This is a genomic window from Allobosea sp. TAF32, from assembly GCF_052113585.1.
Taxonomy (GTDB): Bacteria; Pseudomonadota; Alphaproteobacteria; order Rhizobiales; family Beijerinckiaceae; genus Allobosea.
The window spans coordinates 392,368-507,710 of sequence record NZ_JBFRDM010000003.1 but is presented as its reverse complement, the minus strand read 5'-3'; the positions used below and the strand labels follow the sequence as shown (position 1 = coordinate 507,710).

General features: G+C 65.4%; 95 protein-coding genes and 1 pseudogene (2 of these 96 only partly in view). 44 read left to right on the top strand and 52 right to left on the bottom strand.

Annotated elements, in window-relative coordinates; translation table 11 throughout:
- A pseudogene (locus AB4Z16_RS09840) lies at nt 1-41 on the bottom strand (phage terminase large subunit family protein); its annotated part reaches 721 nt to the left of the window's first position; the annotation flags it as partial.
- Nucleotides 42-405: 364 nt separating this feature from the next.
- Between AB4Z16_RS09840 and AB4Z16_RS09835 the strand changes: the two are divergent.
- On the top strand, nt 406-1,542 hold the full coding sequence (locus AB4Z16_RS09835; RefSeq protein WP_441511145.1) for an HNH endonuclease: 1,137 nt from the start codon (nt 406-408) through the stop codon (nt 1,540-1,542).
- Here AB4Z16_RS09835 and AB4Z16_RS09830 read toward each other — a convergent pair.
- The 5 genes from AB4Z16_RS09830 to AB4Z16_RS09810 all read right to left on the bottom strand — a co-directional run bounded on the left by AB4Z16_RS09830 (nt 1,539) and on the right by AB4Z16_RS09810 (nt 7,725).
- Nucleotides 1,539-3,389, bottom strand: coding sequence for a TniQ family protein (locus AB4Z16_RS09830; RefSeq protein WP_441511144.1), 1,851 nt, complete (start codon nt 3,387-3,389; stop codon nt 1,539-1,541). The two genes, AB4Z16_RS09835 and AB4Z16_RS09830, sit on opposite strands and share 4 nt — an antisense overlap.
- Before the next feature lie 89 nt (nt 3,390-3,478).
- Nucleotides 3,479-4,555 (bottom strand): TniB family NTP-binding protein, encoded by a 1,077-nt coding sequence (locus AB4Z16_RS09825; RefSeq protein WP_441511143.1) that lies wholly within the window; start codon nt 4,553-4,555, stop codon nt 3,479-3,481.
- A complete protein-coding gene (locus AB4Z16_RS09820; protein WP_441511142.1) occupies nt 4,548-6,812 on the bottom strand; it encodes a hypothetical protein in 2,265 nt (754 codons plus the stop codon). Before AB4Z16_RS09820 ends, AB4Z16_RS09825 begins: the two co-directional genes overlap by 8 nt.
- Nucleotides 6,809-7,519: a hypothetical protein gene (locus tag AB4Z16_RS09815; RefSeq protein WP_441511141.1), complete on the bottom strand. Its 711-nt coding sequence runs from the start codon at nt 7,517-7,519 to the stop codon at nt 6,809-6,811. Before AB4Z16_RS09815 ends, AB4Z16_RS09820 begins: the two co-directional genes overlap by 4 nt.
- Nucleotides 7,516-7,725, bottom strand: coding sequence for a hypothetical protein (locus AB4Z16_RS09810; RefSeq protein ID WP_441511140.1), 210 nt, complete (start codon nt 7,723-7,725; stop codon nt 7,516-7,518). The genes AB4Z16_RS09815 and AB4Z16_RS09810 overlap by 4 nt, the downstream gene beginning before the upstream one ends.
- Before the next feature lie 1,548 nt (nt 7,726-9,273).
- Between AB4Z16_RS09810 and AB4Z16_RS09805 the strand changes: the two genes are divergently transcribed.
- Nucleotides 9,274-9,735 (top strand): hypothetical protein, encoded by a 462-nt coding sequence (locus AB4Z16_RS09805; RefSeq protein WP_441511139.1) that lies wholly within the window; start codon nt 9,274-9,276, stop codon nt 9,733-9,735.
- A gap of 176 nt (nt 9,736-9,911) precedes the next feature.
- Entirely contained in the window at nt 9,912-13,295 is a 3,384-nt protein-coding gene (locus AB4Z16_RS09800) for a PIN domain-containing protein (protein ID WP_441511138.1), read from the top strand.
- 21 nt (nt 13,296-13,316) lie between these two features.
- Here AB4Z16_RS09800 and AB4Z16_RS09795 read toward each other — a convergent pair whose 3' ends face one another.
- On the bottom strand, nt 13,317-14,645 hold the full coding sequence (locus tag AB4Z16_RS09795; RefSeq protein ID WP_441511137.1) for an aminotransferase class I/II-fold pyridoxal phosphate-dependent enzyme: 1,329 nt from the start codon (nt 14,643-14,645) through the stop codon (nt 13,317-13,319).
- A gap of 137 nt (nt 14,646-14,782) precedes the next feature.
- Here AB4Z16_RS09795 and AB4Z16_RS09790 point away from each other — a divergent pair, with 137 nt between their 5' ends.
- The gene (locus tag AB4Z16_RS09790; protein ID WP_441511136.1) at nt 14,783-15,871 is read left to right on the top strand and encodes a helix-turn-helix transcriptional regulator; all 1,089 of its coding nucleotides are present in this window, start codon (nt 14,783-14,785) and stop codon (nt 15,869-15,871) included.
- A 20-nt stretch (nt 15,872-15,891) separates the two neighbouring features.
- On the opposite strand, the gene AB4Z16_RS09785 is transcribed toward AB4Z16_RS09790, so the two are convergent.
- On the bottom strand, nt 15,892-16,728 hold the full coding sequence (locus AB4Z16_RS09785) for a hypothetical protein (protein ID WP_441511135.1): 837 nt from the start codon (nt 16,726-16,728) through the stop codon (nt 15,892-15,894).
- A 1,250-nt stretch (nt 16,729-17,978) separates the two neighbouring features.
- Between AB4Z16_RS09785 and AB4Z16_RS09780 the strand changes: the two genes are divergently transcribed.
- Nucleotides 17,979-18,620 (top strand): hypothetical protein, encoded by a 642-nt coding sequence (locus AB4Z16_RS09780; RefSeq protein WP_441511134.1) that lies wholly within the window; start codon nt 17,979-17,981, stop codon nt 18,618-18,620.
- A 65-nt stretch (nt 18,621-18,685) separates the two neighbouring features.
- Here AB4Z16_RS09780 and AB4Z16_RS09775 read toward each other — a convergent pair whose 3' ends face one another.
- Nucleotides 18,686-18,895 carry a hypothetical protein gene (locus AB4Z16_RS09775; protein ID WP_441511133.1) on the bottom strand — a complete coding sequence of 70 codons (210 nt, stop codon included), beginning with the start codon at nt 18,893-18,895 and terminating at the stop codon, nt 18,686-18,688.
- Nucleotides 18,896-19,098: 203 nt separating this feature from the next.
- On the opposite strand from AB4Z16_RS09775, the gene AB4Z16_RS09770 reads away from it, so the two are divergent.
- Nucleotides 19,099-21,021, top strand: a complete 1,923-nt coding sequence (locus tag AB4Z16_RS09770) for an AAA family ATPase (protein WP_441511132.1) — start codon at nt 19,099-19,101, stop codon at nt 21,019-21,021.
- A 38-nt stretch (nt 21,022-21,059) separates the two neighbouring features.
- Here AB4Z16_RS09770 and AB4Z16_RS09765 read toward each other — a convergent pair whose 3' ends face one another.
- The 7 genes from AB4Z16_RS09765 to AB4Z16_RS09735 all read right to left on the bottom strand — a co-directional run bounded on the left by AB4Z16_RS09765 (nt 21,060) and on the right by AB4Z16_RS09735 (nt 27,191).
- On the bottom strand, nt 21,060-22,820 hold the full coding sequence (locus AB4Z16_RS09765; RefSeq protein ID WP_441511131.1) for an ABC-three component system protein: 1,761 nt from the start codon (nt 22,818-22,820) through the stop codon (nt 21,060-21,062).
- Nucleotides 22,820-23,068 (bottom strand): ABC-three component system middle component 6, encoded by a 249-nt coding sequence (locus AB4Z16_RS09760; RefSeq protein ID WP_441511130.1) that lies wholly within the window; start codon nt 23,066-23,068, stop codon nt 22,820-22,822. The genes AB4Z16_RS09765 and AB4Z16_RS09760 overlap by 1 nt, the downstream gene beginning before the upstream one ends.
- Nucleotides 23,065-23,970: an ABC-three component system protein gene (locus tag AB4Z16_RS09755; RefSeq protein ID WP_441511129.1), complete on the bottom strand. Its 906-nt coding sequence runs from the start codon at nt 23,968-23,970 to the stop codon at nt 23,065-23,067. The genes AB4Z16_RS09760 and AB4Z16_RS09755 overlap by 4 nt, the downstream gene beginning before the upstream one ends.
- 209 nt (nt 23,971-24,179) lie before the next feature.
- A complete protein-coding gene (locus AB4Z16_RS09750) occupies nt 24,180-24,704 on the bottom strand; it encodes a terminase large subunit domain-containing protein (protein WP_441511128.1) in 525 nt (174 codons plus the stop codon).
- Nucleotides 24,670-25,071 (bottom strand): hypothetical protein, encoded by a 402-nt coding sequence (locus AB4Z16_RS09745; protein ID WP_441511127.1) that lies wholly within the window; start codon nt 25,069-25,071, stop codon nt 24,670-24,672. Before AB4Z16_RS09745 ends, AB4Z16_RS09750 begins: the two co-directional genes overlap by 35 nt.
- A 159-nt stretch (nt 25,072-25,230) precedes the next feature.
- On the bottom strand, nt 25,231-25,812 hold the full coding sequence (locus AB4Z16_RS09740; RefSeq protein ID WP_441511126.1) for an LOG family protein: 582 nt from the start codon (nt 25,810-25,812) through the stop codon (nt 25,231-25,233).
- On the bottom strand, nt 25,809-27,191 hold the full coding sequence (locus tag AB4Z16_RS09735; protein WP_441511125.1) for a dipeptidase: 1,383 nt from the start codon (nt 27,189-27,191) through the stop codon (nt 25,809-25,811). The genes AB4Z16_RS09740 and AB4Z16_RS09735 overlap by 4 nt, the downstream gene beginning before the upstream one ends.
- A 185-nt stretch (nt 27,192-27,376) precedes the next feature.
- Between AB4Z16_RS09735 and AB4Z16_RS09730 the strand changes: the two genes are divergently transcribed.
- On the top strand, nt 27,377-28,720 hold the full coding sequence (locus AB4Z16_RS09730; protein ID WP_441511124.1) for an Nramp family divalent metal transporter: 1,344 nt from the start codon (nt 27,377-27,379) through the stop codon (nt 28,718-28,720).
- Between the two features lie 141 nt (nt 28,721-28,861).
- Here AB4Z16_RS09730 and AB4Z16_RS09725 read toward each other — a convergent pair whose 3' ends face one another.
- Nucleotides 28,862-30,400 carry a helicase HerA-like domain-containing protein gene (locus AB4Z16_RS09725; protein WP_441511123.1) on the bottom strand — a complete coding sequence of 513 codons (1,539 nt, stop codon included), beginning with the start codon at nt 30,398-30,400 and terminating at the stop codon, nt 28,862-28,864.
- Between the two features lie 155 nt (nt 30,401-30,555).
- Between AB4Z16_RS09725 and AB4Z16_RS09720 the strand changes: the two genes are divergently transcribed.
- From AB4Z16_RS09720 to scpA, 4 genes are all read left to right on the top strand, one after another.
- Complete coding sequence (locus AB4Z16_RS09720) at nt 30,556-30,942, top strand: DUF2267 domain-containing protein (RefSeq protein ID WP_149130337.1); 387 nt, start codon at nt 30,556-30,558, stop codon at nt 30,940-30,942.
- Between the two features lie 181 nt (nt 30,943-31,123).
- Complete coding sequence (locus tag AB4Z16_RS09715; RefSeq protein WP_441511122.1) at nt 31,124-33,097, top strand: methylmalonyl-CoA mutase subunit beta; 1,974 nt, start codon at nt 31,124-31,126, stop codon at nt 33,095-33,097.
- A 14-nt stretch (nt 33,098-33,111) separates the two neighbouring features.
- The gene (thiD, locus tag AB4Z16_RS09710) at nt 33,112-33,936 is read left to right on the top strand and encodes a bifunctional hydroxymethylpyrimidine kinase/phosphomethylpyrimidine kinase (protein WP_441511197.1); all 825 of its coding nucleotides are present in this window, start codon (nt 33,112-33,114) and stop codon (nt 33,934-33,936) included.
- Nucleotides 33,933-36,101 carry a methylmalonyl-CoA mutase gene (scpA, locus tag AB4Z16_RS09705; RefSeq protein ID WP_441511121.1) on the top strand — a complete coding sequence of 723 codons (2,169 nt, stop codon included), beginning with the start codon at nt 33,933-33,935 and terminating at the stop codon, nt 36,099-36,101. Before thiD ends, scpA begins: the two co-directional genes overlap by 4 nt.
- A 63-nt stretch (nt 36,102-36,164) precedes the next feature.
- Here scpA and AB4Z16_RS09700 read toward each other — a convergent pair whose 3' ends face one another.
- The 5 genes from AB4Z16_RS09700 to AB4Z16_RS09680 all read right to left on the bottom strand — a co-directional run bounded on the left by AB4Z16_RS09700 (nt 36,165) and on the right by AB4Z16_RS09680 (nt 40,671).
- Nucleotides 36,165-36,437 carry a hypothetical protein gene (locus AB4Z16_RS09700; protein WP_441511120.1) on the bottom strand — a complete coding sequence of 91 codons (273 nt, stop codon included), beginning with the start codon at nt 36,435-36,437 and terminating at the stop codon, nt 36,165-36,167.
- A gap of 101 nt (nt 36,438-36,538) precedes the next feature.
- Nucleotides 36,539-37,327, bottom strand: a complete 789-nt coding sequence (locus tag AB4Z16_RS09695; RefSeq protein ID WP_441511119.1) for an ABC transporter permease — start codon at nt 37,325-37,327, stop codon at nt 36,539-36,541.
- Nucleotides 37,324-38,226 (bottom strand): ABC transporter permease, encoded by a 903-nt coding sequence (locus AB4Z16_RS09690; protein WP_441511118.1) that lies wholly within the window; start codon nt 38,224-38,226, stop codon nt 37,324-37,326. Before AB4Z16_RS09690 ends, AB4Z16_RS09695 begins: the two co-directional genes overlap by 4 nt.
- A gap of 136 nt (nt 38,227-38,362) precedes the next feature.
- Nucleotides 38,363-39,532 carry an ABC transporter ATP-binding protein gene (locus AB4Z16_RS09685; RefSeq protein WP_441511196.1) on the bottom strand — a complete coding sequence of 390 codons (1,170 nt, stop codon included), beginning with the start codon at nt 39,530-39,532 and terminating at the stop codon, nt 38,363-38,365.
- A gap of 26 nt (nt 39,533-39,558) precedes the next feature.
- Nucleotides 39,559-40,671, bottom strand: a complete 1,113-nt coding sequence (locus AB4Z16_RS09680) for a polyamine ABC transporter substrate-binding protein (protein WP_441511117.1) — start codon at nt 40,669-40,671, stop codon at nt 39,559-39,561.
- Between the two features lie 195 nt (nt 40,672-40,866).
- Here AB4Z16_RS09680 and AB4Z16_RS09675 point away from each other — a divergent pair, with 195 nt between their 5' ends.
- A complete protein-coding gene (locus AB4Z16_RS09675) occupies nt 40,867-41,604 on the top strand; it encodes a DUF3750 domain-containing protein (protein WP_441511116.1) in 738 nt (245 codons plus the stop codon).
- A 111-nt stretch (nt 41,605-41,715) separates the two neighbouring features.
- On the opposite strand, the gene AB4Z16_RS09670 is transcribed toward AB4Z16_RS09675, so the two are convergent.
- A complete protein-coding gene (locus tag AB4Z16_RS09670) occupies nt 41,716-42,999 on the bottom strand; it encodes a cystathionine gamma-synthase family protein (RefSeq protein WP_441511115.1) in 1,284 nt (427 codons plus the stop codon).
- Nucleotides 43,000-43,144: 145 nt separating this feature from the next.
- Here AB4Z16_RS09670 and AB4Z16_RS09665 point away from each other — a divergent pair, with 145 nt between their 5' ends.
- Entirely contained in the window at nt 43,145-43,603 is a 459-nt protein-coding gene (locus tag AB4Z16_RS09665) for an Lrp/AsnC family transcriptional regulator (protein WP_441511114.1), read from the top strand.
- A gap of 12 nt (nt 43,604-43,615) precedes the next feature.
- Here the strand turns inward: AB4Z16_RS09665 and AB4Z16_RS09660 are convergent, their stop codons facing one another.
- Together AB4Z16_RS09660 and AB4Z16_RS09655 are read right to left on the bottom strand one after the other, a co-directional pair.
- Nucleotides 43,616-44,620 (bottom strand): alpha/beta hydrolase, encoded by a 1,005-nt coding sequence (locus AB4Z16_RS09660; RefSeq protein ID WP_441511113.1) that lies wholly within the window; start codon nt 44,618-44,620, stop codon nt 43,616-43,618.
- Nucleotides 44,621-44,753: 133 nt separating this feature from the next.
- Nucleotides 44,754-45,902: an alpha/beta hydrolase gene (locus AB4Z16_RS09655; RefSeq protein WP_441511112.1), complete on the bottom strand. Its 1,149-nt coding sequence runs from the start codon at nt 45,900-45,902 to the stop codon at nt 44,754-44,756.
- A 133-nt stretch (nt 45,903-46,035) separates the two neighbouring features.
- Between AB4Z16_RS09655 and meaB the strand changes: the two genes are divergently transcribed.
- Nucleotides 46,036-47,022, top strand: coding sequence for a methylmalonyl Co-A mutase-associated GTPase MeaB (meaB, locus tag AB4Z16_RS09650; protein ID WP_441511195.1), 987 nt, complete (start codon nt 46,036-46,038; stop codon nt 47,020-47,022).
- 104 nt (nt 47,023-47,126) lie between these two features.
- Nucleotides 47,127-48,500 carry a TIGR03808 family TAT-translocated repetitive protein gene (locus tag AB4Z16_RS09645; protein WP_441511111.1) on the top strand — a complete coding sequence of 458 codons (1,374 nt, stop codon included), beginning with the start codon at nt 47,127-47,129 and terminating at the stop codon, nt 48,498-48,500.
- Between the two features lie 6 nt (nt 48,501-48,506).
- Here the strand turns inward: AB4Z16_RS09645 and AB4Z16_RS09640 are convergent, their stop codons facing one another.
- The gene (locus tag AB4Z16_RS09640) at nt 48,507-49,505 is read right to left on the bottom strand and encodes an asparaginase (protein WP_441511110.1); all 999 of its coding nucleotides are present in this window, start codon (nt 49,503-49,505) and stop codon (nt 48,507-48,509) included.
- A 136-nt stretch (nt 49,506-49,641) separates the two neighbouring features.
- On the opposite strand from AB4Z16_RS09640, the gene AB4Z16_RS09635 reads away from it, so the two are divergent.
- From AB4Z16_RS09635 to AB4Z16_RS09610, 6 genes are all read left to right on the top strand, one after another.
- Nucleotides 49,642-50,466: an alpha/beta hydrolase gene (locus tag AB4Z16_RS09635; RefSeq protein ID WP_441511109.1), complete on the top strand. Its 825-nt coding sequence runs from the start codon at nt 49,642-49,644 to the stop codon at nt 50,464-50,466.
- A gap of 112 nt (nt 50,467-50,578) precedes the next feature.
- Nucleotides 50,579-50,815, top strand: a complete 237-nt coding sequence (locus AB4Z16_RS09630) for an Lrp/AsnC ligand binding domain-containing protein (RefSeq protein ID WP_066610093.1) — start codon at nt 50,579-50,581, stop codon at nt 50,813-50,815.
- A 245-nt stretch (nt 50,816-51,060) separates the two neighbouring features.
- A complete protein-coding gene (locus tag AB4Z16_RS09625) occupies nt 51,061-53,355 on the top strand; it encodes an NADP-dependent malic enzyme (protein WP_441511108.1) in 2,295 nt (764 codons plus the stop codon).
- An 8-nt stretch (nt 53,356-53,363) separates the two neighbouring features.
- Nucleotides 53,364-54,467, top strand: coding sequence for an alpha/beta hydrolase family protein (locus tag AB4Z16_RS09620; RefSeq protein WP_441511107.1), 1,104 nt, complete (start codon nt 53,364-53,366; stop codon nt 54,465-54,467).
- Nucleotides 54,468-54,567: 100 nt separating this feature from the next.
- Complete coding sequence (locus AB4Z16_RS09615; protein WP_441511106.1) at nt 54,568-56,169, top strand: peptide ABC transporter substrate-binding protein; 1,602 nt, start codon at nt 54,568-54,570, stop codon at nt 56,167-56,169.
- Between the two features lie 111 nt (nt 56,170-56,280).
- Nucleotides 56,281-57,138: a D-amino-acid transaminase gene (locus AB4Z16_RS09610; protein WP_441511105.1), complete on the top strand. Its 858-nt coding sequence runs from the start codon at nt 56,281-56,283 to the stop codon at nt 57,136-57,138.
- 125 nt (nt 57,139-57,263) lie between these two features.
- Here the strand turns inward: AB4Z16_RS09610 and guaD are convergent, their stop codons facing one another.
- Complete coding sequence (guaD, locus tag AB4Z16_RS09605) at nt 57,264-58,583, bottom strand: guanine deaminase (RefSeq protein ID WP_441511104.1); 1,320 nt, start codon at nt 58,581-58,583, stop codon at nt 57,264-57,266.
- 117 nt (nt 58,584-58,700) lie between these two features.
- On the opposite strand from guaD, the gene xdhA reads away from it, so the two are divergent.
- The 10 genes from xdhA (at nt 58,701) to AB4Z16_RS09555 (ending at nt 70,927) form a co-directional block, all read left to right on the top strand.
- Entirely contained in the window at nt 58,701-60,191 is a 1,491-nt protein-coding gene (gene xdhA, locus AB4Z16_RS09600) for a xanthine dehydrogenase small subunit (RefSeq protein WP_441511103.1), read from the top strand.
- Complete coding sequence (gene xdhB / locus AB4Z16_RS09595) at nt 60,184-62,526, top strand: xanthine dehydrogenase molybdopterin binding subunit (RefSeq protein WP_441511102.1); 2,343 nt, start codon at nt 60,184-60,186, stop codon at nt 62,524-62,526. The genes xdhA and xdhB overlap by 8 nt, the downstream gene beginning before the upstream one ends.
- A gap of 174 nt (nt 62,527-62,700) precedes the next feature.
- Nucleotides 62,701-63,543 (top strand): xanthine dehydrogenase accessory protein XdhC, encoded by an 843-nt coding sequence (xdhC, locus tag AB4Z16_RS09590; protein ID WP_441511101.1) that lies wholly within the window; start codon nt 62,701-62,703, stop codon nt 63,541-63,543.
- A complete protein-coding gene (locus AB4Z16_RS09585) occupies nt 63,527-65,074 on the top strand; it encodes an ABC transporter ATP-binding protein (RefSeq protein WP_441511100.1) in 1,548 nt (515 codons plus the stop codon). Before xdhC ends, AB4Z16_RS09585 begins: the two co-directional genes overlap by 17 nt.
- Nucleotides 65,067-66,131: an ABC transporter permease gene (locus AB4Z16_RS09580; protein WP_441511099.1), complete on the top strand. Its 1,065-nt coding sequence runs from the start codon at nt 65,067-65,069 to the stop codon at nt 66,129-66,131. The genes AB4Z16_RS09585 and AB4Z16_RS09580 overlap by 8 nt, the downstream gene beginning before the upstream one ends.
- A gap of 184 nt (nt 66,132-66,315) precedes the next feature.
- Nucleotides 66,316-67,239: an ABC transporter permease gene (locus AB4Z16_RS09575; protein ID WP_441511098.1), complete on the top strand. Its 924-nt coding sequence runs from the start codon at nt 66,316-66,318 to the stop codon at nt 67,237-67,239.
- A 31-nt stretch (nt 67,240-67,270) separates the two neighbouring features.
- Nucleotides 67,271-68,350 carry a BMP family ABC transporter substrate-binding protein gene (locus AB4Z16_RS09570; RefSeq protein ID WP_441511097.1) on the top strand — a complete coding sequence of 360 codons (1,080 nt, stop codon included), beginning with the start codon at nt 67,271-67,273 and terminating at the stop codon, nt 68,348-68,350.
- A 326-nt stretch (nt 68,351-68,676) separates the two neighbouring features.
- A complete protein-coding gene (locus AB4Z16_RS09565; protein WP_265052451.1) occupies nt 68,677-68,949 on the top strand; it encodes an HU family DNA-binding protein in 273 nt (90 codons plus the stop codon).
- 147 nt (nt 68,950-69,096) lie between these two features.
- Complete coding sequence (locus tag AB4Z16_RS09560; RefSeq protein WP_441511096.1) at nt 69,097-70,272, top strand: vWA domain-containing protein; 1,176 nt, start codon at nt 69,097-69,099, stop codon at nt 70,270-70,272.
- A 55-nt stretch (nt 70,273-70,327) separates the two neighbouring features.
- Complete coding sequence (locus AB4Z16_RS09555) at nt 70,328-70,927, top strand: hypothetical protein (protein WP_441511095.1); 600 nt, start codon at nt 70,328-70,330, stop codon at nt 70,925-70,927.
- Nucleotides 70,928-70,930: 3 nt separating this feature from the next.
- Here the strand turns inward: AB4Z16_RS09555 and AB4Z16_RS09550 are convergent, their stop codons facing one another.
- The 3 genes from AB4Z16_RS09550 to AB4Z16_RS09540 form a co-directional block, all read right to left on the bottom strand.
- The gene (locus tag AB4Z16_RS09550) at nt 70,931-71,353 is read right to left on the bottom strand and encodes a universal stress protein (protein ID WP_441511094.1); all 423 of its coding nucleotides are present in this window, start codon (nt 71,351-71,353) and stop codon (nt 70,931-70,933) included.
- A 116-nt stretch (nt 71,354-71,469) separates the two neighbouring features.
- Nucleotides 71,470-71,790 carry a 2Fe-2S iron-sulfur cluster-binding protein gene (locus AB4Z16_RS09545; protein ID WP_441511093.1) on the bottom strand — a complete coding sequence of 107 codons (321 nt, stop codon included), beginning with the start codon at nt 71,788-71,790 and terminating at the stop codon, nt 71,470-71,472.
- A gap of 82 nt (nt 71,791-71,872) precedes the next feature.
- Entirely contained in the window at nt 71,873-72,211 is a 339-nt protein-coding gene (locus tag AB4Z16_RS09540) for an Hpt domain-containing protein (RefSeq protein WP_441511092.1), read from the bottom strand.
- Nucleotides 72,212-72,465: 254 nt separating this feature from the next.
- On the opposite strand from AB4Z16_RS09540, the gene AB4Z16_RS09535 reads away from it, so the two are divergent.
- Nucleotides 72,466-78,696, top strand: a complete 6,231-nt coding sequence (locus AB4Z16_RS09535; RefSeq protein ID WP_441511091.1) for an apolipoprotein A-IV repeat region-like domain-containing protein — start codon at nt 72,466-72,468, stop codon at nt 78,694-78,696.
- A 95-nt stretch (nt 78,697-78,791) separates the two neighbouring features.
- Here the strand turns inward: AB4Z16_RS09535 and AB4Z16_RS09530 are convergent, their stop codons facing one another.
- The 5 genes from AB4Z16_RS09530 to AB4Z16_RS09510 form a co-directional block, all read right to left on the bottom strand.
- Nucleotides 78,792-79,505, bottom strand: coding sequence for a DNA helicase (locus AB4Z16_RS09530; RefSeq protein WP_441511090.1), 714 nt, complete (start codon nt 79,503-79,505; stop codon nt 78,792-78,794).
- A gap of 371 nt (nt 79,506-79,876) precedes the next feature.
- Complete coding sequence (locus AB4Z16_RS09525) at nt 79,877-80,473, bottom strand: ABC-type transport auxiliary lipoprotein family protein (protein WP_441511089.1); 597 nt, start codon at nt 80,471-80,473, stop codon at nt 79,877-79,879.
- A 3-nt stretch (nt 80,474-80,476) separates the two neighbouring features.
- Nucleotides 80,477-81,619 (bottom strand): MlaD family protein, encoded by a 1,143-nt coding sequence (locus tag AB4Z16_RS09520; protein WP_441511088.1) that lies wholly within the window; start codon nt 81,617-81,619, stop codon nt 80,477-80,479.
- Nucleotides 81,620-81,622: 3 nt separating this feature from the next.
- Nucleotides 81,623-82,477: an ABC transporter ATP-binding protein gene (locus AB4Z16_RS09515; protein ID WP_441511087.1), complete on the bottom strand. Its 855-nt coding sequence runs from the start codon at nt 82,475-82,477 to the stop codon at nt 81,623-81,625.
- 2 nt (nt 82,478-82,479) lie between these two features.
- Nucleotides 82,480-83,625: an MlaE family lipid ABC transporter permease subunit gene (locus tag AB4Z16_RS09510; protein WP_441511086.1), complete on the bottom strand. Its 1,146-nt coding sequence runs from the start codon at nt 83,623-83,625 to the stop codon at nt 82,480-82,482.
- Nucleotides 83,626-83,932: 307 nt separating this feature from the next.
- On the opposite strand from AB4Z16_RS09510, the gene AB4Z16_RS09505 reads away from it, so the two are divergent.
- Nucleotides 83,933-84,796: a hypothetical protein gene (locus tag AB4Z16_RS09505; RefSeq protein ID WP_441511085.1), complete on the top strand. Its 864-nt coding sequence runs from the start codon at nt 83,933-83,935 to the stop codon at nt 84,794-84,796.
- A gap of 34 nt (nt 84,797-84,830) precedes the next feature.
- On the opposite strand, the gene AB4Z16_RS09500 is transcribed toward AB4Z16_RS09505, so the two are convergent.
- The 3 genes from AB4Z16_RS09500 to AB4Z16_RS09490 form a co-directional block, all read right to left on the bottom strand.
- On the bottom strand, nt 84,831-85,706 hold the full coding sequence (locus AB4Z16_RS09500; RefSeq protein ID WP_441511084.1) for an ABC transporter permease: 876 nt from the start codon (nt 85,704-85,706) through the stop codon (nt 84,831-84,833).
- Nucleotides 85,703-86,524, bottom strand: a complete 822-nt coding sequence (locus AB4Z16_RS09495) for an ABC transporter ATP-binding protein (RefSeq protein ID WP_441511083.1) — start codon at nt 86,522-86,524, stop codon at nt 85,703-85,705. The genes AB4Z16_RS09500 and AB4Z16_RS09495 overlap by 4 nt, the downstream gene beginning before the upstream one ends.
- Before the next feature lie 120 nt (nt 86,525-86,644).
- Entirely contained in the window at nt 86,645-87,676 is a 1,032-nt protein-coding gene (locus AB4Z16_RS09490) for an ABC transporter substrate-binding protein (RefSeq protein ID WP_441511082.1), read from the bottom strand.
- 150 nt (nt 87,677-87,826) lie between these two features.
- Here AB4Z16_RS09490 and AB4Z16_RS09485 point away from each other — a divergent pair, with 150 nt between their 5' ends.
- Entirely contained in the window at nt 87,827-88,627 is an 801-nt protein-coding gene (locus AB4Z16_RS09485; protein ID WP_441511081.1) for a creatininase family protein, read from the top strand.
- Nucleotides 88,628-88,630: 3 nt separating this feature from the next.
- Here AB4Z16_RS09485 and soxR read toward each other — a convergent pair whose 3' ends face one another.
- Nucleotides 88,631-89,086 (bottom strand): redox-sensitive transcriptional activator SoxR, encoded by a 456-nt coding sequence (gene soxR / locus AB4Z16_RS09480; protein ID WP_441511080.1) that lies wholly within the window; start codon nt 89,084-89,086, stop codon nt 88,631-88,633.
- 76 nt (nt 89,087-89,162) lie between these two features.
- Here soxR and AB4Z16_RS09475 point away from each other — a divergent pair, with 76 nt between their 5' ends.
- Together AB4Z16_RS09475 and AB4Z16_RS09470 are read left to right on the top strand one after the other, a co-directional pair.
- On the top strand, nt 89,163-89,756 hold the full coding sequence (locus tag AB4Z16_RS09475) for an NADPH-dependent FMN reductase (protein ID WP_441511079.1): 594 nt from the start codon (nt 89,163-89,165) through the stop codon (nt 89,754-89,756).
- Nucleotides 89,757-90,019: 263 nt separating this feature from the next.
- Nucleotides 90,020-90,784, top strand: a complete 765-nt coding sequence (locus tag AB4Z16_RS09470) for an MBL fold metallo-hydrolase (protein WP_441511078.1) — start codon at nt 90,020-90,022, stop codon at nt 90,782-90,784.
- 103 nt (nt 90,785-90,887) lie between these two features.
- On the opposite strand, the gene AB4Z16_RS09465 is transcribed toward AB4Z16_RS09470, so the two are convergent.
- The 3 genes from AB4Z16_RS09465 to otnK all read right to left on the bottom strand — a co-directional run bounded on the left by AB4Z16_RS09465 (nt 90,888) and on the right by otnK (nt 95,152).
- Nucleotides 90,888-92,417 (bottom strand): malonate--CoA ligase, encoded by a 1,530-nt coding sequence (locus AB4Z16_RS09465; protein WP_441511077.1) that lies wholly within the window; start codon nt 92,415-92,417, stop codon nt 90,888-90,890.
- Between the two features lie 29 nt (nt 92,418-92,446).
- On the bottom strand, nt 92,447-93,781 hold the full coding sequence (locus tag AB4Z16_RS09460) for a malonyl-CoA decarboxylase (RefSeq protein ID WP_441511076.1): 1,335 nt from the start codon (nt 93,779-93,781) through the stop codon (nt 92,447-92,449).
- 105 nt (nt 93,782-93,886) lie between these two features.
- Nucleotides 93,887-95,152, bottom strand: a complete 1,266-nt coding sequence (otnK, locus tag AB4Z16_RS09455; RefSeq protein WP_441511075.1) for a 3-oxo-tetronate kinase — start codon at nt 95,150-95,152, stop codon at nt 93,887-93,889.
- Between the two features lie 304 nt (nt 95,153-95,456).
- On the opposite strand from otnK, the gene AB4Z16_RS09450 reads away from it, so the two are divergent.
- The 6 genes from AB4Z16_RS09450 (at nt 95,457) to AB4Z16_RS09425 (ending at nt 102,004) form a co-directional block, all read left to right on the top strand.
- Nucleotides 95,457-96,962, top strand: a complete 1,506-nt coding sequence (locus AB4Z16_RS09450) for an ABC transporter substrate-binding protein (protein ID WP_441511074.1) — start codon at nt 95,457-95,459, stop codon at nt 96,960-96,962.
- 27 nt (nt 96,963-96,989) lie between these two features.
- A complete protein-coding gene (locus tag AB4Z16_RS09445) occupies nt 96,990-97,934 on the top strand; it encodes an ABC transporter permease (RefSeq protein WP_441511073.1) in 945 nt (314 codons plus the stop codon).
- Entirely contained in the window at nt 97,934-98,815 is an 882-nt protein-coding gene (locus AB4Z16_RS09440) for an ABC transporter permease (RefSeq protein ID WP_441511072.1), read from the top strand. The genes AB4Z16_RS09445 and AB4Z16_RS09440 overlap by 1 nt, the downstream gene beginning before the upstream one ends.
- Nucleotides 98,816-98,832: 17 nt before the next feature.
- Nucleotides 98,833-100,632: a gamma-glutamyltransferase family protein gene (locus tag AB4Z16_RS09435; protein ID WP_441511071.1), complete on the top strand. Its 1,800-nt coding sequence runs from the start codon at nt 98,833-98,835 to the stop codon at nt 100,630-100,632.
- A gap of 12 nt (nt 100,633-100,644) precedes the next feature.
- On the top strand, nt 100,645-101,376 hold the full coding sequence (locus AB4Z16_RS09430) for a DUF1028 domain-containing protein (protein ID WP_441511070.1): 732 nt from the start codon (nt 100,645-100,647) through the stop codon (nt 101,374-101,376).
- 85 nt (nt 101,377-101,461) lie between these two features.
- Nucleotides 101,462-102,004, top strand: coding sequence for a DUF2345 domain-containing protein (locus AB4Z16_RS09425; RefSeq protein WP_441511069.1), 543 nt, complete (start codon nt 101,462-101,464; stop codon nt 102,002-102,004).
- A gap of 21 nt (nt 102,005-102,025) precedes the next feature.
- On the opposite strand, the gene AB4Z16_RS09420 is transcribed toward AB4Z16_RS09425, so the two are convergent.
- The 10 genes from AB4Z16_RS09420 to AB4Z16_RS09375 form a co-directional block, all read right to left on the bottom strand.
- A complete protein-coding gene (locus AB4Z16_RS09420; protein WP_441511068.1) occupies nt 102,026-103,162 on the bottom strand; it encodes a D-TA family PLP-dependent enzyme in 1,137 nt (378 codons plus the stop codon).
- Nucleotides 103,159-103,617, bottom strand: a complete 459-nt coding sequence (locus AB4Z16_RS09415; protein WP_441511067.1) for a RidA family protein — start codon at nt 103,615-103,617, stop codon at nt 103,159-103,161. The genes AB4Z16_RS09420 and AB4Z16_RS09415 overlap by 4 nt, the downstream gene beginning before the upstream one ends.
- Before the next feature lie 51 nt (nt 103,618-103,668).
- Nucleotides 103,669-104,175 (bottom strand): GNAT family N-acetyltransferase, encoded by a 507-nt coding sequence (locus tag AB4Z16_RS09410; protein ID WP_441511066.1) that lies wholly within the window; start codon nt 104,173-104,175, stop codon nt 103,669-103,671.
- Between the two features lie 123 nt (nt 104,176-104,298).
- Nucleotides 104,299-105,462, bottom strand: coding sequence for an amidohydrolase/deacetylase family metallohydrolase (locus AB4Z16_RS09405; protein ID WP_441511065.1), 1,164 nt, complete (start codon nt 105,460-105,462; stop codon nt 104,299-104,301).
- A gap of 18 nt (nt 105,463-105,480) precedes the next feature.
- Entirely contained in the window at nt 105,481-106,416 is a 936-nt protein-coding gene (locus AB4Z16_RS09400) for an N-carbamoyl-D-amino-acid hydrolase (RefSeq protein ID WP_441511064.1), read from the bottom strand.
- Nucleotides 106,417-106,528: 112 nt separating this feature from the next.
- A complete protein-coding gene (locus AB4Z16_RS09395; protein ID WP_441511063.1) occupies nt 106,529-107,437 on the bottom strand; it encodes an ABC transporter permease in 909 nt (302 codons plus the stop codon).
- Complete coding sequence (locus tag AB4Z16_RS09390; RefSeq protein ID WP_441511062.1) at nt 107,434-108,375, bottom strand: ABC transporter permease; 942 nt, start codon at nt 108,373-108,375, stop codon at nt 107,434-107,436. Before AB4Z16_RS09390 ends, AB4Z16_RS09395 begins: the two co-directional genes overlap by 4 nt.
- Before the next feature lie 133 nt (nt 108,376-108,508).
- Nucleotides 108,509-110,104: an ABC transporter substrate-binding protein gene (locus AB4Z16_RS09385; protein WP_441511061.1), complete on the bottom strand. Its 1,596-nt coding sequence runs from the start codon at nt 110,102-110,104 to the stop codon at nt 108,509-108,511.
- A 214-nt stretch (nt 110,105-110,318) separates the two neighbouring features.
- The gene (locus AB4Z16_RS09380; protein WP_441511060.1) at nt 110,319-111,731 is read right to left on the bottom strand and encodes an amidase; all 1,413 of its coding nucleotides are present in this window, start codon (nt 111,729-111,731) and stop codon (nt 110,319-110,321) included.
- Nucleotides 111,732-111,898: 167 nt separating this feature from the next.
- The gene (locus tag AB4Z16_RS09375; protein ID WP_441511059.1) at nt 111,899-113,128 is read right to left on the bottom strand and encodes a M20 family metallo-hydrolase; all 1,230 of its coding nucleotides are present in this window, start codon (nt 113,126-113,128) and stop codon (nt 111,899-111,901) included.
- 159 nt (nt 113,129-113,287) lie between these two features.
- On the opposite strand from AB4Z16_RS09375, the gene AB4Z16_RS09370 reads away from it, so the two are divergent.
- Both AB4Z16_RS09370 and AB4Z16_RS09365 read left to right on the top strand, forming a co-directional pair.
- Nucleotides 113,288-114,694 carry an MATE family efflux transporter gene (locus AB4Z16_RS09370; protein ID WP_441511058.1) on the top strand — a complete coding sequence of 469 codons (1,407 nt, stop codon included), beginning with the start codon at nt 113,288-113,290 and terminating at the stop codon, nt 114,692-114,694.
- Between the two features lie 198 nt (nt 114,695-114,892).
- On the top strand, nt 114,893-115,343 hold the 5' portion of the coding sequence (locus AB4Z16_RS09365) for a L,D-transpeptidase (RefSeq protein ID WP_441511057.1). Its footprint extends 311 nt past the window's final position; the window shows 451 of its 762 coding nt (coding positions 1-451); the start codon lies at nt 114,893-114,895; the stop codon falls past the right edge of the window.

Below are 115,343 nucleotides of genomic sequence, written 5' to 3'. Positions count from 1 at the left end.
CGCTTGACCAGCGGCACCGGGCGCGGCGTCGTCGTGATGACCTGTGATCTGACCCATATCCCGCGCATCCCTTCCCCCCATTCGCCGAGGTTTCGCCGTCCTCTAGGGCCCATAAGCATTCACCGGTTGGACTCATAAGCTGCGCTCGCATCCGGGTTTCGACCCATAAAGTGGAATGCGGTTTCGCGAGGTTTTCCAATCTCAGGCATGCAAGTGGCTAGAATTCTTCGGGACCGTTGCCCGAAAGGAATTCACGGGTTCGGCTGCAAAGCGCTCGGTCCGAAGTTGACGGCGCCGATGGACCAGGAGGAATGCCAGGGGCGGGCTGGTTGAACGGGCCTAGTTCATCGTAGCATCATTCCGCGTGGCGGCGGCCATTGGAAGTTTGGGGCGAGATAGGCAGCCATGGCACTCAACGATAAGCGCCTTTGTGTATTCTGCGGCAAAGTGCCGAATACAAAGACGCGAGAGCACGTCGTGCCCTATTGGCTCCTCGAGGCGACGGGCGATCCAAAGCGGGTTGTGAACTTCGGACAGAACTACGCCAAGGGAAAGGAAATCATAAAATACTCTTGGTCCAACTTCGTCGCGCCTGCCTGCGATGACTGCAACAACAAGTTCGCGAGCCTGGAAGCGCGCATAAAGCCTGTCGTTGAAACGCTTATGCGCTGCGAAGCCCTAACCGTCGCCGACTACGTCGAGCTCCTGGACTGGCTCGACAAGGTGCGCATCGGAGCTTGGCTCGTTCGCCATATGATCGAGAACCACCCGATCGAGATAACGCCCAACTTCCACATCTCGGCTCGCATGGGCCAAAAGGACCGCATGGTCGCTGTGTATGTGTTCGATAGCGACAACCAGGGCATCAATCTGCTCGGAAGCGATAGCCTGATCTTCAACAGCATGCCGAGCTGCTACGGCCTCAGGATCAATAACATCCTGCTGCTGAATGCGTCGTCCGACTTCTTCTGCTCGAAAGGGTGCGGCCTGCCCTACCCCAAGAGCATGACCTATCTCGCCGACGGTCCGGATGCCGGGCGCCTGGCCCTCAACGACTTCGGGTACGAGAAGGAGATCAGCGACCCAATCACGGAACTGAAGCTCTTCAAGCCCGTCGTCTGGCTATATCAGCCGATCAAGCAGCCGACTGACGATCCTGCCTTCCAAGGCGGGTACCTGGGGCATTCGAACCTATTTGATTCGAGGATCGCAGAACGAACGCTTGGCGGTGCGGGCCGCTTTGGAGCGCTTTTCCGGCAGTACGCCGACCATATTGAAATGCTGGGCAATCCGGACACGCCCATCGACTTCGATACGGTGACGGGGGCTGACTCCGTCACGCAGAGCGAGATCGCCGCATCGGTTTACGACCTCCAGGTCAGCCTGTTCAGCTCGGTGCCCTACAAGGGCCAGCCGAGCGAATTCGACATGGCCTACCGTCAAGCAAAGCTGGACGATGCCGAGGCTCATGCAGCCAAGTACCGAGAGCGAAGCCCTGACCAGAATGACGGGCACGCAGACCAAGCCCTGGCTGAGAGCTAAGGCCTCTGCGAAACTGAGCGAGCGAGTGCCGAGCCCGGCGCCAATGTCACATAGGTTCCTTCCGGAGGACGACACTCGACTCGCCAATCCTTAGGCGGCCATCCTTCCTGGTTTAGATAAGCCTCCACGTCGGCTCGCTTGTAGAAATTGCTTGCCGTCGACGGCGGCGCGTACGCGGGCTGGAACCCAGCGGCTTCGAGACGATGCGCCAGATACCTTACGCTCGTTTTCAGCCTTTTCGCATACGGGCCGAGGTAAGTATGGACGCGGAAGAACTCGCACGCGACCTCCTTGTCGACCTCCCACGCGTGACCACCCCTTTTGGCAGCGATGGCGCCGATCTTCAGAAGCCCGGCAGCATCCTCTCCACTGACACCATACGTTCTGATGATGTCGCCAGCGGTCATGGTTTCGGAGGTAGCTATACGGCGGGCCGTCCGCTTCCCGGCGACATCGACAAGGATTGAGTTCAACCCTCTTTCTTCCTGAAGCACACCCACGGCTGCGATCGACCCCGTCAGGATTTCCGCCACAACATCGGCGATGCTGATCCCGAAAGATTTGGTGGCGAGCGGAATCGGCTTCCTCTGTCCGGTATCGGCCTCTGGCGTTACTGCGGACAGAAGTCGGCTCATCAATACCCGAGCCGTATCGGCGGGCATGAGCATATATGATGAACCTTTCTTGTCCAGGATCGGCTGAGGGATGACCCCCGCCTCGATCAATTGTCGCACGCGTTGCAGCCCTACGTTCAGCTCGTCGGCAACACTCTTGAACGTCACTGCTCCTCTCAGCGTGGATGCGATCTCCTCGATGACGCTTCGTTCGAAGCTTGCCGAGCGATCGAAGGCCCCCGTGGGCAAAAATCCTTTAGAATTGAGAATCCGCCTCATGCGCTCGTAATTCACACCGCAGATTGCGGCGGCCTCGATCAGGCCTACCCTCTGCCGGTCAACCGCGGCGCCAAAAAGCGTTGGCGTTTGCAGCTTGAGATGGCGCGCTGCGTGCGCCCGCACCTCGGTCGACAGGGCGCCCCGAAGGGATGCCGGTTCTTTATCTGCCAGCCAACGCGAGAAAGTGTGTCCGTAGACTCTATGCGACCCGAACTTTCCTTCCGGCACGACGGCTTCGGCCAGCTTGCTGTCCAAGAGCGCTCGAAAGGACGACGGAAAGCTTTCCACCCCCTCGTACCCCGCGTCGAGCAAGCGCCGGAATCCCATCTCGGTCTCAAGCGCGCGCCTCTTCGCCATGGGCCTGATGGAAAGGTGGCCCACATTTCTTAGGACCTCGATGACATCCAGCAGGGGAAGACGATCCAGAATCGGCACCCGCTTCGGGTCAACGCCCGTCAGCCTTCCGACGACATAGCGATCACTCGATCCCTCGTCTCCAACGAGGCTCACCGACGCAGCCTCAGCCAGAGGGCGGCCGCAATTGCAGCGACTGAAGACGACTTGGCGCTTCCAATGGATCTCCGAGCCGCAGGAACAACGATCAACCAGGGCGACCCCGTGCCGTGGGCACGTGGTTACGATGGTCAGGTCCCACCAGCCCAAATGGCAGCCATGCTCCGACAGACAGACGGAACACCACCGTCGGCGAGAGACCGTGAAGTCGTCGCGCCGAAACCGCTCGCGGAGCACGGTCGCATATTTCGGCCCGCCCCAGGGCGTAGATCGTTCCAGGGCTTTCGGATCGGCATGGCACAACCGCGCGATCTCAGCGACGTTGGCCTTGTCGACCGAAATCGGACCATATGCACCGAGATCGGCCAATCGCGCAGAGAACGTGCCCGGAAGGTTTTTCTCGATCGTTCGAGCCAGGAGACCGTAGGCTGGTTCCTCCACGTGGTGACGGAACCACAGGGGGTATGGCCAGAGTCGCGCCGCCCTTGCCGACGTTGGCTTAAATGGCTTCCTTTTCCTCGGTGTGACGGTCATCTTGAGAAACTCGGGCGCGGCAGGCGGCTCTTGCGCTTTGAAAGGCTTGTCGGCTCCGACTCATCCGAACCGGTGGTGAGCAGCTCCTCGGCGCCGTACCCGTTGGGCACGCGAAATTCGCCAACGAAGGGGTTCACCGTCACCCCCACGCGCTTGAGCACCTCGAATGCTTTCCGGAAGTGCTCGATCGTAATCGTCGCCGCCTCCGAACGCAGCGCGATGTCCGCCGCACGGCGCACCAGACGTGAGGTCAATCCGACCAGACCATAGGTAGCGTAGTTGATGCGCCTACCGAGGTCATCGCCGTCCAGTGGCGGACGGATCGAAAACATACCAAGGGACACCGTCTGATCGGCCAACTCGGCCAAATAGTCCAGGTAGTGGGCCTGTTCGGACTCCGAGAGCCAGTCATATCTTCGCATCTCGAACTCGTCGGCTTTTCGCCCGTCGAATTGCAGGTTCACCGCCAGCGCCTCGAGCGAGATGTCCAGACCGGCGAAGACGAACTGGCAGGCGTTCATGCTGAGAAAGTTCTTCAGGACGTCGGCGGCCGCATAGGAATAATTGTCGGTCTTGCGATCGACGACGTGCTGGAACTCGTCGAGGATCAGCAACTCCACCCTCTGCTCTCGGAGGTGACGTCCCACGTCGTCGATTAGCTCGAACACTTTGCGACTGCCGATCACCTGAACCTTCAAGGCTTTGAGGATTTCCCTCAACAAGGCATACGAGCCGCCCTGCGCAGGTGCCCGAACGTAGAGCACCGGTCGGATCCGCCCCCCTTCCCCTTTCCGCGTGGGGAACTGTCGCCTGAAAAATTTCAGGAGGTGGGATTTGCCGGCTCTCTCACGCCCCCTCAGCAGGAGGAACCCCGCCTCCGCGTCCAGATGCGGATCGAACCCCTGGTGAATCCGGGCAAGACTGCCCAACCCCTGTTTGAAGTGATGGTGCGGGATGACGACGCGCGCCAGATACCCCAGCTCTCTGGGTTTGACCGGGATATCGCCTTTTTCAAGAAGTCCGACCACAGCGGGAGGAAGCGGGGTCGGACCGAACTCATGCGCGTCACCCATCGATCGCCCCGAGTTTGCGACGCCCGCGCGGTGCATTTGCTTCGGCCAGGACACGGGTTCCCAATTCCTCGGTAGTCATTAACATGTCGTCCGCGCGACCAACATTGCCCGGCGAAGCTTCGGCCTTCTGGCCTTCGGACTCTCTGTCAGGCTTGCCGAGCTTCGGACCTTCGCTGGGCGCTCGCGTCTCCTCGACCTCCTCTTCCCGGAGGTCGAGGAGACGCTGCGACGCATCCCCGTCATAGGACTCGTTGAATTCGGTCAGGCGCTTCTGACCGACACCCAGGTATCGCGCGACCTTCACGTGTCCGCCGCTCGCCTTGCGATCTCCCAGAATTCGATCGGTGATGGCGTTGAGTTCGAGGCGCGCGTCGATGAGCTGGTTCACGGTGATGCGACCCATGGGTGCCTTCTCCTTCGCGTATTCCTTGATGACGAGGTGTTGGTGGAGCGTGAGGTTGCCGTCGGCGTAGTCCGGTTGCGTGCACCAAGCCTCGACGGCGATGGTGTTGCCCTTTCTCTCGGGGTCCTCGACGATGGCGTTGACAACGCTGATGTCCGCGTCGTCGAATTTCACGTCGACGTCGCGCAGGCGCCCCTCGTCCTGATCCTTGGCGAGCATCTTCCGAAGCGCACCGAGGCCGGGGGAGTTGTATTTCAGGCCGTTGATCCGGATACCCTGGTCATCGATCGTCCGGGTGTCCCAATGGCCGACGCAGAGCTGCATGTCCTTCGGACTGGGCGGTGGGATCACGGGCATCTTGGCCGCCAGGTCTTCCCAGGCTTGCGCCGGAGACTTGCCGAGGGCTTCATGCCGCTTTTGGTGGTAAATCTCGACGATCCAATAGGTGAGGATCAGGCGGAGCTCATCGAGCGTGAGCACCATGGTCCTGTCGTCGGGCAGGGTCTTCAGAGCCGGAACGAGGCCAAGGACGCGACCGACCTTGCCGTGTTTCAGCGTCCTGATGAAACGCTCGACCTTGCCCTTGAGCTTCGGCGCCCCCGGAATGAGCGGAAGCAAGTTCATTCCCAAGCGGAAGCATGCATCCCGCATCTGGCCGCTGATGAAGTCGGACCCGAGATCACACGGGATCAAGAAAGGTCGGCCGAACATTGGCCACCCGTGGGTGAGGACCGGAGTGCCGTCCGGCCGCTTCCCCGTCCACGAAAGGTCCTTCGGCATGACCGCGTGCTTCAGGCACTGCGCCACGGTCTCGCCGCTGGGTGGAAGGAAACCGATGTGCAGACCGATAACTGCCCGGCTGGCCGTGTCGAGGAGGACCGTGACCCACGGAAAGCCGAGCGGCAGGCGTTTGACGGCATCCACGATGAACAGGCCGAGACGAAAGTTATCGATTTCCGCTCGGTGGAGGAGCCGCCTCGACTGAGGCCCCTGCCCGGTCACGGCGAACATCTCCTTTCCGTCCTCGGCGCCATGAATCATGCAGGCGCGCTCGATGGCGGTCCTTCGGGCGATCGATCTACGCACGAAGTTGGCGGTGACGAGCCTCGCCCAGTCGATCGAGTCGTCCTCGCATCGCGGGATCATCGAGACGGTCTCGTATTCATCGGTGCCGATGATTTGCCGCCTGCGGGTGTAAACACTCAGGTCGGCCGGCAGCATCGACCTCGCAAGGCCGATAGCCGTATCGACCACCTCGGGAACGGAACCCTTTCCGGTGTAGTCTTGGTCGATGGCTGTCTCGATGGCATCGACTACGAAATCCGGCTTGCGACGATCGCGGTTCCCCTTGAACCTGTCGCGCGGCAGCAGCGAGGCCTGGTTGCGACCGGAACGCTTGTAAATCCGGCGATGGCGCCGAACCGTCGAGGTGCTCGGAATCTTTATTCCATTGGGAAGCTCGAGAGCGGCGGCGATCTCCGACCATGTGGCGGAAGCCGACGATCCATTCCGCCGGGAGGCTTCCGAAGTGTCCTCGAACGCCTCCACCAGCTTGAGCCTTCCGACTGCAAGGGCAGCATCCCCTTCCTTTCTAGCGGTGGCGACGTGCATCCCTTCGTATTTTGCCACCTCCACGACGGGGGCGTGCGCCGTCGTCGGGCCGATCACCAGCGAGCCGTCCGTCAGCTTCCCGGGAACCTCGGAGCCGCGGAGCACAAAGGGTTCCGTCGGGTTGCCCGGAGCGTCGACGGGTCGAACCCAGTGCCCTCGCGGCTCTAGCGAGACGGCATCGACGGTGACGGCGAGACCGTCGAGGGTGAGGCAGGTACCGCTCGGCAAATACAGGTTCGTCATGACACCCTCCAGATAATCGTGTCGGGGCCGACGGGGCGGCCATTCTCCATGCTGACGATCCGACGCCAGACCAGGTTCATCGCCGCGGCCAGGCAGCGCCCATAGGAGAGGCCCGTGCGCGCAGCGAGCGTGTCGACGGTTTCCCGGCTGCCGCCCGTGAGATTTTGGAGAACGTCGACGCGATCTGCCTCGGGCACGCTGCCACCTGCGCATTGGCAGACGACCTGCGCATTCCCAAGGCGGGGTTCGATCCGGATATGAAGTCGACCGAACACCACCATCCGACGCCCGGCAAGCTTGGCGGCCCGGCGGACCGGGCGCAGGCTATCCGCGACCTCCGCCTTGCTCTTCCCGGCCGACGGATCCACCTCGACGAGCAGGGGACCGTCGTCGAGAACGATCTCGAAGGAGGGAAAGTGATCCTGCCACGCTCGGCCGTCATGCCAGCGGACCGGTTCCGGCCGTGCCCGCATTCGTTGAACGCGCGGGTCGACTTCCATCAGCGTGAGGAAATCGAGCTGGACGTCATTCCAGTAGTGGACCGTCATCCCCGAGCGATACGAGGTGAAGGTCCCAGGCGTGGTCCAACGTCCCTCGGGCTTCATGTGAGCGGGATCGGGTGTTCGGTTGCGGTGGGGGATGTCGGTTCTGCGCAGGCCGAGACCAGGCTTTTCGATCCGCGGTGAGGCTGGGCGGCGGCGCGTCATTGCCTACCTCCCGCGCTCTGGCGTCGGCAGCGTCGTGGGCGCCCGTCGGAGATCGTCTTGGTTTCGCGGATTCCCACTGAAACCACCGTCCTGGTGAGCGCGTCCATGACCGCCCGCACGATGAGGCTCTTGCCTTCGGGGGTCAGAAAGTCCGGTCCGTCGTCAGTAATAATGTGCTGCGGGATCGCAGCGTTATGGCTGTTCATGGTTGCTTCGCTTCGGTCGGCGTCGGACGGCCTCGCTAGCCGTTGGACGCAAGGGATCGTTCCGGCGGACGGATCCGCAGGTTGCTCTCGTCGGGAGCGGAACGCGCTCCGGCGCGTCCGGTCAGGGAAGTCCTATCGGTCGCCTCGGGACCGCTTCGAGCGGTGCGGGGGACCCGGTAAAATGGCGAGGCCACTGCTTCGTCGACGAGGGCGCGCAAAAGCCCTTGCGTTTTCGGGAGTTCCGGAAGAACGTCACGAAATCGGTGGTGCCCAAGCCGACGGTTCCCGTCACCTGGCTCCATTGTAAAAACGGGCAAGCGTTTTTCTTCTCGTCCGGCAAGGGTTGGCTTTCTGACCTTGGCCCTGTCGGAACGATGCTCCGCTTTGCGGTTGTGATCGGGCTCGGTCGGGTGCTTCTACACTCGTCCGGGCTCGATCCGTTTTGCGATGTGCACCTCCTTCGCGCATTCTGGATGCTCTGACGGGCGTTCAGCAGCGATGACGACGCGAAGGGAAGCGTATCCCCGGGCTCCGGGCAAGCTCGCCAGCCCGACGTTGCCTCCGTAAGTCGCTCAAATCGGCGCCCTGCGATCACGGCCGAACTCTCTTGCCGGAGCACGACGCCTGGCGCCGAGAAGACGCGCGAGGGCGGCCGAGCGTCGACCGCCGGGCGATGACCCGCGCTCCAACTCATGGGATTCGCAAGGCCGGCTGGCGACCGGCCCCTTCGCCCCCCTGTCAACATTTCATCCGGCAATTGTTGACAGGCGCCCGCCCCCACCGTTCGAGCGATCGAACCGACGCAAGGACGCCCTCCCGGGAATCCTTGGAGGCGGGAATTGAATCCCGGAGGAGGACGACGACAAGATCGGGATTCGAGCCGCGAGCACGCCCCGCTCCCTCTCCGACGTTTCGACGGCAATCCGGTCATCGGGGTGCCCTCCCCGGGGCGGCGGCCGGGGCATGCGAATCCTTCGGATGAATCCCAGGATCGACGCCGCGCCGTCCGCACCGTGGGTTCAAGGTTCCGCTTCCCACCCGTCTCGCGACGACGACGGGCGCAGCCACCTCGCCGGAAGCCGACGAAGACTGGTCGGAGGGTCGGACCAAACCGCCCTCACCTGCGTCAACCCGCCGCAGGCCGCCAATACCTCTGGAAGAGTGAAATCCGGAGATTTCCGGCCCGATGGACTGAACTTGGAGCATGGATACGCCTGTCCTACAGCGGACCGGTCATGTCCCGCGTCCGCGTTCGACATCTCGGATGGAACGAGATCAGCGTATGGCTATGTGGAAGCTCGACGGGCGCACGGCCGCGAAGAGCGCTGGGCGCTCATTCCGACGGCTGAAGGCGATATGCTCGTGCATGGCGAGAACAAACAATGAACAAGACGCGACGTCAAGTTCATTTTTCATGCCTCTCCGGGAAGAGGTATCGCGCGGCGGATCGGACCGTTGTGGACGGAAACGGACCTGGCACTGCAATGTAGCTCTGTTCACGTTATATTCGCGTGAGTTTCCGCTGCCCTTCCGACCAGAGGATGATGAATGGCCGACCCGATCACTATCGCGACGCTGCTTCTCGCCGGCGCCACTGCGTGTGGCAACGCGCTGGTCGAGGAGATCACCAAGGAAGCCTACGGCAAGTTGAAGGAGAAGGTCGGATCGCTGTTCGGACAGCGCGCGTCGAACGCGATCGCCAAGCTGGAGAGCGAAGCGACCCGCGAGGAAGGGCAGCGCGATCTCGATCGTCACATGGGCAGTGAACTTGAACCGCAAGAGGCAATCGAACTTGAGCCTCTTATGCGTGCCCTGATCGAAGCGTTGGCTGCTGACAAGACCGCGAAAGAAGTCGTTCACGCCCGGATCGGTCTCGACCTCGACGTCGGCGGCGACGCGCTGCTGAAGGATATCCAAGGGGCCCGCGAGGTGGTCGTAAAGGCCAAGACAGCCGGCAATTTCACGCTCGAGGGCGTGAAGATGGATGGCGGGAAAGAGCCGGGAAAATAGTCGGCGCGCTCGACGGTCCGGATCGCGCGCCGGAACCGAATAAGGATCGAGACTCCCCCGTCATCGCCATTGATGCGACGGCGGGCGGAAACAACGTCTTCAATCTCACCGTAGAATGCGATGGCGGCGAGCTTCGAGCCGTTGCTGAGCAAACTCGGCGAATCCAAGAAGTTGCCTTGGCCAACCAGGCAATGCTCCAGGCGCTGCTGCAACGCGATCAATGCGTAGTGGCATTGACCACGGACGCCACGACAGCCATCGCCTCCGCACTCGAAAGGCACCTCGACGTCACGATCGACGGGTGCCGCGATACCCTCCTTCGGGGAAAACCGCGAGCAGCTCTCGCTGTTTTCGAGGCTCTTTTCGAGAAGCTTGAACCGGCAACATCGGACCGGATCCGTTTTCGGATCAAGGCCAACATGGGCCATTGCCTACTCGGCCTCGGACATGAGGACGCGGCGGCAGACATGCTCGACGAGGCCGTCGCGTTCGCCCCCGACGATCCGAAAGCGGTCGCCAACAAGGTACTGGCGCTGGCCCTTCGGCGAAATCACCAAGCTGCCTTCGACCTGGCTCGCGCGGAACTCGAGAAATCGCCGGACAATGACACACTGGCCTTCTATCTAATCCAGGCGGCCCAATTCCTTTCCGGTGTCTCCGATCCGCTTGCCTTCATCCCGGCTCCGCTCCACGAGACGAAAATCGTCCTGACCGGGCTTATCGACTTCAAGAGAAGCCGGAATGAGACGACCGAATGGTGGGAACTGGCCCATAGCGCATCATCGACCTTTCCGGATGACGATGCGCTGGCACAGCATGCCGCCGAGGCCACGCTCGATAGGATCGCGAGAGAGAGCAACCTGGGGGCATGGAAACTGACCGCGGCAATGCGCGAGGATGTCGCGAAGGCTCGGGACGTACTCGCCAAAGGCTGGAAGCGGGTCGAGGAATCCGAAGCGCCCGACCGCCCCGACCACCTAGCGCTCTGCGGCAACCTCGGCCTGGCGCAACACTTGGCCGGAGACTCGCCGGCCGCCATCGCGACGATCGAAGCCGGACTCCGATACGCTCCGGCAGATGAGCCGTTACTGGTTCGGCTCGCGCTCGTTTCATTCGAGAGCGGCGATGCGCAGCGAGCAAAATCCACGTTCGACAAGCTCCCCGATCAGGGAGAGGCCGTCCAAATCAAATGTCAGATCGCCGCGCGCACGGGCGACTGGGAATACCTTGCCAAGGTGGACCCAGAGCTGATTCAGGGATTGCCCGAAAGCGAGCGGGCGCCCTTCAGGACGTTGCTCGAAAGCGCCCGCCTCCTCAACGACCGCCCGCCAAACGCCCAAGAGCAGTTGCGGCAAATGATCGACAAGGCCGTCGGAAACGGCCGGTCATCGATTCTGCTCGCGAAATCCGCCCGAGACCTTGGGATGCTCGCGGAAGAGCTGGAAGCCTACGGCAATGCCATCTCCGCGGTCACGGACGAAACCCACATCTCCGGCCGGAGCATGATTGCCGATTATGCCTCACGGCGTGACGACGAGCAGGTCGTCGTGGCGATGCTGGACGGACACGTCTCGAGTGATATCGACAACGATGAACTTCGGATGCTCGCGCGGGCGTTCGCGCACATGCATCCTCCCACCCAGCGCGGGATCGAATTTTTCCACGAGCTTCCTCCGGCGATCCGCGAGCTCGAGCATTACCAGTCGTGCGAAGGCATTCTCCACTTTCAGCGCGGCAGCCTCGAGGATGCGGAACGCTGCTTTCGCGCCCGGCACCTGCAATCGCCAAGCGATCTCTGGGCGATCTTGTGTCTCTTCCAAACCTACGAACGAGCGGGGAAATCCCAAGAGATCTTCAGGCTCATGGAAGGGCTGTCGTCCGGCAATGTTCAGGGAACCGCCGATCAGCGGATGGGGTTCTCGCGTGCCTTGCTCCATGTCGGTCGTGACGCGGAAGCCCTTGCCCTCGGCTATGAGATGCTGCGGGCGAACCCGAACCTGCCCGATTTCCATCTCCGCTATATCGGCCTGATCATCGGTACGGGCAAGTCACCCGAGATACCGCAGCCGACGAAGGTGGACATCGGCTGCTGGGTGCTGGTCGACAACGAGGTCGGCGAGAAGCACGAGCTATTGATCGAACGAGGAGACGACCGCCCAGCCGACAACGTCTATTCGCCGTCCAACCCGCTGGTTCAGGCTCTGTTGGGGAAGGCCGTCGGTGACGAGTACGTGGCCGCAGGGGCCCTGGGAATGGTCCATAAGGGGCGTATTCTCGCGATCAAGCACCGCTATCTCCACGCGCTGCACGATGCCTTGGAGAACTTCAACCGCCGCTTCCCGGGACATCCCGGCTTGCGCCGCATCCTGACCTCCGGCAACGATATCTCGGAACTCCTCGACGTGGTTAAACGTCAGGGCGAGCATGTCGAGCAGCTTCTGAAGACCTACGCTGACAAGTCATTGCCAATGGCGTTCATCGCCCAGGGATGGCGCCATACGATGGCGTTCGCGGCAACGGTGAGAGCTTCGGGAGGCACCGTCTATGCATCGTTCGGAAATCTGGAGGAACGCCACGCAGCATTCGAGAATATCGCGCAGGCGAAAGGTGCGGTCCTCGACACGTTCACTTTCTGGACGGCGGCCGACCTCAATGCACTCGATGTCTTGAAGCTCATTTTCCCTCAACTTGCGGTTCCACGGTCAGTGGCTGACGACCTCGCCAGCCTGAAGCCGAATGTCGGCGCCGATGGGCAGGGCCGCATGGGCTACCGGGACGGGCAGTATTTCCTTCATCAGGAGCTTCGCGAGGACATTGAGGCGTTCGAGCGGGATATCGAAACTAAGCAGAATACCTTGGGCGAATATTGTGAGATTCTTCCGGTCGCAGCGCCGGGCGAACTACCCAATCTCGCTCGAGTTATACTGGAGGCTTTCGATAAGCAGGTCCTCGATCCATTGTTCCTGGCGAGCGAGCGCGGTTGGCTGCTGCTCTGTGAGGAACTTGGCTATAGAAAGATCGCGGCTCAAACATTTCCCGTGAAGACGGCGTGGCTTCAGGCGGTTTTTCTGTACGCCGCCGGCAAGGGGCTGATCACTGTCGGACGATATGCCGAGCTCGTCGCTGGGCTTGCGCGCCGAGGGCATTCGCATCTGGCCATCGACGCCAACGTATTGCTTCTCGCTCACTGGTCAGGTGAGGAAGGCCGCTTCAACGCTGTCGTTGATCACATCGGCACCAAGTACGCCGAGATAATCTCTCATCTGCAAGTGAGCATCGAGTTCCTCACCAAGGTGTGGAGGCGGCACAATCCGAATATCCGAGACCAAGCGGCCACGGGCAGACTTCTCGAGTGCCTCGTTCGCCATCGCCCTGGTGAGACTTTCGAAATCCTCGACCTCGTCACCGCAAAGGCTCCGGCTACCAAGCCCTATGTTGTGGGCTGGGCGAAGGGACACTTTCTGCCCTGGCCGAGACCGGTGGCGGGGAATGCCGCCACCGTGTCGTTGCAAACCAAGCCCCGCCGTCCTCGAAAGAAGGCGCGAGCGCGCCGAGGGTGAGCGCTCACGACTGTTGGCTTCCTAATTTTCACCCACTGGAATGCATTCGCTCGCCTCCAAAGCTCGCTCGTACTCGTTTGCGCTTTGCCGAGCCGCTAGAGCGATATCGACCATCGACCGGATATGGCTTTTAGTATGATCGGCCATCACCTGCATGCGCCATCGGCAGGCGTTCCGGGCGACGGCAGGGAACTCGACCAGATTCACGATCCCGCCTTCATCGGCCGCGTATTTCGTCATGAGCCGTGAGATCGAAGCATTGCCGAGAACGACGGGCACGATCGCACTCGGCCGCCCCATGACCATGAAGCCTTCGGCCGCAAGTCCGTCACGGAGCAGCATCGTGTTTGCGAGTAGGCGCGCCCGGCGCTCATCGCCTTCCTGACTGTCGATGATCGAAAGCGCCGCGTCGATGACGGCTGCCTGGATCGGCGTCATCGCATTGGTGAAGGTCGAGGGTCCGCAGCTCGACCGCAAGGCGAACTTCAGGCCAAGATCGTTGCAGGCGACGAACCCCCCGGGCGAGGCGAAGGTCTTCGAGAACGAGCCCATCAGGATGTCGACCTTGCCGACCATGTCCTGAGCGTGAAGGACGCCGAGCCCGCGTTCGCCGAGTGCTCCGAGGTCATGGGCACAATCGACAAGTAACGTCGCGTCGTAGCGACGACAGAGAGCCTGAAGGGCTGCGATATCCGGGATATCGCTGTCCATGGAGAACAGGGTTTCGGTCACCACGAGGATACCGGCCCGCGGGTCGCTATCCCGAATCCGCTTCAGACGCTTCTCGACAGCGTCGGTCGACAGATGCGGGAACCGACTGACGTTGGCCGTTGCGGCTCGGGCACCCTCCTGAAGACAGGCGTGGGCGAGGACATCGATGACGACGTGATCGGTCTCGCGGACCAGCGTCTTGATGATACCGTAGCCCGCAGCCCAGCCGATAGGGAACAGCGTGCAAATCTCGTATCCGAGAAAGCGGGCGAGACGCTCCTCCAGGGCCACCGATAGGGTCGTATTCCCCATCAAGGCCGCAGAACCGGCGCTATGGACACCGAAGCGATCGATCGCTTCCGCAGCGGATCGAACAATGGAAGGATGGCTGGCCAGGGAGAGATAGTCCTGGCTCGCGAAGTTGACCCCAGCGAACAGAACGCCATCCCGGAGAAAACCCTTCACCTCAGGCCCTATTCGCCCTGAGGAAACCTTCTGATACGGATCGAGTCCAACGTCCCCACGTTCAACGAACCAACGTCCGAGTGCGCTCCACCGTGAGATCAGATTTGTCCGACTACCGTCGATGTGATCGGGGATTGAGGAAGACCGAACATCGCGGGACATATACTGAGTCATTCACCACTCGGCAGGACGATCGGAACCAATGCCTACATCGCCGTTAGGTCATGCTCGCGCGCATCACCCCGCTGGGTGACGATTGACGAAGTTCTCGTGGTGCCCCATCAGCGGAAGGCGGCTTGGGGTGGCGATGAATGCTGGATGCGGATGAATTCGGCGATGCGGTGGCGATGCTCTACGAGGCCGCCGCGGTGCCAGAGGTCTGGCCTACTGCCATTGCTCGCCTGGCCCAGATCGCCGGCTGCACTGGAGGGCTCCTCTTCGCCCATTCCAATCTCGGCACCAACTGGGTGACCTGCAAGGAATTCGAGCCGGTATTCAATCGCTTCATGGAACAAGGCTGGATGAACCGGAACTCGCGCATGGCAGGCTTGCTGGCGCATGGCGGGACGGGTTTCATCACCGATTACGACATCTTCTCCGAAGAAGAGCTGGAAACGGCTCCGATGTACACGGACTTCCTTCGACCTGAGGGCTATGGCTGGGGAACTGCCACCCATGTCCGTGCGTCGTCCGGCGAGAACATCGTGTTCACCCTAGAGCGCAAGCTGGAGCTTGGACCCGTATCCCGTCGCGAGGTCGAGGTCCTGGACGGAATACGACCTCATCTGGCCAGGGCCGCGGTCCTGGCTTCGAAGCTCCAGATGCAGCGCGCTCAGGCCAGTCTCGCGTCATTCGAGCAGGCTGGATCTCCTGCGGCACTGATCGATGCCAGGGGAGGCGTGCTGGCGACCAATTCAAGCTTCGAGACGCTTTTCGGGCAGGTCGTGATCCGCGCCAGGGACAAGATCGCGCTCGATGACGATCAAGCGAACGCCTTGCTTCAGAAGGCGCTGTCGGAGCTCGCGCAGGATCGCCTTGGCGACACCCGTTCGATCGCGGTTCCAAACCGTGATGACCGGCCCGCCTTCATCATCCATGTGTTGCCTATCCGACGGCAGGCGTTGGACATCTTCTCGCGTGCGCAGGCGATGCTTGTCGTAAGCACTGCGGATCGAAGCTTACGGATTGAGGCGTCGCTTCTCTGCGAGCTCTACGATCTAACCAGAACGGAGGCAGCTATTGCCAATGGCATGCTTGCGGGTCAGACGGCCGACGAGATCGCGGTCTCCCGAACTGTTAGCCGAGAGACGGTCCGCAGTCAGATTAAGAGCGTTCTTGCGAAGACCGGGTGCCGTTCACAAGTTGATTTCATCAGGCGGCTCGCGAGTATATCTGCATAATCTGAGATCAATAATTCAATCTATTTTTCCACGACCAACGTTCCTGAAATACTCGTATCGTCGCGAGTGAGCAATTGAATATTTATTAAACCTTTTTTTGCGCTAGAATACCTCAGCGAGGATGTTCCTGATTTCTCCTTTCCTGGAAAACGCACAGAGCGAAAAGTGCCAGTAAAACCCTCATTGTCGGGAGACAATTCAAACTCCAAATAGCTGTAGTCATTCTTAAAAACTGCTATTTCCTTGCTTTGGCCTCTCTCCACCTTTTCGCTTAGCGGGGATTCGTCGAATACGCATACGAGAATGATCTCACCCTTGCGGACGCCGCACATTAAGAACCCTATACCTACTAAATCACGATTTTTGATGTCTATCGTGACTTGTCCAACGTAGTTGCCCTCACCAAGGTCGGTTAGCTTATTTTTTGCGCCCTGGCTGGCGTGCGGTTGTTTGGGCGGAAATGGCTGGGAAGGCGGATCTTTCTGTTCGGGTGACATTTTTGTATACAGAGAAGATCCGGGACAATCCTTAGAGGAAGTGGGCTCGACTAATCGGAAGCCAGCCTTCGATTCGTTTATGAACGTGACATTATATGAACAGGATCGGCTTTCACTCTCGAAACTAAAATTTGCTCCCGCTTTTGCAGTTTCTGAGACGCGCCCCAACAGCGATCCTCTAGTATAGGCGACAACATTTCTGTTTGGCAAAATATCGATCTGGAAGAAATTTGCCTCATTGTACCAAGACCCAACCATTTTTGGAAATTCGATCTCTTGCGCGCAAACGGGATTGGATATTGCCGTTAAAGCGAATACGCTACAATAACCAATAATTCTCAAAATTGATTGCCTATTCATTGTTTCAGTTCACGCCACGCTTGAAAGTTCCGTCGGGGCACGGGGCCTCTTTGGGGAAGTTCCTAACAAGGCGAAATTGAGCTTCACTGAAATCTCTGGCGAACAAGACATCATATGCGCACATATAATTTCCACCAGAAAACTCACCCTCGAACATAAAATTTGCACCGTAGCTGGTGGTTTCTCGAACCCGACCTTGCAGACTTCCATTGCTGGTAGAGACACGGCTTCGGTTGTCGATCGTGAATGACCTGCTCCTGCCGGGAGACATGTTATCCGTATTTATCCAATTTCCTATAATTCGATTATATTCGGAGTAGGGCTGCGCTTCGGCTGCGCCTGCGAGGCAAATCGTGACCGATGCGATTAAAAGCCCGGCTTTAATCATGAGTTCTTCCCCTATGAGGCGGTCCATCAACTTATATTTTAGAGATCTAGCACGGGTATTCGACGACAAGCCCCTGGATTGCGATGTTGCTTGGGCTTGATTGGTCAAGGCCCAGCAAAATTCGGTACTGATCTATGAATTTGACCAGCGCAGCGATGTGATCTGGAGTTGAGCTTCCGACGGGCAGACAGGCCACATCTCGACTGATCGTAGATGCTATGGCTTGCATGACGCCGTAACAGAGCCCTGCACTGAAAGCCGCGTCGAAGCTGACAGGCCCGTCAAGTCGGTTTTCAGCATGACGTCGAGGGATTGGCACCCTTCCATGAAGCCTTGCGCCGACCAGAGAGATTCCGCGGAGAACGCTTTCATCGGCAACATCGCTGCGATGACGGTCGCGACAAGTAGTGCAGTCCTCATTTGATGGGCCGTGTCTCAGAGTGCGTCGCCGAGAGCTAATTTGGCCCGCTCCTAACCAGCCGACATCACCCTGCGGGGTGACGCCATCTATTTCCCTCTTGGGTTGGCTCCACTGATACCCAAAGCCGCCTGACCGGCTGGCTGATCGCGTAGGACGCGCAGGTAGAGCCGCAAGCGCCTGCGGACACCGATCACCGCTCTCCCGAGGAGGCTACACGCTCTACGAGGCATCCTCCCTCGTCGAGATGACCCGCTTGACAAGCGGTATCTTGTTCTTCATTTGTTCAAGTCATGACGAACGCCCTTCCCTTCAACTTCGCGGGTCAGCGCCTGATGCGCACCGTCGCTGTGCGTCCGTCGCTCATACGCTAATCGCTCCCGACCCCGCCCTTGATCGGTCAACGCGGATGCCCACGGCATCCGCTCCGGGACGAGCGTATCCATGTCCTTCATCAGTCACTTCGCGGATGGTGCCGCGACCGGTCGCGATCCGCTGGCCGTCGTACGCAATACGGCATCGAGCCATTCATTCTCGCCGCGCGGCACCGTTCGATGCGTCGGCCAGCCGTTGTTTCGTTCACAGACTGCCCGCGATCTCGGGTGTCTTTTGGACGTCGACCCATCTGTCGTTTCCTGGTCCTGTCTTCCCCTGGTGTTGGAACACGAAGGACAACGGCATGTGCCGGATTTCTCGGTGACGAGAGCGAACGGCACGACGCTCGCCGACGTTGGCGAGGATGGCGCCATCCATCTTCCTGACTGGGCGGCCGGCGCCGCTCGGAAAGCGGGCCATCAGTACGAGTATCGGCGCGTCACGGAACTTCGTGAGGGCTTCCGTTTCGAGAATGCCCACGATCTGCTGCGGTACGCGCGATTCCGCGCACCGCTCGGTGACCGCATCCGACTGCTCACCTTGATCGATGACCAGGGTCCGCTGCCGCTCGCTCACTGCATGCAGGCGGTTCGGTGCGGCAGTGATGCGATAGCGGTGATCGCCTCGCTGGTCCTCCGGCGGTTCCTGGATATCGATCTCGACGAAGCCCGGATCGGTCCGGATACTCGCGTCTCCCGCTTTCGCGGCTGATTACCCTCCTCTTTGCCCGGCAGACCCTGCCGCCGATCCCCAACGTGGGATCGGCTCCATGGAGTTCAACCATGCTGTATCCCTTCAACGACCGGCGTCCGTTCGCGGACATTGCGACCGATATCGAGCGCCTGCGAAGCCTCGTTCGGGATCTTGAATGCATCCGACGCGGTGAGCACCCCGATGATGCCACGCTCGCGGATGCTCCCGCGCTCCACGATTGGAGCCTCGCGCGTCGCCCCGAGGCCTGCCTCGCGGGGACGATGCTCGGCCATCCCAAGATCCCCGACGGGCAGCCCGGCGTGACGTCGGGTGTGTGGTTTCTCGCGCCCAATCTGGGATATGCGCGGTCACTGACACGCTTTTACGCCCTCGGACGGCCGCTCCCGTCTCCTCTCATCGGTAGGAGGCTTTCGTGATTGGCCGGAAGCACTCCATCGTCGGGGAGGCTCGTTCAAAGCGATCGCCTGATGCCGCCATGGTTCTGGCGCAGATCGAAATCGTGCGTGCCTTGCGACGCTCCGACCTGCATCACGCCCTTCGAGGACTGCCTTGCATCATCGGGTTCCTGGTTGACCCGGAGGACGGCAAAATCTTCGCGGAGGCAGCGAGAGATATCTTCAAGTCGCCCTATAATCGCCGTCGGGACAATGCCTACGAAATCGTCCACTGGGATGCCGAGAATCCCGGAGGTTCCAAAAAGGCGGATGCATCGCTGCGTCATGTCCTCTCGGCGAACAACCGCGTGTTCGGGTTCGCCGCCGAGATCGACGACATGCCGATGCTCTTTCGCCAAGCTGCGGACGCCATCGTCCAGACGAACCCGATCGACGACCGCGCATTGAAGGCCGTCTTCCGCGCATTGACAGGTTCGGCGCCATCATCCGATGCGATCTCCGAGGCCGTCGCGGCTCCGCTTCATCTGCTGGGCATTGCGATCAGGCGTGGGCGAAGCCCCAATTCTTCAATCCGCATGTTGAAGAAGCTGATCGCAACCCGGAGCGAGGCAGCAAAGCCGCCGCAGGTTTCAGATGGCCCCACCCTAGCCGACCTGCACGGGCTGGGTGAGGCTTCGGATTGGGGGCAGCGTCTCGCTGCGGACCTCGATGACTACCGGTCGGGCCACATCGCTTGGGCGGACGTTGATCGCGGAGCGCTGCTTGCTGGCCCGTCCGGGACCGGGAAGACGACCTACGCGCGGGCATTGGCACGAACATGCAACGTGCCGCTCCACGTCCACTCGCTTTTCCATTGGCAAGCCCAAGGTCATCTGGGAGATCTATTGAAGGCCATGCGGTCGGCGTTCAACGACGCTCGGCGGGACGCGCCCTGCATCATGTTCCTAGACGAACTCGATGCGTTCGGCACGCGCAACGGGGCCAGCGACCAGCACGAGCAATACACTCGTCAGGTGATCAATGGGTTCCTCGAGTGCCTTGATGGGATCGCGGGAAGAGAAGGCGTCGTGGTCATCGGAGCGACCAACCTCCCTTCCAAAATCGATCCTGCGATCCTTCGGCCGGGCCGTCTCGACAAGATCATCGTCATCCCCCTACCCGACGCGACCGCTCGCGAGGGCATCCTGCGTTACCATCTTGGCGACTCGCTCGCCGACACCGACCTCTCGGACATCGCAACACGGCTGGAAGGCGCATCCGGCGCGGTCATCGAACAGCAGGTCCGCGACGCGCGCAGGCAAGCCCGATCCGCGCGGAGACCAATCGTGCTCGACGACCTCCTCGCCAGCATTCCGGCTCGGCAACCCCTGTCCGCGGCTTCGTACCGACGGGCTTGCATCCACGAGGCCGGTCACGCGCTCGTCGGGCATCTGTTGCGGCACGACACCGGAAGTGCGCCTCGCGAGGTCGTGGTCTTCCGCGAGATCGCCGCCAACGGCTCCGGAGGGCGGACGACGTTCTCGCTCGACCACGGTCACGACCGGACGCTCCAATCCCATCTGTCGAGGATCACCACCTTCCTCGCAGGACTCGCAGCGGAGAGCGTCGTGCTCGGCGAGATCGGAGACGGAGGGGGTGGAGCGGATGACACGGACCTCCATCGCGCCACCATCATGGCAGCCGCCACGGAGGTTTCGCTCGGCCTGGGAGAGAGTCTTGCATATCTGTCGGCACAGAACTCCGAGGACATCCTGACCTGGCTTCGATGGGACCCGGCGCTCCGGAAGCGGGTCGATTCCATCCTCGACGATTGCATGGAATGGGCGACCGAGCTGATCGCGGAGCGTCGGGAGGCCTTCGACGTCATCGTCGGCGAACTGGGCGCCAGGGGCCGCGTTTCCAGCGAGTTGATCGAGGAGCTCCTCACGGCCCATGGCCCCAGAGATCGGCCGAACCGCTCCGCCAAGGCAATCTCCGCGTTGGTCAAGAAAGCCTCCGAATGAATCCTATCCGTCACATTCAACGGTCCGGCTCGACCAACTCACTCGAACCGGAAGCCGAAAAGGCCACCCTTCGGCGTATCCTTCAGAACGACCGGCAGCACGTGCGACCGGGCGTCGAAGGTTTCCGGGAACGGAAGCGCGTCGAACTTGTCGCTGTTCATCGTCACGAGGTATTGCCGGCCGTGGGCCTCGGCGAACGACCCCGCAATCTCGATGGCGGCGGCAACCTGTCGCGCATCGACGCCATCGAACAGGTGGCTGTCGTGGATCAGGAACCCCGGCCCGCCGAGAGTCGCCGATGTCACCTTGAACAGGGCGTAGTCCATCGCGAAGATCTCCATGTTGGAGATGCCACCGCTTCGGTCGCCCGCAACCGAGACGATGAATTTCGGGCCGGATTCCGTGGCCTCGATACGGAGGGATTTCGGCCGCTCCGGCCCGTAAAGCGCAATGAGCGCCTCGTTCACCGCCAGCACCGCCGCACTCACCGCGGACAGGCGGACCTCCAAATCTTGATCGAGCCGCTGCTTCAGCGCGATGCGCTCGATCTTCTGACCCGCCTTGTCGGCCTCGAGGCGTTGCAGGGTATCCTTCTGCGCCCTGAGCTGGCTGACGCGTTGCTCGGCATCCGCCAGGCGCCGTTGGATGTCCGCGAGATCCGCGAATGCGCCCTTGCCGGACAGGTCCCTCAGGATTTCGGTTCTGCGCGACGTGCTGGTCCGACGCTCGGTCTCCAGGACGGCGAGTTGGTTGCGGCTTCGCTCCAGCTCCATCGCGAGATGCGTCCTGCGGTTCGAGATGACCGCCTCGTGAAACTCGCGAACCTCCTCGAACCCCCTGCGGACGCTGTCGGGAAGCTGTATGCCGACCTCGGCGTAAAGCATCTCGACGGCCTCGATGCCCGGTGCGGTTTCGGCAGCAAGGCTCGCCTCGATGTGGTCGATCACGTTCCGGACCTCGATCGCCGACCTGCTCAGCCGATCCGCTGCGCGTTTGGCAGCCGCCGCCTCCTCCACCAGGTCGTCGTAATGGGCCTCGACCTCGAAGCCCTCGAGCTCCGTCCGAATGCGTTCGGCCCGCTGCTCGGCGAGCACGAGTTCGGCCGTAGCCGCGGCGAGCGTTCCGAGTTTCGGATCGCGTGCGGAGGCAAGTCTCGATTCCGCCTGGAGGTCCTTCCGAGCCAGCTTCCGGCGCTCGAAATCCCGCGAGATCGTCCAATCGAGACCAAACAGGTAGGACAGGGCGAGATGACCCTCGGCATCCGGGATGGCGCTCGCGTATTTCGACGGACTATTGAAGCCATTGTCGCCGCGGCGACGGGCGAAGTAGCCGAACAACGAGCGAAACGTCGGCCCGCCCTGCTCGAAGACGGTGCCCTCTACCGTCAACGGAAGCTTGAAGCAGACGTTTCCCAGCCAGGCGGTCCAATCCTTTACGCTGACGTGGGGAGCGAACAGATCACCCTCGGCACGCAGCGGAACGATCGGTTCGGATGCGAACTTCACGAACACCTTGTCGCGGTCGTTGACCTTTCGCTCAACGCGCAGGCGCGCGCCTCCGAACGTGAACTCGCCCCAGAACGACGCATTCTTGAGCGCATCCGCCTTGAAGACGGAATCGCCGTCCATGCGGCTGCCGAGCAGGAAATGGACGATCTCCACCACGCTGGATTTCCCCAAGCTGTTGCGGCTGTCCTTCGAAGACGAACTGGTGTGCTGGTCGGCCAGCAGGACATTCAGCCCGGGGCTGAACGCGAGCGTGCGAAAGGTGCCGATCGAACTGCCGATGCCGTGGATCATTACCGGGACCGCCCCGCGATCGCGAGAAGCCCGTCCCGCAGTTCGACCACCCCCGTCGCGAAGAGGTATGTTAGGGCGAGCGTGAACCAGTCGAAGGTCAGGCTCTTCCCGGCGAACTTGCGACGGGCCCGCACTCCCTCCCAGACCTCGGTCACCGAGCGTGGCCCGTCCTTGATGACGACCAGGGCTTCGCCGCCGATGAATACCAGAGACCGGTCCGCCGGAAGGAACTTGCTGGGTAGTATCACTGTACCGACTCCGCAGCCACCGCGAGCTTGTCCTCGAAGATCACACAGGACTCGAACATCGAGGCGAGGACAGCCATGGCGGCTTCATAGCGGCCGTCATACTCGTTGACGTACCCGGCGAGTTCCTCGTGCAGATGCTTCAGGATTCCTCCGGCGTCAAACCCCTCCGCTTTGAGGGCCACGTAACGCAAGCGCATGAAATCCGGCAGCACGAGCGGGGCGTTTCCGTCGGGGAAGGATCCAAGGATTCCCTCCACCATGGGGGCATGCAGAAGATAGCGCGTCAGGTTGTCCCTCCAGCGTGAGGGAATATCATTGTAATCGAACTTCTCGACGGGCGGCTTCCCCTGTCGACGATCACGGGGTGGAGCGGCATCGATCTCTTCGATTACCCGCTTGATGATCAGGTTCACGGTCTCCGGGAGGCGCTCGACCGCATTGGCGCTGTAGACGCGAATGCCGATCAGGTCCTCAAGGTCATCTTCCTTCAGGGCGTCCAGCAATTGCCGGAACATCTGCGGACCCAGAAGCCCCACCTCGATCCCGTGGGATTCGCCCGCTGCCCGCACTTCGAGGTAGGCGTCCACCAACGGACGCGGCACGTCTGTCAGATTGTGCGTGAAGAGCCACCGCTTCATGGCAGGAGTGCTCAATCGAGCGGTCTCGAAGTCCGCCTTCATCTTGTCGCAGACACTGTCGATCCGCTCTACGGATCCCTCTCGCGCTCCATAGCACTGGTAGAGAGTTCCGTCGCTCGGACGAAACCCGTCCATGCCGCCGTCGCCGCGGTTTCCGTGGACTCGCACCCGAATGAAGTCCCCGGGATATAGCCTGCTGAAGAAATCCGCGACGAAGTCCTGGAAGGATTTGCCGTCCGACGAGCGGAGCTTCAAATCCAGCATCGGCTTCCAAAGTCGTTTCGACACTTCGCCTCCCCAAGACAAGCAGGAAGCAAGCTATTGGGAGTTCCCCAGCGGCACAACTTCCGCAAGCAACAGTCGCCAAAGTGATGAGAAGCCCGCGATCGACCCTTCTCACGGGATTCGATCCTGATATCGATCACCGGGGGAACGAGCAGCTTATGGGCTAAACGCGCAGGTTATGGGTGAGATCACATGACCTGCCGAGGGTGATCGCCGAGGCGAAGCCCGAATTGCAGCATGTCCCAGCACTCCTGAAGGTTCGGCCATTTCGCCATTTCGTCGGACCAGGCCGCGCCGAATTGCGGCCCGCGCAGCCCTTCCGGGTCTTCCGCGGAGAAGACCTGCGCGATCGCGCCGTTTGGCCATTGCAGGCGGCGCAGCGAGGGCTGCCAGATCGGCCGCTCCCAGCGCGTGTGGATTGCGAGCAGGCCGGAGACACCCTCGATCATCACGTCGCGCACCTGACCCTGGGTCTCGCCGATCAGGGCGATGCGCCCGGTCCGTATCTCTGCGAAGGGCGGATGGCCCAGTGCCATGCCCTTGACCCATTCGGCGCCGGTGCGGGTCTTGCCGGCGCCGCGTCCGCCGAGGACGAGCCAGATCGGCTTCGCAGGTTGGGGCGGCAACTGGTCCGGCCGCGCCCAGATCGTCCACTCCGCCATCACGGTCTCGACAATCTCAGATGGGGCCGTCTCCACCAGCTTCTTGAGCACCCTCACCCGCCTCTTCGGCGGCAAGTGCTTCAAGACGTCGAGCAAGCTCCTGACGGAGCTGTGCGACATGTCGCAGACCGTCCGCAGCAGAGAGTTCATCAGGCTGCTTATCCCTTTTCGCGGTCTGCGGCTCTTCGATCGCGACCAGCTCGCGCACGGTCCGCGCCAGCGTCGCCAGTGCCTTGGCGTCGGCCTCGCTCGCCGGTGCCCCCTTCGGCAGATCGGCGAGATGCTGCTCATGTGAATCGAGCTGGCGCTTGGCGGCGTGCCAGAGCTGGCCCACCACCGCTCTCCGGGAGACCGGCTGGCGTTTTCGCTTCGGTGCGGCGGGCGGTGGCAATGTTTCCATGCTGTCGTCTTCGGCCATGCGTCCCTTCCCGGATGACGGGCACGAAAAAGCCGCCGGCTGAGGGCGCGGCGGCTTCGTTCGGGCAGATTTCGTGAGCGTTCCTGATCTCTACACGATCAGCGTCACGTTGTCAAGATAATATTCCTACAACCTGGAGGCGCAAACTGCGAGAAAAAGTCAGGCTTGTTCCTTCTCGATCCATTTGTAGGTCGCGGCCGGAACGTAGTTCCCCATCCGGTCCAGCAGCGTCGCCGGCTCGGTATCGGTCATCGCCATGGCGCGATGGCTCTGCTTCAGGAAACCAGCCTCGACGGTCTGGTCGAGGAAGGTCGCCAGCGGATCGTAGAAACCCGCAACGTTCAGCAGGCCGAGCGGCTTGGCATGGATACCGAGCTGCCCCCAGGTCCAGATCTCGAACAGCTCCTCGAAGGTGCCGATGCCGCCGGGCATGGCGATGAAGCCGTCCGAGAGCTCGGCCATCCGCGCCTTGCGGGTGTGCATGGTGTCGACCACCTCGAGCCAGGTCAGCCCGATATGGCCGACCTCCTTGTCCTTCAACGCCTTGGGAATGACACCGTGAACCTGGCCGCCCGCTTCCAACGCCGCGTTGGCGACAATGCCCATCAGCCCGACGGCACCGCCGCCATAGACCAGCGTCAGACCGCGCCGGGCGATCTCGCCGCCCATGGCCCGGGCTCCCGCCGCATAGACGGGATCAATGCCGGGATTGGAACCGCAGAAGACACAAACCGATCTCATGTACCAAGAGCCTGCAAGATACGGGCCCAGGAACGCTGGCCCTTGTGGAAGGAGGACATGTCGTACTTTTCGTTCGGCGAGTGCACTCGGTCGTCGTCGAGGCCGAAGCCGACGAAGAGGGTATCGATGCCGAGCGTCCGCTTGAAATCGCCACCGACCGGGATCGAGCCACCGCTGCCGATCGAGACCACGCGCCCACCCCATTCATCGGCGAGTGCCGTGCGCGCCTTCTGAAGCACCGGCGAATCCGTCGGGACCGCCAGCGCCGGCGAGCCGGAATGGCTGATGAACTCTGCGGAGACATCCTCCGGCAGCCGGTCGCGGACGAACTGACGGAAGGCTTCGGCGATCTTGGCCGGATCCTGATCGCCGACGAGGCGGAAGGAGACCTTGGCCGAGGCTTTTCCGGGAATGACGGTCTTGCTGCCCTCGCCGGAATAGCCGCCCCAGATGCCGTTGACGTCACAGGTCGGGCGCGACTGGATCTGCTCGATCAGCATGCGCCCCTTCTCACCGATGGAATGCTTCAGCCCAACCTGCCCGAGGAACTCCTTCTCCGTCAGGTTGAGATCGGCCCACTCCGCCTTCTGGGCATTGGTCGGCTCATGCACGCCTTCGTAGAAGCCGGGAACTGTGATGCGGCCGTTCTCGTCGTGCAGCTCGCCGAGGATCTTCGTCAGCACATGGATCGGGTTGCAGGCCGCGCCGCCGAACAGGCCGGAATGCAGATCGCGATCGGCAGCCGTCAGCGTCACCTCCTGATAGACCATGCCGCGCAGGGTCGAGGTGATCAGAGGCGTCTCGCGGTCCCACATGCCGGTGTCGCAGACCAGCGCGTAGTCGGCCTTCAGCTCGGCAGCATTGGCCTTGATGTAGCCGGGAAGGTTGACCGAGCCGGATTCCTCCTCGCCCTCGACCAGGATCGTCAGCCCGATCGGTAGGTCGCCGGTCTCAGCCAGCATCGCGCGCACGGCCTCGATGAAGGTCATCACCTGCCCCTTGTCGTCGCAGGCGCCGCGAGCCGAGATGACCTTGCGGCCGGGCTCCAGCTCGCGCACGGTCGGCTTGAACGGGTCGGTGTCCCACAGGCTCAGCGGGTCGACCGGCTGCACGTCATAATGCCCATAGAACAGCGCATGCGGCGCGCCCGGCTTCGGCCGATGGGCGAGGACGACGGGGTGTCCGCCGGTCTCGCGCAATTCCGCCTTGAAGCCGAGAGATTCAAGATCGGCCCTCAGCCATTCGGCAGCGGCGCGTGTCTGCGCATTGAACGCCGGATCGGTGCCGATCGAAGGGATTTCGAGCCAGGAAGACAGGCGTTCGAGGGAAGCGTCGAGCCCGGCGTCGAGACGGTCGAGAATAGCGGGGAGCTTGGTCATGGCAGCCATCGGAAGCGATTCAGGTGACGCCATCATGGCAAGAGCCCAAACCGGCGTCAGCCCACAATCGTGCATTGCCGCCCGGCCCGATCGCAGCTCTAATTGACAACGCTTCGCAACTGCATTGACAGCATGCGGAACGGCGGCTACTTCTTATTGCAAACAAGTCGCAGCAAGGTCAGATCATGTCGCAAGGCGCCCCGGAATCCTCGTCGATCTGGCTACGATCGCGGGGCGAGCCCTCCCTGACGGATGTTTTTCGCACCATCAAGGTGACGCCGACCTCCTCGACCTGGCGAAAGTTCCTGGCCTTCTTCGGTCCGGGTTATCTCGTCGCCGTCGGCTATATGGACCCCGGCAACTGGGCAACCTCGCTCGCCGGCGGCGCCCAATTCGGCTACACGCTGCTGGTCGTCGCCCTGGTCTCGAACCTGATGGCGATCATCCTGCAGTCGCTCTGCGCGCGGCTCGCCATCGCCACCGGCCGCGACCTCGCCCAGGCCTGCCGCGACGCCTATCCGCCCTACATGGCCTGGCCGCTCTGGCTGCTGGCCGAGCTCGCGATCTGCGCGACCGACCTCGCAGAAGTGATCGGCACCGCGATCGGCCTCAACCTCCTCTTCGGCATCCCGCTCGAGATCGGCGTTCTGATCACCGCCTTCGACGTCTTCATCATCTTATGGCTGCAGACGCGCGGATTCCGGTGGATCGAGGCCTTCATCATCACGTTGCTCGGCGTCATCGCGCTGTGCTTCGGCATCCAGATCGCGCTCGCCGATCCGAACTGGGGCGAAGTGATCCGCGGCTTTGCGCCGACGACCGAGATCGTGACCAACCCGAACATGCTCTACATCGCGCTCGGCATCATCGGCGCGACGGTCATGCCGCATAATCTCTACCTGCACTCCGGTATCGTGCAGACCCGCGCCTATGGCCACACACTGCCTGAGAAGCGCGAGGCACTGAAGTTCGCGACGATCGACTCCACCGTGGCGCTCTGCTTCGCGCTGCTGATCAACGCGTCCATCCTGATCCTCGCCGCGGCGACCTTCTATAAGGCCGGCCATCACGACGTCGCCGAGCTCGGCAAGGCGCAGGAACTCCTGCAGCCGCTGCTCGGCGCCTCGATCGCGCCATCGCTCTTCGCCATCGCCCTGCTCTGCTGCGGCCTCAACTCGACCGTGACTGCGACCATGGCCGGGCAGATCGTGATGGAAGGCTTCCTGCGCATCCGCCTGCCCGCCTGGATGCGGCGGCTGGTGACGCGCCTCGTCGCGATCGTTCCGGCGATCGCGGTCACGCTGATCTATGGCGAGAGCCAGACGGCGAAACTGCTCATCCTGAGCCAGGTCGTCCTCAGCCTGCAGCTGCCTTTCGCGGTGGTGCCGCTGGTCATGTTCACCGCATCGAAGGGCAAGATGGGCGCTCTGGTGGCGCCGCGCTGGCTCAGCCTGACAGCGGGCTTCATCGCCGCGATCATCATCCTGCTGAACCTCAAGCTGCTGTTCGATCTCGCGACCGGGGCGTGACGGCGGCGACAGCGTTCCGATAAAGAACTCGTCATGCTCGGGCTTGGCCCGAGCATCTCCTGCCAAAAGACGCGCCAGTGCCCTTTCGGGGCTGAGATTCTCGGGTCTGCGCTTCGCTCCGCCCGAGAACGACGCCCGGGCTCAGCGCTTCCCGGACATCGAGCCGAGAATGCCGCGCAGGATCGCGTTACCCACCTGGCGGCCGATCGAGGTCGCGGCCGAGCGCGCGGCCGAGGTAATGACCTTCTCCGCCATGCTCTGCGGCAGCGGACCGCCACGCGAACCCGGCCCTGTCTTCGGGCGCTGCTGGGGCGCGCCGCCGCCGAGCCAGCCGCCGATCGTGTCGAGGATGCCCCCTCCCCCACCGGTGGACGCCTCGATGGACGAGCCGTCCGGATTGAGGTTCTTGCGCTTCATCAGCACTTCATAGGCCGACTCGCGGTCGATCATGGTGTCGTACTTGCCCTTCTCGGGCGAGGCATTGATCGCCTGCTGGCGCTGCTGCGGCGTGCATGGACCGACCTGCGCCATCGGCGGCGCGATCAGCGCGCGCTCGACCATCTCCGGCGAGCCCTTGCCCTCCAGCATAGAGATCAGCGCCTCGCCGACGGCGAGCTGGCTGATCGCCTCTTCCGTCTTGATCTTCGGGTTCTGGCGGAAGGTCTCGGCAGCGGCGCGCACGGCCTTCTGGTCGCGCGGGGTGAAGGCGCGCAGCGCGTGCTGGACACGGTTGCCGAGCTGGGCCAGCACCGTGTCGGGGATATCGAGCGGGTTCTGCGTGACGAAATAGACGCCGACGCCCTTGGAGCGGATCAGGCGAACGACCTGCTCGACCGCCGTCAGCAGCGCCTTGGGGGCGCCGTTGAAGAGCAGATGCGCCTCGTCGAAGAAGAAGACGAGCTTCGGCTTGTCGAGATCGCCAACCTCGGGAAGCTGCTCGAACAGCTCCGAGAGCAGCCAGAGCAGGAAGGTCGCGTAAAGCCGCGGATTGTTCATCAGCTTGTCGGCGGCGAGGATGTTGACGATGCCGCGGCCGTCGCGATCCGTCTTCATCAGGTCGTTGATGTCCAGAGCCGGCTCGCCGAAGAACAAATCGCCCTTCTGGTTCTCCAGTACCAGCAGCGCGCGCTGGATCGTGCCGACGGTCGCGGAGGTGACATTGCCGTATTTGGTGGTCAGGTCCTGCGCATTCTCGGCGATAAAGGTCAGGATCGCACGCAGATCCTTGAGATCGAGCAGCAGGAGCTTCTGCTCGTCGGCGATGCGGAAGGCGATGTTGAGCACGCCCTCCTGCGTGTCGTTGAGATCGAGCAGGCGCGCTAGCAGCAGCGGCCCCATCTCGGAGATCGTGGCCCGGACCGGGTGCCCCTGCTCGCCGAACACGTCCCAGAAGACGGTGGTGAACTGATCAGGTTCGTATTTCAGCCCGAGTTCCTTGGCCCGGTTGACGAAGGCCGGCTTGGAATCGCCCGGCGCCACGATGCCGGAGAGATCGCCCTTGATGTCGGCAGCGAAGACCGGGACGCCGTTGCGGGCGAAGCCCTCGGCCATGACCTGGAGCGTCACCGTCTTGCCGGTTCCGGTCGCGCCGGTCACGAGACCGTGGCGATTGGCGAGCTTGAGCAGCAGGTTCTCCGGCTTGCCGCTCTTGCCGATCAGAATCGCGCCGTCATCCGCCATCACACCCGCCTATGAGATTTCCCAGAACGTCAGTGGAGGGTGTAACCAAACGACGCAGAAGGCGGAAGCCCAAGCCCGTTGGAATCAGATCGTAAATATGTAAACTATTTTTACTGGGCTTCGCGGCGAAGCCGTTTGGCGAGGGGATTGGGACCATGGAAGAATTGCTCACGCGAGTGGCCGCTGCGGCCGGCATCAACGAGGAACTCGCCCGCAAGGCGGTCGGCATCATCCTCGCTTTCCTGCAGAAGGAAGGCCCGGCGACCGAGATCGGCCAGCTGATGGCTGCCCTGCCGGGCGCGCAGGCGCTCGCGGATGCCGAAGGAGGCGCCAAGGGCGGCATGCTCGGCGCGATCGGCGGGCTGATGGGCGGTGGCGGCGGCGTCATGGCGCTCGGCGGCCAGCTCATGGGCGCGGGCCTCTCGATGGGCCAGATCCAGAGCGTGTCCAAGGAAATGTTCGCCGTCGGCCGCGAGAAGGCCGGCGAGGACGCAATGGGCGCGATCGTGGGCGCCATTCCGGGGCTCGGCCAGTTCGTCTGATCCCGATCGATATTTTTGCGCCGTCGCGACGCCGTCCTTGTGCGGCATAGCGGCGGCGTTTTGTATCCCCTTCGTATTTCTGCACCTGCCCTGCGACGAAGTAGGGATGGCGGTGCGCGCCCGCCCATGGCAATCAGCGCTCCACGGCTGCACATTGTGCGGAAGAGGAGCATCGGCGCGCATGAACTCGGCTGCCCCATCCGACCTTCCCTACCTCGACGCCTTCCCGGCGCCGTCGCATGACGTCTGGCGTGCGGCGGTCGACAAGGTTCTGAAGGGTGCGGATTTCGAGAAACGGCTGGTCGGCCGCACCGCTGATGGCATCCGCATCGAGCCGCTCTACCCCGCTGCCTCCCCCACCGCGCGGGCCTTGCGCTCCGAAGCCGGGCGCTGGCATGTCGCCGCGCGGCTCGACCATCCCGCGCCGAAGGAAGCCCAGGCGCTTGCGCTCGCCGATCTGGAAGGCGGCGCCGACACGCTGACGATCAGCTTTGCGGGCGCGCCGGCGGCACGCGGCTATGGCCTCGTCGCCGATGATGTCGCAACTCTCGATGCCGCGCTCGACGGCGCGATGCTCGATCTCATCCAGCTGCGGCTCGACCCTGCCCCGGAGGGCCGCATCAACGCCTTGCTGCTGGCGGCGCTGATCGAGAAGCGGGGCCATGCGCCGGCCGAGCTTTCCATGGATTTCGGCCTCGACCCGATCGGCGTCTTCGCCGGCCTCGGATCGCTCGCCGTCTCCTGGTCGGAGGTCGGGCGCCGCCTCACTGAGACCATCCGCGCTCTCAAGGACCGCGGCTTCTCCGGCCCGTTCATCACTGTCGACAGCCGCCCCTATCACGAGGCCGGCGCCAGCGAGGCGCAGGAACTCGGCGCAGCGCTTGCCACCGCGGTTGCCTATCTGCGCACGCTCGAAGCGCAGGGATTTTCACTGGCAGAGGCGCGCGACACCCTCTCCTTCACGCTTGTCGCCGACACCGACGAGTTTCTGACGGTCGCGAAATTCCGGGCTGCCCGGCTGCTCTGGAAACGTATCCAGCAGGCGTGCGGGCTGACCCCGAAGCCGGCGCGAATCCATGCGGAGACGGCCTGGCGTTCGCTGACCAGGCGCGATCCCCATGTCAATCTGCTGCGCGGCACGGTCGCAGCCTTCTCGGCCGGAGTCGGCGGGGCGGATTCGCTGACCGTCCAGCCCTTCACCGCCGCGCGCGGTCTGGCCGACGCCTTCGCGCGCCGCGTCGCGCGCAACACGCAGTTGATCCTGCTCGAAGAGAGCAATCTCTGGCGCGTCGCCGATCCGGCGGCTGGCGCCGGCGGCTTCGAGGCGTTGACGCAGGCACTTTGCGAGAAGGCCTGGCAAGCCTTCCAGGAGATCGAGCGGCAGAGCAGCGGCGATCTGCGCGGCATCGTCGCCGGGCTCGCCAACGGTTCCGTCCAGAAGACCCTCGCCGAGCAGAGGGCAGCGCGCACGAAGGCGATTGCCACCCGCCGGGAGCCGATCACCGGCACCAGCGAGTTCCCCAATATCGGCGAGGGCGTGGTGACCGTGCTGGAAGTCGCGCCGGTCGTCCGCGGAGAACGACGTCCTCCCGGCAGCCTCGCCGAGCGCAACCAGGGCGAAATCATACGCTCCTTCGTCGGCGGAGCCGGCCGGGCCGATGCCCGGATCGCGCCCGGCGCGGCCCTGCACGCGGATGCGCTGCCCTCGCTCAGATTGTCGGAGCCGTTCGAGGCTCTGCGCGACAAGGCCGATGCCCTGCCGCAACGCCCGGTCGTCTTCCTGGCGACGCTCGGCTCCATCGCCGACTTCACCGCGCGCGCCGGCTTTGCCCGCAACCTGTTCGAGGCCGGCGGCCTTGCCGCGCCGAGCGGCGACGGCTTCGCCACCGACGGCGCCACCGATCTCGACGCGCTGGTCGGGGCCTTCCGCGCCTCGGATGCGAAGCTCGCCTGCCTGTGCGGTTCGGAACCGGCCTATGCCGCAGAAGGCGCTGCCGCGGCCGAAGCGCTCGCCGCGGCCGGTGCCACGGTCTGGCTCGCCGGCCGCCCCGCCGACAGCGAAGCTTTGAACAAGGCCGGCGTATCCTCGTTCATCTTCATGGGTTGCGATGTGGTCGAGGCGCTCGAACACGCGCAGGCCATCGCAAGGGCCTGATCGGAGACATGAGTTTGACTGCCATCGCCCTCACCATCGCCGGCTCGGATTCGAGCGGCGGCGCCGGCATCCAGGCCGATCTGAAGACCTTCGCGGCGCATCAGGTCTATGGCGCCAGCGTCATCGTCGCGCTGACCGCGCAGAACACGAAGGGCGTCAGCGCCATCCACGCCGTGCCGCGCGACTTCGTCGCCCAGCAGATGGACGCCGTCTTCGAGGATCTCGATGTCGGCGCGGTCAAGATCGGCATGCTGGCGACTGCCGAGTTGATCGAGACAGTCGCAGCCGGCCTGAAGCGCCACGGAGCGAAGAACGTCGTGCTCGATCCCGTCATGATCGCGGCTTCCGGCGCGCGGCTGCTCGAGACATCGGCGGTCGAGGCAATCCGCAAGCACCTCTTTCCGCTCGCGACGCTGATCACCCCGAACCTGCCCGAGGCCGCCGCCCTGCTCGGCTCCAGCATGGCGGAGACCGAACAGGCCGTCGACGAGCAGGCCGAGAAGCTTGCAGCGCTGGGCGCCGCCAATGTCCTGATCAAGGGCGGCCATGGCAGCGGCGATATCAGCAGCGACCTCCTGTTGCTCGCTGGCGGCGCGCGCCAGCGCTTCAATGCGCCACGTGTCTCGACCCGCAACACGCATGGCACCGGCTGCACCTTGTCCTCTGCGATCACCGCCAATCTCGCCAAGGGGCTGGCGCTGCCGGAGGCTGTCGGTCACGCCAAGACCTATATTTCCGCCGCCATCGCCGCCGCCGACGAGGTTGCGGTTGGCCACGGCCACGGACCGGTGCATCATTTCCACCACTGGTGGGACAGGACCGACGGGAGCCAGCCATGACCGCGATCCCGGATTTCACGAAGCTCGCCTTCGCCGACACCCGGACGGCGGCGTCTGCAGACTTAGCGGCGGCCGAACCCTGGATGACACCGGAAGATATTCCGGTAAAGCCGCTCTATACGGCCGCTGACCGCGAAGGGCTGCCCTTCGTCGAGACGCTTCCGGGTATCGCGCCCTATCTGCGCGGCCCCTACCCGACGATGTACGTCAACCAGCCCTGGACGATCCGGCAATATGCCGGCTTCTCCACGGCCGAGGATTCGAACGCCTTCTATCGGCGCAACCTCGCCGCCGGACAGAAGGGGCTCTCGGTCGCCTTCGACCTCGCCACCCATCGCGGCTATGACAGCGACCATCCGCGCGTCGCTGGCGATGTCGGCATGGCGGGCGTCGCGATCGACTCGATCTACGACATGCGCACGCTGTTCTCCGGCATCCCGCTCGACCAGATGAGCGTGTCGATGACGATGAACGGCGCCGTTCTGCCGGTTCTGGCGCTCTATATCGTCGCGGCCGAGGAACAGGGCGTGCCGCAGGCCAAGCTCTCGGGGACCATCCAGAACGACATCCTCAAGGAGTTCATGGTCCGCAATACCTATATCTACCCGCCCTCGCCCTCGATGCGGATCATCGGCGACATCTTCGCCTTCACCTCGGCGAACATGCCGAAATTCAACTCGATCTCGATCTCCGGCTACCACATGCAGGAGGCGGGAGCGACGCAGGACCTGGAACTCGGCTACACGCTCGCCGATGGCGTCGAATATATCCGCGCAGGCCAGCAGGCGGGGCTTTCGGTCGATGTCTTCGCGCCGCGCCTGTCGTTCTTCTGGGCGATCGGCATGAACTTCTTCATGGAAGTCGCCAAGATGCGCGCCGCCAGGCTGATCTGGGCGAAGCTCGTCAAGGACTTCGGCGCGCAGAACGAGAAATCCCTGCCGTTGCGCACGCACTGCCAGACCTCCGGCTGGTCGCTGACGGCGCAGGACGTGTTCAACAACGTGCCGCGCACGATGATCGAGGCGATGGCGGCGACGCAGGGGCACACCCAGTCCCTGCACACCAACGCGCTCGACGAGGCGCTGGCGCTGCCGACCGATTTCTCCGCCCGCATCGCCCGCAACACCCAGATCCTGCTGCAGCAGGAGAGCGGCACGACGCGGATCATCGATCCCTGGGGCGGCTCCTATTATGTCGAACGGCTCACCGCGGAACTCGCCGAGAAGGCCTGGGGCCATATCCGGGAAGTCGAGGCGCTCGGCGGTATGGCTAAGGCGATCGAGGCCGGTATCCCGAAGCTGCGGATCGAGGAGGCCGCCGCCAAGACCCAGGCCCGCATCGACGGCGGCCAGCAGGCGATCATCGGCGTCAACTGCTTCAAGCCGGAGAATGAGGCTTCCATCGAGGTGCTCAAGGTCAACAACGCCTCGGTGCGCGCCCAGCAGCTCGACAAGCTGAAGCGCCTCAAGGCCGAACGTGACGAGACCGAGGTGCAGGCTGCCCTAGCTGCGCTCACCGATGGCGCGGCCGGCAATGCCAATCTGCTCGACCTCGCGGTCAAAGCGGCGCGCGCCAAGGCCACTGTCGGCGAGATTTCCATGGCCATGGAGAAGGTGTTCGGGCGCCACAGGGCCGAGATCAAGGCGATCTCGGGGGTCTACAAGCGGGAGGTCGGCGAGATGAACCCAGCCGTCACGCGGGTCCAGCTGATGTGCGGGGCTTTCGAGGAGGCCGATGGGCGCCGCCCGCGCATCCTCGTCGCCAAGATGGGGCAGGACGGGCACGACCGCGGCCAGAAGGTCATCGCCTCGGCCTTCGCCGATCTCGGCTTCGACGTCGATATCGGACCTCTCTTCGCGACGCCCGATGAAGCGGCGCGCCAGGCGGTCGAGAACGACGTCCACATTGTCGGCGTGTCCTCGCTGGCGGCAGGACATCTCACGCTGGTGCCGGAGCTGAAGGCGGCGCTGGCCAAGGCGGGCCGGCCCGACATCATGATCGTGGTCGGCGGCGTCATCCCGCCGCAGGATTTCGACGCCCTGATCGAAGCGGGCGCCTCGGCGATCTTCCCGCCCGGCACCGTCATCGCCGACGCCGCCGAGAAGCTTCTGGAAGAGCTGAACCAACGGCTGGGCTACGCCCAGCGCACGGTCGCTGCGGAGTAACGAAAAGGCGGGCGCTGCCCTCGGACCGCGCCCGCCCCATGGTCACAGCCGGCGTGGCGACACTTACCGCCAGCCGTAACCATAGCCGTAGCGCGGCGGAGGCGGCCGCATGCCGTAACCGTCGTAGTAGCGGTGCCAGCGACGCTGGCCCCAGAAGCCATGGACGGCGGGCGGCGCGGGCCGCCAATCGGCGCCATAAGCCGGGCGCTCATAGGCGGGCTCGTAACGGCCGCCGAAAGCCTGGGCATTTCCTGCTCCGGCGAAGGTGGAAGCGGCGAGCACGATGCCGCCCAGTGCGAAGGCCGCGAAACCTAAGCGGGCGCGATTGCGGAACATGGTCCCTGTCCTGTCTCGCGGCGGGGAGAATTCCCCTGCCGTGAGAGGAACATTCGCAAAACCCGGCTGAACGCGCTTTGAGGGCGCCGTTCAGCCACCGTTTAACTGCCGGAAAGCTGCTCGCGCTTCAGCAGCAGCGAAGCGGCGATCACGACGATGGCCACGGCCCCGATCATGATCGTGCAGGCGGCATTGATCTCGGGCGACACGCCGAGTTTGACCGCCGAGTAGAGCCGCATCGGCAGAGTGGTCGCGCCGGGGCCGGTCGTGAAGCTCGCGACGACGAGGTCGTCGAGCGAGAGCGTGAAAGCGAGCATCCAGGCCGCCGCCACCGCCGGCCAGATCAGCGGCAGGGTCACCGTCCAGAAGGTGACGAAAGGCGTGGCGCCGAGATCCTGCGCCGCCTCCTCCAGCGAGCGGTCGAAGCCGGCGAGCCGCGATTGCACGACGATACAGGCGAAGCCGAGACCGAAGGTCGCGTGGGCGATCGTGACGGTCCAGAAGCCGCGCTCGACATCGACGGCTACGAAAAGCAGCAGCAACGACAGGCCCGTCACCACCTCGGGCATGACAAGCGGTGCCAGCACCATGCCGGAGAACAAGGTGCGCCCCATGAAACGGCCATGGCGGGCGAGAGCCAGTGCCGCGAGCGTGCCGAGAATGGTCGCCAGCGTCGCCGAGACGACGCCGAGGCGGATCGAAAGCCAGGCCGCATCGAGCAGCGGCTCATTCTGCATCAAGGCGCCGTACCAATGCGTCGAGAAGCCGCCCCAGACCGTCACCAGCCGCGAGGCGTTGAAGGAATAGGCGATGAGCGTCAGGATCGGCAAATAGAGGAAGGCGAAGCCGACGATCAGCGCGAGGATCAACCCGGGGCCGAGCCGGCTCATGCCGCCATCTCCCGTCGCAGCCGCGCCCGCTGGAGCAGGACGAGCGGCAGCACCAGCACGACGAGCAGTACCACCGCCACCGCCGAGGCCAGTGGCCAGTCGCGGTTCGAGAAGAACTCGTTCCAGAGCACCTTGCCGATCATCACGGTGTCGGGGCCGCCGAGCAGGTCGGGGATGACGAACTCGCCCACCGCGGGGATGAAGACCAGCGCGGAGCCGGCGAGGATACCAGGCAGCGAAAGCGGCAAAGTCACCGTGAAGAAGGCTGTGACGGGCGTTGCACCGAGATCGGCCGCCGCTTCGAGCAAGCCGCGATCAAGTTTTTCCAGCGTCGCGAAGAGCGGCAGCACCATAAATGGCAGGTAGGAATAGACCATGCCGAGCAGCACGGCCGTCTCGGTGTTGAGCAGGCGCAGCGGCTCGATTTCGAAGCCGAGGAAAGCAAGCGCAGCGTCGAGCAGCCCGTCCGGCCTGAGGATGCCGATCCAGGCGTAGACGCGGATCAGGAACGACGTCCAGAACGGCAGGATGACGAAGACGAGCAGGAGACCGCGCCAGCGCGACGGCGCCGAGGCCATTGCATAAGCGAGCGGATAGCCGATCGCGAGGGCGAAGAGCGTGGTCAGCGCCGCGATGCGCAGGGAATAGAGATAGCTCTGCCAATAGAGGGGGTCGTCGCCGAGCAGCTTGAAGTTCTCGAAATCGAGCTGCGACAGGAACGCGCCGAGCTGCGCGAGCCCCTCGAAATGCGGCGCATAGGGCGGCAGCGCCGTCGCCGCCTGCGAAAAGGCCATGCGCAGCACGATGGCGAAGGGCGCGAGGAAGAACAGCGCCAGCCAGAGATAAGGCACGGCGACGACGAGGCGGCGAAGCCGCTGCAGCGAAGCGACCGCGCTCATGATGTCACTGCGCCGTCGTGCTCGGGCTTGCCCCGAGCATCTGGTGACATGAGAGGCTGCAGCGCCTCCTTCTGCCAGAGATTCTCGGGTCTGCGCTTCGCTCCGCCCGAGAATGACGCCCCTGCCCCAGCGCGCCTCATGGCGGCAGCACCACGCCGGCCTCGACATCCCAGGAGAGCCAGACCTTGTCGTCCCAGGCGAAGGGCCGCGCCATGCGCCGTGTCCGGTTGGCGAGCGCGACCTTGACGAGCTGACCACCCTCCCCTTGAGCGTTTTGCCCGCCGAGCATCACCTGGATCATGGTGAAGTCGCCGAGATAGCCGATATCCCAGATCTCGCCCGCGACCTTGTTGACCGCCTGGCCCGGCTCGTCATGGGCGATTTCGATCTTCTCCGGCCGGATGCCGATGACGAGCGGTTCGCCCGGCTTCAGCGCCGGTGCGTCCTCGTCGAGCTCGACGGTGCCGACATGCGGCACCTCGGCGCGGACCAGTTCGCCCTCGACGGCGGCGATCCTGCCTTCGAAAATGTTGATGTCGCCAACGAACTCCGCGACATGCCGGTTGGCCGGCGCCTCATAGATCACGTCGGGCGGGCCGATCTGGACGAGCTTGCCGTGGTCCATCACCGCCATGCGGTCGGCCATTGTCATGGCCTCGTCCTGGTCGTGAGTGACGACCATGAAGGTCAGGCCGAGCTCGCTCTGCAGATCCATCAGCTCGAACTGGGTCTGCTCGCGCAGCTTCTTGTCGAGCGCCGCCATCGGCTCGTCGAGCAGGAGCAGTTTGGGCCGCTTGGCGAGCGAACGCGCGAGCGCGACGCGCTGGCGCTGACCGCCGGAGAGCTGATGCGGCTTGCGCCCGCCGAGGCCGGAGAGCTTGACCAGCGCCAGCATCTCCTCGACGCGCCGGTCGATCTCGGCGCGTGGCAGTCCCTCGCGCTTCAGCCCATAAGCAATGTTGTTGGCCACGCTGAGATGCGGGAACAGCGCATAGGACTGGAACATCATGTTGATCGGCCGCAGATGCGGCGGGATGCCGGTGATGTCCTGCCCGGCGAGCAGGATCGTGCCCGCATCCGGCGTCTCGAAGCCGGCGAGCATGCGCATCAGCGTGGTCTTGCCGCAGCCGGACGGACCGAGCAGCGCAAAGAACTCGCGGGGATAGAGCGCGAGCGAGAGGTCGCCCACCGCCGTGACGTCGCCAAAGCGCTTGGTCACGCCCCGGAACTCCACCAGCGGCTTCGCCGCCGGGTCGTTCCAGGGCTGGAAGGCCCGGCGCACGCTGCCGGGCGAGGTCTTCTTCATGGGGCCGGCGACCTGTCCGAAACCGGTCACTTGCCGGTCTTCACGCGCGTCCAGAGCCGGTTCACCAGCCGCTGCGCCTTCTGGTCGTAGGGCGTGATCGTGTAGAGCCGCGCCATCACCGCATCCGACGGGTAGATCCCTGGGTTGTCGCGCACCGCGGCCGAGAGCAGCGGCTTCGAAGCGATGTTGCCGTTGGCGTACTGGATGAAGTCAGAGTTCTTCGCGGCCATCTCCGGCCGGTTGACGAAGTCGATGAACTTCAGCGCCCCGTCGACATTGCCGGCATCCTTCGGGATCACGAAGGAGTCGAACCACATCAGCGCGCCCTCCTTCGGGATGGAATAGGCGATCTGGACGCCGTTCTTGGCCTCCTCGGCGCGCTTCTTCGCCTGAAGGATGTCGCCGGAATAGCCGACGGCCAGGCAGATATCGCCATTCGCCAGCGCGTTGATATATTCCGAGGAGTGGAACTTCTGGATGTGCGGGCGGATCTTGCGCAGGAGCTCGCCGGCCTTGTTCAGATCGGCCTCGTTCTTCGAGTCGGGGTCGAGCCCGAGATAGCGCAGCGCCGCCGGGAACATCTCCTCGACCGCATCGAGCACATGGACGCCGCAGTTGGAGAGCTTCTTGAGTTGCTCGGGCTCGAAGACGATCTTCCAGCTGTCGATCACCGCGTCGGGGCCGAGGCGTTCCTTGATCTTGGCGGTGTTGTAGCCAATCCCCGTAGTGCCCCACATGTAGTTCACGGCGTATTTGTTGCCGGGATCGTATTTCGACAGACGGGTCTGGATTTCCGGCCAGAGATTCTTGAGGTTCGGCGCCTTGTCCTTGTCGATCGGCTGGTAGAGGCCGAGCGGGATGTGGCGCGGCAGGAACGACGCGGTGACGACGATCAGGTCGTAGCCGGTCTTGCCGGCCAGAAGCTTGGTCTCGACCGTCTCCATCTGGTCGAAGGTGTCGTAGACGACGGTGATGCCGGTTTCCTTCTTGAAGGCATCAAGCACCTCCGGATCGACATAGTCAGACCAGTTGAAGATGCGCAGCTGCTTCTCCTGCGCGGCCGCCGGTGCGGCGAGAAGTCCCAGCCCGATCGCGCAGGCGGCAATAGCCTCGGCCAATCGCTTCGTCGTCTTACCCAATCTGCCCCTCCATCAAGCTCAGGCGCGCGCACGCTAACAGCTTTCCCCCCGGCATCAACCGGCTTCAGGCGCGCTCCGATGCGCGCGCACAGCCCTGGGTTGCCAAGAGGCCCTGCAGCATGTCGGCGCGGGGTGACGCAAGCGTGATCGGCGATGTTCTTGCCGGCTTCAGCAGCCCTGCACATACCGTGCCGGATGCGCTTCCTCCGCCGCTTCCTGCTTTTCTTCGTCATCGCCTTCCTGCTGCCGCTCGCGACCCATGCGGGCTGGTGGATCTGGCAGACGCATGCTCCCGACTGGCGGCGGGCCGACTGGACGAGCGCGAAGCTTTTGCCCGCCGCCGCGGTCGAGCCCGAAGCGACGGTGCATCTCTTCGCCGCGCGCGTCGGGCGCTGGCGCGGAATCTTCGCGCATCATTCCTGGATCGTGGTGAAGGAGCGCGGCGCGAGCGCCTATACGCGCTTCGACGTCGTCGGCTGGGGCATGCCGGTTCGGATCAACCATCGCGACGCCGATGGCCGCTGGTTCGGCAATATGCCGGAACTCGTCGCCGAAGTCCGCGGCGATGCCGCCGAACGGCTGATTCCGCGCATTCGGGCGGCGGTTGCGAGCTACGCCTATTCGAGCCCGGACAGCTATCTCGCCTGGCCGGGACCGAATTCGAACAGCTTCGTCCAGCACGTTCTGTCGGAGGTGCCGGAACTCCGGCAGGCGCTGCCGCCGACGGCCATCGGCAAGGACTGGCGCGCCGACGGGCTGTTCGCCGGCCTTACCGCCAGCAGGACGGGCATCCAGGCCTCGGCCTATGGGATTGCGGGCGTCACGGTGGGCTGGGTCGAGGGCATCGAGATCAACATCCTCGGCCTCGTCGCCGGGTTCGACCTGCGCAGCCCGGCGCTGAAGCTGCCGGGCTGGGGGCGGATCGGGGTTTGAAGCCGGTCGTCATTCTCGGGTGAAGCGAAGCGCAGACCCGAGAATCTCCCGCCGGAGAGGGCACTGGTTTCCAGGATGCTCGGGTCAAGCCCGAGCATGACGCACCTTCTCTCAGACCGCCTCGAAAGCCTGTGCCAGATCGGAGATCAAATCCTCGATGTTCTCGATGCCGACCGAGATGCGGATCAGCGCGTCGGTCAGGCCGATCTCCTCACGCAGCTCCCTGGCGACGCCGGAATGGGTCATCGCCGCCGGATGCGAGACCAGCGTCTCGGTGCCGCCGAGGCTGACGGCGAGCTTCATGATCTGGAGGTTGTCGAGGAGCGCGAAGGCTTCCTTCTCTCCGCCCTTGACGTCGAAGGCGAAAGTCGAGCCCGCGGCGCTGCACTGCCGGTCGAAGACGGCCTTGCGCGGATCGCTGTCCTTGAGGTTGCCGAGATAGTGGACCTTAGCCACCTTCGGGTGGTTTTCGAGGTACTCCGCCACCAGCTTGGCGTTCTCGTTGGCGCGGCTCATGCGGATATCCAGCGTCTCCAGCGAGCGCATCAGCATCCAGCAGGAGTTCGGGTCTGCTTGCGTGCCGAGCGAGCCGCGCCAGGCCTTCACCTGCCGCACCAGCGCCTCGGAACCGCTGATCGAGCCGCCGACGAGATCGGAATGGCCGCCGACATATTTCGTCAGCGAAAGCAGAGTGAGGTCGGCGCCGAGGTTGAGTGGCTTCTGGTATTTCGGGCCGAGCAGCGTGTTGTCGACGACGACCGGTGGACGGTGGCCCTGCGACTTCTCCAGCTCGTCGGCGATCACCTTGCAGGCGGCGAGATCGACGAGGCCGTTGGTCGGATTGGCGGGGGTTTCGACCATGATCATCGCGACGCGGCCCTTGGCGGCAGCCGCCTTGGCAACCTCCCGCATCTGCGCGATGTCGAGCCCGTCGGTGAAGCCGAACGGCGTGATGCCGAAGGCGCCCATCTGGTTCTTGAGCAGGGTTTCCGTGCCGCCATAGAGCGGACGGGAATGGAGGATCGTGTCACCCGGACGCAGGAAGGCGAAGCAGGTCGTGGCGATCGCGGCCATGCCGGAGGCGAAGACGGCGCATTTCTCGGCCTCGTCCCAGATCGCCAGGCGATCCTCGAGAATCTCCATGTTGGGATGGTTGAAGCGTGAATAGACCAGCCCGGGCTTCTCGCCGGGTTTCGGCTGGCGCCGCCCCGAGGTGAAGTCGAAGAAGTCCTTGCCCTGCTGGGCGTTCTCGAAAACGAAGGTCGAGGTCAGGAAGACCGGCGGCTTGAGCGAACCTTCCGACATGGCCGGCGAATAGCCGAAGCCCATCATCAGCGTCTCCGGATGGAGCTTTCGGTTGGCGATCCGGTCCTTGTGATAGCTATCCCCGTTCATGAGCTGTCTCCCTTTTTTCGGCCGCGCCGTTGAATCCCTGCCTTTGAGAATAATCTCATCAGAGCGCCATTGCTTGGTCGATAAAGCTCACCGTAAACTCACGATTGCAGCTTCCTGCTCACAAACCTGCACAGCGGAGCATATCATGCTCGACACGATCGATCGTCGGATTCTCTCGGTGCTCCGCGAGGACGGGCGGATCACCAATCAGGATCTCTCGCAGCGGGTCGGGCTGTCGCCGACGCCCTGCCTGCGCCGGCTCAAGCGGCTGGAGGAGACCGGCGTCATCCAAGGCTATGCGGCAGTCGTCGACCCCAAGGCTTATGGCCTGCCCTTCAGCGTCTTCGTCTCGGTGCGTCTCACCCAGCAGAACCAGGAGCAGATCGCCGAATTCGAGAAGGCCGTCGAAAGCTGGAGCGAAGTCGCCGAATGCTACCTCATGACCGGCTCGCAGGACTATCTGCTGCGCGTCGTCACCGACGGCATCGAAGGCTATGAGCGCTTCCTCAAGCAGAAGGCGACGCGGCTGAAATGCATCCAGTCGGTCGAATCCAACTTCGCGCTCGCGACGATCAAGAAGCGTTCGGGCCTGCCGCCGATCTAGGGTCTGGCCTCGTCAGGCGCCGCGATCCATGGCGCGGCGCACGACCTGAGTGACCTCGCTGTTCGACAGGAACAGGTCGTGGCGCAGCATGCTCCAGCCGCGGCCGGACGTATCCGCGACGCGCACGCCCAGCGCATCGAGGCGCGAGCGGTCGGCAGCACCGGCGCGTGCAACGCCGCCGGCGATGCGCGCCGAGACCGCAAGCGCCCGGTCGCCGGGATCGATGATCACTGTCATGCGCTGCGCCAGCGGTCCGAGCTTCTTCACCGTCTGCTCGAAGGCGTCGATGTCGACATCGGGCGAAGCCAGCACGACGGAGCCGATCCGGGCATAGACATCCTGGGAATCGCGCAATTCGCGTAGGCCTTCCAGTGTCAGGAAGGTTCCCATCGAGTGGGCGACGATGTGGATGCGTCCGACCGTCGGGTTGGCAACGAGCGCCTGCAGGCTCTGGACGAAGCCGTCGCGCGACCAGAGCGCGCTCTCGCGGTCATAGGCGTAGTCGAACAGCTTGCCGCCGGACGGCCAAGTGAAGAGCGCGGTGCGGCCCTGGAATTCGAGCGAATGCGAGAGCTGGCCGGCGCTGCGCGCGGCTGTTTCGAAGGTTTCGTTGAAGCCGTGGACATAGAGCAGCACGTCGCGGCCATTGGCGGCATCCGAGAAGGCGCGCGGGGCGTCGTTGGTCACCTCGCGGCCGACGCCTAGCACAGCCCAGTCGCCACTGACGGCGGAGGAAACACGTCCGGATATTCCCCTGCCAGGCGCTGACAGGCGCACCTCGGCGAAGGTCAGCGGCCCCCGATCGGTGCCGAAATAGGGCGCGGCATTGCCGACCGACCTGCGCGTCGTCATGACCAGCAGACGCGGATCCTTGCCGAGCGCCGAGCTATCGGCGCGCTCCGGCTCGGCGAAGGGCGAAACGCTCGCTTCGCTCTGGGCGCAGGCGGCAAGCCCGAGGGGCAGGAACGCGGCGAGCGCCAGCGAGCGGCATGAAAAGTCGCGCCTCGTGACAGGCATGGCGGCAGGCATCCAAGATCGATCGTGAGAGGCCGAATGGCCAACCGGGCCTTAAGGGCAGGCTAACGCGGCCAGAATGGGGCGGCCCTGCGGCCTGGCTGCGGGGATCGCCCACCGTTGCAGCGATGTGACATCATTGGCCGCCGGAGAGGATCGTTACCGGAGCGGTCACGACCAAGCCGACGGTCGAGCCCACCGTGCCGACGACGCCGCCGGCGATGTCGCCGATCCGGTCGCCGAATTGCTGCCCGGCGAAGCCGATGCCCTTATCCTGCCGCAGCCGCTCGCCGATGAGCCGTACCACCTTGGGCGAGGAAGCGAACTTGGCGTGGTTCAGGCTGTCGCCCGAGGCCACCTCCGAGATGTCGATGATCCGCACGCCGAGCTTTTCCAGCTCCGCGATGATCTCGGTATCCTTCGCAGAGACGGAGCCGAGCCGGGTCTTGTCGCCTGCGAAGCGGCGCGAGAAGTCGAGCGCCTTGTCGTCGGCCGATACGAAGACGGTGACGGGCCGACGGATCTGCGCCATCTGCGTCTTGAAGACATCGAGATCGACATCGGGCGCGGCCAGCATGACGTCGCGCAGCTTGCCACCGAAGGCCCCGTCGCCGCGGATCGCGGCCTGGCGCAACGTCTCCAGCGTCAGCAGCGTGCCCATGGAATGAGCGAGAATATCCATGCGTGTGGAGCCGAGATCGCGCGGGATGCCGCGCAGACTGGCCTCGAGGAAGTCGCGCGAGTAGTAGGCGCTCTCGCGGTCATAGGGATAGGCGAGGAGTTCGCCGCGCGAGGGCCAGGAGAACAGCACCGGCACACCCTTGAAGCCGGAATCATAGACGATCTGGGCGAAGCGGTAGGCCGCATCGGCGAAATTCGTGTTGTAGCCGTGGACGAAGACGAGCACGTCGCGCTGATCGACCGGCCGGCTCTGGAGTTCCTTGCGCACATCCGAGATCACGGGCGCTAGGTCGAGCCGCTGGACATAAGTCGCGGTGAAATACTTGGCCGGATCGCCCGGCCCCGAGCTCGGCAGCTCCAGATTGCCGGGCTTGTGGCTGCGCGGCACGGTGATGTCGAGCCGCGCGAAGGAGAGCTTCGGCGAACGCTCGCCATTGAAATAGACCGGCTGCGCCGAGGGCTCGCGCGTCGTCGCGACATAGATTTCGACCGTGCCGGCGATGTCGGCCGCAGGCGCCTGGCTCAATTCAAGCGTGCGTGGCGTCGAGCAGCCCGCAAGGACCAGCGGCAGCAGCAACGCCAAAACAACACCGCGAAACCGCACCGCCACTCCAATCATCGCTCAGTCGTCTCACCGGATGCGCCGATCTTCAAGATGCGTGCATGACACAGTGATGAAGCAACTGGCGCACGGCGAACTCCTTGTCCCCCTCGGCGGCACCTTGCTAACTGGCGTCATGGCCCACCGCACGCCCACCGCCGACTCGCTCGGCGCCGCGCTTCTCGCCGGCGAACGCGCCGCCCTGGCCCGCGCGATCACGCTCGCGGAATCGCGCCGCGCCGACCATCGCGAGCAGGCGCAGGCGCTGATCCAGCGGCTGTTGCCCCATACCGGGCGTGCCATCCGCGTCGGCATCACCGGCGTTCCCGGGGTCGGCAAATCGACGACGATCGACGCGCTCGGCAGTCACCTCACGGCCAAGGGACACAAGGTAGCGGTGCTGGCGGTCGACCCCTCCTCGACCCGCACCGGCGGGTCGATTCTCGGCGACAAGACCCGGATGGCACGCCTCTCCGTCGATCCGAACGCCTATATTCGGCCATCGCCCTCCTCCGGCACGCTCGGCGGCGTCGCGGCCAAGACGCGCGAGACGATGCTGCTCTGCGAGGCGGCAGGGTTCGACGTCATCCTGGTCGAGACCGTCGGCGTGGGGCAGTCCGAAACGGCGGTGGCCGATCTCACCGACTTCTTCCTGGTGCTGATGCTGCCCAATGCCGGCGACGAACTGCAGGGCATCAAGAAGGGCATCATCGAGCTTGCCGACATGATCGCGGTCAACAAGGCGGACGGGGCCGGAGCAGCTGCGGCCCGCGCGGCAGCGGCCCAGTACAGGGCCGCACTTCATATCCTGGCGCCCACCTCGACCCTGTGGAGCACGCCCGTGATGACGATCTCCGGCCTGACCGGCGAAGGGCTCGACGCGCTCTGGACCAGGATCGAGGATCATCGCGCCCGCTTCGAAGCCAAGGGCCTGATCACCGAGAAGCGCCGGCGCCAGGACGTCAAATGGATGTGGGCGATGGTGCAGGATCGGCTGCAGGCCAAGCTCAGGCACGACCCTGCGCTGAAGGCGCGCGCGCCGGAACTGGAGGCTGCGGTCTCATCCGGCAAGCTCGCACCGACGCTTGCCGCCGAGGAGATCGCCCGCGCGCTCGGGCTCTAGCCGACGCCAGCCGCATCTTGCCTGTTCTGCGCGGCGTCGGTTTCAAATCGGGACAGCGGGGCTGGCACGCCGTTTGATCGCGGCGGGGTCGAAGGGGAGGTTCCATGGTGCTTTCGCGGCGCGGTTTCCTGGCTGCCGGCCTGACAGCCCCGGCATGGTTTCACCTGCCGGCCCGTGCGCAATCGGCAGCGCCATCCCGCGGCGGCCCGCTTGGCCATTTCGGCCTGGACGCCGCCCAGTTCGGATTGCGGCCGGGCGCTTCGGAGGATCAGTCAAGCCGGCTCCAGGCGGCATTGAATGAAGCGGCAAAGCGCAATGCCCCGCTCATGGTTCCAGCTGGGCGCTACCGACTTGCCTCAGTCCGCCTGCCGGACGGCGCGAACATCGTTGGGATGCCCGGGCAGACCCTCCTCGTGACTGCAAATGGCAATCCGCTGTTTGTCGCCAACAATATCGCTCGCGCAAATCTGACCGGCCTTGCCTTCGACGGGCTCGACATCCCTTCGCCGCAGCGCGACGGCCTCGTCGCCTGCAACAATATCGGCGCGATCACGATCTCGGACTGCGACTTCGCCAAGGCCGGGTCGGTCGGCCTGACCCTGCACCGCTGCGGCGGGCGCATCGTGGCAAGCCGCTTCCGCGGCATGCGCGATTCCGCCCTGTTCTCGTTCGACTCGGCGGGCCTCATCATCGAGCAGAACGATATCGAGGATTGCGGCAACAACGGTATCCAGATCTGGCGGAGCCAGGCCGGCGACGACCGGTCGATCCTGCGCGGCAATCGCGTCAGCCGCATTCGCGCCGATGCAGGCGGCAACGGGCAGAACGGCAATGGCATCAGTCTCTACCGCGCCGGCGGCGTGATCATCGAAGGCAACCAGCTGCGCGACTGCGCCATGACCTTCATCCGCAACAATTCCGGCTCCGGGGTGCAGATCCTCGGGAATCAGGGCCGCCGCTGCGGCGAAGTCGCGCTCTATGCCGAATTCGCCTTCGAGGGCACGATCATGGCGAACAACCTGGTCGAGGACTGCGCCCAAGGCGCCAACATCACCAATCTCGACCATGGTGGGCGGCTCGCCGTCTTCGCCAACAACATCATTCGCAACGCCAAGCGCGACCTGCCGCCCAATGGCGGGGAGCCGGTCGGCGGCATCGGAGTCCATGTCGAGGCCGAGGTGGCCGTGACCGGAAACGTGATCGAGAATGCGAGCGAGATCGGCATCTCGCTCGGCTGGTCCTGGGGGATGCGCAACCTGGTGGCGACCGGCAACATCGTGCGCAAGGCCGGCATCGGCATTGCCGTCTCGCTGGTGCCGAAGGAGCGCAACGCCGTCATCGCGAACAACGTCATCGACGAGGCACGCAATGGCGCCATCGTCGGCACCGAATACGGCAAGCCGGTCACCGGCGACCTCGCCAAGGCGCCCGACGCCAGAGCGGCGGGCATCCGGGTCGAGAACAACGCGGTCCGCTGATGCGCCTCAGGCAGCCGGTGCGCGGATGCGTCCGACCTCGATGCCGTTCCAGTTCTTCAGCACGGTTTCGCGCAGCGGCGCGAAGGCGGTCTGCGTCGCCTCGTCCATCGGCAGGAAGCGGGCGATCAGCGCGCCCAGCGCAACTTCCGCGGCACGGCCAGCGCCGTCATCGCATTTCAGCGCGATGCCATAGCCCAGCTCCGGCAAGGCAGCGCAGTAAACACCTTCGGCGCCAGTCTTGGTGAAGGCGCGGGCGCCGAGCAAGCTCATCAGCCGCGTGTCGTAGCGATCAGTGCCAGCCACCATGAAAGGGTGGGCCGCTGCGGCGGCGCGAATGCGCGCGGCGGCTTTCGCCCGCTCGGGGCCAAAGCCGTGGCCCGTGCCGAGGCGCGCGAAGCCCAACGCCAGCGCCTTCAGCGGCACAGCATAGGAGGGAATCGAACAGCCATCGATGCCCATGCGCTCGCTGGAATGCTCAGCACCGGTCACCTCCTCGAGGGCGCCGCGCACCGCCCGCTGGACGGCATGGCCCTGCTTCACATAGCCGGCCGGATCCTCATCCAGGCTGCAGGACAGGCAGACAAATCCGGCATGCTTGCCCGAGCAATTATTGTTGAGCGCGCTCGGCTCGGCGCCCGACTTGGCCAAGGCCCGCGCCACCGAGTCATTCATCGGCCAATGCGCCCCGCATTCGAGGCAGCCGGCGTCGCGGCCGGCCTTCTTCAGCATCGCGAGCGAGGTCTCGGCGTGCAGCGGCTCGCCTGAATGCGAGGAGACGGCCAGCGCGATCTCGGGCTCGGTCAGGCCGTAGTGGTCGGCCGCGCCGCTTTCCAGCAAAGGCAGCGCCTGGATCGCCTTCACCGCCGAGCGCGGAAAGACAGGCCGCTCGATGTCACCAACTGCGAAAACCACTCCACCATCGGCATCGACGATGATCGCAGACCCCCGATGGCGCGATTCGACGACATTGCCGCGCGTGACTTCGGCGAGGACGGGGTTTTCCATGGCGACCTCCAGATTCCGCTTGCTGCGGATTGCCGCTTTTGGCGCCGGGCGCGCCACCTGTCAAAAGCGCTGGCGGAAACCGCGAACGGCTGCCACCGTACACCCATCAGCCGTGCCACCGCCGAGCAGGATACCGATGTCGCCGGACTACGAGACCGAATACAACAACCGTGCCCGCGTGCCGGAGCATCCCGGCATCATCGCCGGCTGGCAGGCCGACGCCGCCGCCTACAGGGCGACCGCGCTGTGCGAGCTCGGCGTCTCCTATGGCGAGGGCGAGCGGCAGCTCTACGATCTGTTCAAGCCGGAGACGATCCGCGGCGACGCGCTTGTGATGTTCATCCATGGCGGCTACTGGCAGGCGCTCGACCGGAGCTTCTTCTCGCATATGGCGCGTGGGCTGAACCAGCTCGGCCTRCCCGTGGCGGTCGTCGGCTACGATCTTTGCCCGCAGGTCCATCTCGGGCACATCGTCTGGGAGCTTCAGCAGGCAGCTGCCGCGCTCTGGCGTCGCTTCGGCCTGCCGGTCGTCGCGACCGGCCACTCTGCCGGCGGGCATCTCAGCGCCTGCACGCTCGCTACCGACTGGAAGAATGTTGGCGCCGACCTGCCCGAGCATCTGGTGCCCGCCGCCTATGGCATTTCCGGCCTCTACAACCTCAAACCCCTGACCGAGACAAGCATCAACAACGCTCTCGGCCTCAGCATGGAAGCTGCCGAGCTCGAAAGCCCGCTATTCTGGTCGGCGCCGTCGCGGCTGACGATGGATGCCGTGGTCGGCGGCGAGGAGAGCGCCGAGTACCACAAGCAGAGCCGCCGGATCGTCGATGTGTGGGGGCTGGAAGGCGTGACGACGCGCTATGAGGAAATCCCCGGCGCCAATCATTTCACCATCATCGCCGGGCTGACAGAGCCGGACAATCCGATGACACGGCGCATCGCGGCGCTCGCTGGCGCCTGATCTCTCCGCAGAGGGCATAGCCTGCGCTGAAGCATCAGCCTCGCCCGAAAACCGCATTTCCCTTTTCGGGCCGATGCCTTATCCAGACCGCATCAGAGTTTCGGAGAGCGCGATGCAGACCTTCTTCGTCGAGATCAAATGCAAGCTCGGCAAGACCTATGAGGTCGCCAGCGAACTGGCCGATCGCGAGATCGCCTCGGAGATCTACTCGACCGCCGGCAACTACGACATCCTGGCCAAGTTCCATGTCGGCGCCGACGTCGATATCGGCCATTTCGTCGCGCAAAAGGTGCAGTCGATCCCCGAGATCGCGGACACGCACACGATCATCACCTTCAAGGCCTTCTGAGCCGCGCTCGCATTCGAGGCTTCGATTCAACCAGCGCATCTTCTGGTTGGAAGCGGCGTTTCCTGAGTCGCGCCAACGGATTGTCACAGCCTGCTCACAGAGCGATTCACCTCTTTCACAGATTGATTCAATCGGCCGCGGCCCGATCTTTGCCCTTGCTGCGGCCACCGAGGCATCCTGACCGCTTGACGCCGCATGGCCTTTTGCGCGACCAGCATCCTTCGGACTGCAGGGACCATCGCGCCATGAAAAGCACGCTCTCCACCGATCTGCGCTCGGGCGCGCTCGTCTATCATCGCCAGCCCCGGCCCGGTAAGCTGGAGATCCAGGCGACCAAGCCGCTCGGCAACCAGCGCGATCTGGCGCTGGCCTACTCGCCCGGCGTCGCCGCTGCCTGCGAGGCGATCGTCGACGACCCGTCTCAAGCGGCCGAACTCACCTCACGCCAGAACCTCGTCGCCGTCATCACCAACGGCACGGCCGTGCTGGGCCTGGGCGACATCGGCCCGCTGGCTTCCAAGCCGGTGATGGAAGGCAAGGCGGTCCTGTTCAAGAAATTCGCCGGCATCGACTGCTTCGACATCGAGGTCGAGCAAAAGAACATCGAGAAGTTCGTCGAGGTCGTCGCTGCACTGGAGCCGACCTTCGGCGGCATCAACCTCGAGGACATCAAGGGGCCGGAGTGCTTCGAGATCGAGGAGCAGCTCAAGGCCCGGATGAAGATCCCGGTCTTTCATGACGACCAGCACGGCACCGCGATCATCGTCGGCGCGGCCGTCCTGAACGGCCTCGACCTCGCCGGCAAGAAGATCGCCGACGTCAAGATCGTCGTCTCCGGCGCCGGCGCGGCCGCTCTCGCCTGCACCAACCTGCTCGTCGAGCTCGGTGCGCAGCGCAAGAACATCTGGGTCACCGATCTCGAAGGCGTGGTCTACCAAGGCCGAAACACGCTGATGGATCGCTGGAAGGAGGTCTATGCGCAAGAGACGGACGCGCGCACGCTGGCCGACGTGATCGGCGGAGCCGACATCTTCCTCGGCCTGTCCGCCGCAGGCGTGCTCAAGCCCGAGATGGCCAAGAGCATGGCGCCGAAGCCGCTGATCCTGGCGCTCGCCAACCCCAATCCCGAGATCACGCCCGAGGACGCGCTCGCCGTGCGTCCCGACGCGATGATCTGCACCGGCCGCTCGGACTATCCGAACCAGGTCAACAACGTCCTGTGCTTCCCCTACATCTTCCGCGGCGCGCTCGACGTGCAGGCGACGACGATCAACGAGGCGATGAAGCTCGCCGCGGTGCGCGCCATCGCGGCGCTCGCCCGCGAGGCCTCCTCGGATGTGGCGGCGCGCGCCTATGGCGGCGAAACCTCGACCTTCGGCGCGACCTCGCTGATCCCGAACCCCTTCGATCCGCGCCTGATCATGCGCATCGCCCCGGCCGTGGCGGAAGCCGCCATGGTGACCGGCGTCGCGCGCAAGCCGCTGGTCGATGTCGAGGCCTATCGCGAGCAGCTCTCGCGCTTCGTCTTCCGCTCGGGCTTCATCATGAAGCCGCTGTTCCAGCAGGCCAAGGCCGACCCCAAGCGCGTCATCTACGCCGAAGGCGAGGATGAGCGCGTGCTGCGCGCCGCCCAGGTCGCGCTGGAGGAAGGCCTCGCCATCCCGATCCTGATCGGCCGCCCGAGCGTGATCGAGACCCGCATCCAGCGCTTTGGCCTGTCGCTGAAGCCGGGCGTCGACTTCCAGGTGGTCAACCCCGAGGACGACCCGCGCTATCGCGACTACGTCCAGACCTATCTCGACATCGCCGGCCGGCGCGGCATCACGCCAGAGGCGGCGCGCGCGCTGGTGCGCACCAACAACACGGTGATTGCCGCGCTCGCGGTGGCGCGTGGCGAGGCGGATGCGATGATCTCCGGGCTCGAAGGCCGGTTCATGTCGCGTCTGCGGCACATCAAGGACATCATCGGCCTGGCGCCCGGTGTCTGCGATATCGCGGCCATGACGCTGATCATCACCAACAAGGGTGCCTTCTTCCTCTCCGACACCCATGTGAAGCACGATCCGAGCGCGGAGGAGATCGCGGACATGACAGTGCTCGCGGCGAGCCATGTCCAGCGCTTCGGCCTCGACCCCAAGATCGCTCTGCTCTCGCATTCGGATTTCGGCGCGGCCGACACCCCGAGCGCGCTGAAGATGCGTAATGCGCTGAAGCTGATCCGCGAGCGCGCGCCGCATCTGGAGTGCGACGGCGAGATGGAGGTCGAGACGGCCCTGGTGCCGCTGATCCGCGAGCGCGTGCTGCCCTCCTCGACTCTGAAGGGCATGGCGAACGTCCTGATCTTCCCGAACCTCGACGCGGCGAACATCGCCCATCAGTTCGCCAAGGTGCTGGCGGATGCGCTGCCGGTCGGCCCGATCCTGATAGGCACGGCCAAGCCCGCTCATATCCTCACCAGCTCGGTGACGGCACGCGGCGTGGTCAACATGACGGCCGTGGCGGTGGTAGAGGCCCAGGAGAGATCCGCGGCAGCCGGTTGATCGGCGCGATGCCCCTGCCACGCGCTCTACTGGCCCTCACGATCGGTCTTTGCCTGGCCGCGACGGCGACACCGGCACAGGAGCCGCTGCGCGAGGAGCCCGGTTTCCTGCGCGTCCAGATCGATGGCCGCGTAGCTCGCCTCGAAACCCTGGTCGTCCGCCCCGATCGCGCGTCGGGCCGTCTGCCACTCGCGCTGATCACGCATGGCAAGGCGCCGAGTCATACGAGGATGGGCGATCTGCGCGCCGTCGGTTATGCGGCCATCGCACGCGACCTCGCCCGCCGGGGCTGGATCGCCGCGGTCGTCGTCCGGCGCGGTTTTGGACAATCGGACGGCCCCTTCTCCACGGAAGGTGCGGGTTGCGACCTGCCCAACATGGTGCCGCGTTTCGAGAGCGACGCAAAGGAGCTCGAGGCCGCGCTCAAGGCTTTGACAGAGCGACCCGACGTCGCGCCCGACCGCATCATCGCCTTGGGTGAATCGGCGGGCGGCGCCGCAGTCATGGCGCTGGCCCAACGCAAGCCGCCCGGCCTGAAGGCCGTGATCAACGTCGCCGGCGGGCTCGATCTCAGCGACTGCGTCGAGAAGGGCCGGGACGCGCTCGTCGCGACCGTCCGGCACTGGCCGTGGAAGGATACCGTGCCGCAGCTCTGGGTCTATGCCGGCAACGACGAGCTCTTCCCGCCGTTCCTCGTCGACCGTATGCGGGGCGCGGCTCTCGACCGTGGCGGCGACGTACGTCTCATTGCGTTGCCGGAGGTCAAACCACGCGGCCACGCCGCCTTGCAGAACGGCAGAGCCCGCTTCGTTTGGCTCCGGGAGATGGACACTTCTTTGCGCGCCTGGAATCTGCCGACCCATTCTCCGGGACGGCCGAAGACGGAGTTCGACCGCATCGGCCTCGAAGGACGTGCTTCGGTGTTCGAGAACTATTTCAGCGCGCCCGGTGAAAAGGCGATGGCCGTCAGCCGAACCGGCAAGAGCTTCACCTACCGCTACGGCGAAAAGGATCTCGAGGCAGCCCGTCGCAACGCGCTGTCCGATTGCGGCAAGAAGGCCGAGGATTGCCGCCTGGCTTTCGAGAACGACCAAGCCGTCGACGCGCCCTAGCGCAGGATCGGCTTTTCCGACTTGGCAGACTCACTCAGGCGGGTTCTACTTCCCTCCGTCGGGCATCGCTCGCAACGGCGCCCGGTCAAGGGAGGTTGCCATGCTCGACGTCACGCGCCGCACAGCTCCTCTGGCATTCGCCGCCATCCTGGCCGCAACCCGCGCCGAAGCGGTCCAGAGCCGGATCGTCTTCCACCGGGGCAATGACGGCGACCCCGAAACGCTCGATCCGCACAAGACCTCCACCGTCGCCGAAGCGCATCTGCTGCGCGACCTGCGCGAAGGCCTCGTCATCCACAATATGAGGGGCGAGGTCGTGCCCGGCGTCGCCGAGAGCTGGACGATGAGCCCGGACGGCAAGAGCTGGCGCTTCAACCTGCGCCCCAACGCGAAATGGTCGAATGGCGACCCGGTACGTGCCGCCGACTTCGTCTACTCCTTCCGCCGTATCCTCGATCCGGAAACCGGCGCGCGATACGCCAACCTGCTCTATCCGATCCGCAATGCCGAGCCGATCCACAAGGCATCGACCGGCTCCGCCCTCGACGATCTCGGCGTGGTCGCTTCCGGCGAGCACGTGCTGGAGATCGCGCTCGAACGGCCGACGCCCTATCTGCTCGAGCTTCTGACCCATCAGAGCACGCTGCCCGTCCATCCCGCCAGCACGGCCAAGGCTACGCAGGAACCGGGGCGCCCAGAAAACTGGATCACCAACGGCGCCTACATGCTGAAGGAGTTCGCCCCGAATTCGCATATCCGCCTCGATCGGAACCCCCATTTCCACGACGCCGCCAATGTGAAGATCGACACGGTGATCTTCTATCCGGCCTCCGATCTCGTGGCGGCGGCCCGGCGCTTCCAGGCCGGAGAGTTGCATCTGACGACAGACATTCCGGCAGACCAGTTCAAGCAACTGCGCCAGAAACTCGGAGACCAGGTTCGGATCGGCCCCTATCTCGCGACCTATTTCCTGATCCTCAACAGCGCCAAGCCGCCCTTCGACGATGCCCGCGTGCGCCGGGCTCTTTCGCTGCAGATCGACCGCGAATTCATCGCCGACCGGGTCTGGGGCGGTACGATGCTGCCGGCCTATGGGGTGGTGCCACCCCATATTGGCAATTACGGCGAGCGGGCCGAACTCGACTTCCGGCACAATTCGGTACTGGAGCGTGAGGAGGAGGCCAAGCGTCTTTTGGCCTCGGCCGGCTTCGGCAACAGCTTTCCGCTGCGGATCGAATACCGCTTCAACACGACCGACAACAACCGCCACACCGCCGAGGCGATCGCGGAACAATGGCACGCCATCGGTGTGGAGACCCGCTTCGTCGAGACCGACTACCGGACGCATTTCGCCTATCTGCGCGAAGGCGGCGATTTCGACGTCGCCCGCTACGGCTGGATCGGCGATTATTCGGACCCGCAGAACTTCCTGTTCCTGTTCCAGAGCGACAATGTCGGGTTCAACATCGGCAAGTACGGCAACCCGCAATTCGACTCGCTGATGAAGCTCGCCGCCGACGAACTCGACATCTCCAAGCGCGCCCTCATCCTGCGCGAGGCCGATAGCATCGTCATCAGCGAAGAGCCCTGGATTCCGCTGCTGCACTATTCGACCAAGAATCTCGTCTCGCCGAAGCTCGTCGGCTTCGAGCAGAACCTGCGCGGTGCGATCCCGACGCGGTTCCTCAGTCTGAAAGCCTAATACTGCGCCCTGCGCCAGACGCCGGGCCGTTTCCCTGCCTTGATGCTCGCAAGCGCCGCGAAGCTCCGCTAGGAAGAGCGCGTCCTTTTCCCACCCAGCGGGTCCGCAGCGATGAGCCGTATCGTCTATGTCAATGGCGCCTACCTCCCCGAGGAGGATGCCAAGATTTCCGTGTTCGATCGCGGCTTCATCTTCGGTGACGGCATCTACGAGGTTTCGGCCGTGATCGGCGGCAAGCTCGTCGACTGCGAGGCGCATCTGGCCCGCCTCGAGCGCTCCTGCGGCGAGATCCGGCTTGCGCTGCCTTGGTCGAAGGCCGAGCTCGTCGCGATCCATGAGGAGCTGATCAAGCGCAACAACCTCGACGAAGGCGGCATCTATCTGCAGGTCTCGCGCGGCGCGGCCGATCGCGACTTCCCCTTCCCGAAAGATGTCGCGCCTACGCTGGTGATGTTCACCCAGGCCCGCAATTTCGTGAACGCGCCGACGGCGAAGACCGGCATCAAGGTCGTCTCGACGCCGGACCTGCGCTGGGCCCGCCGCGACATCAAGAGCGTCAACCTGCTCGCGCCGGTGCTCGCCAAGCAGTTCGCGCTGGAGAGCGGGGCGCAGGAGGCCTGGCTGATCGAGGACGGCGTGGTGACGGAGGGTGCCTCCTCCACCGCCTGGATCGTCAAGGGCAAGACGCTGATCTCGCGCCCGCTCTCGAACAAGGTGCTGCCGGGCATCACCCGCAAGGCGGTGCTGGCCTATCTCGCGGAATCCGGTTTCGCCTTCGAGGAGCGCGAGTTCACGCTGGAGGAGGCGCTCGATGCCGAGGAGGCCTTCATCACCTCCGCGACCAGCCTCGTCATGCCGGTGACCTCGATCGACGGCCACACGATCCATAACGGCGCCCCCGGCCCGACCGCGCTGCGCCTGCGTGAGATCTATATCGCCTACGCCCGCAAGGGCGGCGTCCTGGGCTGAAATCGCAGGCCACTGCGTATCTCGTTGTCGTGCTCGCCCTTGTGGCGAGCATCCACGCCGTGAACGTCGCCCTCGACGAAGAAAGACGTGGATGGTCGGGACGAGCCCGACCATGACGGGCGGCGCTAAACGGCGTCCCCGGGCCGCTCTGCCCGCTCCCCCATCACATAGGTCGCGGCCACGTTACGCTCGTCGCCGAGCGTGACGAGCACAAACAGCTCCTCCGCGAGATCGCGCACCGTCTCCATGCGATGGGCCATCGCGCGTGTCGCCCCGGTGTCGAGCACGACGACATCCGCCTCGCGGCCAGGCTCGAAGTCTCCGATCAGATGGTCGAGGCCGAGCGCGACGGCATTGCCGCGCGTGATCGCGTGAAGCGCCGCGAAAGCGGAAAGCGACTGCCCCTGCAACTGCAGCACCTTGTAGGCCTCGGCCATGGTCCGCAGCATCGAATAGGAGGTGCCGCCGCCGATATCGGTCGCAACGGCGACCTCCACGCCGCGCTGCCGGGCATGGGCCCAGTCGAATAGGCCGGAGCCCAGGAACAGGTTCGAGGTCGGGCAGAACACCGCAACCGCGCCGGTCTCAGCAAAGGCCTGCCATTCGTTGTGGGTCATGTGGATGCAGTGCCCCATCAGGCTCTTAGGCCCGAGCAGCCCGTAGCCCCGGTAGATGTCGGCATAATCGGCCGCCTGCGGAAAAAGCTCGCTGGCCAAGGCGATCTCGGCCCGGTTCTCGTCGATATGGGTCTGGACATGGCAGTCGGGATGCTCCGCGGCGAGCCTTCCTGCCGCCGCCATCTGTTCGGGCGTCGAGGTGATCGCGAAGCGCGGGGTGATGGCGTAGAGCTGCCGGCCCTTGCCGTGCCAGCGCGCGATCAGCGCCTTCGAATCGCGATAGCCGCTCTCGGCCGTGTCGGTCAGCGCCTCCGGCGCGTTGCGGTCCATCATCACCTTGCCGGCGATCATGCGGGTATTGCGGCGCTGAGATTCGGCAAAGAAGGCTTCGGCCGATTGCGGATGGACTGAGCAATAGACTGCCGCCGTGGTCGTGCCGTTTGCCAAGAGCTCGTCGAGGAAGAAGCGCGAGAGCTTCTCGGCATGTCCCTGCTGCGCGAGCTTCTGCTCCTCGACGAAGGTGTATTTGTTCAGCCACTCCATCAGTTGCGCGCCGTAGGAGGCGACAACTTGCGTCTGCGGCATGTGGATGTGCGCGTCGATGAAACCCGGCATGATCAGATGCGGGCGATGGTCGATGATCTCGGCATCGGCCGGCAGCGTCCGCAGCAAATCCCGCGCCTCGCCGGCCGCCTTGATCATACCGTTCTCGATGACCAGCAGCCCGTCGGGGACATAGCGATGCGCAGCCTCGCCTGCTGTTTCCGGATCATCGACGAACCAGAGCAGGCGGCCACGCAGGGCGCGCAGGGCGGCGGGTGCAGTCACGGCGGGCAACTCCGGCACAATTCCACATCACATCTGCACCAAATCGAAGCTTCCGGCCAAGCGCGGATCGTGCCTAATCTGCAGGCATGAAATGGCTATGCGAGCGGAGCGGGCGGGATGCGTGAGACCTTGCGCTTCCTGCTCGGCGACAGGTTGGTCGAACTCGACCGCTGCGACCCGACTTTGACCGTGCTCGACTGGCTGCGCCTCGACCAGCGCATGACCGGCACGAAGGAGGGCTGCGCCGAAGGCGATTGCGGCGCCTGCACCGTCGTCGTCGGCCGGCTCGACCGCGGCAATCTGCGATACGAGGCGATCAATGCCTGCATCCGCTTCCTGCCGACGCTGGACGGCTGCCAGGTTCTGACCGTCGAGCATCTGAAGAGCACGGATGGCAGCCTCCACCCGGTCCAGCAGGCGATGGTGGAATGCCACGGCTCGCAATGCGGCTTCTGCACGCCAGGCTTCGTGATGTCGTTGCTGGCGCTCAGGCTCAACGAGGTCGAGCCGAGCACAGGGCGCATCGAGGATGCGTTGGCCGGTAACCTCTGCCGCTGCACCGGCTACGAACCGATCATTGCCGCAGGCCGCCGCATGGACGAGATCGCGCCGCGGGATGCGGATCGCTTCCTGCAGGAACGCGGGGCCGTGGCGAACAGACTCGCCGCGCTGAACGATACGGAAACGCTGGCCCTGCGGGGCGAAGGCGGGCGCTTCTACGCCCCGGCGACGGTCGAGGCGCTCGCCAATGTGATTGCCGCGCATCCGCAGGCGACGTTGGTCGCCGGCGCGACGGATGTCGGGCTCTGGGTCACCAAGGCCATGAAGCGCCTCGACCCGGTGATCTATCTCGGACGCGTAGAGGCTCTGCGGGCGATCACCGATGAGGGCGATCATCTCCGCTTCGGCGCGATGGCCGGCCATATCGACGTCCGCGCAGCGCTGGCCGGGCTTTCGCCGCAGCTCGACGAATTGATGCGGCGCTTCGGCGGCGAGCAGGTACGCAATGCCGGCACGGTCGGCGGCAATATCGCCAATGGTTCGCCGATCGGGGACCTGCCGCCGGCCCTGATCGCGCTCGGCGCGACGCTGGTGCTGGCGCGACGCGCCGAGGCCGGCATCGAGCGCCGCGTCATACCGCTCGAACGCTTCTTCCTCGACTATCGCAAGCAGGACCGGCGCCACGGCGAATTCGTCGAGGCCGTGCTGGTGCCGAAGCTGGCCCCCGGGATGCTCTTCCACGCCTCCAAGGTCTCGAAACGCTTCGACGAGGATATCTCGGCCGTCTGCAGCACCTTCCGACTGCAGCTCGGCCCGGATGGCCGCATCGGCGAAGCCCGCCTCGCCTATGGCGGCATGGCCGGCGTCCCGAAGCGGGCGGCGGCTGCCGAGGCCGCCCTGGTGGGCCGCGCGTGGGACGACGGCGCCGTCGCAGCCGCCGTCGCCGCGCTGGCGCAGGATTTCTCACCGCTCGACGACATGCGCGCCTCGGCGCATTATCGGCTGAAGATCGCCGGCAACCTGCTGCGCCGTTTTCTGATCGAGACGACGCAGCCCGCGACCGAAACGCGGGTCGCCGGCCTGCTGGCGGAGGCCACCCATGGCTGACGCACGCCACAAGCTCGATATCGCACTGGAGAGCGGCCCTGTGGGCAGCGCCCGCATCCATGACTCCGCGCCCAAGCATGTCGCGGGCGAAGCTGTTTATATCGACGACATCGCCGCGCCCGAAGGGCTGCTTCATGCCTATCTCGGCACGAGCGCCATCGCCCATGGCAAATTGCGGTCACTTGATCTCACGGCGGTGCGTGCCGCGCCGGGCGTCGTCGCCGTGCTGACGGCGGCGGACATCCCCGGCGCCAACGACATCTCCTCGACGCATCTGCATGACGAACCGGTCTTCGCGACCGAGGCCATCCTGTTCCACGGCCAGCCGCTCTTCGCCGTGGCGGCAGAGACGCGCGAGCAGGCACGCCGCGCCGCAACGCTGGCGAAGGCGGAGTATGCCGAGGAAGAGCCGCTGATCGACATCGCCACCGCGCGCGAAGCGGGAGGCAAGCTGGTCACCGCGCCGCTCAAGTTGGAACGGGGCGATGTCGCGGCCGCGCTCGCAGAGAGCCCGCGCCGGCTGAAGGGCTCGATGACGATCGGCGGGCAGGAGCATTTCTACCTCGAAAGCCAAGTCGCGCTGGCGATCCCCGGCGAGGACGAGGACATGGCCGTGCTGGTCTCGACCCAGCATCCGAGCGAGGTCCAGCACATGGTCGCCGCCGTGCTCGGCGTCGGCTCGCATGCGGTGACGGTCGAGGTCCGGCGCATGGGCGGCGGCTTTGGCGGCAAGGAGACGCAGGCCAATCTCTTCGCCTGCGTCGCCGCGCTCTGCGCCCGCAAGCTCAAACGGCCGATCAAGCTCCGGCCCGATCGCGACGACGACATGGCGATCACCGGCAAGCGCCATGATTTCGTCTGCGACTACGAGATCGGCTTCGACGACGACGGCCGCATCCATGCGCTCGATGCCGTCTATGCAGCGCGCTGCGGCTGGAACGCCGACCTGTCGGGGCCGGTAACCGACCGCGCCCTCTTCCACATGGATAATTGCTATTTCTACCCGGCGGTGCGCGCGCGCTCCGAGCCACTCTTCACCAACACCTGCTCGAACACGGCCTTCCGGGGCTTCGGCGGGCCGCAGGGCATGGTCGGGGCCGAGCGCTTCATCGAGGAGGTCGCCTTTGCGACCGGGCTCGACCCGCTGGAGGTGCGGCGGCGCAATCTCTATGGCGGGGCAGGCCGCGACGTCACGCCCTATCACCAGACGGTCGAGGATAACATCGCGGCCGAAATCATCGCCGATCTGGAGCGGCGCTGCGACTACCAGGCGCGCAAGACGGCAATCCGCGAGGCGAACGCAACGAGCCCCATCGTCAAGCGCGGAATCGCACTGACGCCGGTGAAATTCGGCATCTCCTTCACCGCGACCTGGTTCAATCAGGCCGGGGCGCTGGTGCATGTCTATACGGACGGCACGGTCGCGCTGAACCACGGCGGCACCGAGATGGGGCAAGGGCTCTACATCAAGGTGGCGCAAGTCGTGGCCCATTCCTTCGGCATCGGGCTAGACCAGATCAAGATCACCGCGACCACGACCGGCAAGGTGCCGAACACCTCGGCCACCGCCGCCTCCTCCGGCTCCGATCTCAACGGCATGGCGGCGCTCGACGCCTGCGAGACGATCAAGAAGCGGCTCACCGCCTTCGCCGCGAAGCACTGGCAGGAACTGCCAGAGGATATCGCCTTCCTGCAGGGGCGCGTGAAGATCGGCGCTCGCGAGATCGCCTTCAAGGAACTTGTCGCCGCCGCCTATATGGCGCGCGTCCAGCTTTCGGCGACGGGCTTCTACGCCACCCCCAAGATTCATTGGGATCGCAAGGCCGGGCGCGGCCACCCCTTCTACTATTTCGCCTATGGCGCCGCGGCTGCCGAGGTCGCGATCGACACGCTGACCGGCGAATACAAGGTCGAGCGTGTCGACATCCTCCATGATTGCGGGCAGTCGCTGAACCCCGCGATCGACAAGGGCCAGATCGAGGGCGGCTTCGTGCAGGGCATGGGCTGGCTGACGACCGAAGAGCTGGTCTGGGATAAAAAGGGCCGGCTCTGGACCCATGCGCCCTCAACCTACAAGATTCCCGTCGCCTCCGACCGGCCGCGCATCTTCAACGTCCACCTGCTGGAGAATGCGCCGAACCGCGAGCCGACGATCCACCGCTCCAAGGCGGTGGGCGAGCCGCCGCTGATGCTGGCGATCTCGGTTCTGCACGCGCTGTCGGATGCGGTGGCGAGCGTGGGCGACTATCGGATCTGCCCGCGCCTCGATGCGCCGGCGACGCCCGAGCGGGTGCTGGATGCAGTGGAGCGAGTCCGGGCGGAGGCTGGGCGATGAGGTTCGGAACCTCCCCCGTCATTCCGGGGCTTCGCGCAGCGGAGAGCCCGGAACCCATAACCGCCGACGACGTTCGAAAGAGCGTCACAGTGCCTGCCCTTTCCTTCTCGACCTGTGGTTATGGGTTCCGGGCTCAGGCCTGCGGCCTGCCCCGGAATGACGGGTGAGCAGCGCATGACCCTCGCCGCCTTCCTTGATGTCCATCAGCGCGAAGGCGTCGTGCTCGTCCGGATCGAAGCGGCGGAAGGCTCAACGCCGCGCGAGGTCGGCGCCCGCATGGCCGTGAGCCCCGGTGCCATCGCCGGGACGATCGGCGGCGGGCAACTCGAATTCCACTGCATCGACCTCGCCCGGCACATGCTGAGCGAGGGCGCCGAGGACCAACTGCTCGACATTCCGCTTGGCCCGCAGATGGGACAGTGCTGCGGGGGGCGGGTCCGTGTTTCGCTGCGCCATGCCGGTACGGCCGAGATCGCCCTGTTCAGCGCCCGCGAGAAAGCGGAGGCAGCGGCGCGGCCACCGGTGCTGATCTTCGGCGCCGGCCATACCGGCAGGGCCCTGGCCCATGCGCTGGCGCCCCTGCCCTTCTCGGTTTCGCTGATCGACGATCGCGACGACGTCATGGGCGGGCTGCCAGCCGCCGTCACCTGCATCCGCATGGCCGATCCCGTCGATGCGGTCGCGAGCGCTCCGGCAAAGGCCGCCTTCGTCGTGCTCTCGCACAGCCACGCGCTGGACTACCGGCTGACAGAGGCGGCGCTGGCGCGCGGCGATGCGGCCTATGTCGGCATGATCGGCTCGGCGACCAAGCGCGCCCGCTTCGAGTCGAGTTTTCTGCGCAGCGGCGGCCGACGCGAGGCTCTGGCACGATTGACCTGCCCGATCGGCGGTTCCGATGTGGACGACAAGCGCCCGGAGGTGATCGCGGCCTTGACGACAGCCGAGCTGGTGCGTTGCTTGCTTGGCCGCCGGGAACCGGCGAGAGGGAGACGCCCGAGACATGAATCAGCCGCGTGAGCAGGAAGTGCCGCCGCGGCTGGCGCTCGCCCATATCTCCAAGAGCTTTCCCGGCGTCAAAGCCAATGAAGACATCAGCCTGAGCGTCAGGCCCGGCGAGATCCACGCCCTGCTCGGCGAGAACGGCGCCGGCAAGTCTACGCTGGTCAAGATCATCTACGGCGTGCAGCAGGCCGACGAAGGCACGATCCACTGGAATGGCTCGGCCGTCTCGATTCCGTCGCCCAAGGCGGCGCGCAAGCTCGGCATCGGCATGGTCTTCCAGCATTTCTCGCTGTTCGACGCGATGACCGTGATCGAGAACATCGCGCTCGGGCTCGACGAAGCGGTGGATCGCGAGGAGCTGAAGCGCCGCGTCGCGGCGATCCTGCAATCCTACTCGCTGCCGCTGGATCCGGAGCGGGAGGTGCATACGCTCTCGGTCGGCGAGCGCCAGCGCATCGAGATCGTGCGCTGCCTGCTGCAGAAACCGAAACTGCTGATCATGGACGAACCCACCTCGGTGCTGACGCCGCAGGAGGTGGAGCGCCTGTTCGAGACGCTGCGCCAAATCGCGGCGCAGGGCTGCTCGATCCTCTACATTTCGCACAAGCTGCATGAGATCAAAGCGCTCTGCGACAGCGCCACCATCCTGCGCGGCGGGCGCGTGGTCGCGACCTGCGATCCAAAGGTCGAGACGACCAAGCGCATGGCCGAGTTGATGATCGGCGCGGAGCTGCGCAAGATCGAGCACGGCAAGACGGCCGGCAGCGGCGCTGTCCGATTGGAGGCCAAGGGGCTTTCGCTGCCGGGCGAGCCGCCTTTCGGCACCGATCTGGAGAACGTTACCTTCGAGGCGCGGGCGGGCGAGATCCTCGGTATCGCCGGCGTCGCCGGCAACGGACAGGCCGAGCTGCTGACCGCGCTCTCGGGCGAGCAACTCGCCGGCTGGGCCGAGGCGATCAGGCTCGACGGCAGGGCCATCGGCCTGGAGGGCGCCGGGACGCGCCGGGCGCTCGGCCTCGCCTGCGTGCCCGAAGAGCGAAACGGCCACGCCGCGGTGCCCGATTTCTCGCTCGCCGACAACGGTGTCCTGACCGCGCGCCACAGGCTTCCATTGGCGCCGCACGGCTTCATCAGCCGGGGCGCCGTCCGGCGCTTCGCCGATGGCGTCATCAAGCTCTTCGATGTCAGGACCACCGGCAATGCCGCGCTCGCCCGCTCGCTCTCGGGCGGCAATCTGCAGAAATTCATCATGGGCCGCGAGATCGGCCAGCAGCCGGCCGTGCTCGTGGTCTCGCAGCCGACCTGGGGGGTCGATGCGGGCGCCGCCGCCGCGATCCGGCAGGAACTCGTCGACCTCGCCGCCAAGGGCTCGGCTGTGGTGGTGATCTCGCAGGATCTCGACGAATTGCTCGAGCTTGCCGACCGGCTCTGCGTCATCAATGAAGGCCGGCTCTCGGCGCCGCGCCCGGTCGCGAGCCTCGGCATCGACGAGATCGGCCTGATGATGGGCGGCGTCCACGGCGCGGAGGGAGCCGTTCATGCTTGAATGGCGCCGCCGCCGCGAGCCGAGCACGCTGATGCTGGCCTTGAGCCCGTTGATCGCGATCGGTCTGACCATGCTGCTCGGCATGATCGTCTTCACCGCCATGGGCTATGACGGCTTCCATGCGGTCGGGAGCATTTTTCTGACGCCGTTCCTGGAGCCGCAGCGCTGGGCCGATATCGGCGTCAAGGGCGCGCCGCTCATCATGATCGCGCTTGGGCTGGCCATCGGCTTCCGCGCCAATGTCTGGAACATCGGCGCGGAGGGGCAATACATCATGGGCGCCATCGCCGGTACCAGCGTCGCGCTCGCGACCTACGACATGACCGGCTGGTGGATCCTGCCCGCGATGGTATTGGCCGGCATCCTCGGTGGCATGGCCTGGGCCGCGATCCCCGCCTTCCTGCGCGTCAAGCTGCAGGTCAGCGAGATCCTGACCAGCCTGATGCTGACCTATGTCGCGGTCCAGTTCCTGTATTTCCTCGTGCGCGGACCGTGGAAGGACCCGGACGGCTTCAATTTCCCGCAAACGCGGATGTTCACGGCCGACCAGACGCTGCCGACGGTGCTCGAAGGCTCGCTCGTCCATCTCGGTATCCCGGTCGCGCTCGTCCTTGCCGTCATCGCCTGGCTGCTGATGGAGAAGACCACCGCCGGCTATGCCATCAAGGTCGTCGGCCTTGCGCCCGCCGCCGCCCGCCATGGCGGTTTCAGCGCCGCACGCGCGACCTGGGCGACGCTGCTGATCAGCGGCGCGCTCGCCGGCCTCGCCGGGCTGTTCGAGGCAGCCGGCCCCTTCGGGCAGCTCACCCCGCAATTCCCGGTCGGCTACGGCTTCACCGCGATCATCGTCGCCTTCCTCGGCCGGCTCAATCCGCTCGGCATCGTCTTCGGCGGCCTCGTGCTGGCCGCGACCTATGTCGGCGGCGAGATCGCGCAATCGACGGTTCGGCTGCCGCAGGCCGCGACCGGCATGTTCCAGGCCACGCTGCTGTTCATGCTGCTCGCGACGGACGTGCTGGTCCGCTGGCGCATCGTCTGGAAGCGGAGGGCGGTGTGATGCGTTTCGCGACGGAACCTCGCCGTCATTCCGGGGCGGCCCGCAGGGCCGAGCCCGGAACCCATGAACACCGGCCAAGCCGCAGGAATCGCCGGGTTCGGGCTAGCATATCTGGACAAGAACCTGTGTTCATGGGTTCCGGGCTCATCGCTTCGCGATGCCCCGGAATGACGAGGGGGAGCGCATGACGACGGCCATGCTCGTCTCCATCCTGATGACCCTGATCGCGGCTTCGACGCCGTTGCTGCTGGCGGCGCTGGGCGAGCTCGTCGCCGAGAAGGCAGGCGTGCTCAACCTCGGCGTCGAGGGCATGATGCTGTGCGGCGCGGTCGCCGGCTTCGCCGTCGCCTTCTCGACCGGCAGCACTGGCATTGGCCTCGTCGCGGCCGCCTGCGCCGGTATCGCTGCCTCGATGGTCTTTGCCGTGCTCGCCCTCTCGCTGATGGCCAATCAGGTCGCGACGGGCCTCGCGCTGACGATCTTCGGCATCGGCGCCTCCTCCCTGATCGGCGCCGGCTTCGTCGGGCGCACCGTGACGCGCCTGCAGCCGGTGTTTCCGGCGGCGCTTTCGGAACACCCGCTGCTCCGGGTGATCTTCGGCCACGACATCCTCGTCTATCTCTCGCTGGCACTCGTCGCGGGCGTCAGCTACTTCCTGCACCGCACGCGCCCGGGACTTATTCTGCGCGCTGTCGGCGAGAACGATGCCTCCGCCCACGCCATCGGCTATCCCGTGATCGCGATCCGCTACGCGGCGATCGCCTTCGGCGGTGCGTTGGCCGGGCTCGGCGGCGCCTATTTCTCGCTGGCGCTGACGCCGATGTGGGCGGACCGGCTGACCGCCGGACGCGGCTGGATCGCGCTGGCGCTCGTCGTGTTCTCGGCCTGGAAGCCGGGGCGACTGCTGCTCGGCGCCTATCTCTTCGGTGCCGTGATGACGCTCGAATTACAGGCCAAGGCCGCCGGCGTGACCTGGCTCGCGCCGGAGGTGCTGGCGATGGCCCCCTACCTTGCGACCATTGCGGTTCTGACCATGATGTCGCTAGGACGAAAGACCGGCCGGCTCGACGCGCCTGCCTGCCTCGGCAAACCCTTCTCGGCGTCCTGACGCCGCATCCGACTACGGGGAGTTATAGGACATGACCAGCATCATCACCCGCCGCAGGCTGACCTTCGGCGCGGCCGCAGCCACCACCCTGCCGATCCTCGGCCGCGGCGCCTCGGCACAGTCGCCGCTCGGCGTGGGCTTCATCTATGTCGGCCCCATCGGCGACCACGGCTACACCTGGACGCATGACCAGGGCCGGCTCGCGCTGGAAAAGGAATACGGCGCGAAGATCAAGACCAGCTTCATCGAGAACGTCGCGGAAGGCCCTGATGCCGCCCGCGCACTGCGCCAGCTCGCCCAGGCCGGCAACCAGCTGATCTTCTCGACCTCCTTCGGGTTCATGAACCCGACGATCCAGGTCGCCAAGCAGTTCCCGAAGATCAAGTTCGAGCACGCCACCGGCTATATGCGCGCCGAGAACGTCGCCACCTACAATGCGCGCTTCTATGAGGGCCGCGCCGTGATCGGCACCATCGCCGGCCACATGTCGAAGACCGGTCAGGCCGGCTACGTCGCCTCCTTCCCGATCCCGGAGGTGGTGATGGGCATCAACGCCTTCCACCTCGCCGCTCGGAAGGTGAACCCGAACTTCAAGACCAAGGTCGTCTGGGCCTCGACCTGGTACGACCCCGCCAAGGAAGCCGACGCCGCCAAGGCGCTGATCGACCAGGGCGCGGACATGATCACGCAGCACACCGACTCGGCGGCTCCGCTGCAGGCGGCCGAGCAGCGCGGCGTCTTCGCCTTCGGCCAGGCCTCCGATATGAAGACCTTCGCGCCGAAGGCCCATCTCACCGCCATCGTCGACGACTGGTCGGGCTACTACATCAAGCGCGTCAAGGATGTCATGGACGGCAGCTGGAAGACCGGCGACGTCTGGGGCGGCCTGAAGGCAGGAATGGTCAGGATCGCGCCGTACAACGACGCGGTCACGCCCGCGGCACGCGCGGCCGCCGACGAGGTGATCAAGAGCATCTCGGCCGGCACGCTGCACCCCTTCACCGGCGAACTGAAGGATCAGAAGGGCGAGGTTCGCCTCAAGGCCGGCGAGACGGCGAGCGACGAGATGCTCTCCAAAATGGACTGGTACGTCGACGGCATCCAGGCCTGATTCCGCTCTCCATCGGCGCCGGCGGGCTTGCTCCCGCCGGCGGCACGATTCGCAGGTCCTTGTTTGCCTTTCACCGTCAGGGAATGGTCCCGGGAGTGCCTACCCCCGTAGAAATCGGCATTATCGACCCTATTATCGACGGAACGAAGCCGTTTCCTGTGCGTATCTACCGCCGCGGGCATCGTCTTTCCGCGATAACCGTGGCAACTGCGTGAGTTGCGCGCCGCGAATAGCATCCATGTGTCGCGGTCGCTCGTGTCGGAAACGAGCATGAACGGCCGTAGTCCAGCACGCGACGCCTGAAGCACCTTCTCAAGGAGGATTTCATGACCAAGAACGAACTGATCGCCGCCATCGCGGATGAGACCGGCAAGACGAAGGCGGACGTCTCCGCCATCCTGGCCTCTCTCGGCACGACCGTCGCCAAGACACTCAAGAGCGGCGACGACGTCACGCTCGGCGGCATCGGCAAGCTCTCCGCCGCCAAGCGCGAGGCCCGCGAGGCCCGCAATCCGTCGACCGGCGCGACCATCAAGGTTCCGGCCAAGACCGTCGTGAAGTTCAAGGTCACCAAGGACCTCGCCGACGCGGTGGCGTAACGCCATCCATCGGGATCGAGCGGCGTTCGCGTTCCCTAGCGCGAACGCCGCTTGAGTCTCGCCGTCATGCTCGGACTTGACCCGAGCATCTCTTCGACGAGATTCTCGGGTCTACGCTTCGCTCCGCCCGAGAATGACGCTGGCTCCATGTTCCTTCGCCTCTTCACCGATCTGCGCGCCGCCAAGGTCCCCGTGACCCTGCGCGAATATCTGACGCTGCTCGAAGGCGTCGAGGCCGACCTCGCCGAGCACAAGGTCGACGAATTCTACTATCTCGCCCGCGCTACGCTGGTGAAGGACGAGCGCCATCTCGACAAGTTCGACCAGGTCTTTGCCCAGGTATTCAAGGGCATGGAGACGCTGGGCCAGGCGATCGAGGAAGCCGGCATTCCCGAGGAATGGCTGCGCAAGCTCGCCGAGAAATTCCTGACCGACGAGGAAAAGGCGCAGATTGATGCGCTGGGCTGGGACAAGCTCTGGGAGACGCTGAAGCAGCGGCTCGCAGAGCAGAAGGACCGTCACCAGGGCGGCAACAAATGGATCGGCACCGGCGGCACCTCACCCTATGGCGCCTATGGCTACAATCCCGAAGGCATCCGCATCGGTCAGGACAAGAACCGCAATTTCCGAGCGGTGAAGGTCTGGGACAAGCGCGATTTCAAGGATTTCGACGACACGCGCGAGCTCGGCGTGCGTAACCTGCGCGTCGCATTGAGGCGGCTGCGCCGCTTCGCCCGTACGGGCGCGGCCGAGGAACTCGACCTCGACAACACGATCAGCGAGACGGCCAAGCACGGCTATCTCGACGTCAAGCTGCGGCCGGAGCGACGCAACGCCGTGAAGGTGCTGCTCTTCCTCGATGTCGGCGGCTCGATGGACTGGCATATCGAGCTGGCCGAGGAGCTGTTCTCGGCGGCGCGGGCCGAGTTCAAGCATTTCGAGCATTTCTACTTCCACAACTGCCCCTATGAGCGCGTCTGGAAAGAGAACCGCCGCCGTCACGACCAGATCATCCCGACTTGGGACGTGCTGCGGACCTATCCGGCCGATTACCGCCTCGTCTTCGTCGGCGATGCCTCGATGAGTCCCTACGAGATCGCGATGCCCGGCGGCTCGGTCGAGCACTGGAACGAGGAGGCCGGCGAGGTCTGGATGAACAGGCTGGTGAACAAGTTCCCGAAATCGGTCTGGCTCAATCCGGTCCAGCAGCATCTGTGGAACTATACGCAATCGATCCGTCAAATCGGCGGGTTGATGGGCGGACGCATGTTCCCGCTGACGCTCGACGGCCTCGATGGTGCGATGAGAGTTCTGGCGCGCTGAACCACGACGATCGGCCCGCTTCCCTTGGGCGGCCGGAATGCTCTAACTGCCCGCCATGACGAACAACCACGACGACGACGCCCCTGCCCCGAGCTGGCGCCAACGCCCGAAGCCTGTCGGATTCGAGATCAGCTACAGGCTCGACGGCGACACCCTCGAGATCGATCGGACGCGCCGCGTCGACAGCGTCAGGCTCAGCGCCGTCGAGCAGGTGCGTTTCGTCTATGCGCCAGGCAACATCTCGTCCAAGGGCTACAAGACGCAGCTAAGGCTCAGCGACGGCCGGACCGTGACTTTCGGCAACCTGTCATGGCGCTCGCTGACGGACCTCGATCGCGACGATGCGCGCTATCACCGCTTCGTCTCGGCATTGTCAGCCGCAATCGCACGGGCCAACCCGCGCGCCCGCTTCGTCGCCGGGCGGCCGAAGCCGCTCTGGCTCGGCGTCGTGTTCGTGGGCGCGGTGTCGCTGCTGATGCTCGCCGCCTTCACGTTGCGCGCCTTCCAGCAGGGAGCGACCAATGCCGGGCTGCTCGGCCTGCTGCTGGTCGCGGCCTCGTTCTGGCAGGTCTGGCCGCTCGTCAGCCTCAACCGGCCGCGCGAACTCGCGACCGGCGAAGTGCCCGACAGCCTCGTTCCCGGCCGCCCCGGCTAACGCTCAGCGCACCACCAGCACCGAGGACTTGGCCCGGCGCACGATGGCGGAGGCGTTCGAGCCGATGACGTAGGCCAGCATGCCGGGCTCGTGCGAGCCGATGACGATGAGATCGGCCCCGGCCGCATCAGCCTCGGCCAGCACCTCGCCATGGACCGAGCCCAACAGCACCTTCGCCGAGACCTGATCGGCCGGCAGGTCGACCGTGGCAGCGATTTCGGCAAGCTTCGCTTCGGCGTCCTGCTGCTGTTCGGAATCGAAATCAGCAGGGACGAATTCCATGTACGTGACAGGGATCAGCGAGCGGACATAGACCAGCCGCACCACGCCGCCCGATATCTTGGCGAAGGATACGGCGGCAGCGATCGCTGGCTTGGCTAGATCGGCCTCCGCCAGATCGACGGGAACCAGAATCGACTTGTACATCGTATCCTCCAAGGCTGGTTGCAGAACCATTCTGGAGTTTGCCAGCACGCGCGCCATGATCCAGCGCAAAATGCGCGCTGCGGCAGGGCGCCGCGCGCCGGTCGGTCAGCGGAGTTTCAACCCTGGCGCGCGGGGGTGCGCACGACCAGCCCGTCAAGATTGTCTCTGATCCGGATCTGGCAGGAGAGACGCGAGGTCGGCCGGACGTCGAAGGCGAAGTCCAGCATGTCCTCTTCCATCGGCTCGGCATGGCCGACGGCTTCCATCCAGGCATCGTCGACATAGACGTGGCAGGTGGCGCAGGCGCAGGCGCCGCCACATTCGGCCTCGATACCGGGAATCGCGTTGCGGATCGCCGTTTCCATCACCGTGGAGCCCGTTTCGCCCTCGACGGTGCGGCTCTCTCCGTGAGCGTCGATGAAGGTGATGTTCGGCATAAGAAACTCCGGCGCGCTATGACGGCCTCGCTTAGAGCATTTCAAAGCGGCACGGAACGGGCTTTTCCGCCGCAGCGCCGGTTCAGGCCGCGCAGTCGAAGCGCGCGATCGCCGCCCGTGCCTCGGCGGCGGCCAGGGCTAGTTCATCGAGAGCGCTCTCGGTCAGACGCGGCTCCGCATCGCCGAGGCTGTGCTCGATCCGATCTGCCGCTTGGGCGACCTGCCAGGCGCCAATGGCGCGGGCAGCGCCCTTCAAGGTGTGCGCCGCGTCCATCCGAGCTTGCGTGTCCGCGCTGCCGTGGATGGTGCGAAGATGCGCCACGCATTGCTGGGCGAACAGGGTGAGCAATTCGCGCTCGAGCTCATGATCGCCGCCGGTCTGGCGGTGAAGATGCTCGGTATCGATCGCGCTCTGGGGCATGGGCAACTCGTGAACATCGGATCGCCGCATGGGCGGTCTCACCCACTCCAAGAAGCGACTTGATGGTGAACGAGGCGTTAACGACGTTTGTGAATCGAGCACTCAAATGGGTTTCCAAGGTTACGGGGCTCCACTACCCTTCCAATTGGTAAATGATGGGCGCAGTGTCTCCGATCATCCCGGCCAGAGGCGGCAAGGGGCGACGGGGACGGGGCTTTCGCGTCCATCGTCAGTAGCGTGGCGAGGCGGCAACGATGAATCGACCCAAGAAGCTCCAGGATCCCACTGAAGCTGCGATGTCGGCGATCGAGGAGGCGCTTCGACTCGACCAGCCCCAATCCGATATCGCCAGAGGCGAGACGGAGACGCTGGTCAGCGCCGAGCCCCGGCTTCCCATCACCAGCGAGAATGATCTCAAGCTCGAATTGCCGCGTGTCGAGCCTGCAGCTGCCGCCGCGCAGCCCGCGCCCGTAACCCCTCCCCCGGCGCAGCCGCGCGCCAGCGCTGCGCTTGCGCCCGACACCACCCGCGTCGCCAATGACGACCGCCGCGATTCCAGCTCGCTGGTGCAGGCTTTCGCCGTCCGCCCGTCGCGCAAGCCTTATTGGTTCGCCGCGCTCGCCTCGCTCGCCTGGCTGGGCGGCGCGGCCTTCGTGCTGTTCGGCCGCTACGGCTCCTTCAGCAATGGTCTTCCCGAGCCGGTCGCCAATTTCGGCATCGGCGAATGGACACTGCTTGCGCTCTCGATCGGTGCGCCGGTCGTGTTCTTCTTCGTGCTGGCGGCGCTCTATCGCCGTACGCAGGAGATGCGCCTGATCTCGCGGGCGATGACCGAGGTCGCGCTGCGTCTCGCCGAGCCTGAGGTCGCAGGGGCGGATTCCGTCCTGTCGCTCAGCCAGACCATCCGCCGCGAGGTCGCCGCCATGGGCGACGGCATCGAGCGCGCCGTGGCGCGCGCCGGCGAATTGGAGACGATCGTGCGCGGCGAGATCTCGACGCTCGAGCGCGCCTATGCCGACAACGAAATCCGGCTGCGTTCCCTGATCGACGAACTCGTCACCCAGCGCGAGGCCGTGGTCGGCAATGCCGAGCGCGTCAAGCTCGCGATCAGCGGCGCGCATGACGGGCTCGCCAAGGACCTAGACAGCGCCAGCCGTGTCATCGCCGAGGCCGTCGCGCAGGCAGGCGACCGCGTCACCGGTTCGCTCGGGGCCAAGGGCGACCAGATCACCCAGGCGCTCGGCCGGGCCGGCGAGCGGATGGTCGAGGAGATCAGCGGCCGCGGACATGATCTCGTCGAGAGGCTGCAGGTGACTTCGGGCGAGGTCTCCGAGCGGCTGGCCGGCGCCAGCGACAATCTTTCGACCATGCTCGACGGTCGCGCCAAGGAGATCGCAGGCTCGCTGGAACGCACGGGCGCTTCGCTGACCGAAGGTCTGACAGCCAGCGCCCAGGGCGTCACCCGCGCCATCAGCGAGACCGGCGCGCAGGTCGCGGAGTCGCTGACCGCCCGCGTCGATGTCGTCAACGAGACCCTGAAGAGCACCGGCGAGACGCTGGCCAAGGACATCTCCGCCCGCGGGACCGAGGCGGCGGAGCGTTTCGAGACCAGCAGCCGCAATATGGTCGCGCTGATCGAGAGCCAGAGCGAAGCCCTGCAGAAGCGCCTGTCGGAGTCCGGCGAGGCGCTGCGCAGCGCCCTCTCCGACGAGGGCGAGAGCGTCACCACCCGCCTTGCCGAGGTCGGCCGCGGCGTCAACGGCCTGCTCATCCGCCAGAACGAGGCCATCGCCAGCCGCCTCACGCAGGTCGGCGAGAGCGTCCATTCCCTTATCGGCACGCATGGCGACACGCTGGTCGGCCGCCTCAACGACACCGCTCGGACCGTCGACGACGTGCTCCGCGAGCGCAGCGAGGCGATCATCCTGCGCGTCAACGACGCCAGCGAGACGCTGAGCAATGCCGTCGAGAAGCATGGCGATGCGCTCACCGGCCGCATCACCGATGTCGCCGGCCAGGTGCACGGCCTGTTCACCGAGCAGGCAGGCAAGCTGGTCGATCGCCTCGGCGAAACCGGCGAGACCGTGCATGCTCTGCTCGACCAGCAGGCAGAGAAGCTCGTCGAGCGCGTTTCCGGCGCCGGCAACGAACTCGCCAACCTCGTCGGCCAGCAAAGCGGTTCCGCCGTGGCCCGCGTCTCGGAGGCTGGCAGCGAGCTGGCCCGCCTGCTCGTGGAACGCAGCGAAGCGGCCGTCGCCAACGTCTCCGAAGCCAGCCGCAACCTGACCGCGCTCATGGGCGAACAAGGCGATGCCACCGTCGCCCGCGTTTCCGATGCCGGCGCTGATGTCGCCCGGCTGCTCTCGGAGCGCAGCGAGGCGCTGGTCGCCAGCGTGTCGGGTGCCGTCAACACCGTCGAGACCCGCCTGCGCGACGAGAGCGACCTGCTCGTCGGCCGCCTGACCCAGGCCGGCCAGGACGTCGGCAACGTCGTCGGCCACCAGAGCGAGCGCCTGATCTCCGGCCTCTCCGAGACCGGCATGCGCGTCAGCGCCCTGCTGGAAGAGCAGGCCGGCGCAATGACCGTGAAGGTTTCGCAGGCAGGCCTCGAGATCAAGGATCTGCTCGGCAGCGAGAGCCAGGCTCTGGCGAGCCGCGTCGCCGATGTCGGCCGTTCCGTGCACGGCATCCTGGCCGAGCGCAGCAACGCGCTGATCTCCCGCCTCGCCGAAACCGGCGAGAGCATCGACCAGAAGCTGGAAGAGCGCGGCATGGTGCTCGCCCAGCGCATCACCGGCAGCGTCGAAGCCGCGCAGAACGCACTGGAACAGCAGCAGACGGGTTTCCTCGCGAGCATCGGCGAGACCGGCGACAAGGTCGGTGCCCTGCTCGGCGAGCAGCGCGAGACGATGGTCCGCGACCTCGTCAGCACCGGTCGCGAGGTCCACACCCTGCTCGGCGAGCAGAGCGAAGATCTGGCGCGCCGCATGACCGAGGCGACCCGCACGCTCACCGAGACGATCAATGTCGACGGCCGCCATGTCGCCGACCGCGTCTTCGAGGCGACGCAGGGCCTGCGCGACACCTTCACGATCCATGCCGAGGACGCGCGCACCATGCTCGCCGGCACCGGCCGCGAGATCGTGATGGCGCTCACCCAGCAGGGCGGACGCGTCAACGAAGCGCTTTCCGCCAACGCGGAATCGATGCTGCGTTCGGTCGAGGGCCGCGCCCAGGCATTGACCGAAGCCCTGGCGCAGCGCCACGACGCGCTGACTCGCCTCTTCGACGAGCGTGGCCGCGAGATCGAGACCGCGCTCGGCTCGCGCATGGCGACGCTGTCCACGCTGTTCGACACGCAGGGCCGCGAGATCGACACCGCGCTCGGCGCCCGCCTGTCGACGCTGTCCACCCTGTTCGACACGCAGGGCCGCGACATCGACACCGCACTCGGCGCCCGCCTCTCGGCGCTGGCCACCTTGTTCGACACGCAGGGCCGCGAGGTCGAGACCGCCCTCGGCGCGCGCCTGAGCGCCTTCGAGGACCTGATCGTCCGTCAGGGCGGTGCGCTCACCGCCAAGATCTCCGGCGATGCCCGCGAGCTCACCGAGGCGCTGCATAGCGGCATCGCCCAGGTCGAGAAGCTGATCTCCGAGGACGGCGTCACGCTCGCCGACAAGGTCGGCACCCGCGCGCTCGAAGCCGCAGAGCTCCTCGCCAGCCGCACCCGCGAAGCCGCGGATGCGATGGAAGGCCAGATCAAGCTGTTCGAGGACCGCTCGGGCGCCAAGAGCGCCGAGATCGCCGGCGCGCTCGACAGCCTGATCGCCCGCATCGACGGCAGCCTCGGCTCGCGGGCCACTGCCCTCAACGAGGCGCTGGTGGAACGCACGGTCGACATCGCCCGCGTGCTGGCAGAGGGCGGCCGCGAGGTCACCCGCGCGCTTGCCGCCAAGGCGGACGAGATCGGCGAGGTCGTGACCTCGAAGAGCGAGTCGCTGACGCGCACGCTCAGCGACAAGGCGGACAGCATCAACGCCACGCTGGGCGGCCGCGCCCTGCAGATCGCCGATACGCTCGACCAGAGCGTCGCGCGCTTCGAGGAGCGCGTCGTCAACCGGCTCGACACCGTCTCTCACACGCTCGACAGCCGTGGCGACGAAATCGCGACGACGCTGCAGGGACGCTCCGAGGCGATCGCAGCCACGTTGTCGGAACGGGCGCAGGAGCTGCGCGCGCTTTTCGACAACCAGGGCAACGGCATGGTCTCCTCGCTCGCCCAACAGAGCGAAGCCATCGCGGCCGCTCTCAGCGAGCGCGCCGAGCAACTGCGTACCCTGTTCGACGATCGCGGCCTGGGAATCGTCGCGGCGCTCGGCCGGCGCGGCGACGCCATCTCCGGTGCGCTCGACCAGCGTGCCGAGCAGCTGCGCGCGATCTTCGAGGATCAGGGCACCGGCGTCGTCACCGCGCTCGAACGCCAGGGCGCGGCGATCGCGAACTCGCTGGAGGAGCAGACGGATGCGCTGCGGACCGCGTTCGACGCCAAGGGCCACGGCCTTGTCGAAGTGCTCGGCCGCCAGGGCGAAACGCTGACCCAGTCGCTCGACGAACGGGTCGAGGCGCTGCGCGCAGTCTTCGACGCCAAGGGCAATGGCGCCGTCGAGGCGTTGAATGAGCGTGGTGAGGCGCTGGCCGCCGAGTTCGCCACGGTCGGGGAAACGGTGGTGCGCGCGCTCGAAAGCCGCGGCAACGCCATCGTCGCCGGGCTGCGTGACCGCGGCGCGGCCATCGCCAATGCGGTCGAGGCTTCGTCCAACGCGCTGCGCGAGACGCTTGAGGCCAGCTCGAAGCAGTCGGTCGAGGCCCTGGTCAGCACGAACGAGCAGCTGCGCGAGGAGCTCGGCGGCATGCTCGGCCGCCTGGGCGAAGCCAACAAGCTGATGCAGCAGATCGTCAACGGCGCGAACAAGAACCTGGCCGCCGTCGAGAACAGCCTGTCGACCCGCGTCGGCGAGTTGCAGAACGTCATCGGCACCGTGATGACGGAGGCAGGCAACGCCTCGCAGCAGGTCACGGCGCAGATCGCGGAGCTGAAGAGCTACTCGGAAGGCACCCTGCGCGAGACGACGGCCCTGATCGGCCAGCTCGACAATCGCGGCACCTCGCTCAACGAGGCGACGCAGGCCAGCAGTGCTGCGCTCAACGCCGTTGCCGGCCGGCTCGAACAGATCGAAGGACGCGTCGGCAAGGCGCTGGCCGAGCGCCGCGATGCGCTGGAGCAGCTCCATGGGTTGATCGCCAACCGCACCGACGATGTCGAGGCGATCACCCGCTCCTTCGCTTCGCTGATCGACGAGTCGCTCGGCACCGCCGAGGCGCGAGCGCGCCAGATCGGCACCGTGCTCTCCGACTCGGCCGAATCGACGACGAGCGCCATCGCGCAGCAGTTCGAGACGATCCGCGCCGCGACCGGCAAGGAACGCGAGCGCACCGCGGAAGCCCTGCGCGAGGCCTATACCCAGGTCTCGACCGAGATCAGCGGCGAGCTCGCCAAGGTGACCGAGCGCTTCCAGAAGGCGGCGCAGGACATGCGCGGCATCACCGGCGACATCCAGCGCGAGCTGGAGGCAACGCGGGCAGAAATGAAGCGCGGCGTGCTCGAGCTGCCGAAGGAGGCACAGGAATCGACCTCTGCGATGCGGCGTGTCGTGGCCGAGCAGATCAAGGCGCTGAACGATCTCACCGAGATCGTGACGCGTTCCGGCCGGCGCGGCGACGTCTCGCTGCCGATCGACGCCGTCGTGAGCCGCAAGGCAACGGTCGCCGCCGCCCCTGCCCCGGCCCCGCAGTCGGCTCCGGCCTTCACGCCGGCGCCGCAGCCGAAGCCGGCGGCAGCGGAACCTCTGCTGCGCCCCTCGCTCGATGCCTCGGCCGAGACGGCGCGCGTCGCCACCCCTCGCGCGGAGCCCCGCAGCGAGCCCACTCCTGCGCCGAGCCGCCCGGCTCCGACCCAGGAGGCCCCGCGCCGGCAGCCCGACGCGACGGTGCAGCAGCCCGCCAAAGCCGGCTGGCTCTCCGATCTGCTCAGCCGCGCCTCGCGCGAGGACAAGCAGCCGGAGCCCAGCAAGCCGACGACCCATTCGATCGAGAAGCTCGACTCGCTCTCCGTCGATATCGCGCGGATGATCGACCATGACGCCGCCGTCGAGCTGTGGGATCGCTACAAGCGCGGCGAGCGCAACGTCTTCACCCGCCGGCTCTACACGCTGCAGGGCCAGCAGACCTTCGACGACATCCGCCGCAAGTACCGGCGCGACCCGGAGTTCAAGGAGACGGTCGATCGCTACATCGACGAGTTCGAGCGTCTGCTCGGCGAAGCGGCCAAGGACGACCGCGACTCGATGGTGGCCAAGACCTACCTGACTTCGGAAACCGGCAAGGTCTACACCATGCTGGCCCATGCCAGCGGCCGCTTCGAGTAGGCGGCCGGTTCCCTGCGGACTGGAACGACAAAGGCCGCCCGAGAGGGCGGCCTTTCCTTTTGCGAGATGGTGGTTCCGGATAAGATCAGCTGACTCTACGCCGCGGCGCGGAAGCACACCTCGCCCCGGTTGAGGAAGCAGGCCTTGTCGAAGAGCGACAGGTCGAGCGGGTTGGGCAGCCGCACATCCGCGATGTCCGGAAACGGCTTGCCCGAGGCATCGTAGGACCGGTCGATCTGCGAGATGAAGATGAGGATCAGCCCCCTCTCCCGCGCGAAGGCTCGCAACGCCCTCACCTGAAGCGCCAGCTCCGGGGTATCGCGCCGCTGGTCGAGCAGTTGCAGGTAGTCGATGACCGCCACCGTGCCGCGCGGCGCCGTCGCCAGCGTTCCCACGATGTGGTCAGCGCTGATCGCATCGGAGCAATCGCAGTCGAACAGGCCGGCGAACTCATCCGGCTCGATGCCGAGCGCACGCAGGCGGCCCGCCACGTCGAGCGGCGTGTATTCGAGCGTGAAGAAGGCGCCACGACGGCCAGCTCTCATGGCTTCCGCCAGTAGGCCAAGGCTCGCCAGCGTCTTGCCCTGGCCCGGCCGCCCGGCCATCAGGACGAGATCGCCCGGCGTAAAGCGAGACAACAGCGCGTGGGCCGTTTCGGTTCGGGGCAGCTTCGCGACAAGCAAGCTCCAACTGCGATACCCTTCATCTGTCGCGATACGGTCGAGAGCGGCGTGGAGGGGAATCCGCTCTCTGCGGCTCAACAGCCTGGCTCTGCGCTTCAGTTGATGGATCGGGGCCGACAACGTCATGACATGAACCTCCTATCGCGGGCAGCGAGCGCAATCCCTCCTCATGCGTGATGCCCGGACAGTCGGTCAGATCGTCGAAATGCCCTGTATGATCATACTTCCCCGGCTGGAGGGGGGAGGCTCGGGCCGAGCCGGAATCAGAATTTAGAGCATTTCCGCGCATCTTCGAAGCGCGGAAATGCTCTGGATCGCCGCGCGTCCTCTCGGATGCGAAGTGGCGATCTATCTCTTTGTTTTAACATCGGATTTCTTCGAAAAGTGGATTCCACTTTTCGGTCCGATGCTATAGCCCTTTGATTGGACGCATTTTCTTCACGCGAACCGAGGCCACTTCGCTCGAAAATGCTCAGGCCGATGCCGGCCGGGCAGGCTCAGCGCGCCCAGCGCACGATCTCGATCAGAACCTGCGACAGCGCCCGGTCGAGCGCCTGCGCGGCTCCCGCCCCGTCGACAGAGCTGGCCGGCACGCGGGCCGAGAACAGGCGCGCGCGCTGGATTTTGCCGCTCTGATCGCCAACGATCCGGGCGGTGATCTCGACCACCGCCATCCCGGTCGCAGCGTCGATGTTGAAGCTGCGGATGTTGGTGTTGAGCTGCACATCCGGCTGGATGCGCTGGCCTGGCGCCGAAACGGAGCCGATGCGGCTGGCATTCTCGAAGGTCTGGATAAGCCTCGCCTGCACCAGCGCGGGGATGCGATCGGCCCACTGAGCTCCGCCGACGAAGGAAAGGGCCCCGCCCGCATCCCTGACGATGACCCGATCGGAATCGAGCGCCTGCACCGTGGTCGGCTCGGCTACCACCATCACGGCGCGCGAGCCGCCGACCTTGCCGAAGCCGCTCGGTGCCGAGAGGTCGAACGTCGTCGGTGTCGGACCGCTGCAGCCTGCAAGCATGGCGCCGGTGACCAGCAGGAGGGCCGTGAGGCGAGCCTTCGTCGCCGGGAAGAGCGCTGCCTCGATCGTCATCGCTTAGCGGGATCCATTGTATTGCGGGAGCGGCGGCTTGCCGCCGAGGATGAGCTGCTGCGGATTGCGCTCGAAATTGCGCAATGTCCGGTTGATTTCGGTCAGGGTTTTCTTGCCGTCCGAGGCCAAGGCTTCGACATCCCGCAGCCCCGGCCCGGTGAAGCGGTTGATACCGGCGGTGATCTCGGCCGTGCGCTTGTCGAGATTGTCGGCGAGCACGCGCATCGATTTGGCGGCGTCGGCGACCTCCTGGAACGCGCTGCGGCCTTCCCCGCCGGCGCCGGCGTTGAGGAAGCCCTGCGCCGCCTTCAACACGCCCTCGACCTGGTCGGCCGCCTTGTCGAGCTTGGCCGAGATCGAGGCGGCATCCTTGACCACCTTCGCAACGTCGGCGCTCGAACCGCCGAGCGCGCCCGTGAATTTGTCGACGTTCTCGATGATGGCCGCAACCTTCTGCCGATCGACCGAGCGCACCACCCCGGTCAGCTCCTCGCTCAGAGTCTGAAGCCGTTGCGAGAGGGGTTGAATCGTCTCGGCGATGTTGCTGAAGCCGGCCATCAGCTTGTCGAGACCGTCGGAGTTCTTGCCCAGCGCCTCCGAGAACTTCTCGACATTGCGGACGGTGTTATTGAGCGGACCGGCGTTCTGCTTGATCAGCCCGTCGAGCGAGGTGAGCATCGTGTCGGCCTTCTGCGCGACGTTGCGCACGGTCTCGATGATGTCCTGCAGTTCGGAACGCTCGGCGATGATCGTCGGCATCGGCTCGCCGGGCTTGGCGGTCAGCACCGGGGCGTCCGGGGCACCGCCGATCAGTTGGAGCGCGACCACACCGGCCAGGCCCTGCGCCTCGATGCGGGCGCGGGTATCCTCGCGCAGCGGCGTCGTGCTGGCGACCTGAATGACGGCGTAGATGCGGCGCGGATCGTCCGGCTGAAGCTCGATGCTGGTGACCTCGCCGACGCGCAATCCGTTGAACAGCACGCTCGAACCGCGGCCTAGGCCGGTCACGGTGCCGGTGAAGATGACGCGCACGCTCTCCCTGCGCCCGGCCGCGCCACTGTTGAACCAGTAGACGAAGCCGAACGCCGCGGCCAGGACCGCGAGCGTGAAGAGACCGACGAGTGCGTAGTTGGCGCGCGATTCCATGCCCTAGCCGTTTCGTTCCCGTTCCCCGGCCGGCAGCCGGGCCATGGCGCGCTCGCCACCGAAATACGCCTTAAGCCACGGATGATCCGACGCCAGCATCGTCGCCAGCGGGCCAACCGCGATCACCTTCTTGTCCGCAAGCGCGGCGATTCGGTCACAGGCATGATACAGGCTGTCGAGATCATGGGTCACCATGAAGACGGTCAGCCCGAGAGTCTTCTTCAGGGTCATGATGAGGTCGTCGAACTCCGCCGCGCCGATGGGGTCCAGCCCCGATGTCGGTTCGTCGAGGAATACGATCTCCGGGTCGAGCGCAAGCGCCCGGGCGAGCGCTGCGCGCTTGATCATGCCGCCCGACAGCTCCGAGGGAACCTTGTCCGCCGCATCGAGCGGCAATCCCACGAGATCGAGCTTCACCATCGCCAGCTCTTCGAGCAGGTGAGGTGAAAGATGCAGATATTCGCGCATCGGCACCTGGATGTTCTGCTTCACCGTCAGCGCCGAGAACAGCGCGCCCTGCTGGAACATCACGCCCGAGCGGCGCTCCACCACGCGCCGCTGTTGCGGCGTCAGCGTATCGACGTTCTCGCCGAAGACTTCGATGGTTCCGCGCGCCTTCTGGACCAAGCCGAGGATCGTGCGCGTCAGCACCGACTTGCCCTGCCCCGAGCCGCCGACGAAGCCCAGGATCTCGCCGCGCAGCACGTCGAGATCGAGGCCGTCCATGATGACCTTCTCACCGAAGGCAACCTTGAGATTGCGCACCCGGATGACCGCTTCGGGCTCCCCCGCCTTCGGGTTTTCCGCCGATGAAACGGGTTGCGGCGCAGGAGCCGGAGATCTGTCGGGGAAAGCCATCGTCAGAACTCGATCGACGCGAAGAACATGGCAAAGAGGCCGTCGACGACGATGACCATGAAGATCGCCTTCACCACCGAAGCCGTGACCTGGCGTCCGAGCGACTCCGCCGAGCCCTGAACCGCCAAGCCCTCGATCGAGGCGATCAGCCCGATGACGAAGGCCATGAACGGCGCCTTGATCAGCCCGACGGCGAAATGCTTCCAGGTGATGACCGATTGCAGCCGGGCGAGGAAGGTATCGACCCCGATGCCGCCATAGAGCCAGGCGACGAGGCCGGCGCCGACAAGGCCCGCCATGGCCGAGATGAAGGTCAGGATCGGCAGCGAGATGATCAGAGCGAGAATACGCGGCACGACCAGAACTTCGATCGGATCGAGGCCCATGACACGCAGAGCATCGATCTCCTCGCGCATCTTCATCGAGCCGATCTCGGCGGTGAAGGCCGAGCCCGAGCGGCCCGCGATCATGATTGAGGTCAGGAGCACGGCGAGCTCGCGCAGGATTAGGATGCCGGTCAGGTTGACGACGAAAGCCGCGGCGCCGAACTGCTGAAGCTGAAAGATGCCCTGCTGCGCGACGATGCACCCGACAAGGAACGAGATCAGCATGATGATCGGCGCGCCGTTGAAGGCGATCAGCTCGATCTGGTTGACGAGGGACGGCCCACGGAACTTGCGCGGACCGAGAACGACGCCAATGGAGCCAACCACGACCTCGCCGAGGAACATGGCGCCGCCGACCATGTCGCGGCCGAAGCGCACGACCGCTTCCCCGATATCGACGAGGATGTCGACCACCCGGAAATGTCGCTGCGACGCCTGCAGGTCCGCGTCATGGACATGGACCTCCGCAAGCAGGATGGCATGCTCGGGCTTGTCGCTGACGATATCGACAGCCGCGCCCTCCCTCTCCTGCCGCTCCTTCAAGCGATTGAGGACATAGGCACCGAGCGTGTCGAGACGACTGACGCCGGAAAGATCGAGCCGCACATGCCGCGCCTGCCGCAGATCCTCGCCGATCTCGGCGATCAGCTTTTCGATGCGCGGCGCACGGTCGGCGCTCCAGGAACCGGCAAGCGCCACCGAGACCGTCCCGGCATCGGAGCGGATGATCGTCTGCGGTTCGGCGGTATCAACGCTCGCCATGTCGCTATGACGTCCCTCGCCCTGCCCAGGGCAGCCTCGCGGCTGCGCAACACCAGTCTCTCGCGTCGAAATCGACCCCTTAAGCTCTGTATTGCCGCGACCAAGGCACTTGGCAAGCATAGGGCAATGCCCAACGCACTTCCGCCGGCAAACGTTGCCGAAGGGCCATAGAATCGGCCTTTTTCGCAAGCGTCTCGCTGACGCCGGCGCCGGAAGCAGCAATTTCTTAAACAATCGTGGAGCAGCCTCGCTTTTGGAAAATCCCGACGGCCGTTGATTCGGCCGGTTGATCGAAGGCAGAATGGTCATGGGCGAACCGCGCTCGCTGACACCGCTGAGCCAGGCCGACTACGAGGCAATCGAAGCCGCGGTCATGGAGACGTCGCGCGGCCGTTGGTTCATGACGGAATACGCCAAGCGCAACCGCCAGGCCGATACGCTCCAGCTCCTCGGTGCAATTCACCGGATCGAGCGGGTCGTCGGGCTCGGCGTGCAGGAGACCAGCCGCGAAACGAACCTGATCGAAGCCGCTGCCCTGATCAGCGATCTGCGCAGCGACCTGGAACGCGTGAGCGGCAAGCCGGACATCCGCTCGTCCGGGCTCGCGGCCCGGATCGAACAGGCAGCCGGCACCGTCCTGTCCGCCACCGAAAGCATCCAGGAGGCGGCCTGGAGCCTGCGCGAGGCGGGCGCCGAGGAAGGGCTCTGCGACAAGCTGGATCAGCACTCTGCCGAGATATCGACCGCGATCGCCGTCGTCGACGGGCTCGTCCAGCGCATCGACAAGATCTCCGACACCATCGCCATGCTGGATTCAAGCCTGCGCGCCTTCGGCGAGGTTTCGCGAGAGCCGAGCACCAGCTTCGAGATCATGGCCGCGGCGGCCGAGGGGAGCATGGCCACCGCGCCGTCCCCGCCGGCGATCCGTCGCGAGTATCGCGACGCAAGCGCCGCCGCGGCAGACGAGCCGCCAGCCCCGTACCAGCTCAACGACCAGGCCGCACCGGAGACGCGCATGGGAACCGTGCATCTCCTCGACGACGACCTCACCTTCGAGGAACCAGTTGCCGCCTCGCCCGAGCCGCAGCGCGTCGCCGCCGGCTATTCGGAGGCCGGCCTGCGCGAGATCGACGCGCTGCAGGCCGATCGCAAGCTCGCTTATTTCGTCTGAAGCGTAGGCGAGGCCACTCCCCGCCAGGTCAGCGTCAGTTCTCGCGCCTGATCGCGCTCTCGTGCCAGCGATGCAGCAGCAGATGGGAGACCAGGCTCGTCGCCAGGAAGATCGCGATGCCCGACAGCGAGATCATCACCAGCGCGGCGAAGACGCGCGGGATCTTGAGCTGATAGCCGGCCTCCAGGATGCGATAGGCGAGGCCCGAGGCGCTGCCGCCCGTGCCTGCGACGAACTCCGCCACCACCGCGCCGATCAGCGCGAGTCCGCCCGAGATCTTCAGCCCCGCCAGGAAATAGGGCAGAGCCGCCGGCAATTTGAGGTAGCGCATCGTCTGCCAGCGCGAGGCGCCGTAGAGCTCGAACAGGTTGACGAGGTTATGGTCGGCCGAATTCAGCCCGAGGATGGTGTTCGACAGGATCGGGAAGAAGGCGACGATCCAGGCGCAGATCAGCAGCGACAAGTCGATATCATTGGCCCAGATGATGATCAGCGGGGCGATGGCGACGATCGGCGTGACCTGCAGGATGACGGCATAGGGCAGCAGCGCCATCTCCAGCCATTTCGACTGGCTGAACAGCACGGCAAGCGTCACGCCGACGACGATGGCCGCCGCCAGCGCCATGAAGGTGATCTTCAGTGTCACCCAGAGCGAGCCGGAGAGCGTGCCCCAATCGGCAACCAGCGTTTGGCCGACCAGGATCGGCCCGGGCAGGACATAAGACGGGATTTCGTTCCAGCGGACGGCAAATTCCCAGAGCGCCAGCACGATCACGCCGATCGCGAGCGGAGCGAGGATGCGCGGCCAGACACCGGCCGGCAGGCCGAGAATGCGGGCTTCGGCCGCAGCGACGGGCAGCGCCTGCGCGTCGGTGCCGTCCGACGCCAGCGTTTCGACGGGCGCGCTCATCGGCCGATCGCCTCCTTGAGCTTGGTGGAGGCGACGCGGCAGAGATGGGCGTATTCGCCGGAGGTCCGGAACAGCTCGTCGCGCGGATAGTCGGCCTCGACGGAGAGGTCGGCCATGACCCGGCCGGGCCTGGCCGCCATCACCACGATCCGCTGCGAGAGATAGACCGACTCGAACACCGAATGGGTGACGAAGACGGCGGTGAAGCGCTCGCGCCACCACAGCTCCAGCAGGTCGTCGTTGAGGCGGTGGCGGGTGATCTCGTCAAGCGCAGCGAAGGGCTCGTCCATCAGCAGGATCTTCGGGCGCATCACCAGCGCGCGGGCGATCGAGACGCGCATCTTCATGCCGCCCGAGAGTTCGCGCGGATAGGACTTTTCGAAGCCTTTGAGGCCGACCAGGGCCAGCATCTGCGCCGCGCGCGCCTCGGCCTCGGCCCGTGGCACGCACTTGAGCTTGAGCGGCAGCATGACGTTGGCGAGGGCATTCGCCCAGGGCATCAGCGTCGGGTCCTGAAAGACGAAGCCGAGATCGCGCGCACCATGGCCGGAGCTGCCCTGCGCGGCGCCCGCCTCGCCCGGCCAGGTGATCGTGCCGGAGGTCGGCGCGCCGAGGCCCGCGATCATGCGCAGCAGCGTCGATTTCCCGCAGCCGGAGGGGCCGAGCAGGCTGACGAACTGCCCTGCCCCGAGTTCGATGTCCACATCGTGGACAGCGAGCGTGCCGTTGGCGAAGCGCTTCGAGACGTGCCGGACCGCCACCAGCGGGTTGCCGGTGGTCTCTTTGCCTGCGGGTGTGCTTAGATAGGCCGTGTCCAAAGCCTGATGATCCAATCTGCGAAATGCCGTCATTCTCGGGCGAAGCGCAGACCCGAGAAGCTCATGAAGAGAAGGCGCTGGTTTCCGAGATGCTCGGGTCGAGCCCGAGCATGACGCGCCCTATGCCTTGCCGATGCCCTTGTTCACGAAGGCAAGGCTGTAGGCCTTCTTGACGTCGACGCCGGCCGGGATCACCCCAGCCTCGGTCATCGTCTTGGCGAAGCTCGCCCAGCGCGCATCGGTCATGGCGCCGATGCCGAGCGTCAGCGCGTCGCCGGAGAGCACGATGCCACGTTCGTTCATCACCTTGAGAGCGTAGTCGATCTTCTCCTGATCCATGTCGGGATTGTCCTTGAGGATCCGGGCATTGGCAGCGGCGATGTTGGGGCCGCCTTTCATGTATTCCGCCCAGCCCTCGAGCGTCGCGTCGACGAAACGCTGCACCAGCTCCTTCTTCTCCTCGGCCATCTTCCGGGAGATCGTGATGGTGGTGTTGTAGTTCTCGAAGCCGGCATCGGCGAGGAGATGGACGACCGGCTCGACGCCCGCCTTGCGGATGACGAAGGGCTCGGAGGACAGGAAGCCCTGCTGCGAGACCTTCTTGTCGGCCAGGAACGGCGCCATGTTGAAGGTGTAGGGGCGGATCTGCTCGTCGCGATAGCCGAACTTGAGCTTCAGGAACGGCCAGAACCCGACGCGCGCCTGCGCGCCGATCAGGATCGGCTTGTCCTTGAGGTCGGCGAGGGTGTCGTTGCCCTGGCCGGGATGCGAGATCAGGACCTGCGGGTCCTTCTGGAAGATCGAGGCGATGCAGAGGAACGGCAGGTTCTCCTGCGCGAAGCTGAGCGCCTCCAGCGAATTGCCCATGATCATGTCGACGCGGCCGCCGAGCAGGAGCTGCGTCGGGTTCTGCTGCGGGCCGCCGGGGCGAATATCGACGTCGATGCCGTACTTCTTGTAGATCCCGTTGGTCGCGGCCAGGTAGAAGCCGCCATGCTCGGTCTGGGCCCGCCAGTTGGTCTGGTAGCTGACTTTGTCGAGCGTCTGTGCGCTGACGCGAGCGCCCGGCACGGGGATGAGCAGGGATGCGGTCGAACCGCCGATCAGCCCGAGCGCTGCGCGCCGGTTCACGCGATATTTCATCGTCGCCATTTCGATATCTCCCCTGCGCCTGCCGCCGGCCGACTACTGGCCCGTCTGCTTATCCCATGCGATAGGACGGCGGGACAATGCAACGCCGTGCCGCCCGCTTTCTGCACAGAAACCAGGCAACCCAGCCGGCTCCTGACAGGCCTGTTCATCATGACCGCACGTTTCTGGGGCGACCTGAAGAGTTCCGATTTCGCCGCGCTCTCGCCCGAAAGCGCCGTGGCAGTGTTGCCGCTGGCGGCGATCGAGCAGCATGGCCCGCATCTGCCGGTCTCGGTCGACACCACCGTCATGAACGCCATGCTTGCCGAGGCGATGCCGCTGGTGCCGGCCGATCTCGACGTGCTCGTCCTGCCTACTCAGGCGGTCTGCAAGTCGAACGAGCATCTGCATTCGCCGGGGACGCTGACGATCGGCTGGGAAAGCGCGATCCGCTCCTGGATCGAGATCGGCGAGAGCGTGAAACGCGCCGGCTTCCGCAAGCTCGTGCTGATCACCTCCCATGGCGGCAATGTCGATCCCATGAAGATCGTCGCGCGGGAGCTGCGTGTCGGCCACGGCATGCTTGCCGTCTGCACCGCCTGGATGTCCTTCGGCCTGCCGGAAGGCATCTTCGACGAACTCGACACCCGCCATGGCATCCATGGCGGCGACGTCGAGACTTCGCTGATGCGGCATTTCCGGCCGGACCTCGTCGACATGAGCAAGGCCGCACTCTTCAAACCGCATACCGTGACCATGGCCGAAGAGGGTTACACGCATCTGCGGCCGACCGGGCCGCATGCCTTCGCCTGGATGGCGCAGGATGTGAACCGCTCCGGCGCCGTTGGCGACGCCAGCCTCGCAACGGCGGAGAAGGGCAAGGCCACCGCGGCACTGCAGGCGAAAGGCTTCGTCCAGCTGATGGCCGATGTCGCGCGGATGCCGCTCGATACGCTCTACAAGGCGGGCTGAACGTCAATCCGGATCGAGGAGGCGCGGACCCGGCCCTTCCTCGCCCAGCCGGTCGAGCGGATTGTGCAGCGGGCAATCGCGCACCGAGAGACAGCCGCAGCCGATGCAGCCGTTGAGATGATCGCGCAACCGCGTCAGCCGGTCGATGCGACGCTCCAGTTCCTCTTTCCAGGCGGACGACAGCCGCGTCCAGTCCGCGACGGTCGGCGTGCGCTCCTGCGGCAGAGCCCTGAAGGCCTCACGGATGGTCTTCAGCGGCATGCCGGCGCGTTGCGCCACCTTGATAATCGCGACCCGGCGCAGCACCTCGCGTGGATAGCGGCGCTGGTTGCCGGGCGCGCGATGGCTGCGGATCAGTCCCTCCGCCTCATAGAAATGTAGCGCCGAGACGGCGAGGCCGCTGCGGCGGGCGACATCACCGACGCTGAGCTCGCCGGGCAAACGCGCCTGCTGGGACATGGAACAAGCCTCTTGACCTTAACCTTAGTTGAGGTTCTATAAGCCCTGCTCCCGTGATGCAAACCGGAGCGTTTCCATGCACCAGAAGGTCGATACACGGATCAGGCTCGCCCTGATCTACGGCAGCAGCCGCGAAGGCCGCTTCTGCGACAAGGTCGCCGGCTGGGCGGTCTCCCAGATCCAGGGCGACGGCCCGTTCGATCTTGCCGTCGTCGACCCCGGCGAGATCGTCCTGCCGCCACGCCATGTCAGCGGCAAGCACCCTGCCCTGGAAGAGCTCAGGCAGATCATCGGCTGGGCCGACGGCTTCGTCGTGGTGACGCCCGAATACAACCGCGGCTATCCGGCGATCCTGAAGTTCCTGATCGACGCGGTCGGGCCGGAATGGCGGGGCAAGCCGGTCGGCTTCGTCTCCTATGGCGGCATCTCGGGGGGCCTGCGCGCCGTCGAGCAGTTGCGTCTCGTCTTCGGCGAGTTGCATGCCGCGCCGATCCGCGACGGCGTCGCCTTCGCCGATGTCTGGTCTCGCTTCGACGCGGAGGGGCAGTTGCTCGACGCCGACCGTGCCGAACAGGCGATGGCGACGATGCTGGCGCAGTTGCATTGGTGGGCGAACGCGCTGCGCAAGGCGCGCGAGAGCGTACCCTACGGCCAGTTCGCGGCGGCGTGAGAGGCTTCCCGATCACGCCAGCCCTCGTCCTGAGGAGCCGCGAAGCGGCGTCTCGAAGGATGCCCCAGATATCTCCAGCACCTCCCTGAGCATCCTTCGAGACGCCATTTCTAACGAAATGGCTCCTCAGGATGAGGGCTGGAGGCATTCTCCAACGGGCGCCGATACGTCACGCGAACGTGGGAACCGCTTCACAAATCCGAACTGGTCTCCTCGTGGTGGGATGCGGAACAATGCCCCTCCTTGATGAGGAGCCGACGGATATGAAGCTCAAACTTCTCCGCAACGCGACGCTGAAACTCGATTATGGCGGCAGGACCTTCCTGATCGACCCCGATTTCGGCCCGCGCCACAGCCGCCGCTCCTTCACCGGGCGTTCGCAGAACCCGATGGTCGACCTGCCCGAACCGATCGAAGACATCATCGCCGGCGTCGACACGGTGATCGTCTCGCATCTCCATGCCGATCATTTCGACGAGGTCGCCAAGCAGCGCGTTCCGAAGAACCTGCCGGTCATCTGCCAGCCCGGCGACGAGGCGGCGATCGCGCAGGCGGGCTTCTCCTCCATCACCGCGATCGACTGCTTCGTCCGGCTCGGGCCGATCGTGCTCAAACGGCATCCGGCCCAGCATGGCACCGGCGCCGTCGCCGAGACGATGGGCCACGTCATGGGTCTGAGCTTCGAGGCGCCGGGCGAGCCGACCATCTACTGGTGCGGCGACAGCGTGCTCTACCCGCCGCTGCGCGACGCGGTGGCAGCAACCGGCCCGGACATCATCGTCACGCATTCCTGCGGCGCGATGTGGGACAACACGCTGATCGTGATGGACGACACGCAGACGCTCGACCTCGCCGAGGCCTTCGCGCTGGCGACGGTGATCGCGACGCATATGGAAGCGCTCGACCACGCCACGGTGACGCGGGCCGCCTTGCGGAAGGCAGCGAAGGAACGCGGCGTGGACATGCAGCGCCTGCGTATTCCCGCCGATGGCGAGACGATCGAACTCGGCGTGCCGGCGATGGTGTGACCCGACTGCGTCAACCGTCATGCTCGGGCTTGACCCGAGCATCTTCTGAACGAGATTCTCGGGTCGAAGCTTCCATTCGCCCGAGAATGACGGAGCGAGCCGCCTACTCGCCGGCCTTCAGCTGCCTGGCGTAGATGTCCTTGTACTGCTCGCGCAGCAGGTTCTTCTGGACCTTGCCCATGGTGTTGCGCGGCAACTCGGCAACGACGAAGACCTGCTTGGGCTGCTTGAACTTCGCGAGCCGCTGCTCCAACGCCTTGGCGATGCCCTTTGCGGTGATCTCGGCGCCCGGCTTGGCGACGACGACGGCCGTGACGCCCTCCCCGAAATCGGGATGCGGCACGCCGATGACGGCGCTCTCGATCACGCCCGGCATCTCGTCGATCTCGGTTTCGACTTCCTTGGGATAGACATTGTAGCCGCCGGTGATGATCAGGTCCTTGCCGCGTCCGACGATATGGACGTAGCCGGCGGGATCGATCTTGCCGAGATCGCCGGTGATGAAGAAGCCATCCGGCCGGAACTCGGCCTTGGTCTTCTCCGGGTTGCGCCAGTAGCCCTTGAAGACGTTGGGTCCCTTGACCTCGATCATGCCGATCTCGTCGCGGGCGAGTTCCTTGGCCGTTTCGGGATCGGTGACGCGCGCCGAGACCCCCGGCAGCGGGAAGCCGACCGTGCCGGCCACCCGATCGCCCTCATAAGGGTTCGAGGTGTTCATGTTGGTCTCGGTCATGCCGTAGCGCTCGAGGATGGCGTGGCCGGTGCGGTCGCGCCATTCGCGGTGCGTCTCGGCCAGCAGCGGCGCCGAGCCGGAGACGAAGAGGCGCATATGCTTCGTCGCTTCCTTCGTCAGTCGCTGATCCTGCAAGAGCCGGACATAGAAGGTCGGCACGCCCATCATGCTCGTCGCCTGCGGCAGGTATTTGAAGACCTGATCCGGATCGAATTTCGGCAGCAGGATCATCGAGGCGCCGGCGAAGAGGATCACATTCGTTGCGACGAAGAGGCCGTGCGTGTGGAAGATCGGCAAAGCGTGGAGCAGCACATCGCCCTTGCCGAAGCACCAGTAATCGACCAGCGCCAGCGCATTGGACGACAGGTTGTCGTGGCTGAGCATCGCGCCCTTGGAGCGCCCGGTCGTGCCGGAGGTGTAAAGGATCGCGGCGAGGTCGTCCGGCCCGCGCGCGACATCGGCGAAGTCGCCCGAAGCGGCATTGGCCTTGTCGAGCAGGCTGCCGTTGCCGACGCCGAGCGTCTCCAGCTTGGCGCCGGCCTTTTCGGCATAGGGACGCAGCGCTTCGGCCTTGGCGGGATCGCAGACGAAGACGGCCGGCTCGGCATCGCCCAGGAAATACTCGATCTCGGCCGGGGTATAGGCGGTGTTGAGCGGCAGGAAGATCGCGCCGGCCCGGACGGTGCCGAGATAGAGCATCAGCGCCTCGAAGCTCTTCTCGACCTGCACCGCGACGCGGTCACCCGGCTTCACGCCGAGCCCGACGAGAGCGTTGGCGAAGCGGGCGGAGACGGCGAGCATGTCGCCATAGGTGAAGCGCCTGCCGTCATCGAGCTCGGCGAAGGGCGCATCCGGCGCCGGCATGCGCGAGCGGATGAGGTCAAACAGGTGATTGCCCATGATTTCGGGTCCTTTCAGGCGTTTCCGTCTTAATTTGCCGCCGGGCGCAGCAGCTTGCGCACGCCGGAGGAGGCCACGACCGTGTTGCGGGTGGCGAAGGCCTCGTGATTGGTCTCGATATCGTCGAGGTCGTAGCGGTAGTTGACCATCACGCCATGCGATTCGCGCAGGCCCCGCGCCGAGAGATTGCCGCCGACATTGATCCGCTCCAGCCTGGCGCCATTGCCGAGATGAAAGCGCGCGACCGGGTCGATGACCCGGCCTGAACTCGTGCGCGCCCTCAGCATGTATTCCGCCGTCATCTGGCCGAGCAGCTTGTCGCGACGCGCCTTCGTCGCATCGTCGAGCGAGATGGTCTCGCCGCCGGGCCGGGCAAGCTCGGAGCGCTCCTCATTGGTGAGAGCGATTTCGCCGGGCTCGGCAGCGACACCGGCGAGCCAGCGCCCGAAGCCGGGCACCGGCGAGAGCGTGACGAAGGTGTCGAGCCCCGGCAGCTCGCGCTTCAGATCCTCCGCCACCTGCTTGATCAGGAAATTGCCGAAGGAGATGCCGCGCAGCCCCTCCTGACAGTTCGAGATCGAATAGAACACCGCGGTCGTCGCCTCCTGCGCCGCCAACACCTCGCGCTCCGGGCTCAGCACCTCGCCGATGCTGCGCGGTATCTCGGTGGTGAGGGCGACCTCGACGAAGATCAACGGCTCGTCGACCAGCTGGGGATGGAAGAAGGCGAAGCAACGCCGGTCCGCCGGCTCCAGCCGGCGCCGGAGATCGTCCCAGCCCTGGATCTCGTGGACCGCCTCGTAGCGGATGATCTTCTCCAGCACATTCGCCGGGGTGCGCCAGTCGATGCGGCGCAGAACGAGGAAGCCTCGGTTGAACCAGGAGCCGAAGAGATGGCGGAAATCGTCGTCGACCGCCTTGAGATCGGCCTGCGTCTCAATCGCCTCGAACAGCGCTTCGCGCATTCGCACGAGCACGGGCGTGCCTTCCGGCGCGAGATTGAGGCGGCGCAGCAGCTCCTGCCGACGCGGCTCCGCAGCAAGATGCAGCGCCGAGGTGGCTGCCGCATCGGGTTTGGCGCGATAGGTCTCGATCGCCTTGTCGAGCCGGGCGTGATCCGGCCCGAAACGCTCCTGCAGCAGATTGAAGAAAGCAAGGCGGCCCGGCTTGTCGAGCCGCTGCCAGGCTTCGAGCACCGCCTGCGCCAGCGCCATCCCGGAGGCCTCCCCCCGGCCGGAGAGCAGATCCTCGCAGAGCCGGTCGATAGGCCGGGCGCGATTGCCGAGGAAGCGCTCGAAACCGATCAGGGCGCGGCCACGATCGGCCACGCTCGTCAGAAGTTCGCCGAGAAACGCCATATCCATGCGGGCTCCCAGTTCGACCCGGCGTCGACTTTCCCGAAAACCGGAAGCCGCTTTCCGGGTCGATGCCCTGATCCTATACGAGATTCAGCGCAGGCAAATCGGGCATCAGCGCAACAGGTTCCAGGCTTTCAGGAAGAAATCCGGGGTGCCGAAATTGCCGGACTTGAGCGCCACGACCATGTCCGGCCCGTCGACCACGCGCGTCCAGGGCACGCCGGGGTCGATTTCCGGGCCGATCTCCAGCGTGCGGATGCCGAGGCCCAGCACGGTCGCACCCGAGGTCTCGCCGCCCGCGACGAGAAGCCGCGTCACGCCGCCCTCCGAGAGGCGCCGCGCCAGCTCAGCGAAGGCGTGCTCGACGATGCTGCCGGCCTTTTCGCGGCCCAGCCTGTCCTGCACGGCGGAGACTTCGGCCGGGTCGTCGCTGGAATAGACGAGGAAAGGCTTGTCCTGCGCCTGAGCCAACGCCCAGGCAGCGAGCCCGGCTGCATCCTGGCTGCCCGCGGCCAACGCCAGCGGATCGACCTTGAGCGCCGGATATCCAGCTTCCAGCGCCGCCTTGATCTGGCCGCGCGTCGCCGTCGAGCAGCTGCCCGAGATGATGCCGGCGCGGCCGGCCGGCGCCTGCAACTCCTGCGGGCCCGGGCGCTCCGGCAGCAGGCCGGCGCGGCGGAAATTCTGCGGCAGGCCCATCGCGATGCCGGAACCTCCGGTCAACAGGACATGCTCGGATACAGCGTGGCCGAGCGTCATCAGGTCCTCGTTGGTGAGGGCGTCGGTGACGGCATAGCGGACGCCGTCGGCCTGCAGCTTGGCGAGGCGCGCCTTCACTGCGGCGGGGCCTGCCAGCACGGCCGTGTAGTCGACGAGGCCGACTTCGGTCATGGCCTGCGCCGCCATCAGCCGCATCAGATTCGAATCCCGCATCGGCGTCAGCGGGTGGTCCTTCATCGAGCTCTCGTGCAGCGGCATGGCGCCGACGAAGAGATAGCCCTGATAGATCGAGCGGCCGTTCGCCGGGAAGGCCGGGCAGACGATGGCAAGCTTCGCACCGAGGCGCTCGGCAAGGGCATTCGCCACCGGGCCGATATTGCCTTCGGCCGTGGAATCGAAGGTCGAGCAGTATTTGAACAGGATCTGGCGCGCGCCGCCCTTCAGCAGCGCCTCGCAGGCGGCGAGCGAATCAGCGACGGCCTCGGCCACCGGATTGGTCCGCGACTTCAGCGCGACGACGACCGCATCGGCTTCCGGCAGCGTGCTGCCGGCCGGCGGCACCCCGATGACCTGCACGGTCCGCATGCCCGCCCGGTTCAGCATCAGCGCGACATCGGTCGCGCCGGTCATGTCATCGGCAATCACGCCCAGCAGCATACGGTCCTCTCCCTCAGCCATCCGCCTTGGTTCTTCACGCCAGTTCTAGCGGCCGATGCGCGGCGAGGCGACCGCCATCACCGCATCCGGCGGTTCCCCTGAAGACATGCGTTCCGGCTTTGCCCGCTCGGCATCCAGCCCTGCCTTTCGATGAGGCAGAGCTGCCCGCGAATTGATGCGGCGCATGATCGACGGCCCCGCCATTCTGAGTCAGGTTGGTGCCATGAGGAACGAATTCGGCGCGGCGGCATTTGCCGGCATCGCCGGGTGCGTCTTCCCAAAACCATCAAAAACGGGGGAAAGCATGAAGCTATTGAAGGTCGCCGTCTCTGCCGCCGCTCTCGCGCTCGCCACCTTGCCGGCGCTCGCGCAGACGCCCTCGACCCTGCGCATCGGGCTGCAGGAAGACCCCGACATGCTCGATCCGCACAAGGCGCGCACCTTCGTCGGCCGCATCGTCTTCATGGGCCTGTGCGACAGGCTCGTCGACATCACGCCGGAGCTGAAGCTGGTGCCACGGCTGGCGACGGAATGGAACTTCTCCGCCGACGGGCTGACGCTGACCATGAAGCTGCGCAGCGATGCGAAGTTCCACGACGGCGAGCCCTTCAACGCGGAAGCTGCCAAGGCCAATCTCGAGCGCGCGATGACCTTGCCGGATTCGCTGCGCAAATCGGAACTGGCCTCGGTCGACAAGGTCGAGGCGCCGGACGCCACGACGCTGTTGCTGAAGCTGAAGCGGCCCGACGCCACGCTGCTGTCGCAGCTGACCGACCGTGCCGGCATGATGCTTTCGCCCAAAAGCCTCTCCGGCGACGTCACCGCGAAGCCGGTCTGCTCCGGCCCCTACAAGTTCGTCGAGCGCGTCCAGAACGACCGCATCGTCCTGGAAAAATTTCGGGAGCATTGGGAGGCGGACAAGTACAATTTCGACCGCATTCTCTACCGCTCGATCCCGGACACGACAGTCCGCCTCGCCAATCTGCGCTCGGGCGAGCTCGACATGCTGGAACGTCTTGCGCCGACCGATGTGAAATCGGCTCAATCAGACAAATCGCTCAAGGTCATGAGCATGGCCAATCTCGGCTATCAGGGCATCACCATCAACACCAACAATGGCGAGGCCGCGAAACAGCCGATGGGGCAGGACAAGCGCGTGCGTCAGGCGCTGTCGCTTGCCATCGATCGCAAGGTGCTGAGCCAGGTCGTGTTCGAGGGGCTCTATGAGCCGATGAACCAGCCGTTCAACCCGGGTAATTTCTACATCAGCGCCGACCTTCCGGTTCCGGCTCGCGACGTCGCCAAGGCCAAAGCCCTGCTCAAGGAAGCCGGACAGCCCAAGGTCTCGGCAGAGCTCTTCGTCACCAACAACCCCGTCGACGCCCAGCTCGGCCAGGTCATCCAGGCGATGGCGCAGGAAGCCGGCATCGACATCCAGATTCGCTCGACCGAGTTCGCCAGTCAGTTGCGCGACCAGCAGCAGGGCAAGTTCCAGATGAGCCGGATCGGCTGGTCCGGCCGCATCGACCCAGACGGCAACATCCATCCCTTCGTCACCACGGGCGGCGGCCAGAACGACGGAAAATACTCCAATCCGGAGGTCGACCGCCTGCTGAACCAGGCCCGCACCGTCTATGAGCCAGCCGAGCGCAAGAAGCTCTACGACGCCGCGCAGAAGATCCTGCAGGACGATCTGCCGATCATCTATCTCTATAACCAGACGGTATTCTTCGCGCTGCGCTCCAACCTGCAGGGCTTCGTGATCAACCCGGACGGGATGATCCGGCTTGCCGGGCTGAAGCGCTCGTGACGGCGCTCATGCCGTGAGGAGTGGCCCATGGCCACGCTCATCATTCGCCGCTTCTTCATCGCGATACCGACGTTGTTCCTGGTATCGCTCTTCGTCTTTGCCTTGCAGCGCGCGCTGCCGGGCGACCCCTTCCTCGTCATCGCAGGCGAGGAGCGCGACCCGGAGGTGATCGCGCGGCTGCGCGAGATCTACCGCATGGACGATCCCATCTTCGTCCAGTTCTTCGCCTGGCTCGGACAAGTGGTCCAGGGCGATTTCGGCCGCTCTTTGCGCACGGGCGAGCCGGTGCTCGGGCTGATCCTGCAGAAGCTGCCGGTGACGATCCAGCTCGCCACCGCCTCGATCCTCGTCGCGATCTCGATCGGCATCCCGATCGGGATCCTGGCGGCGCGGCGCAAGGGCACGATCGTCGACTACTCCGCCAGCGCAGTCGCGCTGTCAGGGCTGTCGATCCCGAATTTCTGGTTCGGGATCATGCTGATCCTGCTGGTGTCGGTGCACCTGAAATGGCTGCCGGCCTCGGGCTATGAATCGATCTTCGTCCACCCCTGGGAGGCGATCCAGCGGCTGATCATGCCCGCCTTCGTGCTCGGCAACGGGCTCGCCGCCTTCCTGATGCGCCATACCCGCTCGGCGATGCTGGAGGTGTTGCGCTCGGACTATGTCCGCACCGCCCGCGCCAAGGGGCTCGACGAGGATACGGTGGTGCATCGCCACGCGCTGCGCAACGCGCTGGTGCCGATCATCACGCTGACGACCCTGCTCTTCGGCGAGTTGCTGGCGGGCGCGGTGCTGACCGAACAGGTCTTTACCATCCCCGGCTTCGGCAAGCTCATCGTCGATGCCGTGTTCAACCGTGACTACGGCGTGGTGCAGGGCGTGGTGCTGTGCACGGCCATCGGCTTCATCCTGATGAACCTCTTGGCCGATATCCTCTACATCCTCGTCAATCCGCGCCTGAGGTCCGGCTGATGGCATCGCTCGATTCCATTTCCGCCGCAGGCTCTGCGAGCGGCGTCACGGCACGTCCGGGCGTGCTCGCCCGGCTCGTCCGCAACAAGTCTGCGCTGATCGGCGGCGGGCTCGTTCTGATCTTCGTGCTGATGGCGGTGTTCGCGCCGATCCTACCGCTGGCCGACCCGTTCAAGTCCAACTTCCTCGCCATCCGCAAGCCGCCCTCGGAGCTCTACTGGTTCGGTACCGACGAGCTGGGGCGCGATCAGGTCTCGCGGCTGTTCTTCGGCGCGCGGGCCTCGCTGCTCGCCGGCATCGTCTCGGTGCTGATCGCGGTGGCGGTCGGCCTGCCCTTCGGAATGTTGGCGGGCTGGTATGGCGGCTGGACCGATATCGTGATCTCCCGCGTCACCGAGGCGCTTCTCGCCTGCCCCTTCCTGATCCTCGCCATCGCCTTCGCCGCCGTGCTCGGTCCGTCGCTGACCAATGCGATGATCGCGATCGGGCTTGCGGCTGTGCCGATCTTCATCCGGCTGGTGCGCGGCCAGGTGATGAGCGTGAAGATGGAGGATTTCGTCGAAGGCGCCCGCGCGGTCGGCGCGCGGGACGCGAGGCTGATGTTCCGCCATGTGCTGCCCAACACCCTGTCCCCCATCGTGGTGCAGTCGACTTTGTTCATGGCGCAGGCGATCATCCTGGAAGCCGCCCTCTCCTTCCTCGGCCTCGGCCAGCAGCCGCCGTCGCCGTCCTGGGGTCAGATGCTCAACGTCGCCAAGAACTTCATGGAGCAGGCGCCGTGGATGTCGGTGGCGCCGGGCGTCTGCATCTTCCTTGCCGTGCTCGGCTTCAACCTCCTCGGCGACGGCCTGCGCGACGCGCTCGATCCGAAAGAAAACTAGGCTTCAGGGATACGCCCATGTTCACAACCCGCCCCGAAATCCTCGGCACTTTCGGTGTCGTCACCTCGACGCACTGGCTCGCCACCGCCTCCGGCATGGCGATGCTGGAGAAGGGCGGCAACGCCTTCGATGCCTGCGCCGCCGCCGCCTTCGTGCTGCAGGTGGTCGAGCCCCATCTCGTCGGCCCGGCCGGCGACATGCCGGCCGTGTTCTATTCGGCTGAAACCCAGAAGGTCGAGACGCTCTGCGCGCAAGGACCTGCCCCGCAGGCGGCGACAATCGCCGCCTACAAGGCGCTCGGCCTCGACCTGATCCCCGGTTCCGGTCTGCTCGCGACCGTGATCCCCGGCGCCTTCGGCGGCTGGATGACGCTGCTGCGCGACCACGGCCGGCTCAAGCTGCGCGAGGTTCTGGAGCCGGCCATCGGCTATTTCGAGAACGGGCATCCGATGCTGCCGCGCGTCTCGGATTCGATCCGGGAACTCACCGACCTCTTCACCAATGAATGGTCGAGCTCGGGAGCCGTCTATCTGCCCGGCGGCAATGTGCCGGAGGCGCGCAAGCTCTTCGCCAACAAGGCGGCAGCCGCGACCTACAAGCGCATCCTGAGCGAGGCGGAGGCCGCAGGCTCCGACCGGCAGGAGCAGATCCAGGCGGCCTATGATTCCTGGTACAAGGGCTTCGTCGCGGAGGCGATGGACCGCTTCTGCCGCACCACCGAAGTCATGGATTCCTCGGGCCGCCGCAACAAGGGCCTGCTGACCGCGCAGGACATGGCAAACTGGCAGCCGACCTACGAGACGCCGACCTCCGTGACCTATCACGACTGGGAGGTCTTCAAGATCGGGCCGTGGGGTCAGGGTCCGGCCTTCCTCCAGACGCTGAAGATCCTTGAAGGCATCGACCTTGCCGGAATGGGGCCGGCGAGCCCCGAATTCGTCCACCATGTCGTCGAGGCGATGAAGCTCGCCTTCGCCGATCGCGAGGCCTATTACGGCGACCCGGATTTCGTGAAGGTCCCGCTCGATACCCTGCTATCGGCCGACTATGCCGCCGCGCGGCGCAGCCTGATCAGCGAGCGCGCCTCGCTGGAGCTGCGCCCCGGCATCGTACCCGGTTACGAGGCGCAGGTCGCGCATGCGCTGAAGGCGCTCGGCGCGATCGCCCAGCCGGGACAGGGCGGCGCCAGCGTCGGCGAGCCGACCATGGCCTCGATGGTCGCGGCCGGGCGCAAGGGCGACACCGTCCATATCGACGTCATCGACAAATGGGGCAACATGATCGCGGCGACGCCCTCCGGTGGCTGGCTGCAATCCTCGCCGGTCATCCCGGAACTCGGCTTCCCGCTCAACTCGCGCGCGCAGATGTTCTGGCTGGACGAGGGCCTGCCCTCCTCGCTGGCGCCGGGCAAGCGTCCGCGCACGACGCTGACCCCGTCGATCGCCTTCGAGAAGGGGCAGCCCCGCCTTGCCTTCGGCACGCCGGGCGGCGACCAGCAGGAACAATGGCAGCTCGGCCTCTTCCTGCGGCGGGTCCATCACGGCCTCAACCTGCAGGAGGCGATCGATCTCCCGCTGTTCCACACGCAGCATTTCCCCTCCTCGTTCTACCCGCGCAGCTCGCGGCCGGGCCACATGATGATCGAGGAGAGCATCGGTGCGGCCGCGCTCGCCGAGCTGGAGCGCCGCGGCCACGCCATCGAAAAGGCGCCGGCCTGGACCGTGGGGCGTCTCACCGCGGCGGAACGCAGCGCCGACGGGCTCTTGCGCGCCGCAGCAACGCCGCGTCTGATGCAGGCCTACGCCGCCGGCCGCTGAGGAACTAGCCGCATGACCTGGTCCATCGTCGCGCGCGACGTCGCCACCGGCGCCTATGGCGTCGCCGTCTCGACCTGTGCCTTCGCCGTCGGATCACGCGTGCCCTATGGCGGCGGCCGGATCGGCGCCATCGCGACGCAGGCCTTCGTCAATCCGCTCTACGGCGTCGACGGCCTGAGGCTCTTGCAAGAGGGGCGTTCGGCCCTCGAGATCGTCGCGACGCTGACGGCGGCCGATGAAGGCCGCGCCCATCGCCAGCTCCATGTCATCGACCGCGACGGCAGGATCGCAGCCCATACGGGCGCGGCCTGTATCGACTGGTGCGGAGCGGTGGACGGGCCGCAGGTCTCGGTCGCCGGCAACATGCTGGCCGGACCGGAGGTCGTGCAGGAGACGCTGAAGGCCTATATCGCCGCCTCGGCGCTCGATTTCGACGAGCGCCTGCTGGTTGCTCTCGAAGCCGGCGAGAAGGCCGGCGGCGACAAGCGCGGCCGGCAATCCGCCGCGATCCGCATCTGGAACGGCGAGCCGGTGCCGAGCTTCGACATCCGCGTCGACGACCATGCCGACCCGCTGGCGGAGCTGCGCCGGCTCTGGCGCGTCGCGCACCAGCGCTACGTGCCGTTCCAGCAGGCGGCGCCCTCGCGCAGCCGGCCGGCGGGCGTTACCGACCGGGCCGAGCTCGACAGGCTATGCGAGGACTATGCCGCCAACTGGAACGCGCGGCACCCGGAAGGCCGATAACCGAGCCAGCGCTTCCGCGACGCGAGCCCGGCATGCTAACCTGACGCTTCGTCACCTCGCCCTTGCCGATGGACAGGAGGCTGCGATGGCCGATGCGGATGTCGATAGCCTTCAGCGGCGCGTCGCAGCGCTCGAGGCCCAGATCGCTCTTCTGACGCAGGCGATCTCGGTCGACAGAGCCGGCAACATGACCATCAGCGCCGCGAGCCGGCTGACGCTTCTGAGCGGCGGCCCTTGTGCGATCCAGGCAGGCAGCACGCTCGCTCTCTCCGTCGGGGGCAGTATGAGCTTCGCCGTCGCCGGACGGCTTCAGATCGCGGGAGGGCAAGGGGTTTCTCTCGATACCCGCTACTGCACTCTGAACGCGACGGTGAATTTCGAGATCGCCAGCGCCAAGACGCTGACGATCAAAGCCGAGCGGGAAATGAACGTCGCTGCGGGCAAGACCCTCACGGCGACGAGTGCAGACGCGGCGCTCCTGAGAAGCGGCGATGCCCGGCTGAACCTGAAGAAGGACGGGACCGCCGAGCTGCACGGCCGCGACATCACGATCCAGGCCAGCGGACGCTTCACGGCAAAAGCGTCCTCCGACATGATCCTGAAGGGGTCGCGGCTTCTACAGAACTGACAATCCCGACGCCAGCCTGCCTTACGTCAGCTTGCCGCGCGCCGCGACCGGCAGCTCGCCGATCAGCTTGTCGCCGCGCACTGTGATCAGCCGGTCGACCATGTTGACGACGACGCAGACATGGTTCGGCACGATGCGCACGACTTCGCCAACCACGGGCCGCTCGTTCGAGCCGGACAGGTCGAGGAAGCCATGCTCCTCGGCGAATTGCGCGATCCGCGCCCGTGGATATTCGAGGATGTAGCCGTGGCCGTCGAGATTGCCCTTGTCGCTGGTCAGCGTCTTCGAGCCTGAATCGAGAATGCCGCGCTCCGGCGCCGCCCGGCTCACCACCGAGGCGTAGACCGTCAGCGCGCAGTCATCGAGCGTGGCGACGCCGGCCGCGATCTGCATGCGGTCGTTGAAGATCGAGGTGCCCGAGCGATGCTCGGTCGCGCCCCTGAGCTTGCCCATGTTGGGGATGTTGGGCGAGCCGCCGGTCGAGATGATATCGGCCTTGAGGCCGGCATCGCGCAGCCCGGCATTGGCGGTGTCGAGGAAGATTTGCGTCCGCTCCCAGCCATCTTCCGGCGGGTACATCAGGAAGCCGGCGAAGCGCAGGCCCGGCGAGGCGTCGATCATCTTGGCGAGTTCGACTGCCTCTGCGGGCGTCTCGACGCCGGCGCGCTTGCGGCCGGTGTCGCATTCCACGACGACTTCGAGGTCGCGACCGGCGATTTCGGCAGCGCGCGGCAGGCCGGAGATCGTGACCGGGTTATCGGCGGCCACGATCATCCGGACGCGACGCTGCAACGCCCCGAGGCGGCCCAGCTTCTCCTCGCCGAGGATGTTGTAGCTGATCATGATGTCGTCGAGGCCGCCATCGGCCATGACCTCGGCCTCGCCGAGCTTCTGGCAGGTGATGCCGCGCGCGCCGGCCTCGATCTGAAGCCGCGCGAGCTCCGGCGATTTATGCGTCTTGATGTGCGGGCGGTTGGCGACGCCGGCTGTGTCGCAGGCGGCCTGGAGCCGGGCGATGTTGGCATCGACCTTGTCGAGGTCAACAACCACGGCCGGGGTGCCGTAGACGCGCGCGATCTCGGCCGCGAGCGGGGTGGCCGCCGGCTGATCGACGGCCGGCGAGGTGGTGGCGGTCACGCTGGTCGAAGCGGCAGTCATGGCAGCACCTTGATGATGACTTCGATCTCGACGGTCATGTTGTTCGGCAGCGACCCCATGCCGACGGCGGAGCGGGCATGGCGGCCGCGATCGCCGAGCACTGCGACGAACAGGTCCGAGCAGCCATTGATGACTTTGGGCTGGTCGGCGAAATCGGGGGCGCCGTTGACCATGCCGAGGAGCTTGACCACCTCGACCTTGTCGAGCGAACCCGTCGCCTTCTTCATCGCCGCGAGCAGGCCGAGGCCGGTCTGCTTGGCATGCTCATAGGCTTCCTCGATCGTGACGTCCTTGCCGACCTTGCCGGTCGGATAGGTGCCGTCGGCCCGCTTCGGCCCCTGGCCGGAGAGATAGACGATGTCGCCGACCTGCTTGAAGCTGACATAGGTGGCGACCGGCGTCGGCACCTCCGGCAGCGTCAACCCCAGTTCCTTCAGCCTGTCCTCGGCGCTCATGGCATTCCTCTCTTCGATTGTCGCCGACGTCTGTCGCGCCGGCGTCTTCTGTCAATTCTGCAAATCGCGGCGCATGTAGCGGGCCGCATCGTCATAGCTCGCAAGCTTGCGGGCAAGGGCGGGGTCATGCACCTCGCGAAAGCCCTGCCGCCGCCAAAAGCCGGTCGAGCCGTTCACGGCGACGAGCGCTAGGCTGGCGAAGCCGGCTCGCATCGCGTGCTGCGCGATCTCGGCCACGATCCGCCCCGCAGCGCCGCCGCCCCTGCCCTCCGGCAAAAGCGCGAGGTCGTGGATATACCAGTTCCGCGTGCCGGGGGGGATCGCGCCGAGCATTGAATTCAGCGCGGGCACCGCACCAACCGGCCAGGGGTGGCTGACGAGGTAGCCTCGAAGCGCCCCGTCATCGGCCGCCAGGACATGGCAGCCCTCAGGCGCCAGACGCAGCCGCTCGGCGAAGACCGGCTCATCCTCAGGGTAGCCCGGATGCACAATGGCCGCGATCGCCATCACCGCCGGAAGATCGGCCGGCGCCATAAGGCGCCAGCCGGCTTCTCGCACGTCATGCTCGGGCTTGACCCGAGCATCTCCTGCCGAGGGAAGCTCCTGCGCGTCAACGTCCCGAGATTCTCGGGTCTGCGCTTCGCTTCGCCCGAGAACGACGCCGCGAGTCCGGCGCGGCAATTAAGCCGCGACCTTCGGGAACTTGCTCGTCCGCTTCGGGTGCCACCACTTGCCCTTGAGCACGACGCCCTCGGAGACGATCTTGCGGTCGCCCGCCAGGTGCTCGCCGACCACGTCCACGTAGTCGAACTTGCCTTCCTTGACGGTGAGGATCGTCGCATCGCCGAGCGAGCCGACCTTGAGCGAGCCGTATTCGGTCCGCTTCAGCGCCATGGCGGCGTTCACGGTCGAGGCGGCGATGACGTTGTTCAGGCTCATGCCCATGCAGAGGAATTTCGACATGGTGGTGACCTGGTCATAGGCCGGACCGTCGATGCAGAGCTTGTGCACGTCGGACGAGATCACGTCCGGTTCGAAGCCGTTGGCGAGCATGGCGCGGGTGGTCTTGAAGGAGAACGAGCCCTTGCCGTGGCCGATATCGAAGATGACGCCGCGCTTGCGGGCGGCGAGCACCTCCGGCTTCACCGTGCCCTGCGCGGTCGAGGGAGCGTTCGGGAAGGGGCGGAAGGCGTGGGTCAGCACGTCGCCCGGCCTGAGCATGCCGATGACTTCCTCATAGGACGGCGGCGGATGGTCGATGTGGCACATCAGCGGCATGCCGACCTCGTTGGCCACCTGCAGCGCGATGTTGAGCGGCACGGTGCCGGAGGTGCCGGAGGCGTGGAGGCCGACACGGACCTTGATGCCGACGATATAGTCGCGGTTCTTGTCGGCGACCTCGGCGCAGTCGATCGGGTTCATCAGGCGCAGATCGCCGCTCTCGCCGACCATGACGCGATGGTCGAAGCCGTAGATGCCGGCGTGCGAGACGTGGAGATAGGCGAGGATGCGCGCCTGGCTCGGCTCGATGACGTGCTTGCGGAAGCCCGCCCAGTTGCCGGGGCCGGCCGAGCCGGTATCGACCGAGGTCGTCACGCCGGAGACGCGGCAGAACTCGTCGGCGTCGATGCCCAGCGAGGTGCCGCCCCAGTAGACATGGGTATGCAGGTCGATCAGGCCCGGCGAGACGATGTAGCCGGAGACGTCGCGGATCTCCTTGGCGTCCTTCAGGTCCTTGCCGAAGCCGGACACCTTTCCGTCCGTGAAGGCCACGTCGAGCACGCCGTCGTGCTTCTGCGACGGGTCGATGACGCGGCCGCCCTTCAGGATGAGATCGTGAGTCATTTTAGTCCTCTGGGGTGATCAAACCGGGGAGACGGCGCCTTTGCGCTCGACGATCAGGCCGTAGGCCTGGGGCTCGCGATGCCTGGCGAAATTGAAGGTCGAGGCCTTATAGCTCTTTCCAAGATCCATGTCGCAACGGGCGACGACGAGTTCGTCGCCTTCGGTCACGGCCTGAGCGACGACCTCGCCGGTCGGCGCGATGATGCAGGAACCGCCGATCTGGTCGACGCCGGCCTCAAGGCCCGCCTTGGCGACGCCGACGACCCAGCTCGCGTTCTGGTAGGCGCCCGCCTGCATCACGAGCTGGTTGTGGAAATTGCCGAGCCGGTCATGGTCCCGCGCCGGCGGGTTGTGCTTGGGCGTGTTGTAACCGAGCACGATCAGCTCGACATCCTGCAGGCCCATGGAGCGGTAGCTCTCGGGCCAGCGGCGGTCGTTGCAGATCATCATGCCGATATTCGCGTCCATCGTCCGCCAGACGGGCCAGCCAAGATTGCCGGTCTCGAAATAGCGCTTCTCGAGATTCTGGAACGGCGCTTCGGGACGATGCTCGGGATGGCCGGGTAGATGGATCTTGCGGTACTTGCCGACGATCGCGCCGGATTTGTCGACCAGGATCGCGGTGTTGAAGCGACGCTTGCGGCCTTCCTCGAAGGCAAGCTCGCAATAGCCGAGATGGAAGCCGACACCGAGGCGCTTGCTCTCCTCGAACAGCGCAGCAGTCTCGTTCGAAGGCATCGCGCTTTCGAAATAGCCGTCGATCTCGGCTTCGTCGTCGATCCACCAATGCGGGAAGAAGGCCGTGAGCGCCGCTTCCGGATAGACGACAAGATCGGCGCCGTGCGCCTTGGCCTGACGCATCAGCTCGACCATGCGAGCCACGGCCGAAGCCCGGCTTTCATCGCGCTGGATGGGGCCGAGCTGGGCGGCGGCGACGGTCAGGATGCGGGTCACGTCATAGGCTCCGGATGAAGATCACCCTGCGGACAAGGCTTTCAAGCACTGAGCCGGCGCGTCAAGCGCCGGCAATGCGGGGCGTGGGTTGTCCCAGTTGCGGGGCTGGTCCTCAGATGGACTTCGCGAGGCGCGGATCGAGCGAGTCGCGCAGGCCGTCACCGAGCATGTTCACTGCGAGAACGGTGAGGGAGAGGAACACCGCGGGGAACAGGATGATGTGCGGGCGGACCTGCCAGAGCGCCCTGCCCTCGGCCATGATGTTGCCCCAGGACGGCGTCGCCGGCGGCACGCCCGCGCCGATGAAGGACAGGATGGCTTCGACGATCATGGCGCTGGCGCAGATATAGGTCGCCTGGACGCTCATCGGCGCGAAGGTGTTCGGCAGGATGTGTCTGATGATGATGCGCGGCACGCGCGCCCCATTGGCCACCGCAGCCTCGACATAGGGCTGTTCGCGCAGCGACAGCACCACGCCGCGCACGAGGCGCGCCACGCGTGGAATCTCGGCGACGGTGATGGCGATGATGACGTTGCCGACTGAGCCCCGGGTCAGCGCCATCAGGGCGATGGCGAGCAGGATCGGCGGGATCGACATCATGCCGTCGATGACGCGCATGATGATGCCGTCGGTCCAGCGCACGAAGCCGGCGAAGAGGCCGATGGTGAGCCCGACGACCGACGACAGGATCGCCACGCTGAAGCCGACGAGCAGCGAGACACGCGCGCCATAGATCACGCGCGAATAGATGTCGCGCCCGAGCATGTCGGTGCCGAACCAGTAGAGTTCGGAGGGCATGCGCGTGCGCCGGCTCGGCGAGATGGCGGTCGGGTCGACCGTGCCGAGCAGCGGCGCGAAGATGCCGATGAGCGCCATCAGGACGAGCAGGCCGCCGCCGATCGCCACGGAAGGGTGCCGGCGCAGATAGCGACGAAAGCGGGCCGAGCGGCTGAGCGCAGCCTTGACCGGCTCAGCGGGAACAGCGACGGCCGGGGCCGGGATGGAGGATTGAGCGGTCAATAGCGGATCCTCGGGTCGACGAGGGTATAGGTCAGGTCGATCAGCAGGTTCACGAGCACGTAGACCAGGCTGAACATCAGCACGACGCCCTGGATGACCGGGTAGTCACGCCGCAGGATGGCATCGACGGTGAGCCGGCCGAGGCCGGGGATGGCGAAGACGCTCTCGGTGACGACGGCTCCGCCGATCAGCAGCGCGATGCCGATGCCGATGATGGTGACGATCGGCACCGCCGCATTCTTCAGCGAATGCAGGAAGAGCACGTCCTTCTGCGACACGCCCTTGGCCTGGGCGGTGCGGACATAGTCCTGCTGCAGCACCTCGAGCATGGTGGCGCGGGTGATGCGGGCGATCAGCGCGATGTAGACGAGGCCGAGGGTGATCGAGGGCAGGATGAGGTTCCGGAGCCAGGGCCATAAGCCCTGCGAAATCGGCGTGTAGCCCTGCACCGGCAGCCAATCGAGCTTCAGCGCGAAGAAATAGGCGAGCAGATAGCCGACGACGAAGACCGGCACGGAGAAGCCGAGTACGGCGAAACCCATCGCGGCCTTGTCGATCCAGCTGCCGGCCTTCCAGGCGGCGATGACGCCCATCGGAACGGCGATGACGACGGCGAAGATCAGCGTCAGCACCATCAGCGAGACGGTGGGCTCGATGCGCTGGGAAATGAGCTGCGTCACCGGCAGGTTGGTGAAGATCGAGGTGCCGAGGTCGCCCTGGATCACGCGGAAGGACCATTCGGCGAAGCGGACCAGATAGGGACGGTCCAACCCCAGGCTGGCGCGGATGCGCTCGACATCGGCTGGGGAAGCCTGGTCACCGGCGATGATGGCCGCGGGATCACCCGGCGCGATATAGAGCAGCGAAAAGACGAACAACGCCACGAAGGCCATCACGGGGATGGTCGTAATGATGCGTCTGACGACGAAAGCAAACATAAAGCCGTGGAACCTCGTTCACGCCGAACCTGGGAACCGCGGCCCGGTCTTCTTCCGGGTCGGGGCGAGGCGAAGTGTCGGAGCCCGGCCGGCCCCGAAAGGCGGAGCGGCCAGGCCGCCCCGCGAAGAGAGGTCAGGCCTTGGCGACGTCCCAGAAGAACGGCAGCGGGCCGCTGACGACGCCCGAGACGTTCTTCCGCCAGGCCTGATAGCCGAGGTAGAAGCCGGTCGGCGCGTAGACGACGTTCTCGACCGCCGCCTTGTTGAGCTTGGCCATCGCCGCCTTCTCGCCGGCCAAATCCTTGGCGTTGAACCAGTTGGTCACCTCGGTCTCGACCGCGGGCACGTCCGGCCAGCCGAACCAGGCCTTCTCGCCATTGGCGCGGATCGCGGTGTAGGCGGCCGGATTGATGCAGTCGGCGCCGGCATGCCAGGTATGGAACATGCTCCAGCCACCCTGCCCCGGCGGTGTCTTCTGGGCGCGGCGCGAACCGACCGTACCCCAGTCGGTGGCGACGAAATCGACATTCATGCCGATGCTCTTGAGCAGCTCGGCCGTGACGTCGCCCATCGACTTGGTGGCGGCCATGTCCTGCGCGACGATGCAGACGACCGGCTCGCCCTTGTAGCCGGACTCGGCGAGGAGCTTCTTGGCTTCGGCGACATTGCGCTTCTTCAGGATGTCGCCGCCCTCTTCCGTGTAGAGCGGCGTGCCGGGGGTGAAGAAGCCCGGCAGCGGCTTCCAGAGCTTGTCGTCGTCGCCGACGACGGCACGCATGTAGTCTTCCTGGTTCAGCGCTGTGAGGACCGCCTGACGCACCTTCACATTGTTGAAGGGCGGGAAGAGGTGGTTCATGCGGAAGGCGCCGATATTGCCGAGTGGATCGCCGATATCGACGTTGATGTCCTTGTGGGCCTTGAGCACCGGCACGAGGTCGGCGAGCGGCGTTTCCCACCAGTCGATCTCACCGTTCTGAAGCGCGGCGGCCGCCGTCGCCGCGTCCGGCATGATCACCCACTCGACCCGGTCGACAAGGATGTTCTTGCCACCGGCGAGCCAATCCGCCTTCTCGGAGCGCGGCTTGTAATCCGCGAACTTCTCGAACACCGCCTTGGCGCCGGGAACCCAGTCGCTGCGCAGGAACTTCATCGGCCCCGAGCCGACATATTCCGTGATCTGGGTGAACGGGTCGGTCTTGGCGATGCGCTCCGGCATGACGAAGGAACAGGGCGCGTTGTTCTTGGCGAGCGCCAGCAGCATCTTCGGGAAGGGCTGCTTCAGCGACCATTTCCAGGTCAGCTCGTCGACGGGCACAAGCTCCACCTGAATGGCGCGGATCATCAGGCCCATCGGATCGCGCGCCGACCAGCGCACCAGGCTCGCGACCACGTCCTTGGAGGTCACCGGTGTGCCGTCATGGAACTTCAGCCCGGAGCGCAGCTTGAAGGTCCAGGTCAGGCCGTCGGAGGAGACCTCCTCGGCCTCGACCATCTGGCGCTGCGGCTGGAACTTGGAATCGATGCCGTAGAGCGTGTCCCACACCAGCGCGGCGGCGTTGCGGACGACGTATTGCGTTCCCCATATCGGGTCGAAGTTCGCGAGATTGGCCTGCGGCACGAAGCGCAGGGTCTTGGTCGCGCCCTGTGCCAGCGCCGGCATCGCCAGCCCGCCCGTTGCCGCGGCCATGCCGGCGCCAGTCGCGGATTTCAGAAACGTCCTGCGATCCATCATGTTCTCCCCTGAAGCGGCGCCTCTGATCGGGCTGCCTTGCCGTAAGTCTGAGCAGAAAAATCCTGCCTGACAACACGCAGCGGCGCCCGATTAAGGCCGCCGAACGCGTGCACGGTTCGTGCCAGACGGAACTTCAGGGACCAGAGCCGGCATTTCCGGCTCCCGGAGCAGCGTTTCGGCTGTTTTTCAGGGATCGCGAAAAAATTCGCGATTAAATCGGTTTGATGGGCAGGTCGACGCGCGCGAACGGCCTGGCCTGCTCGAAGGCAGCGGCTGCCCGCAGCACGAGCGCGTCCTTCCCGAAGGCTCCGACGATCTGGAGCCCCGCCGGCAGCCCCGCCGCGGTCAGGCCGCAAGGCACCGACACCGCCGGCTGCTCGGTGATGTTGAAGGGGTAGGTGAAAGGCGTCCAGCGCGTCCAGTCCTCGCCATAGGCGCCATGCTCGGGCGTGTTGCGTCCGACAGCGAAGGCCGGCAGCGGCAATGTCGGCGTCAGCAGCAGGTCGTAACGCTGATGGAACTGCGCCATGCGGTGAGCCAACGCATTGCGCTGGTTCAGCAGCGCATCGACATAAGTCGAAGCCGGGATACGCTCACCGAACTCCGCGACGGCGACGAGGCCGGGGTCCATCTGTGCCCGCCCGACGGCATCGACACTGCGCAGCGCCAGAGCCGCCCCGGAGGCCCAGATCGTCATCAGCGTCTCAATCGGATCGGCGAAGCCGGGATCGACTTCCTCAACCGTCGCACCGAGTTCGGCAAAGACCTGTGCGGCAGCAGCCGTCAGCGCAGCGATCTCGGGATCGACGATGACATCCTGGCCGAGGCGGGGCGACCACGCCACGCGCAGGCCCCTGACGCCGCCCTTCAACCCGTCGACATAATCGGGCGGACGGTCCGTCAGCGCGGTCATGTCGCGCGCGTCGGGCTGGCCGATCACCTTCATCGCCAGCGCAGTGTCGGCCACCGTGCGGGTCAGCGGACCGAGATGCGCGAGGAAGCCCATGGTCGAGATCGGCCAGGCCGGAACGCGGCCATAGCTCGGCTTCAACCCGACGACGCCTGTGAAGGCGGCGGGGATGCGCACCGAGCCTGCCCCGTCCGTGCCGAGATGGATGCAGCCGAGATTGAGCGCGGCGCAGACCGCCGCGCCGGACGACGAGCCGCCGGGGCCCGTACCCGTGTTCCAGGGATTGCGGGTCATGCCGGAAAGCGGAGAATCGCCGACGCCCTTCCAGCCATATTCCGGCATGGTGGTCTTGCCGAGGAAGACCGTGCCGGCCTCGCGCAGCCGCGCCGTCGCGGGCGAATCCTCCGCGAAGGGCGCCTCGGAAGCCACCGCCGAGCCGCGTCGCATCGGCCAGCCGGCAACGCCGAGATTATCCTTGATGGTAACCGGCACGCCGTCGAGCGGGCCGATCGCCTCGCCCTTCAGCCAGCGCGCCTGAGAGGCTTCCGCCATTGCCAGCGTGATGGCCTCGTCGCGGACGACGAAGGCGTTGACCTGCGGCTCGAAGCGCTCGATGCGCGCCAGCGCATCCTTGGCGACGTCGACGGGCGAGAGTTGCTTGCTGGCGTAGAGCGGTCCGAGTTCGGCGGCGGAAAGCGAGGCGATCGTCGTCATCGAAGGTCCTTTTGCAGCCTCATCGAAAATTTGAGCCCTCATCCTGAGGAGCCGCGCCGGCGGCGTCTCGAAGGATGCTTCAGATGGTTCCAGAGCCTCGGGGAGCATCCTTCGAGACGGCCCTTCCGGGCCTTCTCAGGCTGAGGGCCCATTTTGTTCAAGCGCTTTCAGGCGTTGGCGACGCGCCAGGCTGTGCTGAGCAGAATATTGGCACCGGCGACCATATCCTCGTCGGTGCTGAATTCGGCCGGGTTGTGCGAGAGCCCGCCGATCGAGGGGATGAAGACCATCGCCGTCGGGCAGAGCCGCGCCATCATCTGCGCGTCATGGCCGGCGCCCGAGATCATCCGCCGGATCGGGAGGCCGAATTCGCCGGCACTGCGCTCGACCTCGGCAATCAGGTCCTCGGCGAAAGGCGTCGCCGGGAAACGCGCGAGGTCGCGGAAGGAAATCTCGATGCCGTCGCGTTCCGCGAGCTCGGCGCAGAAGCGGCGCACCGCCTCCTCCGCCTGGGCCAGCGGCGCGTCGAGCGGGTTGCGCAGATCGAGCGTCATGACGACCGTCTCGGGCACGACATTGACGTTGCCGGGCTGTACGCGAATGACTCCGGAATTGGCGAGCTGGTGCGGGATCGTCTTGGTCAGCTCATTGGCGAAGATATTGATGCGCGCAGCGGCGAGGCCTGGGTCCTTGCGATAGGCCATCGGCGTCGTGCCGGCATGGCTCGGTCGGCCCTTGAGGGTGAGTTCCAGCCAGCAGATCGCCTGAATGCCGGTGACGGCGCCAAGGCCGCCGCCTTCGTTCTCAAGGACCGGCCCCTGCTCGATATGGAGTTCGACATAGGCATGAGCCGGCAGGAAACCCGGCCGCTCGGCGCCTTCGTACCCGATGCGCCGCAGCTCGGCGCCGAGACCCACGCCCTCGGAATCGCCTTCCCTGTGGGCCGCCTCGACACTCATGCCGCCGGCCCAGACATAGGAGCCGAGCATGTCGGGATGAAAGCGCGCGCCCTCCTCGTTGGTGAAGGCGATCACGGCCATGTCGCGCTTCGGCGTCAGCCCGGCATCGCGCAAAGCCGCGAGAACCTCGACGCCGGCAACGACGCCGAGCGCCCCGTCGAAGCGTCCGCCGGTGCCGACCGTATCGATATGCGAGCCCATGATCACGGCCGGCCCATCCTGCTGGCCTTTCAGAATGCCGACGATATTGCCGATTGCATCGACGCGGACATCGAGGCCGAGCGCCTTCATCTGACCCACCAGCCAGTCGCGGCCCTGCCGGTCCTCATCGGTCAGGGCGAGCCGGCGGCAACCTCCCTCCGGCGTGGCACCGATCGTCGAGAGTTCCGCCAGGCGCGAGGTCAGCCTCGCGGCGTCGATCCTCAGATTGGTGCTCATCGGTTCAGGCCCTCCAGCAATCGGCGAGGCAAGATGCAGACCGCGGCTGAACTTGTCGACCCGCGTCCAGCGCATCGGCTCCGGGCGTGGTCAGCCATGGGTGTGGCTGTTTCGGCGCTGCAATCGGCGGTAGAAGCGGCGCCCCTGGGAAATCACCGCATGTTGCCTGCCGACGTCTCCAAACCGCTTCATCCCTGGCTCGCGGAAGCGCGCGCCATGCTCGCCCTGAGCTGGCCGATGGTGCTCACCAATGTCGCGCAGACGGCGATGACGGCCACGGACGTCGTGATGATGGGCCATCTCGGTCCACGGGCGCTGGCGGCCGGCGCGCTCGGCGGCAACCTCTACACCGCCTTCCTGATCTTCGGCATCGGCGTGATGAGCGCGGTGTCGCCGATGATCGCGATCGAACTCGGCCGCAACAAGCATGCGGTGCGCGATCTGCGCCGCACCGTCCGGCAGGGCTTCTGGGCCGCCGCGACCATGGTGGGGCCGATGTGGGTTGTCCTCTGGCAGGCCGAATTCATCCTCACGGCGATGGGCCAGGACCCCGCTTTGTCGAAGGCGGCGGCGTCCTACATCCACACGCTGCAATGGGGCCTGCTGCCCTTCTTCCTCTATCTGTGCCTGCGCGGCTTCGTTGCCGCTCTGCAGCGGCCGCGCTGGGCCTTCATCGTCGTGCTCTTCGCCGTCGCCTTCAACGCCTTCGCCAATTGGTGCCTGATGTTCGGACATCTCGGCTTCCCGGCGCTCGGCCTGCCGGGCTCGGGGCTGGCGACGGCGCTATCCTCGACGCTGATGTTCGCCGGCCTCGCGCTCGTCGTCTCGCTCGACCGGCACTTCCGCCGGTATCACCTGCTCGGCCGCTTCTGGGTGCCGGACTGGCCGCGCTACCGGACCTATTGGCGGATCGGCTTCCCGATCGGCCTGACGGTCGCCTTCGAGGTCATCATCTTCAACGGCGCCGCCTTCATGACGGGACTGCTCGGCGAAACCCCGCTCGCGGCGCATGCCATCGCGATCCAGATCGCCTCGCTGACCTTCATGGTGCCGCTCGGCATCGGGCAGGCGGGCACGGTCAGGGTCGGTCGCGCCTTCGGCGCCGGTGACGCCGAGGGCATCCGGCGCGCCGGCGCCATGGCGCTGATCCTCGCCCTGAGCTTCATGGCCTCGACCGCGCTCCTCATGGCGCTCGCGCCGCAATGGCTCGTCGCGCCCTTCCTCGACAGCTCGACCCCCGGAGCCGCCGAAGTCACCGGTCTCGCGATGATCTTCCTGTTCTACGCAGCGGTCTTCCAACTCGCCGACGGGGCTCAGGTCGTGGGCGCCTCGATCCTGCGCGGGCTCGGCGACACGCGCGTGCCCATGATCTTCGCCGGCATCGGCTACTGGGGTATCGGCCTTCCGCTTTCCGCCGCGCTCGGCTTCCTGACGCCCCTCGCGGGGCGCGGCATCTGGATAGGTCTGGTGGTCGGGCTCGCCGTCGTCTCAGCCATGATGCTTGCGCGATGGTGGAGCCGCGAGCGGCTGGGCCTGCTCAAATGGGGGCTGCGGCAGGCAGTCTAGCCGGCTCTGCAGGAAATCGGGCGGGCGCCCGCGCTGTTGCCGATCGGCAACAGAGTTGCACGGCCACAATTTGGTCACTTCCTGTTCACCCCGCGGCCATGACGGACGCCTTGAACGGAAGCCTGCAACGGCGCATGGAACCGCGGCGCCGTCCCACCGTTGACTTCCGCCCCGCACGTAACGCCGAGTTTGCCGTCGATGTCCCCCGCCCGCCCGTCTGCCTCTCCCCTCGCCCGCCCGACACGCCGCGCCTTCGCCGCCCTGACGCCGCTCTTCCTCGCCGCCTGCGTGGGCCAGCGCCAGCAGCCCTACGAGGTTGCTCCCAGGGGCCCGCAGGTCAGCCCCGAATACCTGTCGATGTATGGCGAGCGGCCGGACGAGCTGCACCCGCTGCCGGCAACGGACCTCACCGAGGTCGATCCGCGCTTCCTGCGCCGCATCGTCTCCTATCCGACCCGCGAGCAGCCCGGCACCATCGTCGTCGATACCGACAATCGTTTCCTCTATCTCGTCCAGGAGGGCGGCAAGGCGATCCGCTACGGCATCGGCGTCGGCAAGCAAGGCATGTCCTGGCGCGGCCGCGCAACCATCGCGCGCAAGGCGCAGTGGCCGCGCTGGACGCCCACCCCGGCGATGATCGCCCGCGAGC

Excerpts from the sequence above, each read along its gene's own strand:
- AB4Z16_RS09835 (WP_441511145.1), top strand. The coding sequence starts at position 406 with ATGGCACTCAACGATAAGCGCCTTTGTGTATTCTGCGGCAAAGTGCCG.
- AB4Z16_RS09825 (WP_441511143.1), bottom strand. The coding sequence starts at position 4,555 with ATGGGTGACGCGCATGAGTTCGGTCCGACCCCGCTTCCTCCCGCTGTG.
- AB4Z16_RS09820 (WP_441511142.1), bottom strand. The coding sequence starts at position 6,812 with ATGACGAACCTGTATTTGCCGAGCGGTACCTGCCTCACCCTCGACGGT.
- AB4Z16_RS09815 (WP_441511141.1), bottom strand. The coding sequence starts at position 7,519 with ATGACGCGCCGCCGCCCAGCCTCACCGCGGATCGAAAAGCCTGGTCTC.
- AB4Z16_RS09810 (WP_441511140.1), bottom strand. The coding sequence starts at position 7,725 with ATGAACAGCCATAACGCTGCGATCCCGCAGCACATTATTACTGACGAC.
- AB4Z16_RS09805 (WP_441511139.1), top strand. The coding sequence starts at position 9,274 with ATGGCCGACCCGATCACTATCGCGACGCTGCTTCTCGCCGGCGCCACT.
- AB4Z16_RS09795 (WP_441511137.1), bottom strand. The coding sequence starts at position 14,645 with ATGACTCAGTATATGTCCCGCGATGTTCGGTCTTCCTCAATCCCCGAT.
- AB4Z16_RS09790 (WP_441511136.1), top strand. The coding sequence starts at position 14,783 with ATGCTGGATGCGGATGAATTCGGCGATGCGGTGGCGATGCTCTACGAG.
- AB4Z16_RS09785 (WP_441511135.1), bottom strand. The coding sequence starts at position 16,728 with ATGAATAGGCAATCAATTTTGAGAATTATTGGTTATTGTAGCGTATTC.
- AB4Z16_RS09780 (WP_441511134.1), top strand. The coding sequence starts at position 17,979 with ATGTCCTTCATCAGTCACTTCGCGGATGGTGCCGCGACCGGTCGCGAT.
- AB4Z16_RS09775 (WP_441511133.1), bottom strand. The coding sequence starts at position 18,895 with ATGGCCGAGCATCGTCCCCGCGAGGCAGGCCTCGGGGCGACGCGCGAG.
- AB4Z16_RS09770 (WP_441511132.1), top strand. The coding sequence starts at position 19,099 with ATGGTTCTGGCGCAGATCGAAATCGTGCGTGCCTTGCGACGCTCCGAC.
- AB4Z16_RS09765 (WP_441511131.1), bottom strand. The coding sequence starts at position 22,820 with ATGATCCACGGCATCGGCAGTTCGATCGGCACCTTTCGCACGCTCGCG.
- AB4Z16_RS09755 (WP_441511129.1), bottom strand. The coding sequence starts at position 23,970 with ATGCTGGATTTGAAGCTCCGCTCGTCGGACGGCAAATCCTTCCAGGAC.
- AB4Z16_RS09745 (WP_441511127.1), bottom strand. The coding sequence starts at position 25,071 with ATGGCCGAAGACGACAGCATGGAAACATTGCCACCGCCCGCCGCACCG.
- AB4Z16_RS09740 (WP_441511126.1), bottom strand. The coding sequence starts at position 25,812 with ATGAGATCGGTTTGTGTCTTCTGCGGTTCCAATCCCGGCATTGATCCC.
- AB4Z16_RS09735 (WP_441511125.1), bottom strand. The coding sequence starts at position 27,191 with ATGACCAAGCTCCCCGCTATTCTCGACCGTCTCGACGCCGGGCTCGAC.
- AB4Z16_RS09730 (WP_441511124.1), top strand. The coding sequence starts at position 27,377 with ATGTCGCAAGGCGCCCCGGAATCCTCGTCGATCTGGCTACGATCGCGG.
- AB4Z16_RS09725 (WP_441511123.1), bottom strand. The coding sequence starts at position 30,400 with ATGGCGGATGACGGCGCGATTCTGATCGGCAAGAGCGGCAAGCCGGAG.
- AB4Z16_RS09720 (WP_149130337.1), top strand. The coding sequence starts at position 30,556 with ATGGAAGAATTGCTCACGCGAGTGGCCGCTGCGGCCGGCATCAACGAG.
- AB4Z16_RS09715 (WP_441511122.1), top strand. The coding sequence starts at position 31,124 with ATGAACTCGGCTGCCCCATCCGACCTTCCCTACCTCGACGCCTTCCCG.
- scpA (WP_441511121.1), top strand. The coding sequence starts at position 33,933 with ATGACCGCGATCCCGGATTTCACGAAGCTCGCCTTCGCCGACACCCGG.
- AB4Z16_RS09700 (WP_441511120.1), bottom strand. The coding sequence starts at position 36,437 with ATGTTCCGCAATCGCGCCCGCTTAGGTTTCGCGGCCTTCGCACTGGGC.
- AB4Z16_RS09695 (WP_441511119.1), bottom strand. The coding sequence starts at position 37,327 with ATGAGCCGGCTCGGCCCCGGGTTGATCCTCGCGCTGATCGTCGGCTTC.
- AB4Z16_RS09690 (WP_441511118.1), bottom strand. The coding sequence starts at position 38,226 with ATGAGCGCGGTCGCTTCGCTGCAGCGGCTTCGCCGCCTCGTCGTCGCC.
- AB4Z16_RS09685 (WP_441511196.1), bottom strand. The coding sequence starts at position 39,532 with ATGAAGAAGACCTCGCCCGGCAGCGTGCGCCGGGCCTTCCAGCCCTGG.
- AB4Z16_RS09675 (WP_441511116.1), top strand. The coding sequence starts at position 40,867 with ATGCGCTTCCTCCGCCGCTTCCTGCTTTTCTTCGTCATCGCCTTCCTG.
- AB4Z16_RS09670 (WP_441511115.1), bottom strand. The coding sequence starts at position 42,999 with ATGAACGGGGATAGCTATCACAAGGACCGGATCGCCAACCGAAAGCTC.
- AB4Z16_RS09665 (WP_441511114.1), top strand. The coding sequence starts at position 43,145 with ATGCTCGACACGATCGATCGTCGGATTCTCTCGGTGCTCCGCGAGGAC.
- AB4Z16_RS09660 (WP_441511113.1), bottom strand. The coding sequence starts at position 44,620 with ATGCCTGTCACGAGGCGCGACTTTTCATGCCGCTCGCTGGCGCTCGCC.
- meaB (WP_441511195.1), top strand. The coding sequence starts at position 46,036 with ATGGCCCACCGCACGCCCACCGCCGACTCGCTCGGCGCCGCGCTTCTC.
- AB4Z16_RS09645 (WP_441511111.1), top strand. The coding sequence starts at position 47,127 with ATGGTGCTTTCGCGGCGCGGTTTCCTGGCTGCCGGCCTGACAGCCCCG.
- AB4Z16_RS09640 (WP_441511110.1), bottom strand. The coding sequence starts at position 49,505 with ATGGAAAACCCCGTCCTCGCCGAAGTCACGCGCGGCAATGTCGTCGAA.
- AB4Z16_RS09630 (WP_066610093.1), top strand. The coding sequence starts at position 50,579 with ATGCAGACCTTCTTCGTCGAGATCAAATGCAAGCTCGGCAAGACCTAT.
- AB4Z16_RS09625 (WP_441511108.1), top strand. The coding sequence starts at position 51,061 with ATGAAAAGCACGCTCTCCACCGATCTGCGCTCGGGCGCGCTCGTCTAT.
- AB4Z16_RS09620 (WP_441511107.1), top strand. The coding sequence starts at position 53,364 with ATGCCCCTGCCACGCGCTCTACTGGCCCTCACGATCGGTCTTTGCCTG.
- AB4Z16_RS09615 (WP_441511106.1), top strand. The coding sequence starts at position 54,568 with ATGCTCGACGTCACGCGCCGCACAGCTCCTCTGGCATTCGCCGCCATC.
- AB4Z16_RS09610 (WP_441511105.1), top strand. The coding sequence starts at position 56,281 with ATGAGCCGTATCGTCTATGTCAATGGCGCCTACCTCCCCGAGGAGGAT.
- xdhA (WP_441511103.1), top strand. The coding sequence starts at position 58,701 with ATGCGTGAGACCTTGCGCTTCCTGCTCGGCGACAGGTTGGTCGAACTC.
- xdhB (WP_441511102.1), top strand. The coding sequence starts at position 60,184 with ATGGCTGACGCACGCCACAAGCTCGATATCGCACTGGAGAGCGGCCCT.
- xdhC (WP_441511101.1), top strand. The coding sequence starts at position 62,701 with ATGACCCTCGCCGCCTTCCTTGATGTCCATCAGCGCGAAGGCGTCGTG.
- AB4Z16_RS09585 (WP_441511100.1), top strand. The coding sequence starts at position 63,527 with ATGAATCAGCCGCGTGAGCAGGAAGTGCCGCCGCGGCTGGCGCTCGCC.
- AB4Z16_RS09580 (WP_441511099.1), top strand. The coding sequence starts at position 65,067 with ATGCTTGAATGGCGCCGCCGCCGCGAGCCGAGCACGCTGATGCTGGCC.
- AB4Z16_RS09575 (WP_441511098.1), top strand. The coding sequence starts at position 66,316 with ATGACGACGGCCATGCTCGTCTCCATCCTGATGACCCTGATCGCGGCT.
- AB4Z16_RS09570 (WP_441511097.1), top strand. The coding sequence starts at position 67,271 with ATGACCAGCATCATCACCCGCCGCAGGCTGACCTTCGGCGCGGCCGCA.
- AB4Z16_RS09565 (WP_265052451.1), top strand. The coding sequence starts at position 68,677 with ATGACCAAGAACGAACTGATCGCCGCCATCGCGGATGAGACCGGCAAG.
- AB4Z16_RS09560 (WP_441511096.1), top strand. The coding sequence starts at position 69,097 with ATGTTCCTTCGCCTCTTCACCGATCTGCGCGCCGCCAAGGTCCCCGTG.
- AB4Z16_RS09555 (WP_441511095.1), top strand. The coding sequence starts at position 70,328 with ATGACGAACAACCACGACGACGACGCCCCTGCCCCGAGCTGGCGCCAA.
- AB4Z16_RS09550 (WP_441511094.1), bottom strand. The coding sequence starts at position 71,353 with ATGTACAAGTCGATTCTGGTTCCCGTCGATCTGGCGGAGGCCGATCTA.
- AB4Z16_RS09545 (WP_441511093.1), bottom strand. The coding sequence starts at position 71,790 with ATGCCGAACATCACCTTCATCGACGCTCACGGAGAGAGCCGCACCGTC.
- AB4Z16_RS09540 (WP_441511092.1), bottom strand. The coding sequence starts at position 72,211 with ATGCCCCAGAGCGCGATCGATACCGAGCATCTTCACCGCCAGACCGGC.
- AB4Z16_RS09535 (WP_441511091.1), top strand. The coding sequence starts at position 72,466 with ATGAATCGACCCAAGAAGCTCCAGGATCCCACTGAAGCTGCGATGTCG.
- AB4Z16_RS09530 (WP_441511090.1), bottom strand. The coding sequence starts at position 79,505 with ATGACGTTGTCGGCCCCGATCCATCAACTGAAGCGCAGAGCCAGGCTG.
- AB4Z16_RS09525 (WP_441511089.1), bottom strand. The coding sequence starts at position 80,473 with ATGACGATCGAGGCAGCGCTCTTCCCGGCGACGAAGGCTCGCCTCACG.
- AB4Z16_RS09520 (WP_441511088.1), bottom strand. The coding sequence starts at position 81,619 with ATGGAATCGCGCGCCAACTACGCACTCGTCGGTCTCTTCACGCTCGCG.
- AB4Z16_RS09515 (WP_441511087.1), bottom strand. The coding sequence starts at position 82,477 with ATGGCTTTCCCCGACAGATCTCCGGCTCCTGCGCCGCAACCCGTTTCA.
- AB4Z16_RS09510 (WP_441511086.1), bottom strand. The coding sequence starts at position 83,625 with ATGGCGAGCGTTGATACCGCCGAACCGCAGACGATCATCCGCTCCGAT.
- AB4Z16_RS09505 (WP_441511085.1), top strand. The coding sequence starts at position 83,933 with ATGGGCGAACCGCGCTCGCTGACACCGCTGAGCCAGGCCGACTACGAG.
- AB4Z16_RS09500 (WP_441511084.1), bottom strand. The coding sequence starts at position 85,706 with ATGAGCGCGCCCGTCGAAACGCTGGCGTCGGACGGCACCGACGCGCAG.
- AB4Z16_RS09490 (WP_441511082.1), bottom strand. The coding sequence starts at position 87,676 with ATGGCGACGATGAAATATCGCGTGAACCGGCGCGCAGCGCTCGGGCTG.
- AB4Z16_RS09485 (WP_441511081.1), top strand. The coding sequence starts at position 87,827 with ATGACCGCACGTTTCTGGGGCGACCTGAAGAGTTCCGATTTCGCCGCG.
- soxR (WP_441511080.1), bottom strand. The coding sequence starts at position 89,086 with ATGTCCCAGCAGGCGCGTTTGCCCGGCGAGCTCAGCGTCGGTGATGTC.
- AB4Z16_RS09475 (WP_441511079.1), top strand. The coding sequence starts at position 89,163 with ATGCACCAGAAGGTCGATACACGGATCAGGCTCGCCCTGATCTACGGC.
- AB4Z16_RS09470 (WP_441511078.1), top strand. The coding sequence starts at position 90,020 with ATGAAGCTCAAACTTCTCCGCAACGCGACGCTGAAACTCGATTATGGC.
- AB4Z16_RS09465 (WP_441511077.1), bottom strand. The coding sequence starts at position 92,417 with ATGGGCAATCACCTGTTTGACCTCATCCGCTCGCGCATGCCGGCGCCG.
- AB4Z16_RS09460 (WP_441511076.1), bottom strand. The coding sequence starts at position 93,781 with ATGGATATGGCGTTTCTCGGCGAACTTCTGACGAGCGTGGCCGATCGT.
- otnK (WP_441511075.1), bottom strand. The coding sequence starts at position 95,152 with ATGCTGCTGGGCGTGATTGCCGATGACATGACCGGCGCGACCGATGTC.
- AB4Z16_RS09450 (WP_441511074.1), top strand. The coding sequence starts at position 95,457 with ATGAAGCTATTGAAGGTCGCCGTCTCTGCCGCCGCTCTCGCGCTCGCC.
- AB4Z16_RS09445 (WP_441511073.1), top strand. The coding sequence starts at position 96,990 with ATGGCCACGCTCATCATTCGCCGCTTCTTCATCGCGATACCGACGTTG.
- AB4Z16_RS09440 (WP_441511072.1), top strand. The coding sequence starts at position 97,934 with ATGGCATCGCTCGATTCCATTTCCGCCGCAGGCTCTGCGAGCGGCGTC.
- AB4Z16_RS09435 (WP_441511071.1), top strand. The coding sequence starts at position 98,833 with ATGTTCACAACCCGCCCCGAAATCCTCGGCACTTTCGGTGTCGTCACC.
- AB4Z16_RS09430 (WP_441511070.1), top strand. The coding sequence starts at position 100,645 with ATGACCTGGTCCATCGTCGCGCGCGACGTCGCCACCGGCGCCTATGGC.
- AB4Z16_RS09425 (WP_441511069.1), top strand. The coding sequence starts at position 101,462 with ATGGCCGATGCGGATGTCGATAGCCTTCAGCGGCGCGTCGCAGCGCTC.
- AB4Z16_RS09420 (WP_441511068.1), bottom strand. The coding sequence starts at position 103,162 with ATGACTGCCGCTTCGACCAGCGTGACCGCCACCACCTCGCCGGCCGTC.
- AB4Z16_RS09415 (WP_441511067.1), bottom strand. The coding sequence starts at position 103,617 with ATGAGCGCCGAGGACAGGCTGAAGGAACTGGGGTTGACGCTGCCGGAG.
- AB4Z16_RS09405 (WP_441511065.1), bottom strand. The coding sequence starts at position 105,462 with ATGACTCACGATCTCATCCTGAAGGGCGGCCGCGTCATCGACCCGTCG.
- AB4Z16_RS09390 (WP_441511062.1), bottom strand. The coding sequence starts at position 108,375 with ATGTTTGCTTTCGTCGTCAGACGCATCATTACGACCATCCCCGTGATG.
- AB4Z16_RS09385 (WP_441511061.1), bottom strand. The coding sequence starts at position 110,104 with ATGGATCGCAGGACGTTTCTGAAATCCGCGACTGGCGCCGGCATGGCC.
- AB4Z16_RS09380 (WP_441511060.1), bottom strand. The coding sequence starts at position 111,731 with ATGACGACGATCGCCTCGCTTTCCGCCGCCGAACTCGGACCGCTCTAC.
- AB4Z16_RS09375 (WP_441511059.1), bottom strand. The coding sequence starts at position 113,128 with ATGAGCACCAATCTGAGGATCGACGCCGCGAGGCTGACCTCGCGCCTG.
- AB4Z16_RS09370 (WP_441511058.1), top strand. The coding sequence starts at position 113,288 with ATGTTGCCTGCCGACGTCTCCAAACCGCTTCATCCCTGGCTCGCGGAA.